At 68.1% G+C, this 110,098-nt stretch carries 106 protein-coding genes and 1 pseudogene (1 of these 107 cut by a window edge); 50 read left to right on the forward strand and 57 right to left on the reverse strand.

The window, feature by feature from the left end; translation table 11 throughout:
* Positions 1 to 719 (reverse strand): flagellar biosynthetic protein FliO (locus TSB10P1A_RS02310; protein WP_244292928.1); only part of this gene is annotated, 719 nt, incomplete at its 3' end.
* Between the two features lie 405 nt (positions 720 to 1,124).
* Between TSB10P1A_RS02310 and flgB the strand changes: the two genes are divergently transcribed.
* The 7 genes from flgB (at position 1,125) to cckA (ending at position 7,155) form a co-directional block, all read left to right on the forward strand.
* Positions 1,125 to 1,532 carry a flagellar basal body rod protein FlgB gene (flgB, locus tag TSB10P1A_RS02315; RefSeq protein ID WP_186386297.1) on the forward strand — a complete coding sequence of 136 codons (408 nt, stop codon included), beginning with the start codon at positions 1,125 to 1,127 and terminating at the stop codon, positions 1,530 to 1,532.
* A gap of 50 nt (positions 1,533 to 1,582) precedes the next feature.
* Positions 1,583 to 1,993, forward strand: coding sequence for a flagellar basal body rod protein FlgC (gene flgC / locus TSB10P1A_RS02320; protein ID WP_186386298.1), 411 nt, complete (start codon positions 1,583 to 1,585; stop codon positions 1,991 to 1,993).
* A 38-nt stretch (positions 1,994 to 2,031) separates the two neighbouring features.
* Positions 2,032 to 2,346, forward strand: coding sequence for a flagellar hook-basal body complex protein FliE (gene fliE, locus TSB10P1A_RS02325; protein WP_186386299.1), 315 nt, complete (start codon positions 2,032 to 2,034; stop codon positions 2,344 to 2,346).
* 58 nt (positions 2,347 to 2,404) lie between these two features.
* Positions 2,405 to 2,680, forward strand: a complete 276-nt coding sequence (gene fliQ, locus TSB10P1A_RS02330) for a flagellar biosynthesis protein FliQ (protein ID WP_186386300.1) — start codon at positions 2,405 to 2,407, stop codon at positions 2,678 to 2,680.
* A 6-nt stretch (positions 2,681 to 2,686) separates the two neighbouring features.
* Positions 2,687 to 3,460 (forward strand): flagellar biosynthetic protein FliR, encoded by a 774-nt coding sequence (gene fliR / locus TSB10P1A_RS02335; RefSeq protein WP_186386301.1) that lies wholly within the window; start codon positions 2,687 to 2,689, stop codon positions 3,458 to 3,460.
* Positions 3,461 to 3,464: 4 nt separating this feature from the next.
* Positions 3,465 to 4,541: a flagellar biosynthesis protein FlhB gene (gene flhB / locus TSB10P1A_RS02340; RefSeq protein ID WP_186386302.1), complete on the forward strand. Its 1,077-nt coding sequence runs from the start codon at positions 3,465 to 3,467 to the stop codon at positions 4,539 to 4,541.
* Between the two features lie 70 nt (positions 4,542 to 4,611).
* Entirely contained in the window at positions 4,612 to 7,155 is a 2,544-nt protein-coding gene (cckA, locus tag TSB10P1A_RS02345; protein ID WP_186386303.1) for a cell cycle histidine kinase CckA, read from the forward strand.
* A gap of 49 nt (positions 7,156 to 7,204) precedes the next feature.
* Here the strand turns inward: cckA and TSB10P1A_RS02350 are convergent, their stop codons facing one another.
* From TSB10P1A_RS02350 to TSB10P1A_RS02360, 3 genes are read right to left on the reverse strand one after another with little or no spacing between them, the layout of a single operon-like run.
* Entirely contained in the window at positions 7,205 to 7,858 is a 654-nt protein-coding gene (locus tag TSB10P1A_RS02350) for a lysophospholipid acyltransferase family protein (protein WP_186386304.1), read from the reverse strand.
* A 7-nt stretch (positions 7,859 to 7,865) separates the two neighbouring features.
* Positions 7,866 to 8,810: a phosphatidate cytidylyltransferase gene (locus tag TSB10P1A_RS02355; RefSeq protein ID WP_208986998.1), complete on the reverse strand. Its 945-nt coding sequence runs from the start codon at positions 8,808 to 8,810 to the stop codon at positions 7,866 to 7,868.
* Positions 8,807 to 9,424: a CDP-alcohol phosphatidyltransferase family protein gene (locus TSB10P1A_RS02360; RefSeq protein ID WP_186386305.1), complete on the reverse strand. Its 618-nt coding sequence runs from the start codon at positions 9,422 to 9,424 to the stop codon at positions 8,807 to 8,809. The genes TSB10P1A_RS02355 and TSB10P1A_RS02360 overlap by 4 nt, the downstream gene beginning before the upstream one ends.
* 162 nt (positions 9,425 to 9,586) lie before the next feature.
* On the opposite strand from TSB10P1A_RS02360, the gene TSB10P1A_RS02365 reads away from it, so the two are divergent.
* The 9 genes and pseudogenes from TSB10P1A_RS02365 (at position 9,587) to recA (ending at position 20,220) form a co-directional block, all read left to right on the forward strand.
* Positions 9,587 to 10,534 carry a PfkB family carbohydrate kinase gene (locus TSB10P1A_RS02365; RefSeq protein WP_186386306.1) on the forward strand — a complete coding sequence of 316 codons (948 nt, stop codon included), beginning with the start codon at positions 9,587 to 9,589 and terminating at the stop codon, positions 10,532 to 10,534.
* 142 nt (positions 10,535 to 10,676) lie between these two features.
* A complete protein-coding gene (locus TSB10P1A_RS02370) occupies positions 10,677 to 11,651 on the forward strand; it encodes a pseudouridine-5'-phosphate glycosidase (protein ID WP_186386307.1) in 975 nt (324 codons plus the stop codon).
* A gap of 149 nt (positions 11,652 to 11,800) precedes the next feature.
* Positions 11,801 to 12,979 carry a cell surface protein gene (locus TSB10P1A_RS02375; protein WP_186386308.1) on the forward strand — a complete coding sequence of 393 codons (1,179 nt, stop codon included), beginning with the start codon at positions 11,801 to 11,803 and terminating at the stop codon, positions 12,977 to 12,979.
* A gap of 87 nt (positions 12,980 to 13,066) precedes the next feature.
* Positions 13,067 to 14,005, forward strand: coding sequence for a DUF6384 family protein (locus tag TSB10P1A_RS02380; RefSeq protein WP_186386309.1), 939 nt, complete (start codon positions 13,067 to 13,069; stop codon positions 14,003 to 14,005).
* Positions 14,006 to 14,081: 76 nt separating this feature from the next.
* The gene (locus TSB10P1A_RS02385; protein ID WP_186386310.1) at positions 14,082 to 15,530 is read left to right on the forward strand and encodes a hypothetical protein; all 1,449 of its coding nucleotides are present in this window, start codon (positions 14,082 to 14,084) and stop codon (positions 15,528 to 15,530) included.
* Positions 15,531 to 15,901: 371 nt separating this feature from the next.
* On the forward strand, positions 15,902 to 16,396 hold the full coding sequence (locus TSB10P1A_RS02390) for a hypothetical protein (protein ID WP_208984791.1): 495 nt from the start codon (positions 15,902 to 15,904) through the stop codon (positions 16,394 to 16,396).
* Positions 16,397 to 16,672: 276 nt separating this feature from the next.
* Positions 16,673 to 17,455 carry an inositol monophosphatase family protein gene (locus TSB10P1A_RS02395; protein ID WP_186386311.1) on the forward strand — a complete coding sequence of 261 codons (783 nt, stop codon included), beginning with the start codon at positions 16,673 to 16,675 and terminating at the stop codon, positions 17,453 to 17,455.
* Positions 17,456 to 17,609: 154 nt separating this feature from the next.
* Positions 17,610 to 17,714 (forward strand): annotated as a pseudogene (locus tag TSB10P1A_RS23960) (zincin-like metallopeptidase domain-containing protein); the annotation flags it as partial.
* 1,426 nt (positions 17,715 to 19,140) lie between these two features.
* On the forward strand, positions 19,141 to 20,220 hold the full coding sequence (gene recA / locus TSB10P1A_RS02405) for a recombinase RecA (protein ID WP_186386312.1): 1,080 nt from the start codon (positions 19,141 to 19,143) through the stop codon (positions 20,218 to 20,220).
* 683 nt (positions 20,221 to 20,903) lie between these two features.
* Here the strand turns inward: recA and TSB10P1A_RS02410 are convergent.
* The gene (locus tag TSB10P1A_RS02410; RefSeq protein ID WP_186386313.1) at positions 20,904 to 21,185 is read right to left on the reverse strand and encodes a hypothetical protein; all 282 of its coding nucleotides are present in this window, start codon (positions 21,183 to 21,185) and stop codon (positions 20,904 to 20,906) included.
* 248 nt (positions 21,186 to 21,433) lie between these two features.
* Here TSB10P1A_RS02410 and alaS point away from each other — a divergent pair, with 248 nt between their 5' ends.
* Positions 21,434 to 24,112, forward strand: coding sequence for an alanine--tRNA ligase (alaS, locus tag TSB10P1A_RS02415; RefSeq protein ID WP_186386314.1), 2,679 nt, complete (start codon positions 21,434 to 21,436; stop codon positions 24,110 to 24,112).
* Between the two features lie 55 nt (positions 24,113 to 24,167).
* Positions 24,168 to 25,502: a cyclic nucleotide-gated ion channel gene (locus TSB10P1A_RS02420; RefSeq protein WP_186386315.1), complete on the forward strand. Its 1,335-nt coding sequence runs from the start codon at positions 24,168 to 24,170 to the stop codon at positions 25,500 to 25,502.
* 27 nt (positions 25,503 to 25,529) lie between these two features.
* On the opposite strand, the gene TSB10P1A_RS02425 is transcribed toward TSB10P1A_RS02420, so the two are convergent.
* The 4 genes from TSB10P1A_RS02425 to TSB10P1A_RS02440 form a co-directional block, all read right to left on the reverse strand.
* Positions 25,530 to 26,738 (reverse strand): GNAT family N-acetyltransferase, encoded by a 1,209-nt coding sequence (locus TSB10P1A_RS02425; RefSeq protein ID WP_186386316.1) that lies wholly within the window; start codon positions 26,736 to 26,738, stop codon positions 25,530 to 25,532.
* A 3-nt stretch (positions 26,739 to 26,741) separates the two neighbouring features.
* Positions 26,742 to 27,611, reverse strand: coding sequence for a cupin-like domain-containing protein (locus TSB10P1A_RS02430; RefSeq protein WP_186386317.1), 870 nt, complete (start codon positions 27,609 to 27,611; stop codon positions 26,742 to 26,744).
* A 120-nt stretch (positions 27,612 to 27,731) separates the two neighbouring features.
* A complete protein-coding gene (locus TSB10P1A_RS02435) occupies positions 27,732 to 28,172 on the reverse strand; it encodes a hypothetical protein (RefSeq protein WP_208984793.1) in 441 nt (146 codons plus the stop codon).
* A gap of 166 nt (positions 28,173 to 28,338) precedes the next feature.
* Positions 28,339 to 29,553 carry an NADP-dependent isocitrate dehydrogenase gene (locus tag TSB10P1A_RS02440; RefSeq protein WP_186386318.1) on the reverse strand — a complete coding sequence of 405 codons (1,215 nt, stop codon included), beginning with the start codon at positions 29,551 to 29,553 and terminating at the stop codon, positions 28,339 to 28,341.
* 308 nt (positions 29,554 to 29,861) lie between these two features.
* On the opposite strand from TSB10P1A_RS02440, the gene TSB10P1A_RS02445 reads away from it, so the two are divergent.
* Both TSB10P1A_RS02445 and TSB10P1A_RS02450 read left to right on the forward strand, forming a co-directional pair.
* Complete coding sequence (locus TSB10P1A_RS02445) at positions 29,862 to 30,398, forward strand: molybdopterin-dependent oxidoreductase (RefSeq protein ID WP_186386319.1); 537 nt, start codon at positions 29,862 to 29,864, stop codon at positions 30,396 to 30,398.
* 101 nt (positions 30,399 to 30,499) lie between these two features.
* Positions 30,500 to 31,942 carry an ATP-binding protein gene (locus TSB10P1A_RS02450; protein WP_186386320.1) on the forward strand — a complete coding sequence of 481 codons (1,443 nt, stop codon included), beginning with the start codon at positions 30,500 to 30,502 and terminating at the stop codon, positions 31,940 to 31,942.
* Positions 31,943 to 32,065: 123 nt separating this feature from the next.
* Here the strand turns inward: TSB10P1A_RS02450 and TSB10P1A_RS02455 are convergent, their stop codons facing one another.
* Positions 32,066 to 32,635 (reverse strand): HdeD family acid-resistance protein, encoded by a 570-nt coding sequence (locus TSB10P1A_RS02455; protein WP_186386321.1) that lies wholly within the window; start codon positions 32,633 to 32,635, stop codon positions 32,066 to 32,068.
* A 246-nt stretch (positions 32,636 to 32,881) separates the two neighbouring features.
* Here TSB10P1A_RS02455 and TSB10P1A_RS02460 point away from each other — a divergent pair, with 246 nt between their 5' ends.
* The 5 genes from TSB10P1A_RS02460 (at position 32,882) to TSB10P1A_RS02480 (ending at position 37,795) form a co-directional block, all read left to right on the forward strand.
* Complete coding sequence (locus tag TSB10P1A_RS02460; RefSeq protein ID WP_186386322.1) at positions 32,882 to 33,667, forward strand: RNA methyltransferase; 786 nt, start codon at positions 32,882 to 32,884, stop codon at positions 33,665 to 33,667.
* Between the two features lie 12 nt (positions 33,668 to 33,679).
* Positions 33,680 to 34,501, forward strand: a complete 822-nt coding sequence (gene murI / locus TSB10P1A_RS02465) for a glutamate racemase (RefSeq protein ID WP_186386323.1) — start codon at positions 33,680 to 33,682, stop codon at positions 34,499 to 34,501.
* Positions 34,502 to 34,695: 194 nt separating this feature from the next.
* A complete protein-coding gene (gene rpsD / locus TSB10P1A_RS02470; protein WP_186386324.1) occupies positions 34,696 to 35,313 on the forward strand; it encodes a 30S ribosomal protein S4 in 618 nt (205 codons plus the stop codon).
* A 173-nt stretch (positions 35,314 to 35,486) separates the two neighbouring features.
* Positions 35,487 to 36,419, forward strand: a complete 933-nt coding sequence (ttcA, locus tag TSB10P1A_RS02475; RefSeq protein ID WP_186386325.1) for a tRNA 2-thiocytidine(32) synthetase TtcA — start codon at positions 35,487 to 35,489, stop codon at positions 36,417 to 36,419.
* A gap of 107 nt (positions 36,420 to 36,526) precedes the next feature.
* Positions 36,527 to 37,795, forward strand: coding sequence for an Hsp70 family protein (locus TSB10P1A_RS02480; RefSeq protein WP_186386326.1), 1,269 nt, complete (start codon positions 36,527 to 36,529; stop codon positions 37,793 to 37,795).
* A gap of 15 nt (positions 37,796 to 37,810) precedes the next feature.
* Here the strand turns inward: TSB10P1A_RS02480 and TSB10P1A_RS02485 are convergent, their stop codons facing one another.
* The 4 genes from TSB10P1A_RS02485 to purL form a co-directional block, all read right to left on the reverse strand.
* Positions 37,811 to 38,092 carry an antitermination protein gene (locus tag TSB10P1A_RS02485; protein WP_186386327.1) on the reverse strand — a complete coding sequence of 94 codons (282 nt, stop codon included), beginning with the start codon at positions 38,090 to 38,092 and terminating at the stop codon, positions 37,811 to 37,813.
* 199 nt (positions 38,093 to 38,291) lie between these two features.
* Positions 38,292 to 38,624 (reverse strand): Grx4 family monothiol glutaredoxin, encoded by a 333-nt coding sequence (gene grxD / locus TSB10P1A_RS02490; RefSeq protein ID WP_186386328.1) that lies wholly within the window; start codon positions 38,622 to 38,624, stop codon positions 38,292 to 38,294.
* Between the two features lie 64 nt (positions 38,625 to 38,688).
* A complete protein-coding gene (locus TSB10P1A_RS02495; RefSeq protein ID WP_186386329.1) occupies positions 38,689 to 38,922 on the reverse strand; it encodes a BolA family protein in 234 nt (77 codons plus the stop codon).
* 15 nt (positions 38,923 to 38,937) lie between these two features.
* Positions 38,938 to 41,163 carry a phosphoribosylformylglycinamidine synthase subunit PurL gene (purL, locus tag TSB10P1A_RS02500; protein WP_186386330.1) on the reverse strand — a complete coding sequence of 742 codons (2,226 nt, stop codon included), beginning with the start codon at positions 41,161 to 41,163 and terminating at the stop codon, positions 38,938 to 38,940.
* Between the two features lie 149 nt (positions 41,164 to 41,312).
* Between purL and yegS the strand changes: the two genes are divergently transcribed.
* Positions 41,313 to 42,212, forward strand: a complete 900-nt coding sequence (gene yegS, locus TSB10P1A_RS02505) for a lipid kinase YegS (RefSeq protein WP_186386331.1) — start codon at positions 41,313 to 41,315, stop codon at positions 42,210 to 42,212.
* A 34-nt stretch (positions 42,213 to 42,246) separates the two neighbouring features.
* Here yegS and TSB10P1A_RS02510 read toward each other — a convergent pair whose 3' ends face one another.
* The 4 genes from TSB10P1A_RS02510 to purS are packed head-to-tail and all read right to left on the reverse strand — an operon-like array spanning position 42,247 to position 43,621.
* Complete coding sequence (locus TSB10P1A_RS02510) at positions 42,247 to 42,507, reverse strand: DUF2164 domain-containing protein (RefSeq protein ID WP_186386332.1); 261 nt, start codon at positions 42,505 to 42,507, stop codon at positions 42,247 to 42,249.
* 28 nt (positions 42,508 to 42,535) lie between these two features.
* A complete protein-coding gene (purQ, locus tag TSB10P1A_RS02515) occupies positions 42,536 to 43,210 on the reverse strand; it encodes a phosphoribosylformylglycinamidine synthase subunit PurQ (protein WP_186386333.1) in 675 nt (224 codons plus the stop codon).
* Positions 43,211 to 43,248: 38 nt separating this feature from the next.
* Positions 43,249 to 43,356: a phosphoribosylformylglycinamidine synthase-associated small membrane protein gene (locus TSB10P1A_RS23625; RefSeq protein WP_244292930.1), complete on the reverse strand. Its 108-nt coding sequence runs from the start codon at positions 43,354 to 43,356 to the stop codon at positions 43,249 to 43,251.
* A 25-nt stretch (positions 43,357 to 43,381) separates the two neighbouring features.
* Entirely contained in the window at positions 43,382 to 43,621 is a 240-nt protein-coding gene (purS, locus tag TSB10P1A_RS02520; RefSeq protein WP_186386334.1) for a phosphoribosylformylglycinamidine synthase subunit PurS, read from the reverse strand.
* Between the two features lie 219 nt (positions 43,622 to 43,840).
* On the opposite strand from purS, the gene TSB10P1A_RS02525 reads away from it, so the two are divergent.
* Positions 43,841 to 44,605 (forward strand): SDR family oxidoreductase, encoded by a 765-nt coding sequence (locus TSB10P1A_RS02525; protein ID WP_186386335.1) that lies wholly within the window; start codon positions 43,841 to 43,843, stop codon positions 44,603 to 44,605.
* A gap of 105 nt (positions 44,606 to 44,710) precedes the next feature.
* Here TSB10P1A_RS02525 and purC read toward each other — a convergent pair whose 3' ends face one another.
* Entirely contained in the window at positions 44,711 to 45,508 is a 798-nt protein-coding gene (gene purC / locus TSB10P1A_RS02530; RefSeq protein ID WP_186386336.1) for a phosphoribosylaminoimidazolesuccinocarboxamide synthase, read from the reverse strand.
* 392 nt (positions 45,509 to 45,900) lie between these two features.
* Here purC and TSB10P1A_RS02535 point away from each other — a divergent pair, with 392 nt between their 5' ends.
* From TSB10P1A_RS02535 to TSB10P1A_RS02545, 3 genes are all read left to right on the forward strand, one after another.
* Complete coding sequence (locus TSB10P1A_RS02535; RefSeq protein ID WP_186386337.1) at positions 45,901 to 46,224, forward strand: DUF1476 domain-containing protein; 324 nt, start codon at positions 45,901 to 45,903, stop codon at positions 46,222 to 46,224.
* Positions 46,225 to 46,347: 123 nt separating this feature from the next.
* Positions 46,348 to 47,118 carry an HpcH/HpaI aldolase/citrate lyase family protein gene (locus TSB10P1A_RS02540; protein WP_186386338.1) on the forward strand — a complete coding sequence of 257 codons (771 nt, stop codon included), beginning with the start codon at positions 46,348 to 46,350 and terminating at the stop codon, positions 47,116 to 47,118.
* Positions 47,119 to 47,339: 221 nt separating this feature from the next.
* On the forward strand, positions 47,340 to 47,558 hold the full coding sequence (locus TSB10P1A_RS02545; protein ID WP_186386339.1) for a hypothetical protein: 219 nt from the start codon (positions 47,340 to 47,342) through the stop codon (positions 47,556 to 47,558).
* Between the two features lie 47 nt (positions 47,559 to 47,605).
* On the opposite strand, the gene TSB10P1A_RS02550 is transcribed toward TSB10P1A_RS02545, so the two are convergent.
* The 7 genes from TSB10P1A_RS02550 to TSB10P1A_RS02580 all read right to left on the reverse strand — a co-directional run bounded on the left by TSB10P1A_RS02550 (position 47,606) and on the right by TSB10P1A_RS02580 (position 53,494).
* Positions 47,606 to 48,166 (reverse strand): alpha/beta hydrolase, encoded by a 561-nt coding sequence (locus tag TSB10P1A_RS02550; protein ID WP_186386340.1) that lies wholly within the window; start codon positions 48,164 to 48,166, stop codon positions 47,606 to 47,608.
* Between the two features lie 37 nt (positions 48,167 to 48,203).
* Positions 48,204 to 48,956, reverse strand: coding sequence for a metallophosphoesterase (locus tag TSB10P1A_RS02555; protein WP_186386341.1), 753 nt, complete (start codon positions 48,954 to 48,956; stop codon positions 48,204 to 48,206).
* Between the two features lie 5 nt (positions 48,957 to 48,961).
* A complete protein-coding gene (purB, locus tag TSB10P1A_RS02560) occupies positions 48,962 to 50,290 on the reverse strand; it encodes an adenylosuccinate lyase (RefSeq protein WP_186386342.1) in 1,329 nt (442 codons plus the stop codon).
* 43 nt (positions 50,291 to 50,333) lie between these two features.
* Entirely contained in the window at positions 50,334 to 50,807 is a 474-nt protein-coding gene (locus tag TSB10P1A_RS02565; protein ID WP_186386343.1) for a hypothetical protein, read from the reverse strand.
* A gap of 79 nt (positions 50,808 to 50,886) precedes the next feature.
* The gene (rpe, locus tag TSB10P1A_RS02570) at positions 50,887 to 51,564 is read right to left on the reverse strand and encodes a ribulose-phosphate 3-epimerase (protein ID WP_186386344.1); all 678 of its coding nucleotides are present in this window, start codon (positions 51,562 to 51,564) and stop codon (positions 50,887 to 50,889) included.
* Between the two features lie 114 nt (positions 51,565 to 51,678).
* Positions 51,679 to 52,458 (reverse strand): DUF2259 domain-containing protein, encoded by a 780-nt coding sequence (locus TSB10P1A_RS02575; protein WP_186386345.1) that lies wholly within the window; start codon positions 52,456 to 52,458, stop codon positions 51,679 to 51,681.
* 37 nt (positions 52,459 to 52,495) lie between these two features.
* Entirely contained in the window at positions 52,496 to 53,494 is a 999-nt protein-coding gene (locus tag TSB10P1A_RS02580) for a sodium:proton symporter (protein WP_186386346.1), read from the reverse strand.
* Between the two features lie 130 nt (positions 53,495 to 53,624).
* Here TSB10P1A_RS02580 and TSB10P1A_RS02585 point away from each other — a divergent pair, with 130 nt between their 5' ends.
* Positions 53,625 to 54,890, forward strand: coding sequence for an FAD-binding oxidoreductase (locus TSB10P1A_RS02585; protein WP_186386347.1), 1,266 nt, complete (start codon positions 53,625 to 53,627; stop codon positions 54,888 to 54,890).
* A 750-nt stretch (positions 54,891 to 55,640) separates the two neighbouring features.
* On the opposite strand, the gene TSB10P1A_RS02590 is transcribed toward TSB10P1A_RS02585, so the two are convergent.
* Entirely contained in the window at positions 55,641 to 56,120 is a 480-nt protein-coding gene (locus TSB10P1A_RS02590; protein WP_186386348.1) for an Lrp/AsnC family transcriptional regulator, read from the reverse strand.
* 165 nt (positions 56,121 to 56,285) lie between these two features.
* Here TSB10P1A_RS02590 and TSB10P1A_RS02595 point away from each other — a divergent pair, with 165 nt between their 5' ends.
* A complete protein-coding gene (locus TSB10P1A_RS02595) occupies positions 56,286 to 59,780 on the forward strand; it encodes an indolepyruvate ferredoxin oxidoreductase family protein (RefSeq protein WP_186386349.1) in 3,495 nt (1,164 codons plus the stop codon).
* Between the two features lie 12 nt (positions 59,781 to 59,792).
* On the opposite strand, the gene TSB10P1A_RS02600 is transcribed toward TSB10P1A_RS02595, so the two are convergent.
* From TSB10P1A_RS02600 to TSB10P1A_RS02610, 3 genes are all read right to left on the reverse strand, one after another.
* A complete protein-coding gene (locus TSB10P1A_RS02600) occupies positions 59,793 to 60,794 on the reverse strand; it encodes a P1 family peptidase (RefSeq protein ID WP_186386350.1) in 1,002 nt (333 codons plus the stop codon).
* A 25-nt stretch (positions 60,795 to 60,819) separates the two neighbouring features.
* Positions 60,820 to 61,353: a flavin reductase gene (locus TSB10P1A_RS02605; protein ID WP_208986999.1), complete on the reverse strand. Its 534-nt coding sequence runs from the start codon at positions 61,351 to 61,353 to the stop codon at positions 60,820 to 60,822.
* 118 nt (positions 61,354 to 61,471) lie between these two features.
* The gene (locus tag TSB10P1A_RS02610; protein ID WP_186386351.1) at positions 61,472 to 62,407 is read right to left on the reverse strand and encodes a LysR substrate-binding domain-containing protein; all 936 of its coding nucleotides are present in this window, start codon (positions 62,405 to 62,407) and stop codon (positions 61,472 to 61,474) included.
* A 404-nt stretch (positions 62,408 to 62,811) separates the two neighbouring features.
* On the opposite strand from TSB10P1A_RS02610, the gene TSB10P1A_RS02615 reads away from it, so the two are divergent.
* The 7 genes from TSB10P1A_RS02615 to TSB10P1A_RS02645 all read left to right on the forward strand — a co-directional run bounded on the left by TSB10P1A_RS02615 (position 62,812) and on the right by TSB10P1A_RS02645 (position 69,135).
* Positions 62,812 to 63,747, forward strand: a complete 936-nt coding sequence (locus TSB10P1A_RS02615; RefSeq protein ID WP_186386352.1) for a branched-chain amino acid ABC transporter permease LivH — start codon at positions 62,812 to 62,814, stop codon at positions 63,745 to 63,747.
* Positions 63,748 to 63,751: 4 nt separating this feature from the next.
* A complete protein-coding gene (gene livM, locus TSB10P1A_RS02620; RefSeq protein ID WP_186386353.1) occupies positions 63,752 to 65,077 on the forward strand; it encodes a high-affinity branched-chain amino acid ABC transporter permease LivM in 1,326 nt (441 codons plus the stop codon).
* Positions 65,074 to 65,919, forward strand: a complete 846-nt coding sequence (locus TSB10P1A_RS02625; RefSeq protein WP_186386354.1) for an ABC transporter ATP-binding protein — start codon at positions 65,074 to 65,076, stop codon at positions 65,917 to 65,919. The genes livM and TSB10P1A_RS02625 overlap by 4 nt, the downstream gene beginning before the upstream one ends.
* Positions 65,916 to 66,647: an ABC transporter ATP-binding protein gene (locus TSB10P1A_RS02630; protein WP_186386355.1), complete on the forward strand. Its 732-nt coding sequence runs from the start codon at positions 65,916 to 65,918 to the stop codon at positions 66,645 to 66,647. The genes TSB10P1A_RS02625 and TSB10P1A_RS02630 overlap by 4 nt, the downstream gene beginning before the upstream one ends.
* A gap of 105 nt (positions 66,648 to 66,752) precedes the next feature.
* Complete coding sequence (locus TSB10P1A_RS02635; protein WP_186386356.1) at positions 66,753 to 67,115, forward strand: DUF6867 family protein; 363 nt, start codon at positions 66,753 to 66,755, stop codon at positions 67,113 to 67,115.
* Between the two features lie 199 nt (positions 67,116 to 67,314).
* Positions 67,315 to 68,418 carry a branched-chain amino acid ABC transporter substrate-binding protein gene (locus TSB10P1A_RS02640; RefSeq protein WP_186386357.1) on the forward strand — a complete coding sequence of 368 codons (1,104 nt, stop codon included), beginning with the start codon at positions 67,315 to 67,317 and terminating at the stop codon, positions 68,416 to 68,418.
* A 234-nt stretch (positions 68,419 to 68,652) separates the two neighbouring features.
* Positions 68,653 to 69,135, forward strand: coding sequence for a L,D-transpeptidase (locus TSB10P1A_RS02645; protein ID WP_244292946.1), 483 nt, complete (start codon positions 68,653 to 68,655; stop codon positions 69,133 to 69,135).
* A gap of 22 nt (positions 69,136 to 69,157) precedes the next feature.
* Here TSB10P1A_RS02645 and TSB10P1A_RS02650 read toward each other — a convergent pair whose 3' ends face one another.
* On the reverse strand, positions 69,158 to 69,346 hold the full coding sequence (locus TSB10P1A_RS02650) for a hypothetical protein (RefSeq protein WP_186386359.1): 189 nt from the start codon (positions 69,344 to 69,346) through the stop codon (positions 69,158 to 69,160).
* Positions 69,347 to 69,607: 261 nt separating this feature from the next.
* Between TSB10P1A_RS02650 and TSB10P1A_RS02655 the strand changes: the two genes are divergently transcribed.
* Positions 69,608 to 69,982: a CidA/LrgA family protein gene (locus TSB10P1A_RS02655; protein WP_186386360.1), complete on the forward strand. Its 375-nt coding sequence runs from the start codon at positions 69,608 to 69,610 to the stop codon at positions 69,980 to 69,982.
* Positions 69,979 to 70,701 (forward strand): LrgB family protein, encoded by a 723-nt coding sequence (locus tag TSB10P1A_RS02660; protein WP_186386361.1) that lies wholly within the window; start codon positions 69,979 to 69,981, stop codon positions 70,699 to 70,701. The genes TSB10P1A_RS02655 and TSB10P1A_RS02660 overlap by 4 nt, the downstream gene beginning before the upstream one ends.
* 34 nt (positions 70,702 to 70,735) lie before the next feature.
* Here the strand turns inward: TSB10P1A_RS02660 and TSB10P1A_RS02665 are convergent, their stop codons facing one another.
* Positions 70,736 to 72,013, reverse strand: coding sequence for a VWA domain-containing protein (locus TSB10P1A_RS02665; RefSeq protein ID WP_186386362.1), 1,278 nt, complete (start codon positions 72,011 to 72,013; stop codon positions 70,736 to 70,738).
* A gap of 4 nt (positions 72,014 to 72,017) precedes the next feature.
* Positions 72,018 to 72,953 (reverse strand): MoxR family ATPase, encoded by a 936-nt coding sequence (locus tag TSB10P1A_RS02670; protein WP_186386363.1) that lies wholly within the window; start codon positions 72,951 to 72,953, stop codon positions 72,018 to 72,020.
* A gap of 207 nt (positions 72,954 to 73,160) precedes the next feature.
* Between TSB10P1A_RS02670 and TSB10P1A_RS02675 the strand changes: the two genes are divergently transcribed.
* Positions 73,161 to 73,430, forward strand: a complete 270-nt coding sequence (locus TSB10P1A_RS02675; protein WP_186386364.1) for an usg protein — start codon at positions 73,161 to 73,163, stop codon at positions 73,428 to 73,430.
* 30 nt (positions 73,431 to 73,460) lie between these two features.
* On the opposite strand, the gene TSB10P1A_RS02680 is transcribed toward TSB10P1A_RS02675, so the two are convergent.
* Together TSB10P1A_RS02680 and TSB10P1A_RS02685 are read right to left on the reverse strand one after the other, a co-directional pair.
* Positions 73,461 to 74,363, reverse strand: coding sequence for a methyltransferase (locus TSB10P1A_RS02680; protein WP_208987000.1), 903 nt, complete (start codon positions 74,361 to 74,363; stop codon positions 73,461 to 73,463).
* On the reverse strand, positions 74,360 to 74,626 hold the full coding sequence (locus TSB10P1A_RS02685; protein WP_186386365.1) for a DUF2007 domain-containing protein: 267 nt from the start codon (positions 74,624 to 74,626) through the stop codon (positions 74,360 to 74,362). The genes TSB10P1A_RS02680 and TSB10P1A_RS02685 overlap by 4 nt, the downstream gene beginning before the upstream one ends.
* Positions 74,627 to 74,822: 196 nt before the next feature.
* Here TSB10P1A_RS02685 and TSB10P1A_RS02690 point away from each other — a divergent pair, with 196 nt between their 5' ends.
* Complete coding sequence (locus TSB10P1A_RS02690) at positions 74,823 to 75,839, forward strand: polyprenyl synthetase family protein (protein ID WP_186386366.1); 1,017 nt, start codon at positions 74,823 to 74,825, stop codon at positions 75,837 to 75,839.
* Positions 75,840 to 75,985: 146 nt separating this feature from the next.
* Here the strand turns inward: TSB10P1A_RS02690 and purU are convergent, their stop codons facing one another.
* The 3 genes from purU to TSB10P1A_RS02705 all read right to left on the reverse strand — a co-directional run bounded on the left by purU (position 75,986) and on the right by TSB10P1A_RS02705 (position 79,802).
* The gene (purU, locus tag TSB10P1A_RS02695) at positions 75,986 to 76,870 is read right to left on the reverse strand and encodes a formyltetrahydrofolate deformylase (RefSeq protein WP_186386367.1); all 885 of its coding nucleotides are present in this window, start codon (positions 76,868 to 76,870) and stop codon (positions 75,986 to 75,988) included.
* Positions 76,871 to 77,023: 153 nt separating this feature from the next.
* Positions 77,024 to 78,010: a 4-(cytidine 5'-diphospho)-2-C-methyl-D-erythritol kinase gene (locus TSB10P1A_RS02700; RefSeq protein ID WP_186386368.1), complete on the reverse strand. Its 987-nt coding sequence runs from the start codon at positions 78,008 to 78,010 to the stop codon at positions 77,024 to 77,026.
* Between the two features lie 7 nt (positions 78,011 to 78,017).
* Complete coding sequence (locus tag TSB10P1A_RS02705) at positions 78,018 to 79,802, reverse strand: tetratricopeptide repeat protein (RefSeq protein WP_186386369.1); 1,785 nt, start codon at positions 79,800 to 79,802, stop codon at positions 78,018 to 78,020.
* 439 nt (positions 79,803 to 80,241) lie between these two features.
* Between TSB10P1A_RS02705 and ppdK the strand changes: the two genes are divergently transcribed.
* Positions 80,242 to 82,914, forward strand: coding sequence for a pyruvate, phosphate dikinase (gene ppdK, locus TSB10P1A_RS02710; RefSeq protein ID WP_186386370.1), 2,673 nt, complete (start codon positions 80,242 to 80,244; stop codon positions 82,912 to 82,914).
* Between the two features lie 4 nt (positions 82,915 to 82,918).
* On the forward strand, positions 82,919 to 83,863 hold the full coding sequence (locus TSB10P1A_RS02715; RefSeq protein WP_186386371.1) for an ArgK/MeaB family GTPase: 945 nt from the start codon (positions 82,919 to 82,921) through the stop codon (positions 83,861 to 83,863).
* Here TSB10P1A_RS02715 and TSB10P1A_RS02720 read toward each other — a convergent pair.
* Positions 83,853 to 86,102: a bifunctional diguanylate cyclase/phosphodiesterase gene (locus tag TSB10P1A_RS02720; protein ID WP_186386372.1), complete on the reverse strand. Its 2,250-nt coding sequence runs from the start codon at positions 86,100 to 86,102 to the stop codon at positions 83,853 to 83,855. The two genes, TSB10P1A_RS02715 and TSB10P1A_RS02720, sit on opposite strands and share 11 nt — an antisense overlap.
* Before the next feature lie 308 nt (positions 86,103 to 86,410).
* On the opposite strand from TSB10P1A_RS02720, the gene TSB10P1A_RS02725 reads away from it, so the two are divergent.
* Together TSB10P1A_RS02725 and TSB10P1A_RS02730 are read left to right on the forward strand one after the other, a co-directional pair.
* The gene (locus tag TSB10P1A_RS02725) at positions 86,411 to 87,823 is read left to right on the forward strand and encodes a bifunctional enoyl-CoA hydratase/phosphate acetyltransferase (RefSeq protein WP_244292932.1); all 1,413 of its coding nucleotides are present in this window, start codon (positions 86,411 to 86,413) and stop codon (positions 87,821 to 87,823) included.
* The gene (locus TSB10P1A_RS02730) at positions 87,820 to 89,010 is read left to right on the forward strand and encodes an acetate/propionate family kinase (RefSeq protein WP_186386373.1); all 1,191 of its coding nucleotides are present in this window, start codon (positions 87,820 to 87,822) and stop codon (positions 89,008 to 89,010) included. Before TSB10P1A_RS02725 ends, TSB10P1A_RS02730 begins: the two co-directional genes overlap by 4 nt.
* A gap of 18 nt (positions 89,011 to 89,028) precedes the next feature.
* Here TSB10P1A_RS02730 and TSB10P1A_RS02735 read toward each other — a convergent pair whose 3' ends face one another.
* The 13 genes from TSB10P1A_RS02735 to TSB10P1A_RS02795 all read right to left on the reverse strand — a co-directional run bounded on the left by TSB10P1A_RS02735 (position 89,029) and on the right by TSB10P1A_RS02795 (position 103,050).
* Entirely contained in the window at positions 89,029 to 89,427 is a 399-nt protein-coding gene (locus tag TSB10P1A_RS02735) for a hypothetical protein (RefSeq protein ID WP_186386374.1), read from the reverse strand.
* A gap of 246 nt (positions 89,428 to 89,673) precedes the next feature.
* Positions 89,674 to 90,561: a DMT family transporter gene (locus TSB10P1A_RS02740; protein ID WP_186386375.1), complete on the reverse strand. Its 888-nt coding sequence runs from the start codon at positions 90,559 to 90,561 to the stop codon at positions 89,674 to 89,676.
* 310 nt (positions 90,562 to 90,871) lie between these two features.
* Positions 90,872 to 91,588 (reverse strand): GntR family transcriptional regulator, encoded by a 717-nt coding sequence (locus tag TSB10P1A_RS02745; RefSeq protein ID WP_186386376.1) that lies wholly within the window; start codon positions 91,586 to 91,588, stop codon positions 90,872 to 90,874.
* A 110-nt stretch (positions 91,589 to 91,698) separates the two neighbouring features.
* Positions 91,699 to 93,009, reverse strand: coding sequence for an amidase (locus TSB10P1A_RS02750; RefSeq protein WP_186386377.1), 1,311 nt, complete (start codon positions 93,007 to 93,009; stop codon positions 91,699 to 91,701).
* 42 nt (positions 93,010 to 93,051) lie between these two features.
* Positions 93,052 to 93,249, reverse strand: coding sequence for a hypothetical protein (locus TSB10P1A_RS02755; RefSeq protein WP_186386378.1), 198 nt, complete (start codon positions 93,247 to 93,249; stop codon positions 93,052 to 93,054).
* Between the two features lie 25 nt (positions 93,250 to 93,274).
* The gene (locus tag TSB10P1A_RS02760; RefSeq protein WP_186386379.1) at positions 93,275 to 94,705 is read right to left on the reverse strand and encodes an amidase; all 1,431 of its coding nucleotides are present in this window, start codon (positions 94,703 to 94,705) and stop codon (positions 93,275 to 93,277) included.
* Positions 94,702 to 96,111, reverse strand: coding sequence for an amidase (locus tag TSB10P1A_RS02765; RefSeq protein WP_186386380.1), 1,410 nt, complete (start codon positions 96,109 to 96,111; stop codon positions 94,702 to 94,704). The genes TSB10P1A_RS02760 and TSB10P1A_RS02765 overlap by 4 nt, the downstream gene beginning before the upstream one ends.
* Positions 96,108 to 97,298 (reverse strand): AbrB family transcriptional regulator, encoded by a 1,191-nt coding sequence (locus TSB10P1A_RS02770; RefSeq protein ID WP_186386381.1) that lies wholly within the window; start codon positions 97,296 to 97,298, stop codon positions 96,108 to 96,110. The genes TSB10P1A_RS02765 and TSB10P1A_RS02770 overlap by 4 nt, the downstream gene beginning before the upstream one ends.
* Positions 97,273 to 98,403 (reverse strand): ABC transporter ATP-binding protein, encoded by a 1,131-nt coding sequence (locus TSB10P1A_RS02775; RefSeq protein ID WP_186386382.1) that lies wholly within the window; start codon positions 98,401 to 98,403, stop codon positions 97,273 to 97,275. Before TSB10P1A_RS02775 ends, TSB10P1A_RS02770 begins: the two co-directional genes overlap by 26 nt.
* A gap of 17 nt (positions 98,404 to 98,420) precedes the next feature.
* Positions 98,421 to 99,491 carry an ABC transporter ATP-binding protein gene (locus TSB10P1A_RS02780; RefSeq protein WP_186386383.1) on the reverse strand — a complete coding sequence of 357 codons (1,071 nt, stop codon included), beginning with the start codon at positions 99,489 to 99,491 and terminating at the stop codon, positions 98,421 to 98,423.
* Positions 99,492 to 99,500: 9 nt separating this feature from the next.
* Complete coding sequence (locus TSB10P1A_RS02785; RefSeq protein ID WP_186386384.1) at positions 99,501 to 100,409, reverse strand: ABC transporter permease; 909 nt, start codon at positions 100,407 to 100,409, stop codon at positions 99,501 to 99,503.
* Positions 100,410 to 100,434: 25 nt separating this feature from the next.
* Entirely contained in the window at positions 100,435 to 101,388 is a 954-nt protein-coding gene (locus TSB10P1A_RS02790; RefSeq protein ID WP_186386385.1) for an ABC transporter permease, read from the reverse strand.
* A 153-nt stretch (positions 101,389 to 101,541) separates the two neighbouring features.
* On the reverse strand, positions 101,542 to 103,050 hold the full coding sequence (locus TSB10P1A_RS02795) for an ABC transporter substrate-binding protein (RefSeq protein WP_244292934.1): 1,509 nt from the start codon (positions 103,048 to 103,050) through the stop codon (positions 101,542 to 101,544).
* A gap of 606 nt (positions 103,051 to 103,656) precedes the next feature.
* On the opposite strand from TSB10P1A_RS02795, the gene TSB10P1A_RS02800 reads away from it, so the two are divergent.
* From TSB10P1A_RS02800 to TSB10P1A_RS02810, 3 genes are all read left to right on the forward strand, one after another.
* Complete coding sequence (locus TSB10P1A_RS02800) at positions 103,657 to 103,857, forward strand: hypothetical protein (protein WP_186386386.1); 201 nt, start codon at positions 103,657 to 103,659, stop codon at positions 103,855 to 103,857.
* Between the two features lie 44 nt (positions 103,858 to 103,901).
* Complete coding sequence (locus TSB10P1A_RS02805) at positions 103,902 to 105,323, forward strand: amidase (RefSeq protein WP_186386387.1); 1,422 nt, start codon at positions 103,902 to 103,904, stop codon at positions 105,321 to 105,323.
* A 77-nt stretch (positions 105,324 to 105,400) separates the two neighbouring features.
* On the forward strand, positions 105,401 to 106,297 hold the full coding sequence (locus TSB10P1A_RS02810; RefSeq protein ID WP_186386388.1) for a DMT family transporter: 897 nt from the start codon (positions 105,401 to 105,403) through the stop codon (positions 106,295 to 106,297).
* Between the two features lie 32 nt (positions 106,298 to 106,329).
* Here the strand turns inward: TSB10P1A_RS02810 and TSB10P1A_RS02815 are convergent, their stop codons facing one another.
* From TSB10P1A_RS02815 to TSB10P1A_RS02835, 5 genes are all read right to left on the reverse strand, one after another.
* Positions 106,330 to 107,616: a TRAP transporter large permease gene (locus TSB10P1A_RS02815; RefSeq protein WP_186386389.1), complete on the reverse strand. Its 1,287-nt coding sequence runs from the start codon at positions 107,614 to 107,616 to the stop codon at positions 106,330 to 106,332.
* Positions 107,613 to 108,131 (reverse strand): TRAP transporter small permease, encoded by a 519-nt coding sequence (locus TSB10P1A_RS02820; RefSeq protein ID WP_186386390.1) that lies wholly within the window; start codon positions 108,129 to 108,131, stop codon positions 107,613 to 107,615. Before TSB10P1A_RS02820 ends, TSB10P1A_RS02815 begins: the two co-directional genes overlap by 4 nt.
* Complete coding sequence (locus TSB10P1A_RS02825) at positions 108,131 to 109,141, reverse strand: TRAP transporter substrate-binding protein (RefSeq protein WP_186386391.1); 1,011 nt, start codon at positions 109,139 to 109,141, stop codon at positions 108,131 to 108,133. The genes TSB10P1A_RS02820 and TSB10P1A_RS02825 overlap by 1 nt, the downstream gene beginning before the upstream one ends.
* A gap of 61 nt (positions 109,142 to 109,202) precedes the next feature.
* The gene (locus tag TSB10P1A_RS02830; protein ID WP_186386392.1) at positions 109,203 to 109,868 is read right to left on the reverse strand and encodes an RraA family protein; all 666 of its coding nucleotides are present in this window, start codon (positions 109,866 to 109,868) and stop codon (positions 109,203 to 109,205) included.
* A 13-nt stretch (positions 109,869 to 109,881) separates the two neighbouring features.
* Positions 109,882 to 110,098 carry the final stretch of a carbon-nitrogen hydrolase family protein gene (locus TSB10P1A_RS02835; protein WP_186386393.1) on the reverse strand. 584 nt of this gene lie beyond the right edge of the window, so 217 of the gene's 801 nt are visible here — the last part of the coding sequence; the start codon falls outside the window, past its right edge; its stop codon occupies positions 109,882 to 109,884.

Below are 110,098 nucleotides of genomic sequence, written 5' to 3' on the forward strand. Positions count from 1 at the left end.
TGACCCGATCCCTGACCTTGCGGCTGGTGAGCCGGGCTTTGGGCGGCGGGCGCCTCGCCGCGCGCGGATGTGGCGGAGCGGGCAAGACCGGCGACAGCGGCACCGGCGGCCGCAACGGAGGCTCCGGCGCGTTTCAGCGGCGAGGCGTCGCCGCCTTCCGCGGGGCGGCGCGGTGCGGGCGCAGCCGGTGGCAGCGGGCGACGGGGCGCGGGCTGGGGAGCCGCGGCCGCCTGGGGCATGGACGTTTGGGGCATGGACGCTTGGGGCGTGGACGTCTGGGCAGGCATGGCCGGGGCAAATGTTGCGGCCGGCTGCGGCGCCGGTGCGGCCGGCTGCGGCTCGATCTCGGCCGGGACATAGGGGGCGGGCATCTCGGCGCCCATCGCCGGCTGGCGCGGATAGGCCTGGGAGATCGGCACGCCGCGTACGATGTTCTGCTCGACGACCACGTCGCTGGGGCCGCCGACCAGCAGCAGGTGCTCGACATTGTCGCGGCGGATCAGCACGAGGCGCCGGCGCGCATCGAGCGACGCGGCGTCCATCACCGCGATGCGCGGCTGGCGCGAGCGGCTGCCGAGGCTGCGGCTGCCGGCGATGCGGCGCAGCACCCAGACAAATACCGATATCAGCGCCAGGACGATCGCCACCGCGAGAAAGAAACCGATGCCGCGGGCCCAGCCCGGTTCCATCTGGAACGTGTCAACCAGCCAACTTGTCATGCCCTTCGGCCTCTTCCTGTTCGAGGGTGCGCCCGCCGGCCATGCGTGTCACAGCCTGGCGGCCCGGTCTACCCGTCCGTCCAGCGACGGCAATCCCCGCGCCTTAACCCCGATCCGTGGCATCGCGCAACCGGTCATGCCGGACGAACGCGCGCGAATCCTGCCTCACTGCACCCTGTTTAGCCGTTTTGCGCGATTCTCTCAAAGAGGCAAGGTTAACGCATCTCGGCAAAAAATGCCGATATCCGCCGCCAATTTGCAAGCCGCGACCGTGCCTTGCGCGGCGGGCTGGGCAAAATCGGCGGGTTCACCTTGCAGAAACGTTAATCGTTAACTCCTCGTTAACCATCCACCCGGCAGGATCTGCCTAGTCGTTAACCTTCGTCGCAACGGGAAGCGCACCCCATGTCGATCTCGGACCTGCCGCTGTTTCAGGCGCTCAAGTCGAAGATGCAGTGGCACCAGAGCCGGCAGGGCGTGCTGGCGGAAAACGTCGCCAATGCGGACACGCCCGGCTTTCGCGGCAAGGATCTTGCAGCCTTCAGTTTCGAGAAGGTGCTGGCCTCGCGCACCGTCGGCCTGGCGACGACGCGCACCAGCACCGCTCATATCGTCGGCTCGATGATGCGCGAGAGCGGCGGGGTCGCGCGGGACGATCCGAGCGGCTTCGAGATCACCCCCGACGGCAACACGGTGGTGCTCGAGGAGCAGATGATGAAGGTGACGGCGAACCAGATGGACTACCAGACGGTTGCCTCGCTCTACCAGAAGGGGCTCGGCCTCATCCGCACCGCCCTGTCGCGCAGCGGCTGACGCGCCCTGAAACCCCACCGATCAGGCCCTGAGGGCCGGGGAGTTTGCCCGTGGATTTCGTCAAGTCGATCTTCATCGCCGCCTCCGGGCTCAAGGCCCAGAACGGCCGCATGCGGATCATCGCCGAGAATATCGCCAATGCGGATTCGACCGGCCGCACGCCGCAGGAGGATCCCTATCGGCGCAAGATTCCGACCTTCAGCACGGAACTCGACCGCAAGCTCAGGGCCGATGTCGTGGCGCTTGGGCCGGTCGAGTTGGACAACACCGACTTCAAGACCCGCTACGAGCCCGGGCATCCTGCGGCCGACGAGAGCGGATATGTGCGCACGCCCAATGTCGACACCTTGATCGAGATGGTCGACATGCGCGAGGCGCAGCGCTCCTACGAGGCCAACCTCAACCTGATCACTGCGACGCGGCGCATGCTGCAGAAGACCATCGAGATCCTGCGCGCCTGATCGGGCCGCGCCCGCATCCCTTTTCGGAGAAGAGTGCCATGTCCACGCCGTCGATCGCCGCAACCGCCTATCGCATGACGTCCGCGCTCGCTGGAGCGAATCAGGATACAAAGCTGAAGACTTCGTCTATGCCCACGCCTGACTTCGCCAATATGGTCAAGTCGGCGGTGGAGCAGGTAGTCGATCAGGGCCGCGCGGCGGACAAGCAGGCACTGGCGCTGACCGAGGGCAAGGCGAATGTCATCGATGTCGTCACCGCGGTCGCCGAGACCGAGGTGGCGCTGGAAACGCTCGTTTCGGTGCGCGACCGGGTGATCTCCGCCTATCAGGAGATCATGCGCATGCCGATCTGAGCATGAGCCCCTCCGCCGGTCGGTGCCGGCGGGGTGCGGGCGAAGCGGAAGGACGATCATGACCGGGCCGGAGGTCCTCGACATCGCCCGCCAGGGCATCTGGACCTTGATCCTCATCTCCGCGCCGCCGATGGTCATCGGCCTGCTGGTGGGCGTTGTCATCGCGCTGTTCCAGGCGCTGACCCAGATCCAGGAAATGACGCTGGTCTTCGTGCCGAAGATCCTGGCGATCTTCATGACCCTTTTGATCGCGCTGCCCTTCATGGGGCAGGTGCTGGAGGCCTATACCGCCCGCCTTGCCGACCTCATCATCTCCGGTTCCGGCAGCGGGTAGCCGGTCATGACCGTCGACGTCTCGCTGCTTCCCCAGGTGGCCTTGCTGTTCATGCTGCTCTTCGCCCGGCTCGGCACCATGCTGATGCTGATGCCGGCGCTGGGGGAGGGATCGATCCCGCCCAATGTCCGCCTGGCGGTGGCCCTGCTGCTGACCCTGGTCTTCTATCCGATCGCCGCCCCGCTCTACGCGGTCGATGTGACCGCGCCGCTGGGGCGGGTTGGGGTGCTGTTGGCGGCCGAGTTCGCCGTCGGGTTTTTCATCGGCCTCGGGGCGCGGTTCATCACCTATACGCTGTCCATCGCCGGCATGATCATCGCCAACCAGTCGGGCCTCGCCTTCGCCATGGCGACCGATCCGACCATGGACGGCCAGCAGGGGGCGGTGATCGGCTCGTTCCTCAGCCTGCTCGGGATCACGCTGATCTTCGCCTTCGACCTGCATTATCTCGTGATCGCTGCCATGCATGACAGTTTCCGGCTGTTTCCGCCGGGCAGCGGCATGCCCGTCGGCGACATGGCGGAGCTTGCCACCGTTCTGGTGGCGGAGGTGTTTTCCATCGCGCTGCGCCTTGCCGCGCCGTTCATGGTGGTCGGCCTGGTGTTCTATTTCGGCCTCGGCCTGCTCAACAAGCTGATGCCGCAGATGCAGATCTTCTTCATCGCGATGCCGCTCAACATCACCATTGGCGGGCTGATGCTCTTCGCCCTGCTGACGACGATGATGATGTGGTATCTGTCGCATTTCGAGACGGCCGTCGGCCGGTTCATCGCGGGGTAGGGCGATGGCCGAACAGAACGACGACGCCGAGAAAACAGAAGACCCCACGCAAAAGAAGCTGGAGGACGCGCTCAAGAAGGGCGACGTCGCCAAGAGCCAGGAGGTCTCCACCTGGTTCGCCATGCTCGGCACCGGCCTGGTGGTGGCGCTGCTGGCGCCGGGGGCGGCCGACAGTCTGCAGGCGGCGCTGCGCGGCTACCTTGCCCATTCGCACCAGATCCCGGTCGACGGCGGTGGCCTCTCGCTGCTGTGGCGCGACACCGGCCTGAGGATCGGCGCGATCCTGGCGCTGCCGCTGCTGCTGCTGCTCGCGCTGGCGGTGGCCGGCAATGTCATCCAGCACCAGTTGGTCTGGTCGGCGGAGCGGATGAAGCCGAAACTGTCGAAGATCTCGCCGGCAGCCGGCTTCAAGCGGCTGTTTTCCTCGGAAAGCCTCGTCAACTTCGCCAAGGGGCTGGTGAAGATCGTCGTGGTCAGCGGCCTGATGGTCGCCGTGCTCTGGCCGCAGCGCAACAAGATCGACACGCTGATCTTTCGCGAGACGACGATGCTGCTGGAGGAGGTGCATCTCCTCATCTTGCAGCTCATCGCGGCGATCCTGGCAGTGATGACCGTGGTCGCCGGCCTCGACTACCTCTGGCAGCGCAAGAAGTGGTTCGACAAGCAGAAGATGACCCAGCGCGAGGTCAAGGAGGAATACAAGCAGACCGAGGGCGATCCGCTGGTCAAGGGCAAGATCCGCCAGTTGCGCATGGAGCGCTCGCGCCGGCGCATGATGGCGGCGGTGCCGGAAGCGACGGTGGTGGTCACCAACCCGACCCACTACGCGGTGGCGCTGAAATACGAGCAGGGCATGCAAGCGCCGATCTGCGTTGCCAAGGGCATCGACGCGGTGGCGCTGCGGATCCGTGAGGTTGCCCGCGACAACGAGGTGCCGGTGGTGGAGAACCCGCCGCTCGCCCGCGCGCTCTACGCGCTGATCGAGATCGATCAGGAAGTGCCGGAAGAGCAGTATCGCGCGGTGGCAGAAGTGATCGGTTTCGTTTATCGAATGCGGGAACGCCGCGCCTGGCGCAGCTAGGGACTGATTCCGGACCGCGACCGGCGGATGCCGACGAGAGGCTGGCGCGCTGTCGCCACGGGGTATGTGAATGAGCAGAAGTGAGAGGGGTCCGACGTCTCCCGCGTTCGAGCGGCAGGAGCGGTCAGGCAGCGTCCTGCTGCTGATCCTGTTTGCCGTCGGCCTTGTCGGCGCCGCGACCGGCCTGTCGCTGATGGATCGCCAGGAGGCCGAGCCCTGGGTCCTCGGCCTTCTCGGCATGCTCGCCGTCGTCGGCGTCTTCTCGCTCTTTGCCGGCGCCATCGGCCTGCTGAGCTTCTCCTCGCGCGCGCCGGCAAGCCCGGTCCCGGCCGCCTTTCTCGACACGATGGAGGACGGCGTGCTCGTGACCGAGCGCGACGGCCGCATCGTCTATGCCAACGACGCCTATGCCCGGCTGATCGGTGCGCAGGGTCTTGCCGAGATGCGCGGCGTCGAGCGGGTGTTTTCCAGCGACCCGGCCGCCACCGACGCGATCTTCCACCTGACGCGGGCCGCGGAGGCCGAACGCGCGGCCGAGGAGGAGATCCGCCTGCCGCATCCGCTCGGGTCGAACGACGGCGAGCCCTGCTGGTACCGCGTGCGCGTGCGGCCGCTGTCGCTCGCTTCCGGGCGCGGCGCGGCGCGGGCCTGCACGGTGTGGCAGCTCTCCGACATCAGCGGCGACCGCACCGAGCAGGAAACCTCGTTTCAGGAATTGCAGCGGGCGATCAACTTTCTCGACCATGCGCCGGCCGGCTTCTTCTCGTGCGATGCCGCCGGCCGGGTGGTCTATCTCAACGCGACGCTGGCCGACTGGCTCGGCTACGATCTCGTCAGCTTCGAGGCCGGCTCGCTCGGGGTCAGCGAGTTCATGCGCGGCGATGGCGCGGAACTGCTGCTCTCCGTCCAGGGCAGGGCGGGCGAGGTCAAGACCGAGACCTTCGATCTCGACCTGACCACGCGCGGCGGCCGTTCGGTGCCGGTGCGCATCCTGCACCGGGTGCCGTTCGGCGCCGGCGGGTTGCCCGGCGAGAGCCGGTCGCTGGTGCTCAACCGCTCGCGCGGCGAGGATGCGGCCGAGGCGCTGCGCTCCTCCGAGGTGCGCTTCGCCCGCTTCTTCAACAACACGCCGATCGCCATTGCCTCGATCGATCACGACGGCGGCATCAGCAAGACCAACGCGCCTTTCGTGCGGCTGTTCGGCACGCCGGACAGCAGCCAGGGCGCGCCGAAGCTCGTCGACCATGTCACCGCGCCCTCGCGTCCGGCGCTGATGGAGGCGCTGGCCGCTGCCGCGGAAGGGCGCAGCGAGATCCCGCCGGTCGATGTGCGTCTCGACGAGCGCGAGGACGGCCGCTCCGCCACCGTCTATGTCTCGGCGGTGCGCGACGGCGAGGGCGATGCGGATGCCGCCATCGTCTATGTGCTGGAGACGACCGCGCAGCGCGTGCTGGAGGCGCAATTCGCGCAAGGCCAGAAGATGCAGGCGATCGGCCAGTTGGCCGGCGGCGTGGCGCATGACTTCAACAATGTGCTGACCGCGATCATCGGCTTTTCCGACCTGCTGCTGGCCAGCCACCGGCCGAGCGATCCGTCCTTCCAGGACATCATGAACATCAAGCAGAACGCCAACCGGGCGGCAGGCCTGGTGCGGCAGTTGCTTGCCTTCTCGCGGCGCCAGACGCTGCGGCCGAAGGAGTTGGCGCTCAACGACGTCTTGGCGGACCTGTCGATCCTGCTCGACCGCCTGCTTGGCGAGAAGGTGGAGCTCAGCGTCGTGCATGGGCGCGACCTGTGGCCGGTGATGGCCGATCTCAACCAGTTGGAGCAGGTGATCGTCAACCTGGCGGTCAATGCCCGCGACGCCATGCCGGAGGGCGGCCGCCTGACCATCCGCACGCTCAACGTGCCGGAGGACCAGTCGCGGTCCTATGATGGCACGCGCGGCATGCCGGTCGCCGAATATGTGCTGATCGAGGTCACCGACACGGGCACCGGCATGACGCCCGAGGTGATGGAGAAGATCTTCGAGCCGTTCTTCTCCACCAAGGAGGTGGGCAAGGGCACCGGTCTCGGCCTCTCCACCGTCTACGGCATCGTCAAGCAGACCGGCGGTTTCATCTTCTGCACCAGCGAGATCGGCAGCGGCACGACGTTCCGCATCTTCCTGCCGCGCCATGTGCGCAACGAGGCCGAGCAGGTGGAGGTGAAGCCGGTCGAGGCGCCGCAGCTCACCGACCTGACCGGCTCGGCCACCATCCTGCTGGTCGAGGACGAGGAGGCGGTGCGCGCCTTCGCCGCCCGGGCGTTGACCTCGCGCGGCTATACGGTGCACGAGGCCTCGAGCGGCGCCGAGGCGCTGGAGATCATGGAAGAGACCGACGGCGAGGTGGATCTCGTCGTCTCGGACGTGGTCATGCCGGAGATGGACGGGCCGACGCTGCTGCGCGAGCTGCGCAAGACGCGGCCGGACCTCAAGATCATCTTCGTCTCCGGCTATGCGGAAGACGCCTTCGAGAAGAACCTGCCGGAGAACGAGAAGTTCTCGTTCCTGCCCAAGCCCTTCACGCTGAAGCAACTGGCAACGGTGGTGAAGGACGTGCTGGCGAGCTGAGGGCGCTCGCCGGGCGCACGCCAGCCGGGCGCGCCCCAGTCGGGCGCGCCTATTCCCAGGGGGCGAAGGCCTTCTCCGCCGCAAGGGCGGCGAAGCGGTTGGCGAGCATCTCCATGAAGGCGGCGCGCTCGCCCGGCCAGCGGATCGGCTCGCCGACGAAAATGTCGCAGAAGAACGGCACCAGCAGGAACGATCCCTTCGGCAGCGCCTTGCCGAGCCCGTGGGTGAAGACCGGCACGACGGGGGCGTCCGGGTTCTTTTCGGCGAGATGGGCGATGCCCTTCTTCAGCGCGGTCATTTTTTCCGGTTCGCCGCGGCTGCCCTCGGGAAACAGGATCAGGATCTCGCCCTTGGCCAGTGCGGCGTGGCATTCGGCCAGCGGGTCGGCGCCCGGCGCCCCGTCCTTCCGCTCGCCGGGTTTGCGGACGATCGGGATGATGCGCAGGATGTTGAGCGAGAACCACGCCATCGCCCTGTTGGCGAGGAAGTAGTCGGCGGCGGCGACCGGGCGCAGCAGATGCAGCTTCGACAGCGGCATCAGGCACATCAGCACCAGCGTATCGAGATGGCTGTTGTGATTGGCGACGATCACTGCAGGCCCGCGCTCCGGCAGCCACTCGCGGCGCCGCACGTTCAGCCCCAGCACGAACAGCACGACGGTGCGCACGGCCAGGAAGAACAGGGTCTGCAGCACGCGCGTCATTGTGCCCTCACGTGTGGAAGTAGCGCACGAAGTGGAAGAACAGCGGCGCGGTGAAGGTCAGGCTGTCGATCCGGTCCATGATGCCGCCATGGCCGGGAATCAGCGAGCCGGTGTCCTTGACGCCAAGGTCGCGCTTCACCGCCGAGACGGTGATGTCGCCGATGAAGCCGGCGGCGGCGATCATCAGTCCCGCGGCTGCGGCCTGCTGCCAGCCGAAGGGCGTCACCAGCGGCGCGACCAGCACCGCAACCACCGTCGTCGTCAGCAGCCCGCCGAGGAAGCCTTCCCAGGTCTTCTTGGGGCTGACCACGGGCACGATGGGGCGGCGGCCGAACAGCCGGCCCCAGGTGTATTGGGCGACGTCGTTGAACTGGGTCAGGAACACCAGATAGAGCAGCAGGCCGGCGCCGGCCTGCGGGTCGGTGTTGCCGGTCACCGGCAGCACCAGCAGGAAGGCGGCATGGCTCAGCGAGAAGACGCAGAGCATCAGGCCCCAATTGAGCGTGCCGACCGCCTTCAGGAAGCCCTCCGTCTGTTGCGACAGCAGCATGGCGAAGGGCAGGAACAGGAACATGTAGACCGGGATGAAGACGGCGAACATGCCGTACCAGCCGTCCGCCACCCAGTAATACTGGACGGGGATCGACAGATAGGCCCAGAACAGCACCCGCCTGTCGGCCCGGCGCGTCGGGATCATCGACAGGTATTCCTTGAAGGCGAGGAAGCTGACCAGCGCGAACAGCACGATGGAGAGCGTGTGGCTCAGCAGGAAGGCGGCGGTGAACAGGGCGATCATGCCCCACCAGCTCGCCGTGCGGCTGACCAGCTCGGAATGGTCGCGCTCCGGCTGCAGGCGCTTCAACGCGAAGACGAGGATGCTGGCCACGATCAGGATGCCCCAGATGCCGGCGATGGCAAGCTGCAGCGGCGTCAAGCCGGAAAGCTGGGTCACGGGCGGCCCTCCCGGACCTCGGCAAGCGCCTTGCGGGCGCGGTTGAAGATGGTGAGGGCGGCCGGCAGCAGCGCGATCGCCAGCACCCAGGTGGCAAAGGCCGGGCCGACGATGCCAAGGCCCAGCAACAGGCCGAGCGTCCCGAACAGCACCGCCCGGTCGCTCTTGCCGAGCGGCCCGTCATAGCGCCGCGAGGCGCCGATCTGCACGCCGACGACGCCCATCATCTCGCTGATCACGGCCAGCAGGCACAGGCCGACCACCGCCACCGGCGAGACGCCGGGCACCAGCGCGAAGGGCAGGTAGAGCGCCAGGTCGGAGGCGACATCGCCGAGCTCGTTGAGCACGGCGCCGAGCGCCGATTGCTGGTGATGCTCGCGGGCCAGCATGCCGTCCATGGCGTTCAGCGCCATGCGGACGAACAGCACCAGCGGCAACAGCGCCAGCGGCAGTCCGGCCGCGGGCCATAGCGCGATGGCGAGGCCGGCGATCGCCGACAGGGCAAGCGCCGCCAGCGTCACCTGGTTGGCGGTGATGCCGGCGCTCGCCAGCCGGTGCACGAGCGGCCGCAACAGGTCCTGGAATCGGGACTTCAGGTCATAGACGGTGGCCATGGTCTCGCCGCTTGCGCTGAGGATCAGAGTTCGGTTCAGCCTGAACGTGAGACAAGCGCTTTTTCTCCCGTCGCGCAACGGGATAACCGGCGAAGCCACTCCCCTCGGCTTTCGCGAGCCGGTATAAGCGGCTGCAAGGATCCAGGTCGGAGACCCGCCCGCATGCCGATTGCCGCCTTTGGCGCCATCCATCTCGATACGATCGCCCATGCGGACCGCCGGATCCTGCGCGAAACCTCCACGCCGGCAGCACTTGCCATACGGCCCGGCGGCGTCGCCACCAATGTGGCGCGCGCGCTGGCTCGGCTCGGCTGCCGCGTGTCGCTGGCCGGCCGGCTGGGGCGCGAGGCGGAGGCCGACGGGCTGCTGGCGCACCTGGCGGGGGAAGGCGTGGACACCGGCGCCATCCGCCGCGCCGACCTGCCGAGCGGGCGCTATCTCGCCCTGCACGATCCCGACGGCACGCTGGCGGCGGCGGTCGTCGATGCCCGCATCACCGAGACGCTGGAGCCCGGCGCATTGCTGCCGCCGACCAAGGCGCAGGAGGTGGCCGGCTGCTGGTTTCTCGACGCCAACCTGCCGCAGCCGCTGCTGGTGGAGCTGGCCGAGGCGGCGGCAGGGCGGAGGCTGGCGGCCGACGCGGTGTCGCGGGCCAAGGCCGCGCGGCTTGCCCCGATCCTGCCGCGGGTCGATCTGCTGTTCTGCAACCGGGCGGAGGCCGCGGCCCTGCTCGGGCGCGACAGCGAACACGACGAGGGGCAGCAGGAGCCGGGCGATAGCGGGGCGGAGGTGGCAACCGCGCTGGTTACGGCCGGCGCAGGCGCCGTGGTGATGACCCGGGGCGCCGCGCCCGTGCTGCTGGCAACGCGCGGCGGCATCGACGAGATCTCGCTGACGACCCGCGAGGGCGCAGCCGCCCCGGCGCCGAGGATCGTCGACGTGACCGGCGCGGGCGATGCGCTGATCGCCGGCACTTTGGCCGGTCTCGAACATGGCCTCGCGCTCGCAGACGCGGTCGCGGCCGGCATGCGGGCCGCTGCCCTGACACTGGAAAGTCCCGGCGCGGTGGCCGGGACGCTGAACTGGCCGGCCATCGCGCCGAACGGCTAGGCGGCCGGCGGCGGGCGCCACCCTGTCATGCGCCACCCTGTCATGCATGGGGCGAGGGGCCGACGCCTCGACAGCGCCGCCGCGCCGGTCCTATAAGACGGTCCGCATCCGGCTGGACGCGGCAGAACGGAGTGACGTCGACATGCTGGGCAAGGACATCAACGGGCTGGGCCCGGTTCTGCGGTTGGAGGAGGAGGTCGCCGACGCGCTCGCCGAGGGGCGGGCGGTGGTGGCGCTGGAATCGACCATCATCACCCATGGCATGCCGTGGCCGAGGAATGTCGAGACCGCCCGCCAGGTCGAGGCCGATATCCGCGCCGGCGGCGCTGTGCCGGCGACGATCGCCGCTCTCGACGGCGTGCTGCATATCGGCCTGTCCGACGGGGCGCTGGAGCGGCTGGCCAGGGCCGAGGGCGTGATGAAGTGCTCGCGCGCCGACCTTGCCATCGCGCTTGTCACCGGCCGGCCCGGCTCGGCCACGGTCGCGGCGACAATGATGGCGGCCCATGCGGCCGGCATCGCGGTCTTCGCCACCGGCGGCATCGGCGGCGTGCATCGCGGCGCCGAGACCAGCTTCGACATCTCCGCCGATCTCGACGAACTCGCCCGCACCCCGGTCTGCGTGGTGGCGGCCGGCGCCAAGGCGCTGCTCGATCTGCCCAAGACGCTGGAAGTGCTGGAAACGCGCGGTGTGCCGGTGATCGCCCATGGGCAGGACGCCTTCCCGGCCTTCTGGTCGCGCGACAGCGGCCTTGCCGCGCCCTACCGCATGGATACGGCGGAGGAGATCGCGGATCTGCTGGCGCTGCGTGCCCGCATGGCGGGCCATGGCGGCGTGCTGGTCGCCAATCCGGTGCCGGAGGCCGACGAGATCCCGCCGGCCGAGATCGCATCCGTGATCGACCAGGCGGTGGCCGAGGCCACCGCACGCGGGGTCGGCGGCAAGGCGGTGACGCCCTTCGTGCTGGCGATGATCTATGAGCTGACCAGGGGCCGCAGCCTCGTCACCAACATCGCGCTGGTCCGCAACAATGCAAGGCTCGCGGCGCGGATCGCCGTTGCGCTCGCCGCGCGGGAGCAAGCAAGCCGCACCGGGCGTCTCGCCTCTGACGTGTAACTGCCGCATTTTATGTGCTTAACTCGCTGCGACCGGCAGACGGGGGGCGCCGAACGACCCATCCGCCGCCGATCGCCGCAGTCCAACGCGAGGCTGCCTCATCGCCCGGCGGGCGGCGACGGGGGCAAGACAGGAAGACAGAGGCCAAGATGGCGGAAACAGCTCAGACCGGACTTTCCCCGATGCAGTATCTCGACAAGGCCGTGGCGGCCCTGCGCGACATGGGCCTGATGCCCGACGGCACCGTCGAGGCGCCGATCAACGCGCTGCTGGAAAAGATCTCGGACCTGTCGCCGGACAGGATCGCGGTGATCACCCGCACGCTCGGCCAGGCGCAGACCTTCAACGAGGTGGTGCGCAACGAGATCCAGGCGATGTCGATCGGCGAGCGCTACGAGGCGATCACCGAGGCCTTCAACTCGATCCGCGACGACGCCAAGAGCATGGTCGACCAGCTTGCCGACGGCAAGATCTCCTTCATGGAGAACCTGTCCAACAAGTGGCGCGACATGACCCGCGGCACGATTTCCGACCGTTTCGGCAAGATCCGCCAGACCTATCTCGACGTCGCCCGCGACACCAAGGATCAGATCGAGCGCGAGCGGCGCATTCTGGAGGCCTATCGCGACTTCCGCGGCGCGCTGAAGCAGGCCGAGATCCTGGCGCTCGAAGTCCTGAACACCGCCACCGCCCGGCTCGAGGACACCAAGGCGGCGCTGGAGGCCGCCAACCGCGAGGTCGAGGCGCATGACGGCGCCGACGCCGCGGCCAAGGCGCGGCTGGAGTTCGCCCGCGACGAGAAGATGCGGGCGATGCAGGACGAAGAGAAGCGCTACCAGATCGCCAAGGATCTCTCCGACAACCTGACCATCGGCTACAACACGTCGGAAGTGATCATGGCGCGGCTGATGCAGACGACCAATGCCAAGGAGCGGGTCTATTCGCAGGCGATCAGCTTCTTCTCGACCAACGATTCCGTGCTCACCGCGCTCAATGCCTCCTTCACCGGCCTGCACGGCCTGCACGAATCGACCGAGGCGCTCAACGCCATGAAGGAAGGCGTGTCGAAGTCGCTGGAAACCCTGGCGGAAATCGGCGACGCGGTGCAGGAGGCGGCGCTCAAGGCCGGCTACGGCCCCACCGTGCAGGCCGCTGCCGTCAAGAAGCTGGTCGACTCGGTCATCAACTTCCAGGTCCATTCGCGCGAGATCATCAACGAGATGCGCGTCATGTCGACGAAGAACTCCGAAGAGATCCGCGACGCGGTGGAGGACGGCAAGCGCCGGCTTGCAAAGCTCGCCGCGCAGGGCAACATGCTCGGCGCCTGAGCCACCCGCAAGGGTACGGTATGATCACGACCGGTCGCGGGCTTCCGGGGCCGGTCCCGCCGCAACGGGCCGCAGGGGAACGCGTGCATGGCCTCCGACACCGCCTCGACCAGGGCGCCGCTCGACGAGTTGATGATGGCGATGGACGTGGTCGACACGCTGCGCCACGACGAACGCATCGCGCTGAAGGAACTGGGCTCGGACGAACGCGATGCCGCGATGATCCAGCGGCTGCGGGAGATCTATACGAGCCAGGGCATCGAGGTCTCCGACCGGATCCTGCGGGAGGGGGTCGAGAACCTCAAGCAGAACCGCTTCGTCTACAGCCCGCCGGCCGTCGGCTTCCAGCGGTTGCTGGCGCTGGTCTATGTGACGCGGCTGCGCTGGGCCAAGGCTATCCTGATCCTGCTGCTGCTGGCGGTAGCGGCGGTTCTTGCCTGGCGCTTCCTCGTCGTCGCCCCGCGCGAACAGGCTGCCGAGGCGCTGCGCATCGAACTGACGCAGACCCTGCCGACGCGGATCGCCGAGACGGTGCGCCGCATCGGCGAGGTCGCCGAGGAAACGGCCGCGCGCGAGCAGGCGGCGACGCTTGCCACCGCCGGCCAGGCGGCGCTTGCGGCCAACGACGCGGGCGCGGCGCGCAAGGCGCTCGCAGACCTTGCCGCGCTGGAGGCGCGCCTGTTGCAGGTCTACGACATCCGCATCGTGTCGCGTCCGGGCACGCCGACCGGCGTCACCCGCATCCCCGAGGCCAACACCTCGGCGCGCAACTACTACCTTGTTGTCGAGGCGGTGGCTCCGGACGGCACCGTGCTGCCGCAGAACGTCACCTCGGAGGAGGACGGGGCTCGCAAGACCGTCACCATCTGGGGCCAGCGGGTGCCGCAATCCACCTTCGACGCGGTGCGCCGCGACAAGGAGGAGGACGGGATCGTCAGCAACCCGGTGCTTGGCGTCAAGGCGCGCGGCCGCCTGCAGCCGGAGTGGCGGGCGCAGGTCGAGACGGGAGCGATCACGCAATGGTAGCCGAGGCTGAGGGTGCCGAGGCGACGGCCGGCGGGACACCGGCCGGCATGCGGGATACGGCAGGGGACAGGTTTTCATGGTGAGCGGACGTCAGACCCTCGGCTCCATCGAGCGGGCGCTCGGCGAAGTCCGGCAGGAGGAGGACCTTCTGCGGCGGCGCATCGACGACGCCATGCGCGAGATCAACGATCTGCGCACGGTCGAGTTGGAGGCCTTCCGCGAACTTGCCCGCTTCCGCCTGCGCGAAGGCGGCGACAAGGCGTTCGGCCTGCGCATCGACAAGGACGAGGCGGAAGCCCGGCGGCAGTTGGAGCAGCGCGAATTGGCCTTGTCGGCGCTGCGTGCCCAGCACGACACGCTGGTCCGCGACATTGCCGCCCTCACCGAGCAGCGCCGCCGCCTGACGCGTGAGCGCGATGCGGCAAGCGACCGGCTCGACGGCATCCTTGCCGCGGTGGACGAGAAACTCGCCGCCGATCCGGACTACACCGCGCAGCGCGCCGCGGCGGAGGCTGCCACCCGCACCGCCGAGGCGGCGCGGGCCAAGGCGCGCCAGGCGCAGGAGGACCGCGCCACAAAGAGCAAGGCCTATGAGGCCGACGCGTTGTTCCTCTATCTGTGGAAGCGCGGGTTCGGCACCTCGTCCTACCGTTCGGGCGGCATCATCCGCATGCTCGACCGCTGGGTGGCACGGCTGATCCGCTACGACGACGCGCGTCCCAACTACGCCATGCTGGTGGAGATCCCCGAGCGGCTCGCCGCCTATGCGAGCGACCGCGAGGCGGAGGCGCAGGCGGAGCAGGCGAAGCTCGGCAGCCTGTCGCGCCGGGCGGCGGCCGAGGTCGCCGGCGAGGATCTGGCCGCCACCATCGAGCGGGCGGAGGCCGAGATCGAGGACACCACCGCGGCGCTGGAGAAGCTGGAAGCGGAGCTGGAAGAGCTGGCAAAGCGCGAGCAGCCCTATCTTTCCGGCGAGGATTCCGAATTCCGCACCGCCGAGGAGGCCTTGCTGCGCTCGCTTCGGTCCGAGGAACTGTCGACCCTGTGGCAGGAGGCGCTGGCCACGCCCTCGCCCGAGGACGAGCGGATCGTCCGCCGCCTGCAGGATCTCGATGCCCGCATCGCCCTGCTCAACAGCACGACGGAGGACGACCAGCGCAACCTGCGCGATCTCGGCCGCCGGCGCGACGAACTCGCCAAGGTGACGCGGCAGTTCCGCCAGAAGCGCTACGACACTTGGGATTCCACCTTCGACGACGACAGCCTGACCGGCGTGCTGCTCGGCGAACTGGCCAAGGGCGCGCTGTCGGGGGCGGATTACTGGGCGCGGGCCGAGAAGTCGCGCAAGCGGCGCAAGCGCCATGGCGGCGGCGTCGGCTTTCCCGGCGGCATCGGCCTGCCGGGCTCCATGGGCGGCTCGGGAGGGAAATCGGGAGGCGGCTCAAGCGGGGGCTTCGGTGGCGGCGGCTTCGGCAGCGGCGGCTCTTTCGGCGGCGGTGGCTTCAAGACCGGAGACACGTTCTGACCGGCGACACGTTCTGACTGGCGACACGTTCTGACTGGCGGAAGGTTCGCCGGACCTGACGGGCGCCTGTCCCGGTCGTCGCGCTCCTCCCGGCGGATTGTTGTCTGACGAGACGCCGTTTCCGGCACACTTGTAGCCTGCGACCTGGGGCCGGAGCCGGAAGTTGCATTTTTGCCTGCATCGGCGCCGCAGTTGCGGTCAGGCCCATTCGCCGGGGTGCCGGCCCCCGCAGTCTTTGTTAACCTTGCTGGCGCAAGCTTGCGCTTGCGCGAAAGTTCCGCCGGTCCCCCTCCCGGGGCCGCCCGGATGTCCCGCCCGCCGTCCAGCCTGTCTGGGGGCGGGCCGTTCCAGCCTGCTTGGGGAATGCCGTAATGCTGTTCCGCCTGACCCTTGTCCTTCTTGCCGCCACGGCCCTTGCCTCCTGCCAGAGCCAGCGCCGTGTCCCGGTGACCCCGGTGGAGCCGCAACAGGCGGTGCTGACGGTGCCGGCGGGGGCCCAGTCGATCAGCGTCCGGGCCAATCCGGAGACGATCCGCCAGACCATCGTCGCCAATGCGACGGAGCGCGGCACGCCGATCGCCCAGAACCAGCCCAACATGGTGGTGCTGGAGCGTACGGTGACGGAGCCGAATCCGGCGCTCGACAGCGAATTCGGCCCGTCGGACAACGGCCCGCGCAGGTTCCGCATCCGCGTGCGCTTCCAGGGCACGGACTGCGACACGCTGGTGGTGCAGGACGTCGCGGTGATCAACAATGCCGGCACTGCGCTGGAGCAGGTCTTTACTCTCACCCAGCCGCAATACAACCCGCGCGACAGTCTTGTCGGCCTGAAGTCCAAGGCGGAAGCCGGCGGCCGCTGTATCTGACGCTGTATCTGACGCCGTTTCATCTGACCGGGGCGCCGGGGACCCGCCCGGCGACCTGTCGCCAGCGGCGGCTACGCAGGCCTGTCTGCGGCACTGCCTGCGGAGCAGGGCGCCCACCGGCGGCCCGCACCAGGCTCTCGGGCCGACGCGCAGGAGCAACGCCGAAGAGCCGCATGCGGGAGAACTCCCTGTTGTTGGAGCCCCAATGTTCACGCCTACCCGTCATTCAGCCGTTACCGGGCGAAGGCTAAAGGAGCCATTTTCCGAGAGGTAGCGATGCACGAACTCGATCACATCCTTGCGGCCGCCCTAAGCCTCGCCGAGTCTGCGGCGGGTCTCTCCGCTCAGGCGTGGCACAGCGACCTGGCGGTGACCTACAAATCCGATGGCTCATCGCTGACAGAAGCCGACCTGTCCATCGAGACGATGTGGCGGGAGCGGATACGGCAGCAGTTTCCGTCTCACGGCATTCTTGGCGAAGAATACGGTTTTGAAACCGGGAGAAGCGCTTTCACATGGGTTCTCGATCCGATTGATGGCACACGCCAGTTTGGAACCGGACTCTTGAACTTCGCGTCGCTGATCAGCGTATGCCGTGACGAAGCTCCGGTTCTGGGGATCATAGACATGCCTGTGCCAGGCGCGCGCTATGTCGCCGCAGAGGGGAAAGGCACGGTCTTCAGCGGTCGGCTCGTTCGAAGCAGCGGGAGGCGCGAACTTGATGAGGCTGTCATCAGTCTGGCGAATCCCGACAGTTTCAGAGGCGACAGCGCCTCGGGGTACCGACAGTTGTTGTCGACCGGAAGGGTGAGGGTGTTCGATGGCGGGGCACCCGCCTACGGCGCACTTTCACGTGGCCTGATAGATATCTGCCTTAATGGAGATGATCTGGATGCGTACGACATCTGCGCTTTGTGCCCGGTTGTGCAGGAAGCAGGCGGCGTGATCTCTGACTGGAAGGGGCGGCCCCTGTCGCTGACATCAAGTGGCGCCATTGTCGCATGCGCATCGCCAGAGCTTCACTCAGTGGTTTTGGACCAGCTACTGCTACCGGTGTGAACGGCAAATTCCACAGGCTTCGTCGCTTTCCATGAACTGGATTTTGCCGAACCGCCACATGGCCGAACCCCGGCAAGCCAGCCACCGAACTCGGCCGTGCGGCATAATCCAGCTTACGGCATAATGCGTCTTATGCCGATATCGGCATAACGGTCACTTGACCCGGCATCCATCGCGCCTCGACCGGGATCTTGGTCGCAAGAAGTGGGGCGATGAAGGCTACGCAATGGAGGAGTTGATCGCCGAACTCGGCGCCGCCGATGCGCAGCGCGCGGCGGATTCTCTCGGGGGCATGCAAAAAGCGCCAGCGGCGACACGCCGCCTCTCTCCCGCGTCTTCCCGGACGGCGCGCCAGCGCCGAGCCGGGATCGGGGAGCCCTGGTGCCAACGGTCTCACACCTGAGTGTTGCCACACACGCCCTCGGCTCCCCGGTCCCGGATCTCGCGTTGCTCGTCCGGGAAGGCGCCAAGGAGAGGCCGGCCATAAGCAAGGGCGGAAACGATGCGCGGGCCGATGCCTCACACACAGGCTGTCGTTCCGGCTCCGGCGAAGCCGGAGACCGGGAACCCGTAACCACAGGTCGTGCGGACCGAGCCGTTGGGCTGGCCGCAGAAGACCGGAGGCCTCCGCTGCTGCAAGACCGTCCGCCCCGGGACCGACGAGCCGAGGGCGTTCGCGGCAGCGGTGCGCCGGCCGCAGGCCAAGCTCCTCTCTTCCCCTCAAGGGGGAGGTGTCGGCGCCGCCGGCAGAGGGGGGAAAGCGCCAGCGGCGACATGCCGCCTCTCTCCCGCGTCCTCCCGGACGGCGCGCCAGCGCTGAGCCGGGATCGGGGAGCCCTGGTGCCAACGGTCTCACACCTGAGTGTTGCCACACACGCCCTCGGCTCCCCGGTCCCGGATCTCGCGTTGCTCGTCCGGGAAGGCGCCAAGGAGAGGCCGGCCGTAAGCAAGGGCGGAAACGATGCGCGGGCCGATGCCTCACACACAGGCTGTCGTGGTTGTGTGCGTCAAGTTCTGCGAATTGGGGCGGCCGTGAAGCTGATCATGCGGCCTACGGAGTTCGAGCTTCTTGTTCTCTCTGAGGTCGTCCATGTTGAGGTATCGGTTGGCCTCCATCCAGTTTTCGTTGGTTTCGGCGGCGCGCGCACAAGGCGCAGATATGACGGCCGAGAAAGCGGCCGACGTGCCCGGCCGCTGCTGCGCCACTTCGGGCAAGGCAAAGTGCGTCTGGGGGCAAGCCGCCGCCTATCCGGGCTCGGTTCAGCCTCTTCCGCTGTTCTCACCAACCGTTCCTGTCCGTGCTGCGTGGTCTCTGTGCTGCGTTGTCTCCGTCTCGCGCCGCGTCCTGGGTGCTCACTCGATACCTGCTCCCGTCTCCGATCTGCTGCCCGCCCGCAGTCCGCCCGTATCCCTGCGCGCCCTTGCGCGAAGATCCGGTCGGACACGGGCCGCTGCCGTCAGCGCCGGCTGCGACAAGCGACCCGGCGCTGACGGCAGACCAAACCGATTCTCCCGCCGCGGTGGCGCGCGGGGGCACCCGACATCCTATCGGAACACAAAAGGAACACTGTCCTATAAATCAAGTTCTATCAATAACTTGATCTCTCTTGTGCAGTGAGAACAAAACTGGTACAAAAGCGCAGTTTGAATCGCCGGGCGCGGCGTGAAATAAGGATGGTAGCCTCATGGCACAGAATTCACTCCGCTTGGTCGAAGGCATTCAGATGGACAAGAACAAGGCGCTCGACGCCGCCCTTTCGCAGATCGAACGCGCCTTCGGCAAGGGCTCCATCATGAAGATGGGGCAGGGCCAGGTGGTCGAGGTGCAGACCGTGTCGACCGGCTCGCTCGGCCTCGACATCGCGCTCGGCATCGGCGGCCTGCCGCGCGGCCGCATCGTCGAGATCTACGGGCCGGAATCGTCGGGCAAGACGACGCTGGCCCTGCACACCGTTGCCGAGGCCCAGAAGAAGGGCGGCATCTGCGCCTTCATCGATGCGGAGCATGCGCTGGATCCGATCTATGCGCGCAAGCTCGGCGTCAACATCGACGACCTGCTGATTTCCCAGCCGGACGCCGGCGAGCAGGCGCTGGAGATCGCCGACACGCTGGTGCGCTCGGGCGCCATCGACGTGCTGGTGGTCGACTCGGTCGCGGCCTTGACACCGAAGGCCGAACTCGACGGCGAGATGGGCGACAGCCTGCCGGGCATGCAGGCGCGGCTGATGAGCCAGGCGCTGCGCAAGCTGACCGCCTCGATCTCGCGCTCCAAGTGCATGGTCATCTTCATCAACCAGATCCGCATGAAGATCGGCGTGATGTTCGGCTCGCCCGAGACGACGACCGGCGGCAATGCGCTGAAATTCTACGCCTCCGTGCGCCTCGACATTCGCCGGATCGGATCGATCAAGGACCGCGACGAGGTGGTCGGCAACCAGACCCGCGTCAAGGTGGTGAAGAACAAGCTCGCCCCGCCGTTCCGCCAGGTCGAGTTCGACATCATCTATGGCGAGGGCGTCTCGAAGATGGGCGAACTCATCGATCTCGGCGTCAAGGGCGGCATCGTCGAGAAGTCCGGCGCCTGGTTCTCCTATAACAGCCAGCGGCTCGGCCAGGGCCGCGAAAACGCCAAGCAGTTCCTGCGCGACAACCCGGCGCTGGCCGACGAGATCGAATTGGCGATCCGGCAGAATGCCGGGCTGATCGCCGAGCGGATCACGGATCCTTTCTCCGAAACCGACGAGGACGGCGCCGCCGACGATTGATGTGATGCCGCCCGGCTCTTGTGCCGGGCGGCTCGCCTGACATGTGCCGGACAGGCATCCTGGAGCCCTTTCGGCCAATTCGAAGTCAATTCTGCTTCTCGATTGGAGCGGCGATCCGGCGTCGAAACGGTCGCCGCGCGATGCCTTCGCATCGGGCAAGATCCGATCGGCGTCGGGCGCCCACCAATGTCGGGCGCCCACCAATCGGAAGTCCTGCGGGACGGGCGATTTTGCGCCAATTCCGGCGCAAAGCCCCTTGTCCGTCTCCAGATACGGCCTGCGTGCCTTTGCTTGACCTTGTCACAAAATCGCTCCGTCAGAATGGCTCCGAATTGGCCGAAAGGGCTCTAGCCGCGTCAAGTGGGCACGGGAACCGGAGCGCAACATCGGCGCGGAGAAAAACGCCCTCCAGCCGTGTCTCGTCGCGGTCGCTGTCCTTGGCCGGCGAAGGGCGGCATGACGAGGGGGTGGATGACGGGGGGTGCATGACGGGGGGATTGAACTCCGGCCATCTTGAGCGTCAGCGCCGTGGCATCACCGCCGTGAAGGCGCCTCGCCCGGGCCGCCAGTCTCAGGTGATTGCCCTTGAGTGGCAGCCGCCGGCCTCCGTCCCCTTTGACTTCGCCCTTGGTCCTTCCGGGCGCCTTGTCCTCGCGTCGTGGGCATGCGGGGCGTGTCCTTCGTCAGCCGGACGCCTGCGCCTCCTCGATGTCCTTGACGACCTGCTCGATCAGGGGGCGCGACTGATCCGTCACGGCTGGCCAGGTGCGCACGCAGGTGACGAGTTCGCGCTTCTCCGCGGCCGTGATCTCGTGCGCGGTCAGGGTTGCGATGTAGACATGCGGCGGAGGATTCTTGCGGAAGCTCGAGATATAGGTCCGTGTCCCGGACCAAAAGCGGTTCTTGCATTCCCATCCCATGGCACATCTCCCGTTTCCGGTGCGGGTCTTCTGCGTGACAGCCATGCCGCGACTGTTCCACGTCGGGTGCACGGTTTCCATGCAGGAGAGTACGCAGGTCGGCGCCTGTACCGTACCGGGTGGGGCGGAGGCCTGATCAGGGAAGGCAAGCCGGGGCGGTGCGGGCGATACTGGACTTGTCGCCGGGGCAAAGCTAAAAGCGGCTCGAGATCTTGGACATGGCAGGACTTGGCGGGAACGCTGCGCGAGACGTCGCGGCAGGGTCGTCAGTCCAGGGAGCATTGGACGGCTTTATGAGCGGCGTAAACGAAATCCGGACTGCCTTTCTCGACTATTTCGGGCGCAACGGTCACGAGATCGTCGCATCGGGTCCGCTCGTGCCGCGCAACGATCCGACGCTGATGTTCACCAATGCCGGCATGGTGCCGTTCAAGAACGTCTTCACCGGCCTTGAGAAGCGCGACTATCAGCGCGCGACGACCGCGCAGAAATGCGTGCGCGCCGGCGGCAAGCACAACGACCTCGACAATGTCGGCTACACCGCGCGCCATCATACGTTCTTCGAAATGCTCGGGAACTTCTCCTTCGGCGACTATTTCAAGGACCGGGCGATCGAACTCGCCTGGACCCTGATCACCAAGGAATTCGCCCTGCCGAAGGAGCGGCTGCTGGTCACCGTCTATGCCGAGGACGACGAGGCCTTCTCGCTGTGGAAGAAGATTGCCGGCCTGTCCGAGGACAAGATCATCCGCATCCCGACCTCGGACAATTTCTGGGCGATGGGCGATACCGGTCCCTGCGGTCCGTGCTCGGAGATCTTCTATGATCACGGCGATCACATCTGGGGCGGCCCTCCGGGGTCGCCGGACGAGGACGGCGACCGCTTCATCGAGATCTGGAATCTCGTCTTCATGCAGTACGAGCAACTGCCGGGCGAGCGCATCACCCTGCCGCGGCCGTCGATCGACACCGGCATGGGGCTGGAGCGCATCGCCGCCGTGCTGCAGGGCGTGCATGACAATTACGACATCGACCTGTTCCGGGCGCTGATCTCCGCCTCGGAAAACGCGGTCGGCGCCGAGGCGGAAGGGGCGCAGCGCGCCAGCCACCGGGTGATCGCCGATCACCTGCGCGCCGCGAGCTTCCTGATCGCCGACGGCGTGCTGCCGTCCAACGAAGGGCGGGGCTATGTGCTGCGCCGGATCATGCGCCGCGCCATGCGCCACGCCCATCTGCTGGGCGCCGAGGAGCCGCTGATGTGGCGCCTGGTGCCGACCCTGGTGCGCGAGATGGGCCGGGCCTATCCGGAGCTCGCCCGCGCCGAGGCGCTGATCACCGAGACCTTGAAGCTGGAGGAGCGCCGCTTCCGCAAGACGCTGGCGCGCGGCCTCACGCTGCTGGACGAGGCGAGCGCCGGTCTCGGCGAGGGCGCCGAGTTCGACGGCGAGACCGCGTTCAAGCTCTACGATACCTATGGCTTCCCGCTCGACCTGACGCAGGATGCCCTGCGTGCGCGCGGCGTCAGCGTCGATCTTGCCGCCTTCAACACCGCGATGGAGCGCCAGCGCGCCGAAGCGCGCGCCGCCTGGGCCGGCTCCGGCGAGGCGGCCACCGACACCGTGTGGTTCACGCTGAAGGAGCGCTGCGGCGCCACCGACTTCCTCGGCTACGATGCCGAGACCGCCGAGGGCGTCGTCGCCGCGATGGTGCGCGAGGGCGGCGAGGCGATGGAGCTGAAGCAGGGCGAGACCGGCTTCGTCGTGCTCAACCAGACGCCGTTCTACGGCGAGTCCGGCGGCCAGGTCGGCGACACGGGCCGCATGCGCGGCGAGGGCGGCGTCGAGCTCGAGGTCACCGACACCCAGAAGAAGGCCGACGGCCTCTTCGTCCACGAGGTGCGGGTTCTGTCGGGCAAGGTGACCGTCGGCCTGCCGCTGGAACTGCTGGTCGACGGGACGCGGCGCGGCTCGATCCGCGCCAATCACTCGGCCACCCACCTGGTGCACGAGGCGCTGCGCGAGGTGCTCGGCACCCATGTCGCGCAGAAGGGCTCGCTGGTCAGCCCGGAGCGGCTGCGCTTCGACTTCTCCCATCCCAAGCCGATGTCGGCGGAGGAACTGGCCGAGGTCGAGGAGATCGCCAACCAGATCGTGCTGCAGAACGCCGCGGTCGAGACCCGGCTGATGGGCGTCGACGAGGCGATCGAGGAGGGCGCGATGGCGCTCTTCGGCGAGAAATACGGCGACGAGGTGCGCGTCGTCTCGATGGGCCGGGCGCTGCGCGGCGACAAGGCGGGCAAGACCTATTCGCTGGAACTGTGCGGCGGCACCCATGTGTCGCGCACCGGCGATATCGGCCTCGTCACACTGGTGAACGAGGGCGCGGTTGCCGCCGGCGTGCGCCGCATCGAGGCGCTGACCGGGGCGGCCGCCCGCCGGCATCTCGCCGGGCAGGACGCGCGGGTGCGCGAGATCGCCTCGGTGCTGAAGTCAGGCCAGGCGGAGGTGACCGAGCGCGTCGCGGCGCTGGTGGAGGACAAGCGCCGGCTGGAGCGCGAGCTTGCCGACACGCGCAAGAAGCTCGCCATGGGCGGCGGCGCCGGCGAGGGCGACAAGGGCCTGCGCGAGATCGGCGGCGTCAAGCTGATGGCGCGCATCGTCGAGGGGCTGAACCCGAAGGATCTCAAGGGCCTTGCCGATGACGCCAAGGGCCAGATCGGCTCAGGCATCGTCGTGCTGGTCAATGCCTCGGACGACAACAAGGCGGCGATCGTCGTCGGCGTCACGGATGATCTGACCAGCCGGTTCAATGCGGTCGAGCTGGTGAAGCTCGGCTCGGAGGTGCTGGGCGGGCGCGGCGGCGGCGGCCGACCGGACATGGCCCAGGCCGGCGGTACCGACGCCTCGCAGGCGGAGGCGGCGGTTGCCGCGATCGCGGCGGCGCTGGAAACGGCCGCGCCGGCCGAGGCCTGATCCCATGGCGACCGGTCGCGACCCTCTTTGCGAAGGGGCTGGCGACCCGGTGGGCATGGCAGAAGTCGGGCCACGCGCAACCGACGACAAGTCCGCGTCGGCGGGCCTGCTCGCGCGGGGCCGCCGGCGTGTCTATCGCTGGCTGGAGCTCGGCTCGGCCGGCGACCGTCAGGGGCGCTGGTTCGACCGGCTGCTGATCCTGCTGGTGGTTGCGGCGGTGGCCCTCGTGGCGCTGGAGACGGTGCCCTCGCTCGCCGCAGAGTGGGGCGACCGGTTCTCGCTTGCCGAGCGGATCATCGGCGCTGTTTTTCTCGCCGAGTATCTCGCGCGGCTGTGGGTGGCCGATCTGCACCCGCCTTTTCGGCACTATTCGCCGGCGGGCGCGCGGCTGCGCTATGCCCTGCAGCCTGCGGCCATCATCGATCTGCTGGCGGTGCTGCCTTTCGTTCTCGGGCTGCTGTTCGTGCCGGCGGACTTCAAGGTGATGGTGCTGCTGCGGTTTGCCCGCTTTTTCAAGCTGGCGCGCTATTCGCCGGCCTTGCGCTCGCTGACCAATGCGCTGCTGTCGGAGCGGCATGCGATCGGCGCCAGTCTGCTGATCATTTTCGGCGTGGTGATGCTGGCGGCGACCGCCATGTACATGGTCGAGCGGGAGGTGCAACCGCAAGCCTTCGGCACGATCCCCGATGCGGTCTGGTGGGCGATGACCACGGTGACGACGGTGGGCTATGGCGATGTGGTGCCGGTGACGCCGACGGGAAAGGTGCTTGGCGGGCTGGTGATGCTGCTCGGCTACGGGCTGCTGGCGCTGCCGGTCGGCATCGTCGCCACCGCCTTCGCGCGCGAGATCCACTCGCGCGACTTCGCGGTCACCTGGGGCATGGTGGCACGGGTGCCGCTGTTCCAGGACCTGCGGGCGGCCGACATTGCCGAGATCGCGCGGCTGCTGCGCGGCCAGTCGGTTTCGGCCGGCCAGGTGATCAGCCGGCGCGGCGAACCGGCAAGCAGCATGTATTTCATCGCCTCCGGCCTCGTCGAGGTGACGCTGGGCCAGACCCGCGCGCATCTTGGCGAGGGCGGTTTCTTCGGCGAGATGGCGGTGCTGGGGGATCGCCAGCGCGTGGCGACCGTCACGGCGGAAAGCGACGCGCGGCTGCTGGTGCTCGAGGCCCAGGACCTGCACGCGCTTATGGCGCGCAAGTCCGATCTTGCGCGGCGGATCCTGGACGAGGTGCGGCAGCGGCGCGGCGCTCCCAGCGGGGACATTCTGGCGGAGGAGGTCGCCGAGGCCGAGGACATGGAGCGCGCGGATGCGGCCGGCGCGGACGAGACGCTGCCGGACCTGTTTTCCGACCTGCCGGAGGCGGCGGGGCCAGACACCCGAACCTGAGCTCCCTCACATTTCGCGGCAGGCGCCTCAGTTCAGCGCAACGGGCCGGGTGCGCCCGGCGATCCGGGTTTGCGGCAGCCGCTTGCGGCCGATCGCGGCAAGCAGCAGCAATTTTGTCGTGCGGGCCAGCCGGTGCAGGGCCGGGCGGTCCCTGAGCCACAGGCGCAGGGCGATCCGGGCCTTGACGGCGGCGAGATAGGCTGCCCCTTTCAGGCTGGCGGAGGCGGCGAGCGCCTTGACCGCCCGGTGGCGGCCGCCGAACCGCTCCTTGTAGTCATAGCTGCCGGCGCCGAAGTCATAGAGGCCGAAGCCGTGCCGCGCCGCCCATTCGATCTCCAGGATCGTGGCGATGAGCCCCGGCGAGTGCTTGCGATAGGGGCCGTCGTCCAGCGAGCAGAGGATGCCGGTGACGACGCCCTGGTGGCAGAAGCAATAGCTGGTGGCGAGCCAGGTGTCGTCCACCTTGAGCCCGAGAACCAGGACCTTGTCGCTCGCGCAGCCGGCCAGCGCCAGGCGGCGATAGTGAGCGTAGACCGCCGGATCCTGAAACAGGTCGGCGATGCCGAAGGCCGACAGACGCTGCCGGCGCTGGCGCGCCATCACTCCGAGCACCTGGTCGATCTGGCCGGGGCTGCGGGCCTCGACGATCTCGAAGCCGGGCAGCTTTTCAAGCTTCGCCCGCTGCTTGGCCATTTTCGCATAGAGCGAGTGGTTGCGCCGCGCCCGCTCCAGGCTTTCCGGGTCGAGGTCGATGCGCGAGGCGCCTTCGCCGATCTCGATCAGCTTGCTCTCGCTCCACAGGGGATTGGGCACGCCGCGAAACTCGCGGATGACCTTGCCCAGCAGCAGCGCGTCATGCGGCGGCAGGGCGGCGAGGAAGACCTCGCGCATGGCGGCGAAGAGCCGCGGATCGGCGCAGGCCTTCCGGTCGACCAGCGGGAAGTGGTAGTCGACGACGCCGCAATCGAGGAAGCCGAGGCGGCGGACGCCGAAGCGGGTGTCGGCGACAAGCGGCACGATCATCAGCGGCGCGCCGGTCCGCGCCTCGACGATCGCGATATAGACGGGGCTGCCGTGCCTCTCCGGCAGGACGCCGTCCTCCAGCGAGCGGACGAAGTCCAGCGAGAGGAAGGCGGTCGAGCAGCCCTCCGCCTCCAGCGTTGTCCACAGCGCGGCGAGGTCGGCATCGTGGACCGTGTCGAACCGGCGGGCGAGTGGCCGGGCGGCTTGCGCCATGCCTCAGCCTCCCTTCCCGGACCGCAGCAGGCGCGAGCCGAGGCCGGTCTTGCGGCAGGCATAGGCGAAGGCCGCCTTGCTCCAGAAGCCGGCGCCGCTGGTGGCGCGTGAGCGCGGCCGGAGGCCGAGGCCGTGGCGCAGCACGCCATTGGCATAGTTGAGCGCGAAATGACGGCGGGTCTTGCGGGTGTGATATTCCACCGTCGCCGAAACGTTGAGGCTGTCGCCGTTGACCACGCGGTGCGGCCAGTTGAGCGGCCAGAACAGCGCGGTGCCGGGCGTCAGGTCGATCACGGTCGCGGCCTCGTCGAAGCTCGGGTCGTAGCTGATCTCCTCGGCGGTGACGGCGGTCACCACGCGCTCCAGTTCCTCGGGCTTGAGATAGGGTTCGCGGCCGGGATAGAGCCAGATGCGCTTTTCGCCGCGAATGTGGATCAGGCCCTGGCCGGGCACGTCGGCATGGTAGTAGACGCGGGCGCGCGGCGAGGAGATCAGGACGCCGATCTGGCGGTTGTAGCTGTCGAGGCCGGGCACGGCCGCGTCGATCTGGTCCATGATGCCGTCGATCAGCCGCTGGTAGCGGGCATCGCGCCCGCCGACATGGCCGATATTGACCCACAGCGCACCGCTGCGCACGGCCTCGAACAGGCCGTGCGGGTCGTTGGCGGACAGGTCGCTGCGGCGCCAGCGGCTCTTGTCCTCGACGCTGGTGTCCATCGTGGCGATCTCGCGCACGGCATCCGGGTTGTTGGCGACGAGTTCGGCCAGCGCCTCGTCCGAGAACAGCGGGTTGCCGGGAAGGTCATGGGTGACGCGAACGATCTCCCGGTCCCAGAGTTCCGCGATGTCTTGGGGAAGTCCCAGTGTCGTCATTGCTCCCTCTCCACCAATTCCGACTTTGGCGGAGGATGCAGTGTACAGGTGAAGATCGGGTCAACCGGGGCGCGTTGCGCTCGGCAAATCTGTCAATTTCTCCGCATGGTAAACGCTGGATTATGGCAGCAGGCCGCGCGGGATCTGGCGATAGAGCGGATTGCCGTCCCAGAAGGCGTCGGTCGGGCCGACGGCGTAATCGACGATGTTCCAGCGGCCATTGGCGCGCACCAGCAGCGCATAGGTGCGCAGGCCGTCCATGTACTCGGCGTCCTCGCCATAGATGGTGGCGGCCGGATCGATCGGGGCGCCGCCGGGGCGCTGCGGATCGACGATCGCGAAGGCCCAGTCGCCGGAGACCCTGAGCCGGACGACCATGAATTCGACCGGCGCGCCGGTGCGCACCTCGACCAGCGGGCGGATCGCGTCCATCAGCGCGGCGCGCTCGGGCGTGCCGCGGGCCGGCTCGCGCGCACCCTGCGCGGCGGCGGGAAGGGCGAGGGCGAGAAGGGTGATGGCGGCGGCGAGAAGACGGGGCAGTCCGGCGGCAAACGCGGTCATCGGGAAGACTCCGAAGCAGTGAGAGAGTGGCGCCATGGTAATCGGTCCCGCGCGCCAAGTCGCGGTGTCCTTGCGCTCGCGGGCATCAACAGGGCAAGGGGGGCCGAAATGCAGAAAGGCGCCCGCGAGGGGCGCCTTTCGCGTGTCGTCGCAAGGGCTTGACGGCTCAGGCGGCCATCGCCGACTTCAGGTTCTCGTCGATCTTGTCGAGGAAGCCGTTGGTCGTCAGCCACTTCTGGTCCGGGCCGACCAGCAGCGCCAGGTCCTTGGTCATGAAGCCGGCCTCGACGGTGTCGATGCAGACCTTCTCCAGGGTCGCGGCGAAGTTGGCGAGGTCCTGGTTGTCGTCGAGCTTGGCCCGGTGAGCGAGGCCGCGGGTCCAGGCGAAGATCGAGGCGATCGGGTTGGTCGAGGTCTCCTCGCCGCGCTGGTGCTGGCGGTAGTGGCGGGTGACGGTGCCGTGGGCGGCTTCCGCCTCCACCGTCTGCCCGTCCGGCGTCATCAGCACCGAGGTCATCAGGCCGAGCGAGCCGAACCCTTGCGCGACGATGTCGGACTGCACGTCGCCGTCATAGTTCTTGCAGGCCCAGACATAGCCGCCCGACCACTTCAGCGCGGCGGCGACCATGTCGTCGATCAGGCGGTGCTCGTACCAGATCTTCTTGGCTTCGAAGGCCGACTTGAACTCGGCGTCGAACACCTCCTGGAAGATGTCCTTGAAGCGCCCGTCATAGGCCTTGAGGATGGTGTTCTTGGTCGACAGGTAGCACGGCACGCCGCGCTGCAGGGCGTAGTTCATCGAGGCGCGGGCGAAGTCGCGGATCGAATCGTCGAGGTTGTACATCGCCATGGCGACGCCGGCGGAGGGAGCGTCGAACACTTCGTGCTCGATGGTGGTGCCGTCCTCGCCGACGAACTTGACCGTCAGCTTGCCCTTGCCGGGGAAGCGGAAGTCGGTGGCGCGGTACTGGTCGCCGAAGGCATGGCGGCCGACGATGATCGGCTGGGTCCAGCCCGGCACCAGACGCGGAACGTTCTGCATGATGATCGGCTCGCGGAAGATCACGCCGCCGAGGATGTTGCGGATCGTGCCGTTCGGCGAGCGCCACATCTTCTTGAGGCCGAACTCCTCGACGCGGGCCTCGTCCGGGGTGATCGTCGCGCATTTCACGCCGACGCCGTACTGCTTGATGGCATTGGCCGCATCGACGGTGATCTGGTCGTCCGTCTCGTCGCGCTTCTCGATCGAGAGGTCGTAATACTTCAGGTCGATGTCGAGATAGGGGTGGATCAGCTTGTCCTTGATGAACTGCCAGATGATCCTGGTCATCTCGTCGCCGTCGAGTTCGACAACCGGATTGACAACCTTAATCTTCGCCATGTGCAGATGACCTCGCGTCTTGGGTGGCTTTCGCGCCTCATGCGCCCGAACCTGCCGGCCCTGCCGGGCGCCTGCCGTCGCAGGTTGGCGCCGCCGGTCAAGGATGCCGCGCGGCCCCTATAGCAAAGGGCCGGCCAAACGGAAAGCCAACCATTCGTCAAACTGCCCTTCGGCTGCAATCCAGGCGGCCGGAAACCATATCGGGCGATGCAACCGCCAGGCCCTTGCGAGAAGTGCCTATTCGGCGCATATCCTCCTGTCAAAGATTCGGAGGGAGCCCTTTGCAAGTGGAACGGATGCAAGGTCCGATGACGCGCTGGCGGCATGCCGGCCGCAAGGGGTTGGGCGGTGTCGTTGCGGCTCTCGCGCTCATTGCGGGCCTTGCGATGCCGCCGCTAGGTGCGCCCGCGCTGGCCGACAGCGGGCCGGTGCTGGTGGTCAGCGGCGCGCTGGAAGGCGGGGCGCCGGTCGGCTTCACCCGCGCGGAACTGGAAGCGCTCGGCATGACGGCGGTGTCCACCGAGACGCCCTGGCTCTCCGAGGCGGCCGTGTTCGAGGGGCCGCTGCTGCGCGATCTGCTGGCCCGCGTCGGCGCCCGCGGCGCGTGGATCGAGGCGGTTGCGCTCAACAAGTACCGGGTGACCATCCCGGTCTCCGACGCGCTCGACCACGACGTGATTCTCGCCATGCGGGTCAACGGCAAGGAGATGAGCATCCGCGATCGCGGGCCGCTGTGGCTGATCTATCCCTGGTCCGACCGGGAGGAACTGCGCCGGGAGCTCTACTATTCGCGTTCGATCTGGCAGATCCGCGAAATCATAGTAGTGGATTCACGATCCGAATAGTTCTGGTTGAAATCGGCCTTCCCTCGGTTCCGCGACGCTTGTAAGCTTGCGGTTCGGCTTCGGCTTGCGCCGGGCGCGGGAAACGGGAGCGGATCGCGGCGATGGATCTCAGCGCAAGATGGGTGCGGACGCTTTACGTCGCGCTGATGATCGGCCTCACAATCATCAGCGCCTCGCTCTTCTTCGTGGTGTCCACCCTCAATCGCCAGAACAGCGAGGACCGCTCCGAATACCGGCAGAGCCTGATCTGGTACACGGCGCAGCTCGTCGTCGAGTATCAGGACCTGATGCACGCGCTCAACACGATGATCGTGCATGGCGGGGCGCCCGAACATGCGCAGGAAGTGACCGCGCGCTTCGACATCCTGTGGAGCCGGGCGATGCGCCTTGGCGAGGGCGAGGCGGGGCAGGAGCTGGTGCGGGTCGACGGCTCGGTGCCGCTGATGGGCGACCTGGAGGCGGTGCTGCGCGACTCCGACCCGGCGATGCCGGCGATTGCCGCCGGCGATGTCGCGGCCGCGCGCAAGCTGCGCGACGACTTCTCCGGCCTGCAGGCAACGCTCGATTCCTTCCGCTCGGCGGTCTACCGGCTGCAGCTCGACGCGGCCTCGCGCCAGCGCGCGGCGCTGCAGCGCACGGTCAATCTGGTGGTGGTGCTGATCCTCGGCCTGCTGGTCGCCGGCAGTTCCATGGGTCTGCTCCTGCTGCGCGACCGCAGCCGGCTGATGCGGCTGCAGGCGCAACTGGAGCGGCGGGTGGCCGAGCGCACCAGCGAGCTTGCCCAGGCCAATGCGGATCTGCGGCTGGCGAACGAGCGGCTGACCCAGTTCAACAATCTCGCCTCGCACGATCTCAAGGAACCGGTGCGCAAGATCACCGTGTTCAGCGACCTGCTGCTGGAGGGGGTCGCCAACAAGGACCGCGAGACCATCGACTACGCGGCCAATGTGATGAAGACCTCGGCCGGCCGGGCGAAGACGCTGATCTCCAACCTTTTGAATTATTCGGCCGCCTCCGACCGGGAGCTGTCGCGTGAGGCGGTGCCGCTGGCGCAACTTGTGGACCAGGTGCGCGACAACCTGTCGGAGCTGATCCGCGAGAACGGCGCCAAGGTCGTGCTGCATGACACCGATGCGCTGCTGAGCGGCGATCCGGTGTTCCTGGAGCAGTTGTTCCAGAACCTCATTGGCAATGCCATCAAGTTCCGCCATCCCGACCGCGCGCCGGTGGTCGAGGTGCTCGCCGAGCGGCTGGCCAGCGGGGCGACGGCGAGCGTCACCATCCGCGACAACGGCATCGGCTTCGACATGCAGCACAAGGCGCAGGTGTTCGAGCCGTTCCGCCGGCTGCATTCGCGCGACCGCTATTCCGGCACCGGCATGGGCCTTGCCATCTGCCAGGCCATCGCCCGCCGTCATGGCTGGGATATCGACGCGGTCAGCGTGCCGGGCGAGGGCTCCGCGTTCCGCATCGACTTCATGGCCGGCGCCGGCAAAGGGGCTGGAGACGGCCGCCGGCCCGGCATGGTCGAGGCCGCCGAGTAGTCCGGCCGCGGGCTTTTCCCTTCCCTTGGCCGTCTCCTCTGGCGGTCTCTTTCCCGCCCTTCCTGAGGGGCTTCGGCTGTCCCTTCCGCTCAGGCGGACAGACGCTTCAGGCGGGCCGGGGCTTCAGGCGGACAGACGCTGGCCGAGGGCGCGCGCGGCGAGCGCGATGGCGATGAAGCTCCAGCCGTTGATCAGCACCGAGACGCCGGCGAGCAGGCCGAGCACCCAGACGGCGGAGGAGGGGAACTCGAACCAGATGCACAGGCCGGCAATCGCCGAGACGATACCGGCGGTGAGCACCCAGCCCCAGCCGTCATGCGGGCGGATCTTCATCGCCAGCAGGATCTGGGCGATACCCTGCGCCAGCAGGATCGCCGCGACGACGAGGGTCAGCGCCGCCGCGCCGATCACCGGGTTGAAATAGACGGCGATGCCGCCGGCCAGCGCGATGGCGCCGGTCGTAATGTTCCAGATGAAGCCGCCCCAGCCGGGAACGGAGAAGGCATGCCAGATCTGAACGGCGCCGCCGACGGCGAAGACGATGGCGATGACCAGCGTCACGGCGATGGAACTGGCGAGCGGCAGCGCGATCATCAGCGCCCCGCCGATCACCAGGACGATGCCGAGGGCGAGAAACCAGCCCCATTTCTGGCGGACGGCTTCGGTGACGGGGAGGGAGGGTGCGTCGGTCATGGCGGGATCCTGTCGTCTGCGTCTTGGAGAGGGCGAGCGGTCGGCCTTGGGACGGGCGGAAGGTTCGCCTTGCGAGCGGGGCCGTCCGGGCAGGCGCCCGGCCTGACGGCCCGAACGCGATTTCAACCCCCGATATGTGAAGCTATCGTAACCGGGCGGGCGGTTCGACGGGATTTTGCGCCCCTTGGCCGGGTCGCCGTCGCCGGGCGCTGGAAAAGCCGCGCGGATTGGGCTATCTCGCCCGCCATGACACGCAATTCGACCATCGACCCGGCGGCCAGGGTCACCGACCTGCCGCCGCCCTGCATCATCCTGTGCGAGCCGCAGCTTGGCGAGAACATCGGCACGGCAGCCCGCGCCATGGCCAATTTCGGCCTGCGCGAGTTGCGCCTGGTCAATCCGCGCGACGGCTGGCCGAGCGAGAAGGCGCGGGCGGCGGCAAGCCGCGCCGACCATGTGATCGAGGCGGTACAGGTGTTCGACAGCCTCGAGGCGGCGGTCGCCGATCTCGGCTTCGTCTTCGCCACCACGGCGCGCTCGCGCGAGATCGCCAAGCCGGTGCGCGGCCCCGACGAGGCGGCGGTGACGGCGACGCGGCTCGGCGCCGGCGGCACCCGCACCGGCTATCTGTTCGGGCGCGAGCGCTGGGGCCTCAACAACGACGAGGTGGCGCTCGCCGACGAGATCGTCACCCTGCCGGTCGACCCGGACTTCGCCTCGCTCAACATCGCCCAGGCGGTGCTGGTCTGCGCCTATGAATGGCGACTGAAGGCGAATGACGGGGCGCTGCCCTTCCGTCTCGACGAGGAGCAGAACCCGCCGGCCAGCAAGGACGACCTCGTGCGCCTGTTCCAGCATCTGGAAGGGGCGCTCGACACGGTCAACTTCTTCCGGCCGCTGGAGAAGCGACCCTCGATGGTCCGCAACCTGCGCAACATCCTTCAAAAAGCCTCACTCACCGATCAGGAGGTGAAGACCCTGCGCGGGGTGGTGGCAGCGCTCGAAGGCCGCTCGACCCGCCCGCGCGGCTGACGGGGGCAGACCATGGCGGAACCGGCTCCGGTTCTGGTTTTCGACAGCGGCATCGGCGGCCTCACGGTCGCCCGCGAGATCCGGCGGCTGCTGCCGGGCTTGCCGCTGGTCTATGCGGCGGACGATGCCGGCTTTCCCTATGGCGCCTGGCAGGCGGAGGCGCTGACGCGCCACTGCACCGGCGTGGTGACGCGGCTGGCCGGCGCGTTGCGCCCGGCCGCCGTGGTCATTGCCTGCAACACCGCCTCGACGCTTGTTCTTCCCCCCTTGCGGGCGGCGCTCGACATTCCGATCGTCGGCACCGTGCCGGCGATCAAGCCGGCGGCCGAGCGCACCCGCTCGGGCCTTGTCAGCGTGCTGGCGACGCCGGGTACGGTGACGCGCGACTACACGTTCGACCTGATCCACCGTTTCGCGCCGGATGTCGCGGTGACGCTGGTCGGCGCGCGGCGCCTTGCCGGGCTTGCCGAGGAGGCGCTGCTGCGCGGGCGGCTCGATGCGGACCTGCTGGCGGCCGAACTCGCTCCCTGTTTCGTGGAAAAGGGCGGCCGGCGCACGGATGTGGTGGTGCTGGCCTGCACGCATTTTCCGCTGCTGGCGGAGCGGATGGCCGAGATCGCGCCCTGGCCGGTGGACTGGCTCGACCCGGCGCCGGCCATCGCCCGCCGGCTGCGCGACGTGCTCCTCGCCAGCGGGGCGGCGACCGGCGAGGGGCTGCTTGCTGCGCCGGTGCGGATGCTGGCGACGTCGGGAGCGGATCTTTCCGCCGCGCTCGGCCTGCTGTCGGGGCAAACGCTGGCGATTTCCGGCGTGGAGGCGGCATCGAGCGTTTGACTCGAAGGCGGCTTTGGAGTAGGCATCCTCTCGCTTTGCGGGCCCTGTCGGCCCGCTTTGCATTTCACGCAACCGTGGAGCCCCGCGCCGGCGCCGTTGGCCGGGGGTCCTGTCGCCTGTTTCGCCGCTTTGCGGAAAAGCAGGAGAGGAGGTCGCGTTTCCTTGCAAGAAGGCAAACAACGAGGGAACCGCGCATGTCGAAGCGCCATGGTGTAAAGTACAAGATTGACCGCCGGATGGGCGAGAACATCTGGGGTCGTCCGAAGTCTCCGGCCAACCGCCGCGAGTACGGCCCGGGCCAGCACGGCCAGCGCCGCAAGGGCAAGCTCTCCGACTTCGGCGTGCAGCTCCGCGCCAAGCAGAAGCTCAAGGGCTACTACGGCAACATCTCCGAGAAGCAGTTCCACAAGATCTACGTGGAAGCCTCGCGGATGAAGGGCGACACGTCGGAGAACCTGATCGGCCTGCTCGAGCGCCGTCTCGACGCCATCATCTACCGCGCGAAGTTCGTTCCGACCGTCTTCGCCGCCCGCCAGTTCGTCAACCACGGTCACGTCAAGGTCAACGGCCGCCGCGTCAACATCGCGAGCTACCGCTGCAACCCGGGCGATCTGATCGAGGTCCGCGAGAAGTCGCGCCAGCTCGTCACCGTGCTCGAGGCCGTGCAGTTGGCCGAGCGCGACGTGCCGGACTATATCGCCGCCGACCACAGCAAGATGACCGCGACCTTCGCGCGCGTCCCGACGCTGACCGACGTGCCGTATCCGGTCCAGATGGAACCGAACCTGATCGTCGAGTTCTACTCGCGCTGATTTTTGAAAAAGTCCGCCAGGCCTTTGAGGGGCGCGCCCTTTTGTTTTTGTGAGGAGCGCGCCCCTTTGCTTTTATGGGGACGCGGCTTTCCGCTTGGCGCTGGCGGCGCGAGGCGCTATTCCAGCGGGATCATCGACCCTCCCGTTTCAGCCAGCCGGGGCGCGCGCCAGCCATGACCGACCTTGCCGACCCTGTGGAGAGCGACGTTCCCGCGCTCTATCGCAACGCGCCGTCCTCGGTCGGCTTCAAGAAGCTGCGCAAGCGGCTGCTGCGCGAGACGCGCGAGACCATCGCCCGCCACGCCATGGTCGAGGCGAGCGGCGCGCGGCCGCGCTGGCTGGTCTGCCTGTCGGGCGGCAAGGACAGCTACACGCTGCTCGCCGTTCTGCTGGAGCTGCAATGGCGCGGGCTGCTGCCGGTCGATCTGCTGGCCTGCAATCTCGACCAGGGCCAGCCGGGCTTTCCCTCGCATGTGCTGCCGCAGTTCCTGAGCGACAACGGCATCCCGCACCGGATCGTGCGGCAGGACACCTATTCCATCGTCACCTCGAAGATCCCGCAAGGGCGCACCTATTGCTCGCTGTGCTCGCGGCTGCGCCGGGGCCTGCTCTACCGCACGGCGCGCGAGGAAGGCTGCCAGGCGGTGGTGCTCGGCCATCACCGCGAGGATGCGCTGGAAACCCTGTTCATGAACCTCTTCCATGGCGGGCGGCTGTCGGCGATGCCGGCGAAGCTGGTCAATGACGACGGCGACCTGATGGTGCTGCGGCCGCTGATCGCCTGCGCCGAGGACGATATCGCCCGCTTTGCCCGCGCCATGGCGTTCCCGATCATCCCCTGCGACCTGTGCGGCAGCCAGGACGGGCTGCAGCGGGCCGAGGTGAAGCGCATGCTGCAGGCCTGGGAGCAGGAGAGCCCCGGCCGGCTCGCCACCATGGCGAAGGCGCTGACGCAGGTCCGCCCGTCGCATCTGCACGATCTCTCGCTGTTCGATTTCGCCGGGCTCCGCCCCGGCTTGGCCGAGGCCCCGGTGTCCGCCGGCGAGGCGGAGGAGCCCTGCGCTGCCGGCCTTGCCATGACACGGACGCTGTTCGCCGCCGAATAACCGCCCCATTCAGAGCGCTGCCCGCGCCGGGGGGACCGTCTCCCGGCCGCCGGCAGCGCTTTCCCTGCGCCGGCCGCGGCGCGACCCGACCCGATCCGGACCCGACCATGACCAGCCTTCGCCCCTGCGGCATCGACTTCGGCACGTCCAACTCCACCGCCTCGCAGCTCCTGGGCGACGGCACGGCGCGGCTGCTGCCGCTGGAGGGCGACAGCGTGGTGCTGCCGAGCACGATCTTCTTCTCCTTCGAGGACACGCATGTGCGCTTCGGCCGCGATGCGGTCGCCGCCTATGTGGAAGGCATCGAGGGGCGGTTGATGCGGGCGCTGAAGAGCGTGCTCGGCTCCAGCACGATGAGCGAGAAGACGACGATCCGGGCGCAGCGCTGGACCTTCGGCGAGATCATCGGCCTTTATCTGTCGCAGGTGAAGCACCGGGCCGAGCAGGCGGCGGGCCATGCCTTCGACGCGGTGGTGCTGGGCCGCCCGGTGCGCTTCGTCGACGACAATGACGCGGCCGACCGCCGCGCGGAAGGCGAGCTGGAGGCCATCGCCCGCAAGGCCGGTTTTGCCTCCGTCGCCTTCCAGTTCGAGCCGATCGCCGCCGCGCTCGATTATGAGCGCGCGGTGACGCGCGAGGAACTGGCGGTGATCGTCGACCTTGGCGGCGGCACCTCGGATTTCGCGGTGGTGCGCGTCTCGCCGGAGCGGCGGGGCAAGGTCGACCGGCGCGAGGACATTCTCGCCAGCACCGGCATTCATATCGGCGGCACGGATTTCGACCGGCTCTTGAGCCTTGCCCGGGTGATGCCGGAGCTCGGCTATGGCACGCGCTCGCGCGATCCGCGCCGCGACCTGCCGAACTGGGCCTATTTCGAGCTCGCCACCTGGCACCGGATCAACTTTCTCTACGCCCCGCAGATCGACACGCGGCTGCGCGAGCTGCGGCAGGACGCGGCGCGGCCGGAGCTTGTCGAGCGGCTGATCCAGGTGATTGCGCAGCGGCAGGGCCATGCGCTGGCCGGCGCGGTGGAGGCGGCGAAGATCGCCCTGTCGCATGAGGAGGTTCACCGCCTCGGCTTCCCCTTGCGCGGCGGCGCGCTCGACATCGCGATCACCCGTCAGGACCTGATCGCGGCGATCGAACAGGCGGTGGCGGGCATCGAGGGGGCGCTGGCGGCCTGTCTGGCGCAGGCGGGCGTTGCGGCCGGCGACATCTCGTCGGTGTTCCTGACCGGCGGTTCGGCGTCGGTGCCCTTCGTGCGGCAGCGGCTGACCGGCTTGCTGCCCGGCGCCAGCGTGGTGCAGGGCGACGTCTTCGGCAGCGTCGGCACGGGCCTTGCCCTCGACGCTGCCCGCAAATACGGATCGCGGTGAGCTGCGGGGAAGCGGCTACGATCCGTTGCCGGCGGCAAGGCCGCGGTCGAAACCGGCCGGCTGGTTGCGCACCAGGATGACGAGGGCGGCGGAGGCCTCGGCCGCGCCCTTCTCGGCAAGGCCGCCATGGGCCCGGCAGGTGTCGGCGTCGCTGAGGCCGTTGCTGGCGGGGGCGAAGACGGTGAGGTTGACGCAGGCGATCCGGCGCAGCCCGGCGTCGGACTCCTGCGCCACGGTCGCGAGGCCGAGGCCCAGGCTGAGGGCAATACCGGCAACGGCAAACTTCGCTATCCGCATCTGTCGTTCCTTTCGGTGACGGGAACCCCTGTTCACCCGAGAACTACCGCTTCGTCCGTGAGCGCAGTCTGAAATGCGCATTCATCTGACGTTCATCGTGAGTGATTCGGCAAATTTTGCCTAGTCAGCAAATTTTGCAAAAATAAAGGGCGGATCGACTTGGACCCGCCCCTTATTAACTCTTTATTAACCTGTTTGATCAGCTCGGCTGCCGGACAGGGATGCCCTTTTCCGTGAAATGCGCCTGAAGTTCCTGGTTCTGGAACATCTCGCGCACGATGTCACAGCCGCCGACGAACTCACCCTTGACATAGAGCTGGGGAATGGTCGGCCAGCTCGAGAACTCCTTGATGCCCTGGCGCAACTCGTCGTCCTCGAGCACGTTGATGCCCTTGTAGGGCACGCCGACATAGTCGAGGATCTGCACCACCTGGCCGGAGAACCCACACTGCGGGAAGGCCGGGGTGCCCTTCATGAACACGACGACGTCGTTGCTGTCGACCTCGTTCTTGATCCACTGCTGAATGCTCATCTCATTGTCCTTTCGTTCTGCCGGGTCAAGATCCGGCGACCGTGGGATGTCCGCTGTGCGGCGTTCATTCCGGAGCGCTGGTCTGCAGGGCGAGTGCGTGCAGCTCGCCCCCCATGCTCCCCTTCAAGGCCTGATAGACCATCTGGTGCTGCTGCACCCGGCTCTTGCCGCGAAAGCTCTCGGCCACCACCTCGGCGGCGTAGTGGTCGCCGTCGCCGGCGAGATCGCGGATCGTCACTCTCGCGTCCGGAATCCCTTCCTTGATCAGCCGTTCGATGTCGCGGGCGTCCATGGGCATGGGATCAGTCCTCGATTACTTGCCGTCGATGAAGCGGGGGAACCAGGAGTCGTGCACCGCCTTCAGTTCCTCAACGGATATCGCACGCGCACCGCCAAGCTTCAAGGAGGTGCCGCCTGTCGTCCCGATCCAGGGGGCGAAGATGCCGAGCGACTCCTGCTCGGCGCGCAGGGCCGCCCACTCCGCGCTGTGCGGGTCGAAGGCCAACGTCACCAGATAGCGCGCCTGGTCCTCGCCGAAGAAGACGGGGATCGGATCGATGTCCGGGAGACCGACGATGGTCGCGCCGATGCCGGAGGCCATCGCCATTTCGGCCAGGGCGATGGCGAGGCCGCCATCCGAGAGATCGTGGCAGGCGGTGACGATGCCGCGGCCGATGAGGTCGCGCACATGGTCGCCGACGCGCTTCTCGGCGGCGAGGTCGACTGGCGGCGGGGTGCCGTCGGCGCGGCCGTGGACGTCGCGCAGATAGGCCGACTGGCCGAGATGGCTGCCCCAGCCCTGCGGCGCGCCGACCAGGACGATCATCTCGCCCTCGGCGGCGAAGCCGATCCGCGCCATCTTCCCGGCGTCCGCGAGCAGGCCGACGCCGGCGATGGTCGGGGTCGGCGGAATGCCCTTGCCGCTGGTCTCGTTGTAGAGCGAGACATTGCCGGAGACGATCGGGAAGTCGAGCGCCCGGCAGGCCTCGCCGATGCCCTGGATCGCCCGGACCAACTGGCCCATGATCTCGGGGCGCTCGGGATTGCCGAAGTTGAGGTTGTCGGTGGCCGCCAGCGGCAGCGCGCCGGTGGCGGTGATGTTGCGCCAGCATTCGGCGACCGCCTGCTTGCCGCCCTCGAACGGATCGGCCTCGCAGTAGCGCGGCGTGACGTCGGAGGAGAAGGCGAGCGCCTTGGCGGCATGGCCCTCGATGCGCACAACGCCGGCATCGCCGCCCGGCCGCTGCAGCGAGTTGCCCTGGATCAGCGTGTCATATTGTTCCCAGACCCAGCGGCGCGACGACAGGTCGGGCGAGCCGAGCAGGGTCAGCACCGCGTCGGCGATGTCGGCCTGCGGCACGTCGTCGGCGGCGAGCGCCGCCGGCCGGGCCGGCTCCACCCAGGGGCGGTCGTATTCCGGCGCCTCGTCGCCGAGTTCCTTGATCGGCAGGTTGGCGACTTCCTCGCCCTGGTGGAGGATGCGGAAGCGCAGGTCGTCCGTCGTCCGGCCGACCACGGCGAAGTCGAGGCCCCATTTGCGGAAGATCGCCTTGGCCTCCTCCTCCTTCTCGGGCTTCAGCACCATGAGCATGCGCTCCTGGCTCTCCGACAGCATCATCTCATAGGCGGTCATGCGCTCCTCGCGCACCGGCACCTTGTCGAGGTCGAGCTCGATGCCGAGGTCGCCCTTGGCGCCCATCTCGACGGCCGAGCAGGTGAGGCCGGCCGCGCCCATGTCCTGGATGGCGATGACCGCACCCGAGGCCATCAGTTCGAGACAGGCCTCGAGCAGACACTTTTCGGTGAACGGATCGCCGACCTGAACGGTCGGGCGCTTTTCCTCGATCTGGTCGTCGAATTCGGCGGAGGCCATGGTGGCGCCGCCGACGCCGTCGCGGCCGGTCTTGGCGCCGAGATAGACCACCGGCAGGCCGACGCCTTCCGCCTTCGAATAGAAGATGGCATCCGTGCGGGCGAGGCCGGCGGCGAAGGCGTTGACCAGGATGTTGCCGTTGTAGCGCGCGTCGAAATTGACCTCGCCGCCGACCGTCGGCACGCCGAAGGAATTGCCGTAGCCGCCGACGCCGGCAACGACGCCGGACACGAGGTGGCGGGTGCGCGGGTGGTCCGGCGCGCCGAAGCGCAGCGCGTTCATCGCCGCGATCGGCCGGGCGCCCATGGTGAAGACGTCGCGCAGGATGCCGCCGACGCCGGTCGCCGCGCCCTGATAGGGCTCGATATAGGACGGGTGATTGTGGCTCTCCATCTTGAAGACCACCGCCTCGCCGTCGCCGATATCGACGACGCCGGCATTCTCGCCCGGTCCCTGGATGACGCGCGGCCCGCTGGTCGGCAGGGTCTTCAGCCACTTCTTCGACGACTTGTAGGAACAGTGCTCGTTCCACATGGCCGAGAAGATGCCGAGTTCGGTGAAGGTCGGCTCCCGCCCGATCAGCGCCAGGATGCGGTCATACTCGTCCGGCTTGAGGCCGTGTGCCTCGACCAGCTCCGGAGTGATGGCGATGTCGTTGGGGATCATGGGGGCCTGCAACCTTGAAAGCGGAAGATGCCGCCCCTTTAGCAAACCGCAAGGGCAAAGGGAATTGTAGACATGCCGCTTTCGGCTCGCCATCTATCGATAGGTGCCCGACGCGCCGTTCCTTGCGAAACGAAAGACCGGATTCCCGCATGCGCCGTCTCCTGCTGATCCTCAATGGCAAGTCCGCGCAGCGCGAGGATGTGCGCGGCGCCGTCGAGCGGGTGCGCGGGGAGGGCTGCGAGGTCCGCGTGCGGGTGACCTATGACGGGGACGACGCGGCGCAGTTCGCGCGCGAGGCGGTGCGCCTTGCCGGCGACGCGCGGCCGCAGGTGATCGTCGCCGGCGGCGGCGACGGCACGGTGAACCAGGTGGTTGCCGCCGCGCTGGAGGCGGAGCCGGCGACCGACTGCGCCTTCGGCGTGCTGCCGCTCGGCACCGCCAACGACTTTGCCACCGGGCTCGGCCTGCCGGTCGACGATGCGGCCGCGGCGCTGGCGCTCTGCGCGGCGGCGGCGCCGCGGCGGATCGATGTCGGGCGGATCAACGGCCGGGTCTTCGTCAATGTGGCGAGCGGCGGCTCCGTCACCCGCATCACCCGCGAGACCGACCCGCGCGCCAAGCGGCTGCTCGGCGGGGCGGCCTATCTCATCGCCGGCGCCAGCCGGATCGGCGAGCTGGCGCCGACGCGCGCCGCCTTCGCGGCCGACGGGTTCTCCTGGGAGGGCGACTTCATCGCCATGGCCATCGGCAATGGCCGGCTGGCCGGCGGCGGCGTGCCGCTTTGCGCCGATGCGCGGATCGACGACGGACGGCTCGACCTGACGCTGTTTCCCCAGCCCGACGCGGACAACCTGATGACGCTGCTCTCCGGCCTGCTGCGCGAGCCGGGAAGCCAGTTCGATGGCTATGCCCGCAAGGCGCGCTTCACCCGGCTGACCATCGAGGCCGAGGAAGACCTCGCGCTCAATCTCGACGGCGAGCCGATGTCGGCACGCCGGCTCGACGTGCAGGTCGATCCGGCAGCGCTGAGCTTCATCACCGGAAAATAAGACTGCGCGCCCCGCAGGAGCGGTTCATCTGCGGTCAGGGGCGGATGGGCTTTTCCAGCGCATAGACCGCGTCGGTCGCCTCTTCCAGCCGGGCGGCGATGGCGGCCTGGGCGTCGAACAGGCCGCGATTGTAGAAGGCGTTGCCGATCTCGGCGGCGAGGAAGTCGAGAAACGCCTCGGTCTCCAGCATGCCGGCTTCGGCGCCCAGTTCATCGCGCAGATAGGCGCGCAGGCGGCGGGTGAGCTCGGCCTTTTCTTCGCCTGAGAAGGGAGATCCGGAGGCGGAGCGGCTCATCGGTTGTCTCCCGTGTCTCGCGGCCGGCTCAGGCGGCGGCGAAGGCCACGCAGATGCTGTCGAAGAAGGCGCGCCCGTCGGTGCTGGTCTGCTGGTCGTCGACGTAGTTTTCCGGGTGCGGCATCATGCCGAGCACATTGCCGGCCTCGTTGGTGATGCCGGCGATGTCGTTGAGCGAGCCGTTGGGATTGGTGCCCTTGGCATAGCGGAAGGCGACGCGGTCCTCGCCCTCCAGCCGCGCCAGCGTCTCGCCATCGGCGAAATAGTTGCCGTCGTGATGGGCGACGGGGCAGCGCCAGACCTCGCCCTTGCGCATGCCGGCGGTGAAGCGGTTGGCGGTGGAGGCGGTCTCCAGCAGCACCTCGCGGCAGACGAAGGTGAGGCCGGCATTGCGCATCAATGCGCCCGGCAGCAGCCCGGCCTCGGTCAGCATCTGGAAGCCGTTGCACACGCCGAGCACCAGGCCGCCGCGGGCGGCGAAGGCGCGGATCGCCTCCATCACCGGGGCGCGGGCGGCGATGGCGCCGGAGCGCAGGTAGTCGCCATAGGAAAAGCCGCCCGGCAGCACGACGAGGTCCACGTCCGGCAGGCTGGTTTCGGCATGCCACACGGCCTGCGGCTTGCGGCCGCAGGTCAGCTCCAGCGCATGCATGATGTCGCGCTCGCGATTCGAGCCGGGGAAGGTGACGACGGCGGACTTCATGGCGGGAAGGCTCCCTTTCGGTTCACGCGAGGATCGGTTCAGACCAGGAACAGCGCGGCGGCGAGCGCCAGCGCGGCCGGCAGGGCGATGAAGATCGCCGCCTTGATCAGCAGGAAACGCAGGGCCCTGGCGCTGTCCTCGTCCATTTCGGTCCCGGCTCCGCGAGGATCCTTACAGGATCTCGATGTCGTAGTTCTCGATCACCGTGTTGGCGAGCAGCTTCTCGCACATGGCGGCAAGGTCGGCGCGCGCGGCCTGCGCATCGCGGCCGCTGAGCTCCAGGTCGAAGACCTTGCCCTGGCGCACGCTGTCGACGCCGGCGAAGCCGAGCGCGGCAAGGCCGCCCTCGATGGCCTTGCCCTGCGGGTCGAGGACGCCGGTTTTCAGGGTAACGGTCACGCGTGCTTTCATCGGGGGACGTCTCCGCGGGTCGGCGCCGGCGCGTTGGCGTCCGCCGGCAGGGCATTTGCGCCGCTTCTAGCGCGGCGGCCGCGCGGAAGGAAGGGGCTTCTGTGCGTTTTGCGTCGGCCGGATGCGTTTCGCATCGGTGCCGGGGCGATCTCTAATCGGGTGTCGCCGCTCTCCCGCCTTGCCTATCAACCGTTCCGTTGACAACGCAAGGAGGGCTTCATGCCGATACTGGAAGACAAGGTCGCAATCATCACCGGGGCGAGCTCCGGGCTGGGAGCGGCGACGGCGCGGCTCTTCGCCGCGCAAGGCTGCGCGGTCGTGCTGGGCGCGCGGCGCTCCAGCGAGTTGGAAGCGGTCGCCGGGGAGATCGAGCGGGCGGGCGGCCGGGCGGCGGTGCTTGCCGGCGACGTGCAGGAGGAGGCCTATGCGAAGGCGCTGGTCGATCTCGCCAAGGACCGCTTCGGCGGGCTCGACATCGGCTTCAACAATGCCGGCATGATCGGGCCGATGGCGCCGGCATCGTCCCTGTCGCTCAGTGACTGGAACACGGTGCTCGCCACCAACCTGACCAGCGGGTTCCTCGGGGCGAAATACCAGATCCCGGCGATGGAGGAGCGCGGCGGCGGCTCGCTGATCTTCACCTCGACCATCGTCGGGCACTCGGTCGGCCTGCCGGGCATGGCGGCCTATGGCGCCAGCAAGGCCGGGCTCGTCGGGCTGACGCAGGTGCTGGCGGCCGAGCATGGCGCGAAGGGGATCCGGGTCAACGCCATCCTGCCGGGCGGCATCGACACGCCGATGGGGCGCGAGGCGGCTTCGACGCCGGAGGCGCTCGCCTTTGTCGAGGGGCTGCATGCGCTCAAGCGCATCTCCGCGCCGGAGGAGGTGGCCCGCTCGGTGCTCTACCTCGCCTCGCCGGCCTCCAGCTTCACCACCGGAACGGCGATGCTGGTCGACGGCGGCGTCTCGATCAACCGCACCTGATCTTCGGCGCGAGGCGTCCCCGAAAAACCGAAAGCCCCGGCCGTTTCCGGTCGGGGCTTTCCGTGTTCCGCCGAGCGCGACGCCCGGCGATCTTGCTTGACCGGCTTACTTCACGAGCACCGGACCGGTGCCGTTCGGCCGGTCGTTGTCGTTGAGGATGCCGAGGCGCCGGGCCACTTCCTGATAGGCTTCCAGCATGCCGCCGAGGTCGCGGCGGAAGCGGTCCTTGTCCATCTTCTCGTTGGACTGGATGTCCCACAGGCGGCAGCTATCCGGCGAGATCTCGTCGGCGACGACGATGCGCATCATGTCGCCTTCCCACAGCCGGCCGCATTCGATCTTGAAATCGACGAGACGGATGCCGACGCCGAGGAACAGGCCGGTCAGGAAGTCGTTGACGCGGATCGCCAGCGCCATGATGTCGTCCATCTCCTGGGGCGAGCACCAGCCGAAGGCGGTGATATGCTCCTCGGAGACCATCGGGTCCTCGAGCGCATCGTTCTTGTAGTAGAACTCGATGATCGAGCGCGGCAGTTGCGTGCCTTCCTCGATGCCGAGGCGCTTGGACAGCGAGCCGGCGGCGACGTTGCGCACCACCACTTCGAGCGGGATGATCTCGACCTCGCGGATGAGCTGCTCGCGCATGTTCATCCGGCGAATGAAATGGGTCGGGATGCCGATCGCGTTGAGATGGTTGAAGATAAACTCGGAGATCCGGTTGTTCAGGACCCCCTTGCCATCGACAATCTCATGCTTCTTGGCGTTGAAGGCAGTTGCATCATCCTTGAAGTGCTGGATGAGCGTACCAGGTTCCGGGCCCTCATAGAGGATCTTGCCCTTGCCCTCGTAAATGCGCCGGCGGCGGTTCATAGGCACGTACCGTGTTTGAGAAAGAAAATCCATATTGGCGGAGATGCTCCGGTTGACTGCGGTCCCTTGCCCTGTCGGACAGTGTCTCGTTCGGCGGAGGCCGGACCCGGGACGGTCATCGGAAGGGCGCGAGAACGGCAGTTGCGCTTTCGGCCCCCCGCTCGATGGCGCGGAACCTACACGATCGCCCTGGAAAGTACAATGAAGCCGCTCAAGAGATTTTCACCTGGCCGCCTGTGCGTTCGCGCGGGGGCCGGGATGCGTGTGTCGGGAGTGCGGGACAGGGAGGCCGGGGCGACCGATACGCGTTGATTTGGTGTGTCGCGAAGGATATGCAAGGGCGCAGCGGATCCCCATATGATGGCGGTACCGCAACCGAATTCAGCGCCCGCGGGCGCCACCGCTAGAAGGCAGGAGACTGACGCATGAGCACTTTCGACCGTCGCCAGGAGGCCTTTGAGTCCAAGTTTGCCCACGACGAGGAACTGCGCTTCAAGGCGGTGGCCCGTCGCAACAAGCTGCTCGGCCTGTGGGCGGCCGAGAAGATCGGGCTCGATGCCGACAAGGCCCAGGACTATGCCAAGGAAGTGGTCCGGGCCGATTTCGAGGAGCCGGGCGACGAGGACGTGTTCCGCAAGATCCGCCGCGATTTCGACGAGGCGGGTGTCGAGCAGTCCGACCACCAGATCCGCCGCACCATGGACGAGCTGCTGCACCAGGCGGCCGAGCAGATCAAGAACGAAGGGTGACAGGGGAGGGGGCAGCGCCGGGCGCTGCCCCTTTTCGCTTCCGCCCCTTTTCGCTTCATCGCGTCGATCCGCAGGCCCGCGCCCTGCCGGCCTTCCCACCCCGCCAGTTCGGAACTTCCCGCCATGTCCGCTTCCAAGCCCTCGCTTGCCGCCCGCCTTCGCGCCGACGAGACCGTCATCACCGCCTGGTCGACGCTGGCCGTGCCGGTGCTGGCGGAATTGCTGGGCCGCGCGGGTTACGGCGCGGTGACGCTCGACATGCAGCACGGCGCCCATGATCTTGCCTCGGTGCGCGAGGGCATCGCCGCCGCCCGCCTTGGCGGCGCCCATGCGGTGGTGCGCCCGCCGGTCGACGATTTCGCCACGGTCAGCCGCGCCTTCGACCTTGGCGCCGAAGCGGTGATCATGCCGATGGTCAACACGATCGAGGATGCGCTGGCGCTGGTCGGGGCGAGCAAGTTCCCCCCCGCCGGCGTGCGCAGTTGGGGGCCGCATCGCGCGGCGATGCTGCAGGGCCTGACGCCGGCCGAGTATCTTGCCTCCGCCAATACGGAGACGGTCGCCTTCGCGATGATCGAGACGCCGGCGGCGCTCGAGGCCTTGGACGAGATGCTGGCGGTGGACGGGCTCGACGGCGTGTTCATCGGCCCGGCGGACCTGTCGCTGACCCTGTCGGAGGGGCGCGAGCTTGCCCCCAGCAGCGCCAAGGTGCAGACGATCGCCGCCGAGGTGGCCAGGCGCGCCCGGGCGGCCGGCAAGGTCGCCGGCATCTTCTGCAACAACGCGGCGGATGCAAGGTCGGCGCGCGAGATGGGCTTCCGCTTCATCTCCCACGGCATCGAGATGTCGATGCTGATCGAGGCGGCCGGCGCCCGGCTCGCCGAACTGGACTGACCTTCCCCGTCCGTTTGCCGTCTTTCGCAGGCAACGCATATTGGCCGTCCGGTCCCCGACCGGGCGGTTTCTGCGTAGTAGTCCCGAGAGGGAAACCCCCATGAGGTCGGGTGCCGCATACCTTTTGCGGCTGTTGGGACTACCATGGCTGACGTTGGGGCGTTGGTCGGTTTCCCCCCGCAAGACCGCCCGCACTGCCCCACAATGAGGGAGTGCCTTTCATGTGGAAGCTTGCCGCCATTCTGTTTATCGTCATCGGGCCGACCCTGGCCGGGACCTTCGCCCTGGTGCCGATGACCTTCTACGGCATCAATGCCTTCGCGCCCTGGCTGCTTGCGGTCTTCGCCGGTGTCGGCGCGCTGGTCGCCGTGCCGATCTCGCTGCTGGTCGCCCGGCGCATCGACACGGTGATGGGGCCGGGACCGCGCAAGACCGCCTGAGGCGGGGGGCGCGCCGGGAGCCGCAAGGGGATCTGGGGGCCTGCCCCTTACAGGTCCTTCATCAGATAGGCGAAGGACATCAGGCCTTCGGGCCAGGGACCGTGGCCGCTCTCCAGGTTGATGTGGCCGGCATCGCCCGCGTCCTGGAAATGCGCGCCCCAGTCCCTCGCCATCTGCTCGGCCACCTCATAGGCGCAATAGGGGTCGGTGCGGCTTGCCACCACCCTGGTGCGGAAGGGCAGGGGACCCTTCGGCACAGCACGGAATTGCGCGGCGTCGAAGGCGGGCTTCGGTTCGGCGCGGTTCAGGTCCGTCGGCGCCACCAGGAAGGCGGCCCTGATCTTGTCCGTGTCGAGCCCGTGGCCATGGGCGGCGTGCACCACGGTGATCGAGCCGAGCGAATGGCCGACCAGCACCACCGGGCGCTCTGCCGCGGCAACCGCCTCCGTCAAGGCGTCGATCCACTCCTTCAGCACGGGCTGGAACCAGTTGCGCTGGGCAATGATGCGCGCCGTCGGCATCTTCTCGCACCAGCGGTGCATCCAGTGGCCGGCCGGCGTGTCGCCATAGCCGGGCAGCAGCAGGATATCGGTCTCGGCGATTTTCATCGAGCGGTGTTCCCTGTCGGTCTCTTGCGATCGAGTGTCAGGACAGCGGGCCGAAGAAGCCCGTGCGAAGCGGCCGGGCCCAGTCCGGGCGGCCGTTGCGCTCGGCCTCGCGGGCGGCGCGCTCCCAGTCATAGGTGATGCTCTTCATCTCGAACCGCCAGTCCCGCCCGATCCTTTCGAGGATCGCATAGCGCGCGTGCGGGCTGCCGGTCTCGACCTTGTGCGGCGCCGGTGTGTCGTCGCTATAGCCCGGCAGCCCGACGCTGCCCGGATTGAGAATGGTCCGGCCGCAATCCGGCAGTCGGATCAGGCGCGGAATATGGGTGTGGCCGCAGCAGATCAGCTCCGCCGCCGTATCGCCGAGACGGTCGGCGATGTCCTGTTCCGCGGCAAGGCGGGTGCTGTCGCCCGCGATTTCTTCCGTCAGGTAGACGTCGTCGCGCAAGGGCGTGCCGTGGCACAGCAGGATCCCGCCGCCTTCCAGCTCCAGCGTTGCCGGCAGCGTCCGCAGCCAGGCAAGGCTTTCGGCGGAGAGGTCGTTGGCGGTGAAGTGATCCGTACGGTTCGCCGCCGGCACGTTGCCGGCCGCGACGACACGGTCGTGGTTGCCGCGCACGGTCCGCCAGCCGAGGCCGCGCAGGAGTGTCGCGGTGCGCTCGGGCCAGAGCGGACCGGACAGGCAATCGCCGAGATTGACGACCTCGTCCGGAGCCTCACGCTCGAGGTCGGGGATCACCGCCTCGAGCGCTTCGGCATTTCCGTGGATGTCGGCCAGCACGGCGATGCGCATTGCCGTCAGGCCTTGCCGAACACCCGGTCGAAGATCGTGCCGACGGCCTTGGTGTGATAGCCGAGGTCGAAGCGCGAGCGGATCTCCTCCTCCGACAGGGCGGCGCGCACGTCGGCGTCGTTCAGCAGCTCTTCCAGGAAGTCGACATCGGCGCTGCCGTCCTTCTGGTAGCTGTCCCAGACCTTCATGGCGTTGCGCTGGACCAGGCGATAGGCGTCCTCGCGCGAGGTGCCGGCCTGAGTCAGCGCCAGCAGGATGCGCTGCGAATGCACCAGGCCGCCGAGGCGGTTCATGTTGGCCAGCATGCGCTCCGGATAGACCAGCAGCTTGTCGATGACATTGGTCAGCCGCGCCAGCGCGAAGTCGAGCGTCACGGTGGCGTCCGGGCCGATCATCCGCTCGACGGAGGAGTGCGAGATATCGCGCTCGTGCCACAGGGCGACGTTCTCCATCGCCGGCATCGCATAGGCGCGGACCATGCGGGCAAGGCCGGTCAGGTTCTCGGTCAGCACCGGGTTGCGCTTGTGCGGCATGGCGCTGGAGCCCTTCTGGCCCGGCGAGAAATATTCCTCCGCCTCCAGCACCTCGGTGCGCTGCAGGTGGCGGATCTCGGTCGCCACGCGCTCGACCGACGAGGCGATGACGCCGAGCGTCGCGAAGAACATCGCGTGCCGGTCGCGCGGGATCACCTGGGTGGAGACCGGCTCGACGGCCAGGCCCATGGCCTTGGCGACATGCTCCTCGATGCGCGGATCGATATTGGCGAAGGTGCCGACGGCGCCGGAAATGGCGCAGGTCGCGACTTCCGCCCGCGCCGCGATCAGGCGGGTGCGGCAGCGGTCGAACTCGGCATAGGCCTCGGCCATCTTCAGGCCGAAGGTCACCGGCTCGGCATGGATGCCGTGCGAGCGGCCGATGCAGACCGTGTCCCTGTGCTCGAAGGCGCGGCGCTTGAGGGCGGCCAGCAGCGCGTCGATATCGGCCAGCAGCAGGTCGGCGGCGCGGGTGAGCTGCACGTTGAAGCAGGTGTCGAGCACGTCGGAGGAGGTCATGCCCTGGTGCACGAAGCGGGCGTCGGGCCCGACGATCTCGGCCAGATGCGTCAGGAAGGCGATGACGTCGTGCTTGGTCTCGCGCTCGATCTCGTCGATGCGGGCGACGTCGAAGGTGGCGGCGCCGCCCTTCTCCCAGATGGTGCGGGCGGCGTCCTGCGGAATCACGCCGATCTCGGCGAGCGCGTCGCAGGCATGCGCCTCGATCTCGAACCAGATGCGGAACTTCGTCTCGGGAGACCAGATGGCGACCATTTCTGGCCGCGAATAGCGCGGGATCATGCGGGCGTCCTCTCGGGCAGCGGGCGGGTGTGCCGGCTGCTTATCAGACCCGGCGCGACGGCTCAATGCGCGCGAAGTACCACGAGAAGGCGAGCAGCGGCAGGAAAGCGAAAGGCAGCAGCGGGCGGGCGCTCAGCACGGCGAAGACATAGCTGGACGAGGCGGCGGTGAAGGCGAATTCCCAGAACATCTGCATGGAGAGGGTGGTGGTGTGCCACTCGGAATAATAGGCGCGCAGTTGCAGGAAGAAGCCCAGGGCGGCGAAGCCGGTGGTGCCGAGCGTCAGCGACAGGATCATCGCGGCGAAGCGCGCCGGCAGCCGCCCCTTGCGGCGGCGGAAGGTCAGGAGGCTCGCGGCGCCCCAGGCGCAGAAGGCGCCGAGAAAGCCGCTCGAGGTCATGACCAGCACCACCGCGGCGGAACGGCCGGTCAGCGCTTCGCCGCGCCACATTAGCAGCGCGGTCTGCAGGAGGCCGATCAGCGCGGCCCAGGCGATGGCGAAGACGAGAGATCGCACCTGGCAGGGTCATCCGTTCTCACGCCGGGCGGCAGTGCCCGGCACATCGCGCCGACTGTCGGCCGCGCGGCGGCGGGGGTCAAGCCGTGGCGGCTGCGGCGGCCTTGCGGATCGCCTCGATATTGGCGCGGTAACCGGCAACGCCCTCGCCCTTGAACACCGCCGAGCCGGCGACCAGCACGTTGGCGCCGGCTTTGGCGACCAGCGGCGCGGTCTCGGCGGTGACGCCGCCATCGACCTCGATGTCGATCGGCCGGTCGCCGATCATCGCCTTGATGCGGGCGACCTTGTCGACCATCGCCGGGATGAAGGACTGGCCGCCGAAGCCCGGATTGACGCTCATCACCAGCACCAGGTCGAGGCGGTCGAGCACGTATTCGAGGACGCTTTCCGGCGTTGCCGGGTTGAGCGAGACGCCGGCCTTCTTGCCGAGCGCGCGGATCGCCTGCAGCGAGCGGTCGAGATGCGGGCCGGCCTCGGCATGCACGGTGATGATGTCCGAGCCGGCCTTGGCGAAGGCCTCCAGATAGGCGTCGCAGGGGGCGATCATCAGATGCGTGTCGAACACCTTGTCGGTGTGCCGGCGCATCGCCTTGATGACGTCCGGGCCGAAGCTGATATTGGGCACGAAATGCCCGTCCATCACGTCGAGATGGATCCAGTCGGCCCCCGCCTCCACCACGTCGCGCACTTCCCTTCCGAAGGCGGAGAAGTCCGAGGCCAGCATGGACGGGGCGATGACGAGGGGGCGGGACATGGGCGGCGGCTCCGATGGCTGGGCTTGGGAGGCTGATCGCTTGGGGCTGATCAGGCGCAAGCCGCTATCACAGGCTCCCCGGTGCCACAAGCGCGCAAGCGGCCCGGCCTCGTCTCACAGCCGGCCGGTGATCGCCAGATAGCGGCCGTCGCGCCCCTCGAAGCCGATCTGCTCGACCAGCACCAGCACGGCGAAGGAACTGGCGCGGCCGTCGTCGGGGTGGTGCAGCACCAGCCGGTCGATCCGGTAGCCGAGCGCGCAGCCGCGGCTTTGCGGCAGGCGGGCATCGTCGTTGAGGATCCGCGTCTTGCCCTTGAAGCTCAGCGTCAGGCGGAAGCCCTTGATCTCGCCGAGATCGTCCGGGCAGGAGGCGGGCCGCGCCACCTTGTGCTCGCTCAGCCGCAGCTCGATCGGCGGTCCGAAGTCCGGCGTCTCGACAAGGGTGGTGGCGCTCATCCGGTGCGGATCGATGCCGCGCTGGGTCGGCGGGTTGTGCGCCACCGTGTCGCCGTGGCCGGTGATGGCGGCCGAGACGATCAGGTTCCAGGCCGCATCGCGATTGGCCTCGCGGGTGCGTTGCAGCGCCGCTTCCGCCTGCGGCGAGGTCGTGTAGTCCGGCTCGTCGCGCCGGCGGAACGGGCTGCCGCCGAGCCAGGCGTCGCGGTCGACATCGAACAGGTAGATGTTGGAATAGGGAAAGCCCGAGCCGTCCTGGATGCCGTATTCCTCGAAGGCGAAGCGGCTGCCATTGGCGGAAAAGCCCATCACGTCGACCCGTGCATAATCGACGGCAAAGGCCGGCGTCGTGCCGAGCCCGACGAGCAGCGCGAAGGCGGCACCCACCAGCGGGGCGGCGGCAAGGGTGAGGGCTCTCGGCGTCGGGCAGTCGCGCATGTCCTGTCTCCCGGTGCGCGTTGCGATGCCCGCCACACTAGCCGCCGGGCGCGGCGCCGCCGTGATCCCGGTCACGTTCCGCCTGATCGGCGGCGATGCGGTTGGCGAGCGGCTTCAGGAGCCAGGGTAGCAGGTAGATCGGCAACTGGCCGAGCCCGAAATACAGCCAGGCGAGATCCGGCAGCGTCCCTCCCAGCGCGGCGACCAACAGGCCCATGTTGCGGTTGCCGGCCGCATGGGCGACGACGAAGCCCTGGTCGCGGCGCACCCGCGCGAAGACCAGCAGCGTCAGCCCCATCTGCGTCAGCGCCACGGCGAAGGTCAGCGCCGCCATCGCCAGGGTGAACAGGGGCGCCGCCATGAAGCGCTCGGCGACGCCGTCCATCACCGCGACGGCGAAGACGAACAGGATCAGCACGTTGAGCCCGTCGATATGCTCTCTTGCCCCGACGACGCGCGCCGTGCCGGCGAGGCGGCGAATCAGCATCGCCAGGCCAGCGGAGGCGGCGAGCAGCCCGGTCAGCCGCAGGCCGAGGGAGAGCGTGTCGATCGGCAGGCTCTCGCCGAGCAGCAGGCCGGCGATCGCCGGCGCGGTCAGCGGCGTCAGGAGCATGCCGCCGCCGACCAGCGCCAGCGACAGCGCCCCGTCGAGGCCGATCAGCGCGATGAAGGCCGGTGCCGACATGATCGGCGGGGCGGCGGTGACGATGAAGGCGGCGAGCGCGATGTCCGGATGCAGGGCGGCAAGGCCGCTCGCCTGCAGCAGCGCGCCCACGGCCAGCGGCACGGCAACGAGCATCCACAACAGCGCCAGGGCCGCCAGTTTCGGCCGGCGGACATGGGCGACGACGGCGACCGGATCGACGCGCAGGAAGGCGAGCACCAGCAGCACGAAGATCGCTTCCTCGACCAGCGGCCGGAACAGCGCGGAGAGCGGCGGCAGCATCAATCCGAGCAGGGCGCTGATCGCGACGGCGCGGGTGCCCTGGCGTCCGAGCCAGGCGAGAAGGGAGAGCGGCAGGGCGAGCGCCGGCATGTCGGAAGGCACTTTCCGGAGAGCCTGCGGGCACCTGGAACGGTGCCGGGCGGGAGAGATTTCAGGGCCTTGAGTATCGCGGAGAGCGTCTTCCACTTGCAAGGCGATTGTGAACAGTGTCGAAAAGCGTATGCGCAGCTTCGACGCGATCGTCCTTGGCGCCGGCATCACCGGCACGAGTGCCGCCCTGCACCTGCAGGGGCGGGGCCTGCGCGTGGCGCTGGTCGACCGCGACGCGCCGGGCGAGGACGCGACGCGCGGCAATGACGGGCTGATCGGCCGCGACGGCTATTCGGCGCTTTCCGTGCCGCTCGGCCTGCCGGGGATCCTGGCCGGCGCGCTGACCCGGCGCCACGGCCTCGGCATCGATTCGCGCTCGCTGCCCGATCTTGCCCGCTTCTTCGCCGAGGCGCGCCTTGCCGCCCGGCCGTCGAGCGCGGCGCGCGCCGCCCGGGCGCTGGCGCCGTTGCAGGCGGCGGCGGCGGCCGAGCATCTGGCGCTGGCGCGGGCCGCCAGCGCCCTGCGCTTCTTCCGCCGCACCGGCTGGATCAAGCTGCTGCGCTCGCGCCGCGCGCGCGAGCTTGCCGAGGTGGACCGGCATTTCGCCCGCATCCTCGGCGTGCCTTATGTCGATCTCGACGCGGTGGAGATCGTCCGGCTGGAGCCGCATCTGCGCTCGCTGGAGGAAGCGGCGATCTACTGGCCGGAAAGCCAGTCGGTATCCTCGCCCGGCGGCGTCACCAGGGCCTATGGCCGGCTGTTCCGCGAGCGCGGCGGCGATGTGGAGATCGGCGAGGCCGGCTCGCTGATCGACACGCGGCAGGGCTTTGCCCTGCGCACCGTGCGCGGCGAGGTCGGCGCGCCGATCGTCGTGCTGGCCTTGGGCGCGGGCGTGTCGCCGGTGCTGGCGCGCTTCGGCCTCGGCCTGCCGCTCGCCGCCTGCCGCACCTATCACCGGCATTTCCGCGCCGTCTCCGGCGTCTCGCTGGCCCGTCCGGTCACCGACCAGGAGGGCGGTTTCACGCTGACGCCGATGGAGCGCGGGCTGCGGCTGGTCGGCGGCACGGAGCTGATGTCGCCGGCGCGGGCGCTGGGCGCGGCACCGCTGCGCGCCAACGCCCTGCAGCGGGCGGGCGCGGCGGCGAAGGCGCTGCTGCCGCTCGGGTCGCTGGTGGAGGAGCGGCCGGCGGCGGGCGTGCGCGTCTTCGTGCCGGACCAACTGCCGATCGTCGGCGAGATGCCGGGCATGCCGGGCCTGTGGCTGTCGGTCGGCCACATGCGCGACGGCTTTTCCCTCGCCCCGGCGATGGCGCGGCTTCTCGCGGATCTCGTCACCGACATGATGCCGCTCGCCGACCCGCAGCCCTATTCGCCCTCGCGGTTTCTCGTCGGCTAGGCGCCCTCCCGTCGTCGCCGCGCACGCACCACCCTCTCCTTTCGTCATCCCGGGCAAGGCGAAGCCGCGACCCGGGATCGGCGAGCCGAGGGCGCTTGTGGTGCGCTCTGGATCGAACCCGCAACCGCCGTGGCTCGCCGGTTCCGGGTCTCGCGATGCTCGCCCGGAATGACGCCGGAGGGGGCGGGGCGAGGGGGCTTGGGAAGCGGCGGCCTCCCGCCTCATGCCTGCTGGGGATGCCATTGGCTCCCGGCTCTCCGGCTTCGCCTGCGGCCGGGATGACCTCCGAGAGGGAGGCGGTGCCTTGCATCCCCACGGCCGTCACCCCGAGAAAGTGGCTGGCACGACCTCGCATCCCCTCGGCCGTCACCCCGGCCGCAGGCGAAGCCGGAGAGCCGGGGGCCATTCGTTCCCAGAGCGGCGGCGAGGACACGCCCGCACGAGCCCCACGTTCAGCCTGTCGTCCCGGTCTCAGTGGTGCCTATTGGCTGCCAGAGCGGCGGCGAGGACACCGGAACGTCTCCACGTCCTCCCGGACGGCGTTCGCTCTCACGCACCACCCTCTCCTTTCGTCATCCCGGGCAAGGCGAAGCCGCGACCCGGGATCGGCGAGCCGAGGGCCTGTCGAAGGCACTCGCGAACGAACCCGCAACCGCCGTGGCTCGCCGGTTCCGGGTCTCGCGATGCTCGCCCGGAATGACGAAGCGAGAGGCAGGCGCGAAGAGGACGGCACGACGGCAGCCCCGTCCCTCACGTCTCGCGAATCGGCAGCGCCACCGTGTGCTTCACCGTGCTGACGACGATGCGCGACTGCACGTCGGAAACCAGCGTGTTGTCGAGCAGCTTCAGCCGCAGGAAGTCGTCATAGGCCTTGATGTCGCTGGCGACGACCTTGATCAGGTAGTCGACCGCGCCGGTGATGCGCTCGCAGATCACCACCTCCGGCCAGCGCTGCAGCAGCTTGTCGAAGGTCTCCATGTTCTCGCGGCTGGGCACCGCCAGCTTGACGAAGGCATAGGCGACGAAGCCGAGGCCGACCGCTTCCCGGTCGACCACCGCGACGATCTGGCGGATGACGCCGCTTTCCTTGAGCTTCTTGATGCGCCGCCAGCAGGGGGTCTGGCTCATGCCCGCCTCGCGGGCGACTTCGGCGATGGAGAGGGAGGCATCGCGTTGCAGGATCTGCAGCACGCGGATGTCGGAAGGGTCCAGAAGGTTTTTTTCGCTCATGTGGTGTCGAGGGGAAATTCCGTGCCGTTATATGGGTTGTTTGCGGCAGGATAGCACAGAATTTCACCGGAAGAAGGAGCATATTGGAGGGTAGAAGACTGCGCCGGGCGCGGGCCTTTCGGCCCCCTTGCGCGGACCCACCCCGACGGAAGAGGAGGCCGTCCCATGAACGCCATCACGCGCTCTGTCTCCCTCGACGACAAATATGTGGCCGATCGCGGCCGTGTCTACCTGACCGGCATCCAGGCGCTCGTGCGCCTCGCGCTCGACCAGTCCCGGCGCGACCGGGCGCGCGGGCTGAAGACCGGCGGTTTCGTCTCCGGCTATCGCGGCTCGCCGCTCGCCGGCTTCGACACCGAGCTGACCCGCGCAAGGCGTCACCTTGCCCCTTGCGATATCATCTTCAAGCCCGGCGTCAACGAGGAGCTTGGCGCCACCGCCGTGTGGGGCAGCCAGAAGGTCGCCCATCACGGCAAGGGCAGCGACTATGACGGCGTCTTCGGCATCTGGTACGGCAAGGCGCCGGGCGTCGACCGGGCCGGCGACGTGCTGCGCCAGGCCAATGCCAGCGGCACGGCGGCCCATGGCGGCGTGCTGGCGCTGGCGGGCGATGATCATCTCGCCAAATCCTCGATCCTGCCGGCGCAGTCGGAATTCTTCTTCCAGCATGTCGAGATGCCGGTGCTCAATCCCTCCGACATTCAGGACGTGCTCGACTACGGGCTGCACGGCCTGGCGCTGTCGCGCTTCAGCGGGCTGTGGAGCGGGCTGATCTGCCTTGCCGACACGATGGATGCCTCGGCGACGATCTCGGTCGATCCGACGCGGCTCGATTTCGTCGTTCCCGAGGACCGCGACCCGCGCCGGCACGACGATCTCAACCGGGTGATGCTGCTCGGCAATCGCCTCGAGACCGAGCGGCTGCTGCGCGACGTGCGCATTCCGGCGGCGCGCGCCTATGTGCGGGCCAACGGGCTCGACCGCGTCGCCTTCGGCGCCAGCCGGGCGCGCATCGGCATCGTTGCCACCGGCAAGGCCTATCGCGACCTGCGCCAGGCGTTCGAGCTGATCGGCCTCACCGAGGAGCGGGCCTGCGACATCGGCCTTGCCCTCTACAAGGTGGCGATGCCCTGGCCGCTGGAGCCGATCGGCCTGTCGAATTTCGCCCGCGGGCTGGAGCGGCTGCTCGTCGTCGAGCACAAGCGCGCCTTCCTCGAGCCGCAGATCAAGGAGATCGCCTATGGCTGGCCGGACCATGCCCGTCCGGCGATCTGGGGCAAGATGACGCCGCATGGCAGCCCCTTCCTCTCCGACCTCCTGGAACTCGCCGTCGCCGAAATCATCCCGGCGCTGCTCGCCTTCCTGCCGCATGACTTCGTCACCGCCGAGATGCGCGCCGTCGCCGAGCGGATGAACCGGCAGGTGATGTGGTCGCAGGGCCATGCCGAGCGCGCCGCGCGGGTGCCGTATTTCTGCTCCGGCTGCCCGCATTCCTCCTCCACCGTGGTGCCGGAGGGCGCGCGCGCCATGCCGGGCATCGGCTGCCATGCGATGACCGAGATCCCCGGCCGCACCACCGACGGCCAGATCGCCATGGGCGGCGAGGGCGTGCTGTGGGTCGGCCAGGCCGATTTCGCCCGCGACAGGCATGTCTTCGCCAATGTCGGCGACGGCACCTATTTCCACTCCGGCATCCTGGCGATCCGCCAGGCCGTCGCCTCCAAGGTGCCGATCACCTACAAGATCCTCTACAACGACGCGGTGGCGATGACCGGCGGCCAGCCGGTCGACGGCACCCTGACCGTGCCGCAGCTCACCCGGCAGTTGGAGGCCGAGGGCGTCGAGCGCGTCGTCGTCGTCAGCGAAGAGCCGGACGCCTATCTCGGCCGCCATGACCTTGCGCCGGGCAGCGAGGTGTTCCACCGCGACGAGCTGATGCGGGTGCAGGAGGAGCTGCAGCAGGTCGCCGGCGTCACCGTGCTGATCTACGACCAGACCTGCGCGGCCGAAAAGCGCCGCCGCCGCAAGCGCGGCAGCCTCTCCGATCCGGACATGCGCCTCTTCATCAACGAGCGGGTCTGCGAGGGCTGCGGCGACTGTTCGGTGCAGTCGAACTGCATCTCCGTCGAGCCGCTGGCGACGCCCTTCGGCGAGAAGCGGCGGATCAACCAGTCGTCCTGCAACAAGGACTTTTCCTGCGCCAAGGGCTTCTGCCCGTCCTTCGTCGAGGTGGAGGGCGCTTCGCTGCGCCGGGCCGCGGCGGCGGGGCTCGATCTTGCAGCGCTCGTCGCCGACCTGCCCGAGGCGGAGGTGGCGGGGCTGGAGACGACGCTCAATCTGTTGATCGCCGGCATTGGCGGGGCCGGCGTCACCACCACGGCGGCGGTGCTCGCCATGGCCGCGCATGTCGACGGCAAGCAGGCCTCGACGCTGGACATGACCGGCCTTGCCCAGAAGGGCGGCCCGGTGACCTCGCATCTGCGCTTTTCCACCGCGGACCGGGCCATCGAGGGGCCGCGCATCCCGACCGCCAGCCTCGACGTGCTGCTCGCCTCCGACATGGTGGTGGCGACCAATGCCGAGCAGCTTGCGCTGATCGACCGGCAGCGCACGGCGGGCTTCGCCAATTCCCGCGTCGCGCCGACGGCCGAGTTCGTGATGAAGCAGACGCTGTCCTTCGACGAGGCGCGGATGCTGAAGACGCTGGAGGAGGCCTGCCCGCTGTTCGCCGGCCATGACATCGCCCGCATCGCCGAGGCGCTGTTCGGCGATGCGATCTATGCCAACATGATGCTGGTCGGCATGGCGCATCAGGCCGGCCGCCTGCCGCTTTCGACCTCCGCGCTCGACACCGCCATCCGTCTCAACGGCGCGGCGGTGGAGAAGAATCTCTCCGCCTTCCATGCCGGCCGGGTGCTGTTCGCGGCACCGGAGAAGATCCTGTCGGCGCTGCCGGCGGCCAATGCCGTCGACCCGGCCGCGGACATGGATCTCGACACGCGGATCGCCTTCCTCGCCCGCGAGCTTGCCGCCTATCAGGACGAGGCGTATGCGCAGCGCTTCCGCGAGGCGGTGGCGAAGGTGCGCGCCGCCGACGAGCGCGCCGGCAACGGCACTTTGCGGCTGACGCGCACGCTCGCCGAGGGGCTTTACCGGGCGATGGCCTACAAGGACGAGTACGAGGTCGCGCGGCTCTATTCGCAGCCCGACTTCCGCGCCCGGCTGGAGGCGCAGTTCGACACCCCGCGCAAGCTCAAGGTGCTGCTGGCGCCGCCGCTGATCTCGCGCACGCTCGACGCGCGCACCGGGCGTCCGCGCAAGATCGCCTTCGGCCCGTGGATCTTCACCGCCTTCCGCCTGCTGGCGAGGGCGAAGCGCCTGCGCGGCACCGCCTTCGATCCGTTCGGCCGCACCGAAGAGCGGCGGATGGAGCGGGAGTTCGCCAGCCTCTGCCTTGCCGATGCCGGGCGCATCGCCGGTCTCGTCGGCACGGCGAATTACGGCCTGTTGGTGGAGCTTGCCCGCATTGCCGACACGGTGCGCGGCTTCGGGCCGGTGAAGGAGGCGAACCACGCCAAGGCGATGGCCCGGCGCGCGGCGCTGCTGGCCCAACTCGCGCCGGAGGGCGAGGGCGCTCCGATCCTGGAGGCGGCGGAGTAATCCGCCGCTCCTTCAGCTCTTTCCGCCGAAGCGCTCAGTCCAGGTCGGGAGCAGGTCGCCGGGGGCGGGGCTGGCCGCATGGACCGCGCGGGCGATCGCCCGGCTCATCACCGCGGCGGCAACCGCGCCGATCTCCACCGTCTCGGCGAGGGGATCGCGCATCTCGCGCGCCGCCGTCGAGGCTGCGAAGATCAGGTCGCCGTCGAGCGGCGTATGCGCCGGCCACAGGGCGCGGGCGAAGCCGTCATGGGTCGCGACCGCCAGCCGCTGCAGCTCGGCCTTGGAGAGCGCCAGATCCGTCGCGATGATGGCGATGGTGGTGTTGGCGCCCTCGCTGAGGCCGTCGAGCTTGGTGCGCGGCCGGCCGGGCAGGGCGGGCAGTGCCGCCGGCCAGCCGAGGCCGCCGAACTCGTCCCCCTTCTCGAAGGGCGCGGCCCAGAAATGCGGGCCCTCGCCCAGCACCGCGCTGCCGAGCGCATTGACCGCGACCAGCGCGCCGATCGTCGCCCCTGAGGACAGCCGGGCCGAGGCCGAGCCGAGGCCGCCTTTCAGCGTTGCCGTCGTCGCGCCGGCGCCGGCGCCATGGCTGCCGATCTCGAAGTCGGGCGCGGCTGCGGCCAGCGCCTTGCGGCCGAGCGCGCCATAGGGGTTGGTGTCGCCCCAGTCCTTGTCGCCGCCGTTGAGCAAGTCGAAGAGGATCGCCCCCGGCACGATCGGCACGCGCGCCGTGCCCACCGCAAAGCCGCGCCCTTGCGCTGCCAGCGCCATCTGCACGCCGGAGGCCGCATCGAGCCCGAAGGCCGAGCCGCCCGACAGCACCAAGGCATCGACGCTCTCCACCGTGAAGCGCGGATCGAGCAGCGCCGCCTCGCGGGTGCCCGGCGCCCCGCCATGGATCGCCACGGAAGCGCGCAGCGGCGCGTCGGCAGTGAGTACCGTGACGCCGGATTTCAGGCGCTCGCAGGAGGCGTTGCCGACCGCAAGGCCCGGCACGTCGGTGATCAGGTTGCGCAAGGAAGCCTCGTCCGGTTGGGGCGCGTCAGATGCGGTGATAGGCGCGGTCGAGATAGATCAGCGCCGGCCCGCGCGCGCCGAGCTCGATGCCGACGATCTCGCCGAAGATCACCGAATGGGTGCCGATCTCGCTGACCTCGGTCACCCGGCAGTCGAGCGCGACGCGGGCGCCGCGCAGGATCGGCGAGCCGGTCACCAGCCTGTGCCAGTCGGCCAGCGCGAATCGGTCGTCGAAGGCAAGGTCGCCCTTGCCGGCGAAGGCGTCGGACAGCTCCTGCGCCTCGGCCGGCAGCGTGTTGATGGCGAAGAGGCCATTCGTCTTGATCGCCGCGTTGATGCGGGCCTGGCGGTTGACGCAGACCAGCACCGTCGGCGGGGCGTCGGAGACCGAGGTGACGGCCGAGACGGTGGTGCCGCCGCGTCCGGCCGGCCCGTCGGTGGTGGCGATGTGGACGGCGGCGCCGAGCCGGCTCATCGCCTCGCGAAAGGCGAAGCGGTCGACGGCCTGGGGGCCGTCGCCGCCGATGCCTCCCGTCCTGAAGGCCGAGCTGTTCGTCATGTCGTCCCCTCCGGTCCTAGCGGCCATGCTGATGGCCCGACCGTGCCCGTCCCTGTTGCTGCGCCAAGGCCTGCGCCTTTCAAGCGTGATGCTAACCTAGGGCGGTTTCGAAGTGGTTTCACGGGGCGGTGCGCGGATTTTCGGCGCGTCCGGGGTCCGGCGTGCCGGCGACGCCGCCGGGCATGCGCTCGGCGATCCATGCGATGAAGCTCTGGGCGGCCGGTCCCGGCGGCTGGGTGGCGGTCAGCCAGTAGCCGCGGTCGCGGCTGCCCAGCGTGTCGGTGAGCGGGATCAGGTCGCCGCGCTGCAGCTCCGCCTCGATCATCGTTTCGACGCAGAGCGCCACCCCGTGGCCGGCGACGACGGCGCTGACCAAAAGGTTGAAGTCGCTGAACACCGGGCCCTGGCCGGCGAGGTCCTGCGGCAGGCCGTTTTCCGCCAGCCAGTCGCGCCAGTCCTTGCGGGTCTCGTCGTGCAGCAGGCGGGCGCCGGCCAGCTTTTCCGGCGTGTCGAAGGGGCCGTGCGCGGCGAGATGCGCCGGGCTGCAGACCGGCCGCGTGTGGCCGGACAGGAGCCGCAGCCGCACCGCGTAGCGGTCGGCCACCGGCGGCGTGTCGAACCAGTCGATCGAAATGTCGGCGTCCTGCGCCAGCCCGTGCTGGGCGTAGAGCAGGCTGAGCCGCAGGTTCGGCGCCACTTCCGCGAAGTCGACGAGACGGGGGATCAGGTAGCGCGTGCCGAAGGAGGGCACGCAGGCGATGGACAGTTCCGGCCGGCGCACCGTTTCCAGCACGTCGTGGCAGACCTCGCCGATGCGCTGCAGCGCGCCCTGGGTCGCGTCGGCGATGCGCTCGGCCTCCGCCGTCAGCTCGACGCGGCGTCCGACGCGCCGGACCAAGGCGACGCCGAACCAGTCCTCCAGATTGCGCAGATGATGGCTGACGGCGGCATGGGTGACGCCGAGTTCGTCGGCGGCCAGGCCGACCCGGCCGGTCTGGGCGAGGGCGGCCAAGGCCCTGAGCGCATTGAGGGGAGGGAGGGGAGCATTGCTCATCGTTAGATTTTCTAACGATCATGTCGGTAAGTTTCAATTGAAACTGTCGTTTCCTTGTGACTTTTTTCCCCAACGTTAACGGTGCGCAGGGAGGAGCCACGCAGCCGCTTCGATGTCCCGCCATGGATCTGTCCGCTTCCTGCCGGGCGCGCCTCGCGCGCCGCGGCGCGTCGCCGGACGGTATTTTCCGCGCGGGGACGCCTTGCGGCGCAGTGGAGGAACAATCGCATTCCGTTTGCCGGGCAAGAGGAAAGATGTTCTTTTCTAAGTGCCGGATTTCGAGGGGAATTGTGCCGCCCACAGGGGCTTGGTAAGGAAATGACATCATGCACAGCCGCGCTGTCGGCGGTGCTGCGGACTGAGAACGGCGAAGCCGCCAGTCCTTCAGGGGGACCACAGGGCCTATGGACTACTTTATCCAGCAATTGATCAATGGCGTAACGCTCGGGTCGATCTACGGCCTGATCGCCATTGGCTACACGATGGTCTACGGGATCATCGGCATGATCAACTTCGCCCATGGAGATATCTTCATGGTCGGATCCTTCATCGCGCTCATCGTCATCATCGCGCTCGGCATCACCGCGGCGACGCCCTTGCTGCTGCTGATCCTGGCGCTCGGCCTGGTGCTGGTCATCGCCATGGCGCTGACCGCCGTCTGGGGCTGGACGGTGGAGCGGATCGCCTACCGGCCGCTGCGCGGCTCCTTCCGCCTGGCGCCGCTGATCACCGCCATCGGCGCCTCGATCGCGCTGCAGAACTTCGTGCAGATCTCGCAGGGCGCGCGCACCAAGCCGCTGCAGCCGCTGCTGGGCGGCAACATCAAGCTGTGGGAGACGGTCGGTCCCGGCGGCAATTTCGTCGTCCAGATCAGCTATATGCAGATCCTGATCATCGTCGCGACGGTGCTGCTGATGGCCGGCTTCACCTTCCTGATCACCAGGACGCCGCTCGGCCGCGCCCAGCGGGCCTGCGAACAGGACCGCAAGATGGCGGCGCTGCTCGGCGTCAATGTCGACCGGACGATCTCGCTGACCTTCGTCATGGGTGCGTCGCTGGCCGCCGTCGCCGGCCTGATGTTCCTGCTCTATTATGGCGTCATCGACTTCTATATCGGCTTCCTGGCCGGCGTTAAGGCCTTCACCGCGGCCGTGCTCGGCGGCATCGGCTCGCTGCCCGGCGCCATGCTCGGCGGTCTGCTGATCGGCCTCATCGAGACCTTCTGGTCCGGCTACTTCTCCCTTGAATACAAGGATGTCGCCGCGTTCTCGATCCTTGCCATCGTGCTGATCTTCATGCCCGAGGGGCTCCTGGGCAAACCCGAAGTCGAGAAGGTCTGAGACCATGGCCGCACAGAAACAGGATTTGCTCGCCGGCTCCGTGAAGGACGCCGCCCTGGGCGCGCTGGTCGCCTTCGGCCTGTTCGCCATGCTCATCGGCATGAAGACCGAGGTCGGGATCGGCGGACTGTCGATCCAGTACCGCTGGAGCGCCGTCGCCATCGCCGTCGGCATCGTCTTCTTCGGCCGGTTGGCGCTCAATCTCTTCGTCTGGAAGAGCGAGAGGCCGGTCACCGGCTTCCTGAGCGGGCTGGTGCCCAGCCAGGCGTCCGCCTCCCGCTTCTCCCACCTGATCACGCCGCTGCTGTTCCTGCTCGCCGTGACCCTGCCGTTCCTGCTGATGTATTTCCTCGGCACGCGCGGCTCGCGGCAGTATCTGGACCTGGCGATCCTCGTCACCACCTATGTGATGCTCGGCTGGGGGCTCAACATCGTGGTCGGCCTCGCCGGCCTGCTCGACCTCGGCTATGTCGCCTTCTACGCGGTCGGCGCCTATTCCTACGCGCTGCTGGCCCAGTATTTCGGCTTTTCGTTCTGGATCTGCCTGCCGCTCGCGGGCATCCTCGCCGCCTTCTGGGGCATCATCCTCGGCTTCCCGGTGCTGCGTCTGCGGGGCGACTATCTCGCCATCGTGACGCTGGCCTTCGGCGAGATCATCCGCGTGGTGCTGCTCAACTGGTACGAGTTCACCGGCGGGCCGAACGGGCTCTCCGGCATTCCCCGTCCCAGCTTCTTCGGCCTGGAGTTCGAGCGCGGCGAGGGCGGCTTTGCCCACTTCTTCGGGCTGGAGTTCAACTCCATCCACCGCATCGTCTTCCTCTACTACCTGATCCTGGTGATGGCGCTGGTGACCAATTTCGTCACCATGCGGCTGCGCAAGCTGCCGGTCGGGCGGGCCTGGGAGGCCTTGCGCGAGGACGAGATCGCCTGCCGCTCGCTCGGCATCAACACCACCAACACCAAGCTGACCGCCTTCGCGATCGGCGCCATGTTCGGCGGCTTCGCGGGCTCCTTCTTCGCCACCCGCCAGGGCTTCGTGTCGCCGGAGAGCTTCACCTTCATCGAATCGGCGGTGATCCTGGCGATCGTCGTGCTCGGCGGCCTCGGCTCGCAGATCGGCGTCGTCATCGCCGCGGTGGTGATGATCGGCGGCTTCGAGTTCTTCCGTCAGTTCGAGGAGTACCGGATGCTGGTGTTCGGCCTGTTGATGGTCGTCATCATGGTGTGGAAGCCGCGCGGCCTGATCTCGACCCGCGCTCCCTCCATCGCGCTTGACCGCAAGAAGGCCAAGGGCATTTCCGCCGATCTGGTTCAGGAGGGCCACGGATGACCCGCTGGAACAACGATCCCGTTCTTCGCATCGAACACGTGACCATGCGCTTCGGCGGCCTGATCGCGGTGCACGACCTCTCGTTCAATGTCGGGCGCGGCGACATCACCGCCCTGATCGGACCCAACGGCGCCGGCAAGACCACGGTCTTCAACTGCGCCACCGGCTTCTACAAGCCGACCGAGGGGCGCATCACCATGAAGCGCCACACCGGCGAGCACTACCTGCTGGAGCGGATGCCCGACTTCAAGATCTCGGCCGAGGCCGGGGTCGCGCGCACCTTCCAGAACATCCGTCTGTTCGGCGGCATGACCTTGCTGGAAAACCTGATGGTGGCGCAGCACAACCCGCTGATGGTGGCCTCCGGCTACACCGTCGGCGGCCTGCTCGGCATCGGCGGTTTCCGCAAGGCGGAGGCCGGCGCGGTGGAGCGGGCCAAGTACTGGCTCGAGCGCACCAACCTGATCGACCGGGCCGACGCGCCGGCGGCGGACCTGCCCTATGGCGACCAGCGGCGGCTCGAGATCGCCCGCGCCATGTGCACCATGCCGGAGCTGCTGTGCCTCGACGAGCCGGCGGCGGGCCTCAATCCGCGCGAGAGCGCGGAGCTGAACACGCTGCTGCATTACATCCGCGACGAGCACAAGACCTCGGTGCTGCTGATCGAGCACGACATGTCGGTGGTCATGGAGATTTCCGACCATGTGGTGGTGCTTGATTATGGCGAGAAGATCTCCGACGGCACGCCGGACGAAGTGAAGAACGACCCGAAGGTCATCGCCGCCTATCTCGGCGTTGCCGATGACGAGGTCGAACAGGTGGAAGAAGAGGTGGGCCTGTGAGCGAGAACCAACCCCTCCTCCAGATTCGCGGTGTCGAGACTTATTACGGCAAGATCGTCGCGCTGCGCGGCGTCGACATGGATGTCAACGAGGGCGAGATCGTCACCCTGATCGGCGCCAACGGCGCCGGCAAGTCGACCCTGATGATGACGATCTGCGGCACGCCGCAGGCGCGCAACGGCTCGATCCACTACAACGGCATCGACATCACCCGCATGCCGACGCACGAGATCATGCGGATGGACATCGCCCAGTCGCCGGAAGGTCGCCGCATCTTCCCGCGCATGTCGGTGATGGAGAACCTGCAGATGGGCGCGGCGGTGGTCGACCCGAAGCACTTTTCCGGCGATCTGGAAAAGGTCTTCGCCCTGTTCCCCCGTCTCAAGGAGCGGCGGGAGCAGCGCGGCGGCACGCTGTCGGGCGGCGAGCAGCAGATGCTGGCGATCGCCCGCGCCCTGATGGGCCGGCCGCGGCTGCTGCTGCTGGACGAGCCGTCCCTCGGCCTGGCGCCGCTGATCGTCAAGCAGATCTTCGACGCCATCGCCGAGCTCAACCGCAGCGAGGGCCTCACCGTCTTCCTGGTCGAGCAGAACGCTTATCACGCCCTCAAGCTGGCGCATCGCGGCTATGTGATGGTCAACGGCGTCATCACCATGTCGGGCACCGGCAAGGAGCTGCTGTCGAGGGAAGAGGTCAAGGCGGCCTATCTCGAGGGCGGCAGGCATTGATCCGGCGGCCGCCGGCGCCTCGGCCCGGCGGCCGGAACCCGTGTTCTCATTCTCGCCGGCACCTGCGCCCCATGGGGGCGGGCCGGCGGCCAACGGGAGGTCCTGATGGGATTCCTCTATGACACGACCCTTGCGGGCTTCATCATCCTGACCCTGGCGCTCGGCGGCGCCGCCGCCTGGTCCACGGGCCGGGCCTGCGCGCTGACCTGGCGTCCGCTGTTCGTCCTGGTCTGGTTCATTTTCCTGCTGTCGCTGGCGGTGCGCTTCCTCAGCTTCGCGCTCTATGGCGGCACGCTGCTGTCGGTGCAGCACTGGCTGATCGCCTTCGCCTATCTGGTGGCGCTGGCGCTCGCCGGCTGGCGGGTGACGCGCACCAACCAGATGACCAGCCAGTATCGCTGGCTCTACGAGAAGACCAGCCCGTTCGGCTGGCGGCTGCGTCCGGGAGCGGACGACCGCATCGCCTGACAGGGCACGTTTTGCGGGAGGGTGCGCCTTTCCGCCGCGGAATCCGAAACGCTCGACTTTGCCGAAAAAGGCGATAGTGTTTCGGTACATGGCCGCTCCGGAAGGGGCGGCAGCGGGCGCAAAGCCCGCACGACCAGAGTGGTTCAGCACCGGTCCGGGGTGGACCGGGAATGCATCTGGAGCAAGGGGAGAGTACCTTATGAAGAAGCTTCTTTTGGCGAGCGTTGCCACCGTCGCGGGCCTCGGCCTGTCGAGCGCGGCGATGGCCGACATCGTCATCGCGACCGCCGGTCCGATGACCGGCCAGTACGCCTCGTTCGGCGCGCAGATGAAGGCGGGCGCCGAGCAGGCGATCGAGGACATCAACGCGGCGGGCGGCATCAACGGCGAGAAGCTGGTGCTGCAGGTCGGCGACGATGCCTGCGATCCGAAGCAGGCCGTGGCGGTCGCCAACCAGTTCGTCGGCTCGGGCGTCGTCTTCGTCGCCGGCCACTTCTGCTCGGGTTCGTCGATCCCGGCCAGCCAGGTCTATGCCGAGGAGGGCATCGTCCAGATCTCTCCGGCCTCGACCAACCCGAAGTTCACCGATGAGCGTCCGGGTCCGGGCGTGTTCCGCACCTGCGGCCGTGACGACCAGCAGGGCCAGGTGGCCGGTGCCTTCCTCGCCGAGAAGTTCGGCGACAAGAACATCGCCATCATCCACGACAAGACCGCCTACGGCAAAGGCCTTGCCGACGAGACCAAGAAGTACATGAACGAGGCCGGCAAGCAGGAAGCCCTCTATGAGGCCTATACGGCCGGCGAGAAGGACTACACCGCGCTCGTCTCCAAGCTGAAGTCCGAGAACATCGACGTGCTTTATGTCGGCGGCTACCACACGGAAGCCGGCCTCATCAAGCGCCAGATGGCCGAGCAGGGCATGAGCACCATCCTCGTCTCCGGCGACGCGCTGGTCACCGACGAGTACTGGTCGATCACCGGCGACGTCGGTGCCGGCACGCTGATGACCTTCTCGCCGGATCCGCGCAAGAACGAGGTCGCCGCGCCGGTCGTCGCCGCGCTCGAGGCCGCCGGCCGCACCGCCGAGGGCTACTCGCTCTACACCTATGCCGCGATCCAGGCTTGGGCCGAGGCCGCCAAGGCCGCCGGTTCCACCGACTTCGACGCGGTGGTCGGCAAGCTGAACGAGATGGAGTTCGCCACCGTTCTCGGCAACCTCTCCTTCAACGACGTCGGCGACGTGACCCTGCCGGGCTACGTCTTCTACGAGTGGAAGGACGGCAACTACGACTACCTGCAGTAAGCCTTTCGGCTCACTGCGGATTTTCGCCCCGCCCGGTTCGTCCGGGCGGGGTTTTTCGTGTTTCGGACCTCAAGATCGGCCGGCGCGTAAACCTTAACCGGTAACCATGCGAATCGATTCGCGGCGGCGATTCCCGTAAACCCTTTAACCGCGTGCGCCAATGCGTAAATAATCGGTAAACCAATACCGGAGTGGGCGATGGGCAGAGTGGTCTGGGGGATGGTCGCCATCTACATGGCGATCGGGGTGGCGCTGTGGAGCCATTCGGCATGGGCCGCGCCGGAGCTCGTCGCCTTTGCCGACGCCCGTGTCGCGCCGGGCACCATCGTCATCCGCAACAGCGAGAAGCGGCTCTATCTGGTGCAGCCGGGCGGCACCGCCCTGCGCTATTCGGTGGCCGTGGGCAAGCGCGGCAAGGCCTGGGCGGGGCGCACCTATATCACCGGCATGCATGTGCGTCCGGCCTGGGCACCGCCCGCCGACGTCAAGCGCGACCTGCCGCATCTGCCGGCGGTGATCGCGGGCGGGGCGCCGAACAATCCGATGGGCGTTGCCGCGATGACGCTCGCCGGGGGCGAATACGCCATCCACGGCACCAACCGGCCGGACTCCATCGGCCGTCCGGTCTCCTATGGCTGCATCCGCATGCACAATCGCGACATCGCCGACCTGTTCCGCCGGGTCGGCGTCAACACGCCGGTGATTGCCGTCAACTGATCGCGGTCAACTGACGCTTCCGTCAGCCGAGCCGCGCCGGGGGCGCCGTCTCCATCGGCCGGGCCAGCGTCGCGTCCTTGCGCGTCATGTCGACGAGGCCGGCGCCGAGCACCATCAAGGTCGCGGCGCCGAGCACGAAGACGATCAGCGCCGGCAGCATCAGCCGCGCGCGCCGGGGTCGGGCAGGGTCATGGGGCTCGGTCAGTCGCATCTCGTCCGTCCAGCGATCTGTCTGCGCTTTCTCCGCTTTCGCTGACAAAGACATGGCGACGGTCTTGGTGCGATCAAGTCCTTCTCCCGGCTCTGCCTTCTCTCGACTGTTCACATTTACGTAATTTTCCCGAGAACCTTCCGCTTCCCCTGCGACAGCGGCGCGCCGCGCGCGCGGGCCTTGCCGGCGGTTCGGCGGGCCTGCACTGTGGGGCACTGTGGGGGAGCACTGTGTGCGGATCGAAGATTGGGGATCGGGCGAATGATCGGGGCCCTGACGCTGATATTGTGCTGCCAGCTTGCCGGCGAACTTGCGGTCACGGCGAGCGGGCTGCCGGTGCCGGGGCCGGTGCTCGGCATGATCCTTCTGTTCCTGCTGCTCGCCGTCCGCGGCGGGGTGGGGGAGGATCTCGGCCGGGTCGGCGATGCGCTCTTGAAGAACCTTGCGCTGCTCTTCGTGCCGGCCGGCGTCGGCGTCGTCGTGCATCTCGGCCTGATCGGGCGCGAGGGGCTGGCGATCACCGCCGCGCTCGTCGTCTCCACCTTGCTGACGGTGCTGGTCACCGGCCTTGTCATGAGCCGGCTGGCGCGGCGGGAGGCGGACGGCCCCTCCGGTCCCGAGGCAGGCGCGCCATGAGCGAGCCGCTGTCGCAGATCTGGGTCTATCTCTCGGCGAGCCCGCTTGCCGCGCTGACGCTCACCCTTGCCGCCTATCAGGTCGGCTTTTTCCTCTACCGCCGGGCCGGCTTTCACCCCCTGGTCAATCCGGTGCTGGTCGCGGTGCTGCTGATCGGCGCCGTGCTGCTTGTCAGCGGCACCGCCTATCCGGTCTATTTCGACGGCGCCAAGTTCGTGCACTTTTTGCTGGGGCCGGCGACGGTGGCGCTCGCCATTCCGCTCTACCGCCAGTTCGCGCGGGTGCGCCGCTCGGCGCTGGCCATCGGCGTCAGCCTGCTGGCCGGCTCGCTCACCGCCGCGCTCTCGGCGCTGGCGGTCGCCTCGCTGCTCGGCGCCTCGCGCCAGACGCTGGCCTCGCTGGCGCCGAAATCCGCCACCGCGCCGGTTGCCATGGGCATTGCCGAGCCGCTCGGCGGGCTACCCTCGCTCACCGCCGTCCTCGTCATCCTCACCGGCATCCTCGGCGCGGCGCTCGGGCCGCTGGTGCTGGATCTGGCGCGCATTCGCGACTGGCGGGCGCGCGGCTTTGCCATCGGCACGGCCGCCCATGGCATCGGCACCTCGCGCGCGCTGCTGGTCAACGAGACCGCCGGCGCCTTTTCCAGCCTTGCCATGGGGCTCAATGCCATCGCCACGGCGCTGCTGGTGCCGCTGGTCTGGCGCCTGATCTTCGGGTAACGGGTCTTCGGGTAGCGGGACTTCGGGTAACGGGTCAGGGCGCCGCCAGCCGCGCCGTGTCCTGCGCCGCATGCGCGTCTGCCCGGCGCAGCCAGGCGCGCGGATCGGTCATCTGGCCGCCGCGCCCGCGCCCGCCACTGAGCGCGGTGCACAGGTCCGCCACCGCCTCCAGCGAATGCACGGCGCGGAACTCGTCGACATGCGGCAGCATCGCCCGCACGCCTCTCGCCCGCGCCTCGAACCCCTCGAAGCGCAGGAGCGGGTTCAGCCAGATCAGCCGGCGGCAGGAGCGGTGCAGCCGGTCGATCTCGCGTTCCAGGTCCTCGTCGCTGTCGCGCTCCAGCCCGTCGGTGACGAGCAGCACGATCGGCCCGCCGGACAGCACCCGGCGCGACCAGTGCCGGTTGAAGGCGGCGAGCGCGGTGGCGATGCGGGTGCCGCCCGACCAGTCCTCCACCCCTTGGGTGCAGGCGGCGAGCGCCTCGTCCGGGTCCTTCATCCGCAATTGCCGCGTGACATTGGTCAGCCTGGTGCCGAACAGGAAGGTGTGGACGTTGCGCCGCTCCTCGGTCAGCGCATGCATGAAATGCAGCAGGATGCGGGTGTACTGGCTCATCGAGCCGGAAATGTCGCAAAGCGCGACGATCGGCGGGCGCTTCAGGTCGTGGCGCCGGTGGCGCAGCTCGATCATGTCGCCGCCGGTGCGCAGCGAGGCGCGCAAGGTCCGGCGCGGGTCGATGCGCCCGCGCGGGGCGCTGACCAGCCGGCGCAGCCGCACCTTCTCCATCGGCAGCACCATCCTCCGCAGCGCGTCCTTGGCGGCGCGGATCTCGGCCGCGTTCATCTGGGCGAAGTCCTTGCGCTGCAGCAGTTCGCGGCCCGACACGGTGAAGCGGGCGTCGACCACCACTTCCTCGCGCTCGTGCTGCGGCTGGCGTTCGCGCGTTGCCTGAAACGCCTGGGCGACGCGGGTCTGGCCGGCCTTGGGCTTGTCCGGCGCGGCGCGTGCCGGCGCCACCGGCGAGAGGATCGACAGCAGCTTCTCGATCAGCCCGCGCGAGCGCCAGTAGATGCGGAAGGCCTCGTCGAAGACGGCGCGCTGCTCGCGCTTGCGCACGAAGACCGCGTGCAGCGTCCAATAGAGGTCCTCGCGGCTGCGCAGGCCGGCGACCTCCACCGCGCGCACCGCATCGACGACGCTGGCCGGGCCGACCGGCAGGCCGGCGCGGCGCAGGGTCCGGGCGAACTGCACGATATTGTCGGCGATGCGCCCGCCGGCCTGCTCTTGCAGCGTCGCGAGGTCGTCGGTCATCGGCTCAGTCCTGCCCGCTTGCCCTGCGGTCGTGGTCGCGCTGGATGTCCTCGATGATCTTGCGGGCGCGCGAGCCGCGCACGCGCTCGATGTCGTCCTGGTATTTCAGCAGCACGCCCAGCGTGTCGGACACCATGTCCGGGTCGAGCGCGATCTGGTCCAGCTCGGTCAGCGCGGTCGCCCAGTCCAGCGTCTCGGCGACGCCCGGCTGCTTGAACAGGTCCTCGTCGGTGCGCAGCGCCTGCACGAAGGCGACGAGTTCGCTCGCCAGCCGCTCGCCGGCGCCCGGCACCTTGCGGCGGACGATCTCCAGCTCGCGCTCCGCGTCCGGATAGTCGACCCAGTGGTAGAGGCAGCGCCGCTTCAGCGCGTCGTGGATCTCGCGGGTGCGGTTGGTGGTGATGATGACGATGGGCGGCTCCTGCGCGCGGATGGTGCCCAGTTCCGGGATCGTCACCTGGTTGTCCGACAGCACTTCCAGCAGGAAGGCCTCGAAGGCCTCGTCGGCCCGGTCGAGCTCGTCGATCAGGAACACCGGCGGACCGGCGAGCGACGGCTCCAGCGCCTTCAGCACCGGGCGCTTGATCAGGAAGCGTTCGGCGAAGACCGATCTGGACAATTCATCGTGATCGGTGTCGCCGGCGGCTTCCGACACGCGGATCTCGACCATCTGCGCGGCGTAGTTCCATTCGTAGACGGCGGTGGAGACGTCCAGCCCCTCGTAGCATTGCAGGCGGATCAGCTCGCGCCCCAGCGCCTGCGACAGCACCTTGGCGATCTCGGTCTTGCCGACGCCGGCCTCGCCTTCCAGGAACAGCGGCCGTTTCAGCTTCAGCGCCAGCAGCAGCACGGTCGCCAGCGAGCGGTCGGCGACATAGCCCTGGCCGTCGAGCAGGGCGCGCGTCGCGTCGATTGTGTCCGGGAGGGGCTGCGCGGTCATCTGGGCTCCTGGTCCTTGCGTGCCCGCGCGTCTTTCGCGCCGGGCTGTTTCCCGCACCATAGTGCGGGCAGGCCGGGCTTGTCAGGTGTCCTTAGGGCCAAGGCCGATGGCTGGCGGCGGAACGCTTGGGTTACCTCCCCGTTAACCCCCCATTAACCGTGACATGCGGACACTTGACGCAGGGAGAGGCTACGAAAGGTTCCGGTCATGATCTCATCGGATTTTTCCCGCCAGCTCGAGGGCTACGGCCTGCTCACGGCCCAGATCCTCTATCACATGCCCGACCATCCGCGGCTGCTGCAGACCTTCCTCTGGCAGACGCTGGACAAGGCGCCGACCTTCCCCGAGCTCAGCCGCTTCCTGCGGTTCTGGGAGCGCGACATCGAGGGCCGGCTGCATTCGGTGCGCATTTCCCATCGCGACCTGATCGGGCCGAGCGACTGGCGCATCCTCGACGCGGAGTTCCCGATCCACTGACGGATCGGCCCCCCGTCGGCGTCGGTCCCCTCAGCGCGGCGGGGGCGGCGGCAGGCCGGCGCCGTCGCGCATGATCGCGCGCGCCTCGGGAGTGAAATCGGAGCCGGCGCCCTCGTGCAGCACGAAGCCCGGCAAGAGGCGCAGCGGTGCCCGGCTCGCCCGCACGGCGCGCACCAGCACGCGCGTTGCCGCGGCCTCAGGGCGCGGGCGCAGCGGAATGACGTCGATGGCGCCGAAGCGGCCGGGCAGCAGGTGCAGGATCTCGCCCAGCCCGTCGGCGCGGAAGATCATGGTCAGCGTGCCGCCCTCGCGCACGATGTCGGTGGCGACCCGCACCCACGGCTCCAGCCCGCGCGTGTCCAGCACATGCGCCCCGGCGCGCGGGGCGGCGGGCGAGGCGCGAAAGCGCCCATCCGTATAATAGGGCGGGTTGACGATGGCATGGTCGGCAAGGCCGGGCGTCAGACCGGCGGCGTGGCGCTCGCGCCCGCGGGCAGTGATGTCCGCCTCCAGGATGGTCACCCTCGGCGCGAAACCGGCATTGTCGGGAAGGGCCAGCGCCTGCTGCGCCAGATCGAGAGCTGCCCGGTCGCGGTCGACCAGCACCACCTCCACCTCCGGCAGGCGCGCGGCAAGGCAGAAGCCGGCGGTGCCGACGCCCGAGCCGAGATCGACGACGCGCCCGCGCGTGGCCGGGGGCACGGCGGCAGCCAGATAGACCGCGTCGAGCCCGGCGCGGTGGGCGCCGCGCGCCGGCTGCAGCACCTGCACCAGTCCGCCGAGAAAGGCGTCGCGGGTGATCTCCGCGCTCTCCTGCAAGGCCTGCTCGACAGGTCCCGGCGTAATGGGCTCCGGCGCGATGGACTCCGGCGCGATGGACTCCGGTTCGGGCGGGGCTTCGACCTCGGCCGAGGCCTGACTGTCGCCGTTCACGGGGCCTCGCTCCCGCCGGCCCTTGCGTGGCGGGCCAGCGTGTCGGCGTCCAGTTCGTGGGCGAGGTCGGCCTCGCGCATGAGGCGAACGGCCGCATCGAGGTCGTCCTCGGTGACCATCACCCGGCGGGCGATGATGCCGATCGAGCCTTCCAGGATGCTCATGTTGCCGTCGAGCACGAGATGGCCGATGCCGGCCTCGTCCAGAAGCGCCTCGACATAGGAAATCAGGACCATATCGTTGGTCTTGAGCAGAGGAACCATGTCGTCCTTGGTCGTTGGGCGGTCGGGGGCCGCAGCTTACAGGACCGGACCGCGCGAAGCGACCTTTGCCGGCTCCCCGCCTGTGCGGCATCCGGCCGGTTTGGTCAACAGTGCTTCTTGCGAAAGACGGCTTGCCGTGGGCATGGGGCGGACCTATTGTCCCGCCCGTCTCTTACCTTATACGAGGTTGTTCAACGTGGGCGTGGTGGTTCCCTTGCGCGAAACCCGGTCAGAACCGGCCAGCATCCAGACCCTGGTCGACCTCACCGCCGGCGGCATGGAGGCCGTCAACCAGCTCATCCTGTCCAAGGCGGGGTCGAATGTCGAGCTGATCCCGGAGATCGCCCGCCACCTGATCTCGTCGGGCGGCAAGCGGCTGCGGCCGATGCTGACCCTCGCCATGGCCGACATGTTCGGCTATGCGGGCGAGGGTCATGTCGGCCTCGCCGCCAGCGTCGAGTTCATGCACACCGCGACGCTGCTGCATGACGATGTCGTCGACGAGAGCGACATGCGGCGCGGCAAGCTGGCGGCGCGCAAACTGTGGGGCAATCAGGCAAGCGTGCTGGTCGGCGACTACCTGCTCGGCCAGGCCTTCAAGATGATGGTCGATGTCGGCTCGCTGGAGGCGCTGCGGATCCTGGCCAGCGCCTCGGCCGTCATCGCCGAGGGCGAGGTGATGCAGCTCGGCGCGGCGCAGGACCTGGAGACCACCGAAGAGCGCTACATGCAGGTCATCGAGGCGAAGACGGCGGCGCTCTTTGCCGCTGCCGCCGAGGTCGGCCCGGTGATCGCCGGGGCCTCCGACGCCGACCGCGCCCATGCCCGCGCCTATGGCATGGCGCTCGGCCTTGCCTTCCAGCTCGTCGACGATGCGCTCGACTATGGCGGCTCGGCCGCGGATCTTGGCAAGGACACCGGCGACGACCTGCGCGAAGGCAAGATCACCCTGCCGGTTATCCTCGCCATCCGCCGGGGCAAGCCGGAGGACCGCGAATTCTGGTCGCGCTGCCTCGAGGAGCGCGACGTGCGCGAGGGCGATCTCGACCGGGCCATCGCGATCATGCGCGAGACCGGGGCGCTCTCCGAGACGGTCGAGCGGGCCCGTGCCTTCGGGGCCGAGGCGCTGGAGGCGCTGCGGGGATTACCGGCGAGCGGGCAGCGCGAGGCGCTGGCCGAGGCGGTCGATTTCTGCATCGCCCGCGTCAACTGAGGTTTTTGAGACGCGATTCTCGAAATTGAGCGATTTCGAGACGGTTTTTTGCAAAATCCGTCTCGAAATTTGCAACCGCCCCGCTGACCTTCGCGGGGCAGGTTGTCCCCGTGGCGGCACCAGCCCCGTCGGGGCTGGTTATCCTCTCAGCCCATCCGCTCCGAGGCGTAGCTGCCGGGGCTGGCCGGGAAGACCACCGTCTTGTTTCCATTGAGGAAAACGCGCCGGTGGATATGCGCGTGGATGGCGCGGGCGAGCACCTGGCTCTCCACGTCGCGGCCGAGCGAGACGTAATCCTCGGGCGACTGGGCATGGGTGACGCGCACCGTATCCTGCTCGATGATCGGCCCCTCGTCGAGATCGCTGGTGACATAGTGGGAGGTCGCGCCGATCAGCTTGACGCCGCGCGCGAAGGCCTGCTTGTACGGGTTCGCCCCCTTGAAGCTGGGGAGGAAAGAATGGTGGATGTTGATCACCCGCCCGGCCATTTCCTCGCACATGCGCGTCGACAGCACCTGCATGTAGCGGGCCAGAACCACCAGTTCCGCGCCGGTTTCCTCGACGATCGCCATCTGGCGGGCCTCGGCCTCCGCCTTGTTGTCCTTCGTCACCTTGATGTAGTGGAAGGGGATATCGTGGTTCACCACCAGCTTCTGGTAGTCCAGATGGTTGGAGATCACGCCGACGATATCGATCGGCAGCGCCCCGATCCGCCACCGGTACAAAATGTCGTTCAGGCAGTGCCCGAACCGAGAAACCATAATTAAAACCTTCATTTGCGCCGTTTCGTCATGGAACGAAAAGTCCATTCCGAAGGCCTCGGCACGGCTCGCGAAGCCGCTTGAAAGCGTCTCCAGCGTCGCGCCGGTCTCGCTGTTGAAGCTGACGCGCATGAAGAAATTCCCGGTCTCGCGGTCGTCGAACTGGGCGCTGTCGGTGATGTTGCAGCCGTTCTCCGCCAGATAGGTGGAGATGGCGGCGACGATGCCACGGGTCGAGCGGCAGGTGACGGTCAGGGCAAAGGCGCTCATCGGCGGTGATTCCCGGCTGCGAGGAAAACAGGTCCACGCGATAGCGGAGTGTCGCGGGTTGTCCAAGTGTTGTCGCGATCGCGCGCCGGGGACATTCCGAAAAACGGCGCGCGGGAGAAGATTTGCGACGGGGAGGATATCGCGGCCCGGCGCTCAGCCGACCGCAGCGACCGGTGCGGCCTGCACCCACCATGCGGGATGACGGGCAGTGAGGCGGCGGGCCTCCCGCTCGGCCTCCTCTATCCCCGCGAACAGGGCAAAGCATGTCGCGCCCGATCCGGACATGCGGGCAAGGCGGGCGCCCCGCGCCGAGCGCAGCGCGGCCAGCACCTCGGCGATCTGCGGCGCCACGGTCAGTGCCGGCGCTTCGAGGTCGTTGCGGGTGCCCTCGAGCCAGGCAATCAGCGCGTCGAAGGAGGCGAGATCGCTCTCGCCAAGCGGGGAGAGCGGCGGGTTCTCGCGGCAGGCCAGACGGGCGAAAACATCAGGCGTTGCAACGGGTAAGCCCGGATTTGCCAGCAGCACCGCATGGCCCGGAAAGCGGGGAAGAGATGCGACTTCGGTGCCGGTGCCGCTGACCAGCGCCGGCTTCGAGGCCAGGCACATCGGCACGTCGGCTCCGAGCCGTTCCGCAATTTTTTCCAGCCGCGCCATGTCGCCCGCCTCCGCCGGACGGCCGGTCATCGCCGCAAAGGCGATATGCAGCGCGGCGGCGGCGTCGGCCGAGCCGCCGCCGATTCCGGAGGCGACGGGCAGGCGCTTGACGAGGGTAAAGGCGAGGGCGGGAGGGCCTCCGCCGAGGTTTTCGGCGAGCGCGTGCACGGCCCGCAGCACCAGGTTATCCCCGGCGGATCCGTCCGGTGTCTGCGGGGACAGGGCGCTCGCGAAGGGGCCTTCGAGCGCCAGCGAGAGGCCGGGCCCCCCGGTGGCGGCCGACAGCGTGTCGCCGAATTCGGCAAAGGCGACAAGGCTTTGCAGCATATGGTAGCCATCGGCGCGGCGGCCGGTGACGTGCAGGGCGTAGTTCAGCTTGGCGCGGGCAAGCCGTGCGGCGGCCGGCTCTGTGGGCGCCGGTTTGTCCGCCTGCGACCCGGCGCCGGACTGGCTGGGGGAACCGCCCGTCGATGCGGGGGGACACATGGCGGCGTCAGCCGCCGTTCTGCTTCGGCTCGGCCTTGGCGGCGGGCGGCTCGCCGGGCTCCGGCAGGCCGTTTTCGATCTTCTCCAGGATCTTCGGCAGCTCTTCGGGCTCCGGATCGAGGTCGCGGGCGTGGTTCCACTGGAACCGCGCCTCGAGGCGGCGCCCGACCTTCCAATAGGCATCGCCGAGATGGTCGTTGATCACCGAATCCTGCGGCCGCAGCTCCACGGCCTTCTCCAGCTCGACGACGGCGTCCTCATAGCGGTGCAGCTTGTAGTAGGCCCAGCCGAGACTGTCGACGATGTAGCCGTCGCGCGGGCGCAGCTCCACCGCCTTGCGGATCATGTCGAGCGCCTCGGGCAGCTTGAGACCCTGATCGACAAGCGAATATCCGAGGTAGTTCAGCACCAGCGGCTGATCGGGCGACAGCTCCAGCGAGAGACGGAAATCGGCCTCGGCCTGATCCCATTTCTTCAGTCTTTCCCGGCAGATACCGCGATAATAGTAGATCGTCCAATGCTGCGGTTGCGGCTCGGAAATGGTGGCGATGCCCTTGCTGTAGGCCTCCTCGGCCTCCTCGAAGAGCTTGTGCGAGCGCAGCACGTTGCCGAGTGCGGTGACCGCGTCGAGGTCGCTCGGATCGCTCTCCACCAGCGCCGCCAGATGGGCGCGGGACTCTTCGAGGTTCTCCAGCGCATTGTAATTTATGCCGACCTGAATCTCGGCATCGCGCTTCAGCGGGGAGGTGTCCGGCACGCCCGAAAGCACCTCGATGGAGCGTTCGAAACGCCCCATCCGATCGAACAGGCCGGCCAGCGCGATGGCGGCGACATCGGCCTCCTCGTCGAGATGCAGCGAAAGCTGCAGGAAGGTGGCGGCGAGTTCCTCGCCGCCGTCACGGCCGATCGCCGCGCCCAGCCCGTACAGCACCTCGGCGACGCCGACTTCGGGGCTCCGGACAATGGTGCCAAGTGTCTCGCCGGCCTCGATTTTCTTGCGGGTTGCGAGCAGGGACGGATGGTTGGGCAGCATGGCGTTGAAGTCGTCCAGCACCTTCAGTGCCGCGTCCTTGTCGCCATTGCGATAGAGCGAGAGCGCGTAGGCGTTGACCACTCGCAGGGCGCCGCGGTCAGCCTCATAGGCCTCGCGGAAGTTGTCTTCCGCTTCCGCAGCGCGGCCGGCGTGATCCTGGATCAGGCCGGAATGGTAGGTGACGAAGACGGTGTACCAGCTCGGCCCGGAAAGCCGCGAGATCCGCGCCAGCGCCTCGTCGGTCTCGCCGCGGGCGGCAAGCAGCCAGGCGGAGATCAGCCCGGAGGCCAGTTCCGCCAGCGGGCCGCGCCCGCCGTCGGACAGGTATTCGCCGGCCTTGGCGTAGTTGCCGGCGCGCATCTCCTCCACCGCCAGCATCAGCCCGGCAAGGAAGTGGTCCGCCTGTTCGCCCTTCAGCCGTTCCGCCAGTTCCAGCGCCTCGGCGAGATCGCCATTGGCGAGCTTCAGCACGAAGGTGCGGTCGAGCAGGAAAGGGTTGCCCGGATCGACCAGCAGCGCCTCGCCGAAGAAGGCGGCGGCATTGCCGATGTCGTTGCTCTGGCCCGCCAGCCGGCCGGCGAGATAGCTGCCGCTCAGGGTGATCGGCAGTCCTTCCGGCGTTCCCGTGACAGTGCCGATTGCCTGGGCCTGGGTCTCGGCGACGGCCTGGGGAGCGGCGAGGGCGACGAGGGCCAGCAGCGCGACGCTGCAGGCGAGCTTGCCGCGGCGGGCGGAACGGGTGAGGCGGCGTGTGGTCATCCGGAGTGTCTCAATGCCCCTGCTTTTGCACCGATCCGGGTGCCTGACCCGGCGCCTGAGCTCGGCGTCTGGATCTGGGTGTCTGCCTTGGCGCGAATGTGGCGAGTCATCCGCATGATCTTGCGTGCGAGGATGGCCGCAATATGTCCCGCCTGCAAGCGCGACCGCCCGGCGCGCCCGCGAAGCCGGCTCAGGCTTTGCGGCGCTCCCGCGATATGGGGTGCGCGGGCCGCTCCGGCAATGGGATCCGCGGGCCGGTGGAAGCGAGGCTCCATAGGCTGCGGCAATAACGAAAGGGGGCGGGCGCGCAAAAAACCTTTGTTTCGTGCACTGCATCATTTAAGGGGAGGGGCATCCGGGAAGGGAGGCGCGCGCGACCTCAAGCGCGGGGCCCGGCGCCTCCGGGGTGCAAGCCCCGAAGCGAGAGGATGCAGGCGGCATGACCAAATGGGTGTTCGGTTTCGGTGACGGCAAGGCCGAGGGCTCTGCCGGAATGAGGAACCTGCTCGGCGGCAAGGGAGCCAACCTGGCCGAGATGAGCAATCTGGGGCTGCCGGTGCCGCCAGGCTTTACCATCACCACCGAGGTCTGCACCTGGTTCGACACCCACGACAAGACCTATCCCGACGGGCTGCGTGAACAGGTCGACGCGGCGCTGGAGGAGGTCGGCCGGATCACCGGGCGCCGCTTCGGCGACACGTCCAACCCGCTGCTGGTCTCGGTCCGTTCGGGCGCCCGCGTCTCCATGCCGGGCATGATGGACACGGTGCTCAATCTCGGCCTCAACGACGAGACCGTGCCGGCGCTGGCCGCCGCCGCCGGCGACCCGCGCTTCGCCTATGACAGCTACCGCCGCTTCATCCAGATGTATTCCGACGTGGTGATGGGCCTCGACCACCACGCCTTCGAGGAGATCCTCGAGGAGTTCAAGAACGAGCACGGCCGCGACCTCGACACCGACCTGACGGCCGAAGACTGGCAGCAGGTCATCGCCAGCTACAAGACCCTGGTCGAGGACGAACTCGGCACGCCCTTCCCGCAGGATCCGCACGAGCAGCTCTGGGGCGCCATCGGCGCGGTGTTCCTGTCCTGGGAAAGCGCGCGGGCGATCACCTATCGCCGGCTGCACGACATTCCCAACGACTGGGGCACCGCGGTCAACGTGCAGGCGATGGTCTTCGGCAACATGGGTGAGGAGTCGGCCACCGGCGTCGCCTTCACCCGCAATCCGTCGACCGGCGAGAAGGCGCTTTATGGCGAGTTCCTGATCAACGCCCAGGGCGAGGACGTGGTCGCCGGCATCCGCACGCCGCAGGATCTCACCGAGGCGGCGCGCATCGCCGCCGGCTCCGAGGCGCTGTCGCTGGAAAAGGCGATGCCGGAGGCGTTCGCCCAGTTCACCGAGATCTGCGACCGGCTGGAAGGTCATTATCGCGAGATGCAGGACCTGGAGTTCACCATCGAGCGCGGCCGGCTGTGGATGCTGCAGACGCGCTCGGGCAAGCGTACGGCGCGCGCCGCGCTGAAGATCGCCGTCGACATGGCCGACGAGGGGCTGATCTCCTCCGAGGAAGCCGTGATGCGGGTGGATCCGGCAGCGCTCGACCAGTTGCTGCACCCGATGATCGATCCGAAGGCGGAGCGCGACGTGATCGCGACCGGCCTGCCGGCCTCGCCGGGCGCGGCATCGGGCGCCATCGTCTTCTCCTCCGACGAGGCGGAAGAGGCGAAGGCCGCGGGACGCAAGGTGATCCTGGTGCGGGTCGAGACCAGCCCGGAAGACATCCACGGCATGCATGCGGCCGAGGGCATCCTGACGACGCGCGGCGGCATGACCAGCCACGCGGCGGTGGTGGCGCGCGGCATGGGCAAGCCCTGCGTCTCGGGCGCCGGTGCGCTCAGGATCGACTATCGCACGGCAACGCTGACGGTCGCCGGTCGCAAGCTCGCGAAGGGCGACATCATCACCATCGACGGCACCACCGGCCAGGTGCTGGTCGGCGAGGTGGCGATGCTGCAGCCGGAAATGTCGGGCGAATTCGCCCGGCTGATGGAATGGGCCGACACCCATCGCCGGATGGCGGTGCGCACCAATGCCGAGACGCCGGCGGACGCGCGCGCGGCGCGCGGCTTCGGCGCGGAAGGCATCGGCCTGTGCCGCACCGAACACATGTTCTTCGAAGGCGAACGTATCGTCGCGGTGCGCGAGATGATCCTTTCGGAGACCGAGCAGGGCCGGCGCGCGGCGCTGGACAAGCTGCTGCCGATGCAGCGCGGCGATTTCACCGAGCTGTTCGAGATCATGCAGGGGCTGCCCGTGACGATCCGCCTGCTCGACCCGCCGCTGCACGAGTTCCTGCCGCATAGCGAGGAGGAGATCGCCGAGGTGGCGGCGGTGATGGGCGTCGACAGCGAGGTGCTGCGGCAGCGGGCGCAGGATCTCAATGAATTCAATCCGATGCTCGGCCATCGCGGCTGCCGGCTGCTCGTCACCTATCCGGAAATCGCCGAGATGCAGGCGCGCGCCATCTTCGAGGGCGCGGTGGCGGCCGGCAAGACGACCGGGGCGCCGGTGACGCCGGAGATCATGGTGCCGCTGGTCGGCGTCAAGGCCGAATTGGACCTGGTGCGCGCGCGCATCGACGCGATGGCCAAGGCGGTGGCGCAGGAGACGGGCGTCACCGTCGACTATCAGGTCGGCACGATGATCGAGCTGCCGCGCGCCTGTCTGCGGGCCGGCGAGATCGCCGAGACGGCGGAGTTCTTCTCCTTCGGCACCAACGATCTGACGCAGACCGCCTTCGGCATCTCGCGCGACGACGCGGCGTCTTTCCTCGGCATCTATCAGCGGATGGGCATCGTCGAACGCGATCCCTTCGTGTCGCTCGACCAGGACGGCGTCGGCGAGTTGATCCGCATCGGTGCCGACCGCGGCCGGGCGGCGCGGCCGGGCCTCAAGCTCGGCATCTGCGGCGAGCATGGCGGCGACCCCGCCTCGATCACCTTCTGCGAGAGTGTCGGGCTCGACTATGTGTCCTGCTCGCCGTTCCGCGTGCCGATCGCCCGGCTGGCGGCGGCGCAGGCGGCGGTGAAGGCGAAGAAAGCAGCCTGAGGCCATGGCGGTCCGGCGGCCGGCGACGATCGGAGAGCTTGCCGCCGGGGGCAAGGCGGCACTCGCCCGCACGCTCTCGGCCATCGAGACCGATGGCGACGAGCCCGCGTTCCTGCATCTGCTCGACACGGCCGTGCAGGCCGGGCGCGGCCGCGTCCTCGGCCTCACCGGCCCGCCGGGGGTCGGCAAGTCGACGCTGACCAACGCCTTGATCCGTGCCTATCGGGGGCGGGGCGAGAGCGTCGGCGTGATCGCCGTCGATCCGTCCTCGCAGATCACCGGCGGGGCGCTGCTCGGCGACCGCACGCGGCTGTCCACCGATCCGGAGGACATGGGCGTCTTTGTGCGCTCGATGGCGGCGCGGGACCGGCTCGGCGGGCTCTCCGACCACGCCATCGCCGCCGTCGTCCTGATGCGGGCTGTGATGGACCGGGTGATCGTCGAATCGGTCGGCATCGGCCAGTCCGAGGCCGATGTCGCCCATGTCGCCGACACGCTCGCCCTGTGCATCCAGCCGGGCTCGGGCGACAGTCTGCAATTCATGAAAGCCGGGGTGATGGAACTGCCCGACCTGGTGCTGGTCACCAAGGCGGACATGGGCGCGCTGGCGCGGCGCGCGGCCGCCGACGTGCAGGGGGCGCTGTCGCTGGCCCGCCCGGCGGGAGCGGCGCTGCCCGAGGTGCTGACGGTCTCGGCGACGGCGGAACAGGGCATCGCCGAGGCTGTCGCGGCCTGCGATGCCCACGCGGCGCGGCTCGAGACGTCGGGAGAGCTCGACCACCGTCGGCGGCGTCAACAGCGGCACTGGGTGGAGGATGCGGTGATGCGGCGCTTCGGCACGGTCGGACGAGCGACCTGCGATATCGATGCGGCGCTAGCCGGGGCGGGCGGTCCGTTCACCGCGATCGCCCGGCTGGACGCGGAATTGCGCGGACGGCTTACGCCCTGAGCGACATCGCCACCTGGCTCTCGCCGGACAGGCGCGCCTCCGCCTCGGCGATCCGCGCCGACGGCACGGGCCGCGACAGGTAGAAGCCCTGCAGGCGGTCGCAATTGGTCCGCTGCAGGATCATCGCCTGCTGGCGGGTCTCGATGCCTTCCGCGACCACCTTCATGCCGAGCGCCTCGCCGAGATCGATGATCGTCGACAGGATCGCATGGGCATGCGGGGCGACTTCCAGGTCGGCGATGAAGGAGCGGTCGATCTTCAGCGTGTCGAAGGGGAAGCGGCGCAGATAGCTGAGGCTCGAATAGCCGACGCCGAAATCGTCGAGGGCAACCCGAACACCCATGTCCTGCACCTGGGTGAGGATCTTGAGAATGTCGATGTCGTTGTCGGCGAAAACCGACTCCGTCACCTCGATCTCCAGCCGCGACGGCTCGAAACCGCAGGCCTCAAGCGTGTCGCGCAGATCCTCGATGAAGCGCGGATGGCGGAACTGGGTCGGCGAGACATTGACCGCAAGGCCCAGATGCGGCCAGGCGGCGGCGTCCTCGCAGGCGCGGCGCAGCACATAGAGGCCGAGATCATTGATGAGGCCGGTTTCCTCGGCGATCGGCACGAAGGTGGACGGGCTGATGACGCCCATCTCCGCGTCGGTCCAGCGCAGCAGGGCCTCGACGGACAGGACCTTGGTGCCGTCGATGGTGGTCTGCGGCTGATAGACGACGCCGAGCCTGTTGTTGGTGATGGCCTCGCGCAGCGCATGGGCGAGGTTCTCGCGGGTGCGCACGTGTTCTTCCATGCATGCATCGAAAAACGCCCAGCGGCCGCGACCGCCCGCCTTTGCCGAATACAGGGCGATGTCGGCCTTGCGGAGCAACTCGCCCATCGACAGGCTGTCGTGCGGGGCGATGGCCGCGCCGACGCTGAGGCTGATATGCAGATGGTTGCCGCCGATATACATCGGCACGGCAAACCGGTCCTGAATGCGCTTCAGCATCTGCTCGATGCGCTCGCGGGACTCGCAGCCGGGCAGCAGCAGGGCGAACTCGTCGCCGCTGATGCGCGCGAGCGTCGCGCCCTCCGGCACCAATACCCGCAGCCGGCGCGCCGCCTCGCGGATCACCTCGTCGCCGGCAGCGTGTCCGAGCGTGTCGTTGATGTCCTTGAAGTGGTCGAGGTCGATGTAGATGACGCCGAGCAACCCCTTGCCGACCTGCCAGCTTGCCAGTTCCTCGCGGAAACTGGTGGCGAAATAGTCGCGATTGGCAAGGCCGGTCAGGCTGTCGTGCAGGGCGGCATGCTGGGCGCGCGCCTCGCTCTCGGCAAGGCGTCGGGTGTTCTGGCGGGTGTAGTAGAGCACCAGGCCAGTGAGACCGGCGATGGTGGCGGCCAGGAAGAACAGAACCGGCCCGACGCCGTAGAGGATCGAGGAGCCGGGGTTCTGCGCCTGCCAGACGAGATAGCCGATGGGCGCGTTGCGGGGGTCGCGCAGTTCCATGCTGGCGAACGCGCCATCGGGGTCGGTAACCGACCGCAGGCCGCGCACGCCGGAGCGCTCGGCCAGCCCCTGGAGCCGCGCGGGATCGAGCTTCTTCAGGCTGATCAGCACCGCGGGTGCGCGGCGGGCGGACAGGAACTGCTTGAGCTCGGGGCCGATCGCCGTCACCGAAACCAGCGCCGGCACGCCTTCGAAGACCGTCATGCCGGTTTCGTGCAGGGACCGCGTGAAGCCGCTCGGCGGCCGCTCGATGTAGTAGAGGCCGGACGGCAGGCGGTTGAAGCTGGCGATGAAGCGGGCGCGGACGCCGGCAATGAGCGGCTCGATGTCTTCCAGCAGACCCGAGGTCTCCTCGACCGGGTGCCGTTTCCCGCGCACGGAGTTGTAGATCGGGCGTCCGTGGATATCGAGAATGACGGCCTGGTCGTGTCCGTAGTTGGAGAAAAGCCAGAGGCCGACATTGCTGTCGAGCCAGTCGGTGCTCAGCGTCTCGGGACGCGAGTAGAAGAAGGACTGGTCCCAGACCGCTGCGCCCTCCTGTTCCTTGGCCAGAAGCTCGAGCTGCAGATTGGTACTGCCCTTCAGGAGCGACCGTTCACTGTTGAGGGCGGCGATGTCGGCGGAGCGCGAGGTGTAGACGATCAGCGCCACCGAGAAGGCGATGGCGAGCAGAACCAGCCCCACAACGGGGAACAGGATGGCGTTGGCGAGTCGTGTGCCAGTGTCCGTTCGTGTCGCTACCATGCAGGCCTCTTAAGATCGACCGAAGGTTGCACGGCTCCTGTTAACAAATGACCACCAACAATTGGTTAATCCGTGTAAAGGGCTTTATCGAAAGATCTTTATTTGACAATGGGTTAGATGGATTGCGCCGAGGCCTGGCAGCGTCCGAGGTCGCCGCCGTCGCCGGGGTCCGGAGATTGACGGATTGCGCGTCCGGGGAGGGGGCATACATGCTTGGGCACTACGATCTTCCGGGTGCATGGCCCGGCCAGCCCATGACAGGTCGCCAGACCGACCTCCAACACCAGCGAGCCGGAACCGATCTTCCGATGGACATACGAACAGGCGCCACCAACCGGGACATGGTGGAGAACCGGACTTTCGACGAGATCGCGGCCGGCGACAGCACGATGATGCGCCGCACCCTGGTCCAGCAGGATATCGACCTGCTGGCGGTGATTTCCGGCGGGGCGATGCCGGGCGGCTCCCTTGTCGGAGGAGGTGCTGCGCCGGGACCGCTGGTCACTGGCCTGCTGTCGCTGCTGCTGGCGACGGAACTGCCCGGCCCAGGGACGGTGATGACGGCACAGGAACTCTCCTTCCACAGCGGGGTCGCGGCCGGCGACACGCTGCTGCTGTCGCTCGAGGTGCTGGAGCGGGAGCCGTCAACGCGCGAACTCGTGCTCGCCTGCACCTGCCGGACGGATACGGGGCGGGTGATCGCGTCGGGCCGGGTGCGGGTGCAGGCGCCCAAAGAAAAGATCCGCCGTCCGCGCGCGGAACTGCCCGATATCCGGATGAGCCGGCATGAGCGCTTCCGTGCGCTGATGGCGGAGGCGGCTTCGACCGTGCCGCCAGTCGCCGCTGTCGCGCATCCCTGCAGCGCCTCGGCGATTGCCGCGGTGGCCGAGGCGGCGGACGCGGGAATTATCGAACCGGTGCTTGTGGGTGCGCGCAAGAAGATCGAGCAGGCGGCCGCGGAGGCGGGCGTTGCCCTCGACCGGTTCCGCCTGGTGGAGGCGCCGCACAGCCATGCGGCGGCCGAGGAGGCGGTGGCGCTGGTCAGATGCGGCGAGGCCTCGCTGCTGATGAAGGGCTCGCTGCATACCGACGAGTTGCTGCGCGCGGTCCTCGACCGGGCGAAGGGGCTGCGAACCGAGCGGCGGCTGTCGCATGTCTATCTGATGGACGTACCGGGGCACCCCCGGCCGCTGCTGGTGACCGATGCGGCGGTGAACATCGCGCCGGATCTCGCCATCAAGCGCGACATCATCCAGAACGCCATCGATCTCGCCCACGCGATGGGGATTGCACTGCCGAAGGTGGCGATCCTCTCGGCGGTGGAGACGATCAACCCGAAGCTCGCCTCGACGCTGGATGCCGCTGCCCTGTGCAAGATGGCCGAACGCGGCCAGATCACCGGCGGGCTGGTCGACGGGCCGCTGGCGTTCGACAATGCGGTGAACCTGCAGGCGGCACGGGAAAAGGGCATCGTCTCGCCGGTGGCGGGAGAGGCCGACATCCTGGTCGTGCCGGACCTTGAGGCCGGAAACATCCTGGCCAAGCAATTGACCTTCCTTGCCGGCGCCGACGCGGCCGGCGTGGTGCTCGGTGCCCGGGTGCCGATCATCCTGACCAGCCGGGCCGATGCCGAACGCACGCGGCTCGCCTCCTGCGCCGTGGCGGCAAAGCTCGCCCGGGTGCGGATCGCGGTAGCGGCCGGCGGCGAGGGCTCAGCGTGAGCGGTGGCCCGACGGTTGGCGCGATCCTGACCCTGAATGCGGGGTCATCGAGCCTCAAGCTGGCGATCTTCGACCTTGTGGCAAGCGGAGCGTTGCTGCCTTGGCGACGCGGCGAGCTACGTCAGGATGGGGCGGCGCAGCGGTTCCGGCTGAGGGACGCCGATGGCGTGACGATCGTGAACGAAGTCTGGAGCGAGGCGCGGTTCGATGCCTCGCTCGGGCATCTGCTGGCGCGGATCGACGGGGAACTGGCAGGGCGCAGGCTCATCGGCATCGGCCACCGGGTGGTGCATGGCGGAGCCGGACACCGGATGCCGGAGGAGGTGACGCCGGAGTTGCTCGCCCTTCTCGGCGAACTGGCGGAACTGGCGCCGCTGCATGTGCCGCACAACCTGGCGCCGATCCGCGAAATCGCCCTTGCACGGCCGGATATGCGTCAGGTCGTGTGTTTCGACACCGCCTTCCACCGGACGATCCCCACGGTGGCGACGCGCTTCGCGCTGCCGCGCGAGTTCGAGAGCCGGGGCATTCGCCGCTATGGCTTCCACGGGCTTTCCTACGAATATGTCGCCCGGCGACTGGCGGTGCTGTCGCCGCGTCTCTATGCCGGGCGGGTGATCGCCGCGCATCTGGGCAATGGCGCCAGCCTGTGCGCGTTGAAGGGCGGAGAGAGCATCGACACGACGATGGGCTTCACGGCTCTCGACGGGCTCGTCATGGGGACGCGCTGCGGCGCGCTGGATCCCGGCGCGCTGCTCCATCTGATGCGCTGGGAGGGGCTGTCCGTCGACGAGGCCGAGCGCCTGCTCTACACGCGCTCCGGCCTGCTGGGCCTGTCAGGCATTTCCAACGACATGCGGGTGTTATTGGAGAGCGGTGAGCCGGCGGCGGCGGAAGCGGTCGACGTCTTCATTCACCGCATCGTGCGGGAGGCTGGTGCCCTGGCAAGCATTCTCGGTGGGCTCGACGGGCTGGTCTTCACCGCCGGCATCGGCGAGAACGCGCCGGAAATCCGCGCGCGCGTCTGCGAGCGGCTCGGCTGGCTGGGCTTGCGTCTCGACGAGACGGCGAACGCGGACGGTGCGGAGATCATCTCGGCGCCGGACAGCGCGGTTGAGGTTCGGGTGATCGCCACGGACGAAGAGGCGATGATCGCGGAACATGTCCGCGATCTGCCGGCAGCGTGAGATAGGGACCGTGTCCCGTCAGGCGACGACGAGAGCGGCCGCCTTGAGTTCGTCGGAGATCTCTTCCGCTTCGCGGGCAACCTGCTCCACGGCTTCGGAGGTAACCTCGGGAACGAGATTGGCGTTGCGGAAGGCTTCCCGCGCGTAGTCCTCGACGGCCTCGCTGCAGAATTCGGTGCAGGCCGAGACAACCTCGCCCGGCTCACGCGCCTGCAACAGCCGTTCGGCGAGACGCATGTCCTTCTCGATCCGCAGGCGAAGGAAGTCGACCATCTCGACCTGGCGCTCCAGCGTCGCGCGCAATGCCTCGGACTGCATCCGCCCGACGAGCAGCATCGGGTTGCAGTAGACGGTCTCGAAAGGCGTGAGGGACACGTTGACGGCGTCCTCGGAAACGGTCTTGCGGGTCTTGGCCACTCTTCTGTTCCCTCCCTGTTGGCCGGTGCCGTTCGGCGTCCGGCAAAGTGCGGTCGTCCACGACCGCTCGTCCAGCATAGACCTCGCATGTGGCAGAACGTTGATGCAGGTCAACGACGATGTGCGACAGGGTGTCGCTACGTAAGACTCGCAGGGTCCGCCGGCGGTCGGGTGGTCCGCCGATGGCATCTCGGCCGCGGCGCGTGCCGCATCACGGTGGCAGAAGCCGGCGGTCCTTGTCCTCGATCAAGGGTCGAGGGCGGCAGGCCGCGCGCCGCTGCGGTATCCCACGACGAGACAGGAGGCGATGATCAATCCGGCCCCGGCCATGGCGACAGCGTCCGGGATTTCGCCAAAGGCGAAATAGGCGATTGCGGCGCTGAAGGGCAGGCGTGCGAAGTCGAACTGCATCACCGTGCTGGCCGGTGCGGCCCGGAAGGCGAGAAGCATGGTCACGCGCCCGGTGTACATCAGGCCGGCGATCAGGGCGATCCAGACCAGCGTGGCGACCGAGGGCAGCCCCCATACCCAGACGGCCGGCAGGAAGCCGACCAGCATCGGGCTCAGCGTCATCATGGCGGCGGCGCGGCGGGTGCTGTCCACGCCCATGATCTGTTTCGACAGGATGTAGAGACCGGACATGCCGACGGTCGCCAGGAGCACCGCGATCGTGCCGCCATCGACGACGGCAAAGCCCGGCTTGACGATCAGCAGCACGCCGAGAAACCCGGCGAAGATCGCGGCCCAACCGAGCGGATGCACCTGTTCGCCGAAGAGCAGACCCGCACAGGCGGTGACGATGATCGGCGCCGCGAAGCTGATGGCGGTCGCCTCGGCAAGCGGCACATGGGCGAGGGCGTAGAACCACGACAGGTTGGAAAACCCGCCGAAGGCGGCCGCGATCACGTAAAGCCTTATGCGCCGCGTGCGGTGCTGCGGCGGGGCCGGAAGCCGCAGCGCGGGCCAGACCAGCAGGAAGATGGCGGCGTTGGTCAGGAAGCCGATCTGGAAAGGATGCAGGTCGGAGGCCACCTTCGGGATCACTGCGTTGCCGCAGGAGATGCAGGCCGTGCTCAGGATCATCCAGCAGATGCCATGACGCACCGTGGCGTGCGCCGGAAGGAGGCTGTTCATGGGCGTAAACGGACCAGTTGGAGCGGACTGCCGACAGGGCAGGCGGGAACATCGACGGCACGCCGGCCACTCGGGCCGACAGGCGGACGTCCCGTTCAGATTGAATACAATATTTGAAAAGGCAAGATAAATGTGTGCAACTTCGGCGGTTGCGAGACGCCTCTCGCCGGCGGCCGGACAAGGGCTTCGGTGCGGCGGATGGTCGATCGCGCGGGTATTGCCGCGCGGCCGGGCAGGCGCCTGGGACGCGTCGGGAGGATGGAGGTGCGGAAGGGCCCTCGTTCCTGGGGCCGGGCCCTGGGGCAGGGCCCTAGACCGCGACCATCCGGCCCTTGCTGCGCGGGCGCCGCCGCTCGGCTTCGGACATTTCCTGCTCGCGGAAATACTCCAGCATGCGCTGGGAGCCGCGGCGGACATGCTCCTGCGACAGGGCTTCGGCACGGGCGCCCTGGCCCTGCAGGATCGCCTTGAGGATGTACTCGTGATCCTCGTGGGCGCGGGCGATGAAGGCGAAGTCGAAGACGTCGCGTTTGATCGTCTCGATGCGCGGCAGATTGCGGGTGCGGTCGAGCATCTCCGCCAGGTGCTCGTTGCGCGCGGCGCAAATGATCGCCTGGTGGAAGGCGTTGTTGAGGTCGCTCAGCTTGCGGATCGCGTCGGGTCCGTCGGGTCCGCGGGCGATCACCTCGTCCGTTTCCGCGACGAGGCGATGCAGGGTGCCGCGGGCCTCGTCGCTGACGCCGGCCTCGGCGGCAAGGCGGGCCGCCAGCCCTTCCAGCGAGCTGCGCACGTCATACACGCCGGCGATGTAGTCCGCGTTGAAGGCGCGGACAACGAAGCCGGCATTGGGCCGATAGACGACGAGACCGTCGCTCGCCAGATGGTTCAGCGCCGCGCGCACGGGGGTGCGCGAGGTGCCGAGTTCCGACGCGAGATCGACCTCGTTGAGCCGCGAGCCGGGTTCGTAGTGCCCGTTGATCAGGCGCTCCCGCAGTTTCGTCTTCACTTCCTGACCGCGCGTTGCCACCTGGTTCTCCCTGACCCATCGTCTTGTTGCGAGTGGGCTGCCTTATACAAGCTGGAGCCAGGGCTGGCAACGTACGCAATCCGACCAAGTGTTGCCCTGTTGTATTCCGATCAGGCGACCAGTTTGTCGTCGAGGGCCGGGGCGATGGCCTCGGCGATGGCGAGCATGCGGGCATCCGACAGCCGGGGTCCGACGATCTGCACGCCGACGGGCAGCCCGTTCGGTCCGCTGTGGCAGGGAATGGCAACGCAGGGCGCATGCAGCAGGGTCCACATTGCATTCATCACCCAGTTGCCGGTGGTGTCCAGACCGGGAGGCGCCTCGCCGGGCGCGGCGAGCGTCACGATGGCGTCGAGCTGACCGCCGAACAATCCGTCGAAAAGCGCTCGGCAGCGGGCGGCAAGATTGACGAAGCCGAGATAGGTTTCCGGTGTGATGCCCTCGCGGTTCTCCACCTTGTCCCGGAAGTCCTGGTGCAGGAGGGCATGGCCCGAGAGATATTCGGCGAGGAACTGTGCTCGTCCCTCCATCGTCATGATCGCCCACTGGGCGTCGTTGAGGGCGGAGAACTCCTCGGGCAGGTCGAGATCGAAGACTGTCGCGCCGGCCCCGCCCAGACGCCGGCCGGCGAGTTCCAGCGCCTCGACGCCTTCCGCTGCCGCATGGCTCCAGTTGTGGCTGCGGACGACGCCGATCTTCAGCGCGCCGATGCTCTCCGGCTCCGCATCGTCGATGCCGGGAAGGCGGAAGGCCTTCGCCACCAGGGTGAGATCCTTCGGCGAGCGCCCATACCAGCCGAGCGTGTCGAGCGAGGGCGAATATTGCCGCGCGCCGGACCACGAGACGACCCCGAGGGTGGGCTTCAAGGCATAGACGCCGTTGAACGAGGCGGGCCGGATCAGCGAACCGCCGGTCTGGGTGCCAAGGGCGAGCGGCACCTGAAAGTCGCCGACCGCCGCGCCCGATCCCGAGGACGAGCCGCCCGGCGTGGTGCCCGGCTTCATCGGGTGATGGGTCAGGGCCTTGCGACCTCCGGCGGCGAACTCCACCGTGTCGGTCTTGCCGAGGACGAGGCCGCCGGTGGCCCGGATGACCCTGACGCAATCCGCGTCATGGCTCGGCCGGTTGTCGAAATAGGCCGGCGAGTTGTTGGTGGTCGGCATGTCCGCCGTGTCGATCATGTCCTTGATGCCGAAGGGCAGGCCATGAAGGGGCCCGAGCGAGCCGCGCGCGACGCGGATCTTGTCGAGTTCGCGGGCGCGCCGGATCGCAGCGTCCGGATCGACATAGGTCCACGCCTTGACCGCCGGGTCCCGCTCGCTGATGCGGGTGAGACAGGATCGGGTCAGGTCCTCGACGCTCAGTTCGCCCTTTTCGATGAGGCGGGCCGCCTCGCTTGCAGTCAGTCGACAGGCTTCCATGGCAGTCCTCGTGCAACAGAGAGAGGTTTGACGGGCAGGGCGTCAGGTCAGCGGAACACGGAAGACCGGGGCCGGCTCATCGCTCTTGCGCGGCATGCGAGGGATGGCGGCGCTGGCCAGGGCGACCTTGTCGGCGATCTCGCGCATGCGCTCCAGATGCGCAGGTTCAAGCCTGGTGAGGCCATAGCGCGCGGCATAGGCGGCGATTTCGTCGATGGTCCAGGGGGTGGTGTCGGTCATGGGATAGGCTCCTTGCAGGACAGGACTAGAGAACCGGACGTTCGGCGCGCCAGGGCGTCGCCGCTTCATAGGCGCGGGCGACCCGGTAGACGGTCGCCTCGTCGAACCAGCGGCCGACGATCTGCGCGCTGGTGGGCATGCCGTCCGCATCGAAGCCGTTGCAGATCGAGAGAGCCGGGTGCCCGGTGGCGTTGAAGATCGAGGTGGCCGCCCCGAAGGTGAATTTCGTCAGCGTCTCCTGGTCGTCGAAGGTCGGCGCGGTCAGGAACGTGCAAGGGGCGAGCACGGCATCGCAGGCGCTGAGGACGGCGTCGGTCGACTGGGCGAGTTCGCGCCGGCGGCGCTGGGCGGCGATATAGTCGACGGCGCGCATGGTGAAGCCGGCGGTCATCTTGTCGCGCAGGGCCTTGCCCATCAGGTCGGCGCGCTCGAGAAAATCGCGCTCATGGATCGAATAGGATTCGCCCCAGTTGATCGCGCCGACGATCTGGCGATAGCCCGACAGGGGGGCCGGCAGCGAGATCTCGACAAGCCTTGCGCCGAGGTCCTCCAGCACCGCCTCCATGGCCTCCAGGTTCGCCCTGGTGTCCGGCTGCATCGAGGGGGCATCCGGGCCGAGGTCGCGGATCACGCCGATCACCATGCCGGCAATGCCGGCGCCGATCCCTTGCAGGTAGTCGGGGACGAGCCTGTCTGCCGATCCGGGATCGCGCGGGTCATGGCCGGCGATGGTGCGCAGAACGAGGGCGTTGTCCTCGCAGGTCCAGGTGAGCGGGCCGGCGACGTCCAGCGACCAGCAGTTCGGCAGGATGCCGGCCCGGCTGACCACGCCGTAGGTTGCCTTCATGCCCTGAACGCCAGCGGCCGCGGCCGGCAGACGCACCGAGCCGCCGGTGTCCGAGCCAAGCGCGAACATGGCACTGCCGGCCGCGACCGCAACGCCCGCCCCGGTCGAGGAGCCGCCGGTGAAGCGGTCGGTGTTCCAGGGGTTGCGGGCGAGCGGGAAGGGCAGATCGTCATGGATCTCGCCGGTGCCTGTGCCGTATTCCCAGGTGTTGAGCTTGCCGAGCAGGATCGCGCCGGCGGCGGTCAGGCGCTCGATGGCCGTTGCGGTCTCGTCGGCAACATAGTCCAGCATCAGGCGCGAGGCGCCGGTCGTGCGCACGCCGACGACGTGGTAGTTGTCCTTTACGGCGAAGGGAATACCGTGAAGCGGCCCCTTGTAGCGGCCGGCGGCGATGTCGGCCTCCGCCTGGCGCGCGGCCGCCAGCGCCTCGTCGCCAAGCACGGTGATATAGGCGTGGAGACGGTCCTCCGTCGCGGCGATGCGCGCGAGAAACGCCTCCACCAGTTCGACCGGCGACAGGCGACGCGCGGCGATCAGGCGTGACGCCTCCGTGATCGTCAGATGCACGAGTTCGGGCGCGGCGGGCGCAAGCTTGGGCATGGCTTTCATAGCGTCGGTCTCCTCAGTCTCCAGGTGGTCGCCGCTTCGTAGGCGGCCGCGATCTTCAGGATGTTGGCTTCCGCGAAGCGACGGCCGACGATCTGCCAGTGAAGCGGCAGACCCGAGCCCGTGAAGCCGTTGCATTGCACCAGGGACGGATGCCCGGAGAGCGAAAAGGGTGTGAGCATCGTGTCGGCGGTGAAGGCCGTCATCTCGGGCTCGACGCCAAGGCGCGGGGCGACATGAAAGGCGCCGAAGGTCACCACCGCGTCATAGGTCCGGATGGTCCGGTCGAGGGCATCGGCGACCATCCGGCGCACGCGCTGCGCGGCGAGATAGTCGCTTGCCCGGGTCATCGCCCCGCGCATGAGCTTGTCGCGCAGGGCGAAACCCATGTCCTGCGGGCGTTCGCGAAGCTCGGCCTCGTGGATTGCGGCGGACTCGCTGGAGCCGATGACCGAGGCGGCGAGGAAGCATTCGGCCGCAGGCACGGGAAGGGAAATCTCGAAAAGCTCGGCACCGAGCTCCTCGAGCACCGTAAGTCCCTCGGTGAAGGCGGTGACGAGGGCGGCGTCGGGACCGGCCATGCCCGGACCGGGGTCGAGGATGACGCCGATGCGAAGCCCCGAAAGCGAGGCGGGGCGGGTCGGGGCGGGAGCGACCGTGGCCGACGGGCCGGCAAGCGCGCGCAGCACGAGAGCCGCGTCCTCCACCGTCCATGCGAGCGGACCGGGCACGTCCATCGAATAGCAGTTGGCGATCATGCCGGCCTTGTCGAGCAGGCCGTGGGTTGGCCGAAGACCCACCACGCCGCAGGCTGAGGCCGGCAGGCGCACCGAGCCTGTCGTGTCGGAGCCGAGCGCGATGACGGTCGTGCCGGCGGCAACCGCGGCGCCGGCGCCTGTCGACGAGCCGCCGGCGAAACGCTGGGTGTCCCATGGGTTGCGCGTCGTCGGGATCGGCAGGTCGAAATACTCCCCGCCGTTGCCGGTGCCGTATTCCCAGGTCGACAGCTTGCCGAGCAGGATCGCACCGGCGTTCTTCATCGCCGCCACGAGGATCGCGTCACGGTCGGCCACCGTCCCGGCCATGAGCCGGGAGCCGCCGCAGGTCGGCAGACCGGCAGCGTCGTAATTGTCCTTGGCGGCGAAGGGAATGCCGTGCAGCGGCCCGCGCGAGCGCCCGGCCGCGATCTCGGCCTCGGCGTGGCGCGCCGCCGCGAGCGCGCGCTCGGCATCGACATAGACGAAGCTGTGGATTGTCCCGTCGACGGCCTCGATACGCCTGAGGCACGCCTCGACCAGATCCACCGGCGACAGGCGGCCTGCGGCGATCTCCCGGGCGGCGGCGGCAGCCGTCGGCGGATGGTCGGGCACAACGGGCGACGGCGCGGCTGCTGCGGTCGTTTGGCTCATTTCTCGGCGTCCTTCGACAGCGACTGGGGCAGGGGTTGCAGCGCCGACTGGGGGGCGGGCTGCGGCGGGATGGGGGATGCGGGACGGCCGGCATGGCAGGCCGGGATCAGACCGATGGCGCGCATCGCCGTGAAGGCCGGCGAGATCAGCATGACCAGGATCAGGATTCGGATGACATGGAAGGCGGTGACCACGGGGACGTTGAAGCCGAGCGCCTGCGCGGTGATCGACATTTCGGTGACGCTGCCCGGGGCGGTGGCCAGCACCATGGTGGCGATGCTCTCGTCGTCGACGAGATGGAGCAGGAAGCCGAGCGTGGCGCAGGCGAGCGTGACGAGCAGCACGTTCATCAGCGCCGCCGGCAGGAAACGCTTCATGCTGCGCAGGACATCCCGGCGGAACTGCGCACCGAGATAGGCGCCCATCAGCACCTGGCAGGCCATCATCAGTTCCGCCGGAACCGACGACAGATGCGCGTCGCTGGCACCGAGCGCGATGCCGACGGCGAGCGGCCCGACGATGAAGGCGGCCGTCACGTTCATCCACCGCAGCATCAGCGCCAGGGCGAGCGACAGCCCCATGGTCACCAGGAAGCCCGTCAGGTGGAAAGGGTCGGCCGAGAATGTCCAGACATGTTCGCCATGCAGGTCGAGCAGGACCATTGTCGGCGGGATCACCACCACCAGCGTGACGATGCGCATGAGCTGGCAGATGGCGATGGGGGGCATGTTCGCGCCCTGCCGCGCGCCGAGAACGCTCATTTCCGCCGGACCGCCCGGCACGGAGCAGAAGAAGGCCGTCGTGCGGTCGATGTTGCTGAGGCGCGCCAGCAGCAGCGAGGCAATGCAGCCGATCAGCAGCGTCGCGAGGGCGGCGAGCAGGATCATTGGCAGCAGCCGCAGGCTGGTTTCCGCCGCCTGGGGGGTGAAGGTGAGACCGATGCCGGTCAGCAATACGAGAACCCCGGCATCGCGCAGGCTCCGCCGCGTGCCGAGCGGCAGGCCGAGCATCGACAGGGTCGCGACCATGGCCAGCGCCCCGATCAGCCAGGGCAGCGGAACGCCGATCCACCAGGCGATGGCACCGCCGACGCCGCCGGCAACCTGGCCGAGGGCGACGAAGGCAAGGTCGCGGGGGTTCAGCCGGAGGGCGGGTTGCCGCTCAGGCCGTGACGGGAGCAGAGACACGATAGGCTTCCTCATCGCCGTGAATGTGACAGCGCATGTCGCGCTGCGAATGTCCCGCCCCCGCGCCGGGGAGCCGGATCAGGTCCGGCGCGACCGCGAGACAATGGGCGCGGGCATGGCGGCAGCGCGGCGCGAAGCTGCAGCCGGGCGGCAGCATGGCGAGATCTGGGGGCGATCCGGGGATCGCGTCGAGCACCTTGCCGCGCATGCCGGCCTGCACCGTGGACCGCATCAGGGCCTGGGTGTAGGGGTGAAGCGGGTCCTTGATGATGGCGGCAACGTCGGCCCCCTCGACGAGGCGGCCGGCATACATCACCCCGACCCGGTCGGCGATTTCGCAGGCGACACCAAGGTCATGGGTGACGAAAACCGTTGCCATGCCCAACTCGCGCTGCAGCTCGCGCAGCAGGAGCAGCACCTGGATCTGCACCGTCGCGTCGAGGGCCGTCGTCGGTTCGTCGGCAAGCAGGAGCTTGGGGTCGCAGGACAGGGCGAGCGCGATCATCGCCCGCTGCTTGAGGCCGCCCGACAATTCGTGCGGATAGGCATCGAGACGCTGGCGTGCGGAGGGAATCTGGACAAGCTCCAGCAATTGCAGCGCCCGGGCACGGGCGTCGGCCCAGGACAGGCCCTTGTGTTCGACCAGCGTCTCGCCGATCTGGTGGCCGATGGTGAAGACCGGATCGAGCGCGGTGGCCGGTTCCTGGAAGATCATCGCGATCTTCGAGCCGCGGACGCGGCGCAATTCGCTTTCGCTGGCGCCGACGAGGTTCTGCCCGTCGACGTCCATCCTGCCGCTGACGCGGGCGGTCGGCGGCAGAATGCCGAGCAGGGTGCGCAGGGTGACGCTCTTGCCGGAGCCGGATTCGCCCAGAAGGCACAGAACCTCGCCACGGTCGAGGGAGAAGGTGACGCCGTTGAGGATCGACACGTCGCCGTCGCGGGAGACGAAACGGACACCCAGATCCTCCACATGGAGAATGCGTTCGGACGGTACCGGCGCGGGAGCGGGCGTCGGCGCGACAAGCGCCTCCAGCCGGCTGCCGGTGGACCGCCAGCGCTTGGGAAGCCAGGGCTGCCTGGACAGAGCGGGGCTTGCGGGCATGGAGGTCTCCTTTGCGTTCAGGCTGCGGGGGACAGGCTGTGGCCGGTGCCGACGCCGCGCGCGTGGCAGGCAACGCTCTGGCCCGGCCGATCCGGCAGGGCGGCGAGTTCGGGCGCTCTGGCGGCGCAGATCGGCTCCGCGAGGGGGCAGCGGGTGCGGAAGCGGCAGCCGCTCGGCGGGTTGACCGGGTTCGGGGGATCGCCCGTCAGCGGCGGGGCGATCCGCCTGCGGGCGGGATCCATCGAGGGGCGAGAGGACAGCAGCGCCTGGGTATAGGGGTGGCTTGGTGCGCTGTAGAGATCGTCCACGTCGCCGATCTCCACCACCTCGCCGAGATACATCACAAGCACCCGGTCTGAGATGTACTGGACCACGTTGAGGTCGTGGGAGATGAAGATATAGGTGAGGCTGAATTGCTCCTTGAGCCGGGCGAGCAGGTTGAGAACCTGGGCCTCCACCGATTTGTCGAGCGCCGAGACGGCTTCATCGAGAACGACGAGACGCGGCTTCATGGCGAGGGCGCGGGCGATGTTGACGCGCTGGCGCTGACCACCGGAAAGCTGGTGCGGATAGCGGCGCGCGAACTGGCGCGGATTGAGGCCGACCAGGCCGAGAAGCTCCTCGGCATCGGCCCGGGCCTTGCGCGTCGGCGTCCCATGGGCCTTGGGGCCGAAGGCGATGGAATCGACGATCGGCAGGCGCGGGTTGAGGGAGGAGTAGGAGTCCTGGAACACCATCTGCATCTGCTTGCGCAGGTCCGCGACGGTGATGCCGCCATAGGGGCCGACCGGGTCGCCGTCAAAGACGATGGAACCGGCATCGGGCGGGATCAGATGGGTGAGCAGGCGGGCGGTGGTGGACTTGCCGCAGCCGGACTCCCCGACGATGCCCAGCGTTCTGCCCTTGTCGACATGGAAGCTGACCCCGTCGACGGCGCGCACGACCGAGGGAGCCTTGCGCAGGAAGCCGCCACCGATGGGAAAGTGCTTCTTGAGATCCTCGACGATGAGCAGGGGCTGCATGGGGCCGCCGCGGTCGCGGGTGTCGTCGGCGATGGGCAGCGTGGCGGCTTGCGAGGTGTCGTGCATGGCTGGCTCCTAGTCCTTGACGTCCATGGCGGAGCGCAACCCGTCGCTCATCATGTTGAAGCACATGGAGGTGATGAAGATCATCACGCCGGGAACGACCGCGTTGACCGGGGCGATGTAGATCGCCTGGCGCAGCGTGTTCAGCATCAGACCCCAGTCGGCCTGCGGCGGGCTGACGCCGAGACCGAGAAACGCCAGGCCCGAGGCGACGACGATGGAGACGCTGATCAGACTGGAGGCGTAGATGAACACCGGGCCGAGCACGTTGGGCAGGATATGCGTGCCGATGATGCGCGGGGTGGAGGCGCCGGTCGCGCGCGCCGCGTCGACATAGTCTTCCGTGCGGATCTGGGTGGTGACGCTTTCGGCGATGCGGCAGATCGGCGGGATGAAGACCACCGTCAAGGCGATCAGAACGTTGAGCAGGCCGGCGCCGAGGGCGCCGGAGATGGCGACGGCGAGCAGCACGGAGGGAAAGGCATAGAAGACGTCCATGGTGCGCATCACGGCGGTGTTGACCAGGCCGCCGAAATAGCCGGCAAGAAGCCCCAGCCCGCCGCCGATCAGTGTCGCCAGGAAGACCGGCGTCAGACCGGTGAACAGCGAGATGCGACCGCCATAGATCAGCCGGGAGAGCATGTCGCGGCCGAGTTCGTCGGTGCCGAGAAGGTGGCCGTCGGTGCCGATCGGCTTCAGCCGGCGCGTCATGCTGGTCGCGTAAGGGTCGTTGGGTGCGACGAAGGGAGCGAAGATCGCGGCCAGCACGATCAGGAGCACGACCGCCATGCAGACGACGGTGACCGGGTCGCGCCGGAGCTTGCGCCATACGCCGCCCCAATAGCCGGGCGTCTTGGCGGCGGCCGCCGCCGCGGCTCCGTACGAGCCGGCAAGAGCGGTATCTGTCGTGGCATGGGCCATGGCTTGGTCTCCGTGTGGCTGCCCGTCACGCGCGCTTGATGCGCGGGTCGAAGACGACCTGCAGGACGTCGACGATCAGGTTGATCAGGACGAAGAAGAGGGAGAGCACGAGGATCGTGCCCTGGAGGACGGGCAGGTCGCGCGTGAAGATGGCGCTGTTCATCAAGAACCCGGTGCCGGGCCAGGAGAAGACCATCTCCACGAGGATCGAGCCGCCGAGAAGCTGGGCGAATTGAAGGCCTGAGACGGCAAGGACCACGGGCGCGGCGTTCTTGGCGACATGCAGGAAGATGCGGGGCCTCGGCATGCCCTTGGCGCGCAGGGCGGAGACGAATTCGCGCTTGCGGACCTCGGCCACGGTGGCCCGCACGGAGCGGGCAATGATACCGGCCGGGATCACGGCCAGGGTGATCGCCGGCAGGATGAGGTGCTTCAGATGCGCCCAGTCGATGGTGAAGCCGCTTTGACCTCCCGGTCCCATGCCCATTGCCGGCAGCATGCCGAGGTTGACGGCAAAGACGACGACAAGGACGAGGCCGAGCCAGTAGTGCGGAACGCTGACGCCGGTGATGGCGAAGGCGGTCACGGCCTTGTCGAGAAGGCTGCCCTCGACATGGCCGGCGACGGCACCGGCAAGGATGCCGAAGCTGAAGCCGAGCAGCACGGCCGCGAAGGCGAGGATCATCGTGTTGCGGACCGCCGGCAGAACGTCGCCGAGGACCGGGCGACGGGACTGCACCGACACGCCGAAATCGCCCTGGGCGACGTTGCCGAGCCAGACGAGATACTGGATCGGCAGCGGCTTGTCGAAGCCGTAGGCCGCCCGGATCTGGGCCGCGACCTCGGGCGAGGCATTGTCGGGCAACACGGTGCTGAGGGGATCGCCCGGGGCCAGATGGATCAGCGAAAAACAGACGATCGTCACGCCGATCGTGATCGGGACGGCGTAGAGCAGGCGGCGGATGACATAGAAGAGCATCGCGAATGTCCTTCGATCGGGCTGCGGGACGCGGGGTGCGCGGCGGACGTGGCGGCGAACAGGGACACGGACGTCGTTGCCGTGGCCGCCCGGCCGGGCGTTTCCCGGCCGGAGGACTTGGCTCCCCGACCGGAGATCCGGCCGGGGACGGCGCTACTTCTCGACGTAGACCGGCGTCATGTCCTGGAACCAGTTCTGGGCCTGGACGAACCCCTTGACGTTGGGAGCGAGCGCGCGCGGGTTGAGGTCGTGCACCACCCAGATCCACATCGCGTCGTCGACGATGATCTGGTGCAGCTCGGCCAGGAGCGCGTCCTGTTCCTTCGGGTCGAAGGCGACCTTGGCCTTAGCGATGACCGCGTCGGCGGCAGGGTTGGAATAGCCGCCCCAGTTGAAGCCGCCCGGAGGCGTCTCATCGCTGCCGGAGGTCTTGATCAGGGCGATGTTGGGGTCCCAGAAGGCCCAGGAATTGTTGAGCCCATGGGCGCCGGCGTTTTCCGGCGCCATGGCCCCGGCCCGCCGACGTGCCCTGAGGGCTTCCCATTCGAAGACCTCGAACTCGACCTTGAAGCCGACGGCGTTGAGGTTCTCCTCGATGAACTCGTTCATCGGCAGCGGTTGCATCTGGCCGGAGCCGGCCGTGGAGATCAGGAACTTGACCGGGAGCGGGTTGTCGGGGCCGTGGCCGATCTCCTGAAGCAGGGTCTTGGCGGTCTGCGGATCGTAGCCGATCTCGAAGGTCGGCTTGCCGAACCAGGGATGCCCCTCGTTGACCTGACCCTTTGCCGGGACCGCCAGCCCGCCGAGGAACTGGGCGAGGCCCTCGCGATCGATGGCAAGGTTGGCGGCCTTGCGGACCCGCAGATCGCGGAAGGGAGAGCCTTCCTCATAGCTGAGCTGATAGGGCCAGATATGCGGGTAGACATTGGTGACGATCTGCATGCCGGAGGACTGCAGCCGCGGCACGGCATCGGGCGGGGGCGCCTCGATGAAGTCGACCTGACCGGACAGCAGAGCGGCGACACGGGTGGACGTGTCGGGCATGCACAGGAGGATCATGCGGTCGGACGCGGTTATCCGCTCGGGATCCCAGTAGTCCGCATTGCGGACCAGTTCGGCGCGTTCGCGCGGGACGAGCTTTTCCAGCTTCCAGGGGCCGGTGCCGGAGGGTTGTTCGGCAAACTTGCCCCAGTCGCCGCCGAGCGCCTCCCACTGCGCGGGGCTGGAGTAGACGATGCCGGAAATCTGGTAGGGGAAGGTCGCGTCCGGCTCCTTGGTGCGAATGGCGACCGTCAGATCGTCGAGGACCTCATAGGAGGCAATGGCACCGAACCACTGCGAGGCCTGTGCCGCCTGCGCGGTGTCGTATTGCGGCGAGTCCTTGTTGATCAGCTTGTCGAGGTTCCAGACCACCGCCTCGGCGGTAAACGGCGAGCCGTCGTGGAACGTGACGCCCTCGCGCAGCTTGAAGGTCCAGATCGTCTTCGTCTCCTCGTCGACCGACCAGTCGGTGGCGAGACCCGGCCGCAGGACCGAGGGCATGTCGGCCTTGGACAGGTCCCAGGCGATGAGCGGGTCATAGAGGGCGAGGCCGATGAAACGGGTTCCCTCGCCGCCCTGATTGGCCTGGCCTGTGGTCAGCGGGACGTCTGCGACGGTCATCGCAACCCGCAACACGCTCTCTTCGGCGCCTGCCGGCAGGATCTGGATGGCTCCGGTGGCCAGAAAGACGGCAAGAGCGCTGGTCCTGGCGAGGCGACGGAGGAGCGTGGCAGCGCTTGCGAGCGGCCCAGCCTGTTCTGCTCTGTTCGGATTGATTGGCACAGTGGACTCCCCTGCTCTGATGGGTGGGGGCAACGGCCTGCCTGACGGCGTGACCCCATGCCTCAAGCCTAGAAACGGCGATAATTGAATACAATAATTATGTTTGAGGAAATATTGTGCACATTAAATCGACGAAAGATCGCAGAATCTCAAGGGCTTAGAAATTGAGCGTTGCGAGTGGCGGGAATTTGCGCCGCAGCAATTGTGCGCCTGCGAGAAAATCAGGCATGCCCTAAGCGCAGAGCTAATCTATGTTTTTTCGGCGAGTTGACGTTTTTGTGTCGCAACTCTTCCCACCTTCTATCTTGCATTGCAGCATGGGGTGGCATTCTCCCCTCGGCTGTGGCTGCTCCGGCAAGATGCGACAGGTTGTCTGTATTGTGTACAAAACGCGCGATCATCTCCGCCGGGGATGGCGCCGAGGCACCAAAGGAGATTCAGACGATGACAGATGCCGACACCGCAATCGTAAGCCGTGAGGATCTTCGGGTTCTCGTGCGCAATGCCGGCCTCGATCCGAGCGACCAGCAGTTCGAGGAGATGTTTGACGCCTATCAGCACGTCAAGGCGATGCTCGACCGGCTCAACCGCGACTTCGGGTTCGCCGACGAGCCTGCCCATGTCTACTCACCGCTCAAGTTCTGACACAACGGACCTTGCTCCGAGCGCATGACGAGGGGGATTCATCCATGTCCGACCTGCATTTCATGACCGCATCCGAGGCGGCCGCGCTGTTTCGCAGCGGCAAGCTCTCCCCGGTGGAACTGACCCGCGCCTATCTTGATCGCATCGAGGCGCTCGATCACCTCATCGACAGCTACATCACCGTGACGATAGAGCGCGCCATGGCCGATGCCGGGCGCGCCGAACGCGAATTCGCTGCGGGGCTCGACCGGGGACCGATGCACGGCATTCCCTATTGCCTCAAGGACATCGTCGAGACCGAGGGCATCCTGACCACCGGCCAGTCGCGCAGTCTGGCCCAGCACATACCGACGAAGGACGCGACCCTGGAGGCGCGTCTGCGCGCTGGTGGCGCGGTGCTTCTCGGCAAGACGACAACCTGGGAGTTTGCCCATGGCGGGCCGTCCTGGGACGTGGTGGCGCCGCCGGCGCGCAACCCCTGGAACCGGGAGAACCATCCGGCCGGGTCGAGTTCCGGCACGGGCGCGGCGATTGCCGCCGGCATGGCGGCGACGGGCATCGGGACGGATACGGGCGGTTCGATCCGCCTGCCCGCTGCCGTCTGCGGCATTGCCGGGCTGAAGCCGACCTACGGGCGGGTGAGCCGGACCGGTGTCCTGCCGAACAGTTTCACCCATGACCATGCCGGACCAATGGCCTGGACCTCGCTGGACGTGGCAATGATGCTCGCGGTGATCGCGGGCCACGACCCGCTCGATCCGGGAAGCGGCGAGGTGCCGGTGGCGGGCGATCTTGCCCAACTCGACGAGCGGGTGCTGAGCGGATTGACCATCGGCGTGCCCTATCGCTGGTTCGAGGAGGAGGCGCCGTCGTCGGCCGAGGTGCGAGAGGCGTTCGATGCTGCCCTTTCGGCCATGGTCGATGCCGGAGCGCGGGTGGTTCCGGTCGAGCTGCCGAGCCTCGAGAGCTATGCGGATGCGAAGAAGACGATCGCCATGGCCGAACTCTATTCCATCCATCACAAGACGCTGAAGGAAACGCCGCATCTGCTCGGCGAGAGCCTCCGCTACCGCATCCAGTGCGGCGCGCTGATCCGGGCGGAGGACTATGTGCAGGCGATGCGCTGGCGCACCCAGTTGTCGCGCGTGACGCAGGCGGTCTTCGACACGGTCGACATTCTCGCCATGCCGACAGCGGAACCGGCCGGGCGGCTGGAGGCCACGCCGCATTCCTGGCTGTTCAAGCACAAGTCCCTGACGACCCCGTTCAACACCACCGGCAACCCGGCCTTGAGCGTATGCAACGGCTTTTCCAAGGCCGGCATGCCCTTGTCGCTGCAACTTGTCGGCAAACCGTTCGACGACCGTCTTGTCTTGTCCGTCGGCAGCGCCTACGAGCAGATCACGCCATGGCGGGCTAAACGTCCGGTTCTTGCGGGCGCGGAACCTGCCAGCAGCGCTGCCTGAGCGCATTCAAAGGTCTCAATCGGGGGGCGGAGCTGTTTCGCCCCTCGCTCACTCTCCTCCGGCAAGAAGATCACGGCGTGTTCTCCGATTGGCTCTGGATTGTCTTCACCCTCATCGCCTCGGCCGCGCAAACGGTCCGCAACTCCATGCAGAAGGAACTGACGGGCACCCTCGGCACCGTCGGCGCGACCCAGGTCCGGTTTTTTTACGGACTGCCGTTCGCGGCGGGCTTTCTTGCCATGGCCGTCTTCGCCACCGGTGAAGCGCCGCCGTTCTCGGAGTTGGCGCAGGTGCCCTGGACGGCGGCCGGGGCGCTGGCGCAGGTCTTTGCCACCGGGATGATGCTGGCGGCGATGAGAACCCGTTCCTTCGTCGTGGCGATCACCTATACCAAGATCGAGCCGGTGCTGGTGCTTGGCTTCGCGGTACTGCTGCTGGGTGAAGTGCCGACACCGGTGGCCATGGCCGGTGTGTTCGTGGCGACGGCCGGCGTTGTGCTGCTGTCCTGGCCCGGACGCGGTCACTGGACCAATGGCTGGCTGCAGACGACGGCCTTTGGCCTCGGTTCCGGCGCGCTGTTCGCGGTTTCGGCGGTCTGCTACCGGGGCGGCATCCTGGCGCTGGGCGACGGCCACTTCCTGATCAATGCGTCGACGACGCTGGTGACCGCGCTCGCCCTGCAGACAGGCGTCGTGAGCCTCTATCTGTACGTCTTCGACCGGGCGGTCCTGCACCAGCTCGTTGCCGCCTGGCGCTCATCGCTCGCAGCGGGTTTCTTCGGCGCGCTGGCTTCCCAGTTCTGGTTTCTGGCGTTTTCCCTGCAAAGCGCCTCGCTTGTGCGGGCGTTGGCGCTGATCGAGATCGTGTTTGCCCAGATCGTCTCCTTGCGCCTGTTCCGGCAGAAGGACACGCCGCGCGAGATCGCCGGCATGGTGGTGATCACGGCCGGCGTGCTGATGATCCTGCTGGCGTGACTGCGTCCGGACGGGGGGGGGCGGCTGGTCGCTCAGTTGGCCCCCATCACCAGGTTCGGCAGCCACAGGGAGATCTGCGGAAACAGCAGCAGCATCGCCAACGCGCTGACCAGCGGAATGAAATAGGGCAGCGTGGCGCGCACGATGTCTTCGAGCGGCGCCCCCGAGATGCGCGCCACCACGAACAGGCCGATCCCGAGCGGCGGGGTGGCGATGCCGAGGATCAGCGACATCTGCAGGATGATGCCGAAATGCACCCGGTCGATCCCATAGGCATCGACCAGGGGAAGCAGGATCGGCACCAGCAGAAGCTTGATCGTCACTCCGTCGATGAAGCAGCCGAGCATCAGGACAAGGGCCATGATCGACAGCAGGAACACCAGCCGGGAATCGATCAGGTTGGGCAGGGACCGGGCGAGATCCTGAGGGATCTGCTCGATCGCCAGAAGCCAGCCCATGCTGCCGGCAAAGCCGATGATGATCATGATCATCGAGGTGATCAGGATGGTTTCGGTGAGCGCCCGCCACAGGGCGGCGAAGGTCAGCGTGCGGAAAAATACCCCGAGAAGAATGACATAGGCGGAGGCGAGAACCCCGGCCTCCGACGCGGTGGTGGTGCCGGTGAGAATGCCGCCCATGATGATCGCCGGTGCGACCAGGGCAAAGGTGCCGCCGATGGTGTGTTTCCAGATCTCCCTGGCGCTGGCGCGCGGCTGCCGGGGGAAGTCCACCCGTGTCGCCAGAACCCGATTGAACGCCATCAGGCTGGCCGCGATCAGCAGCCCAGGGACCACGCCGGCCAGAAACATGCGGGCGACGGAGGTGTTGGACAGGAAGGCATAGACCACGAGCGGCACGGAGGGCGGAATGAACGGGGCGACGATCGCCGAGACGACGGTGATCGCCGAAGAGAAGGAGGCGGTATAGCCGCGCTCCCGCATCGCCTTGATCTCCACCGCCCCAAGGCCGGCGATGTCGGCAACGGCTGCTCCCGTGCCGCCGGCCAGCATGACGGAAGCCAGCACGTTGACCTGTGCCAGTCCGGCGCGGAAATGCCCCACCAGCGCGTTGGCGAGATTGAAGATCTTCTCGGTGATCCCGATGGCATTCATCAGGTTGCCCGCGAGGACGAAGAAGGGGATGGCGAGAAGCGAGGTGTTCGACGCGCTCTCCAGCACCTTCATCGGCACGATCCACAGGATGTCCGAAAAGCCGCTCATCACCAGCGCCGCGACGACAGCCAGGCCGATCGCCATGGTGATCGGCGTGCGCAGGGCGACGAGCCCCAGGAACAAGGCGAAAAGGACGACGGCCGTCATTCGCGTGCCTCCGCGAGCGCATGGGGATCGCGGCCCTCGATGAAGCCGATCACCGCAAGGCGCAGGTTCAGGACGTATTGCAGGACGATCAGGGCGCAGGACGCCCAAAGCGGGGCGGCCAGCCAGTAGCGCTGGAACCCGACCAGGTCGATCCGCCCGACCTGGCGCGGGATCAGTATCGGTGCCTGCCGCAGGACGAGCAGCATCAGCCCGATGACGAGGAGCGCGACAAGGATCGCGACAAGCGCCGCGGGGCGGGCCGGCAGCCGTCTGGTCACCACATCGATGGTGATGTCCTGTCCGCGGCGGAAGATCACGAAGAACGCCAGGAAGATCGCCCAGACGAAGAGGACGCCCGTCCACGGGAAGACCCAGATGATCCCCTTGTCCCAGATCAGCCGGGACAGGATGTTGGCGAGGTTGATCGCCAACATCGTCAGCAGGAGGCCGTTGGCGCCGGCCAGAAAGAGCCGCTCGGCCCAGCCAAGGCCGGCGTCAAGGGCGCGCCAGACCATCAGTTCGAGGGCCGGGTGGCGTTGATCGCGTCCAGAAGGCCTTCCGGCAAGGTGCCGGCGACATTCATGCCGGTGTAGAACTCGGCCATCTTGGCGACGACCGGCCCCGTATCCATGACGGTGAAGGTCACGCCTTTTTCCGCCATGCGTGCGAGGGACTCGTTCGCGGTGGCATCGGTCTTGGCGGCGAACTCTGCCGCGACCTCGTCATAGGCCTCCAGAATCTGCGCGCGCGTGGTCTCGTCGAGCCCGTTCCAGGCACGCGCATTGGTCATGAAGGCCAGCCCTTGCGGATACTCGTCATGGCGCACGATGTGCGGGGCGACTTCGTAGAAGCGCATCGACTCGACAAGAGCGATGGGACTGTTGACCGCCTCGACGATGCCGCGTCCGATCGACTCGTAGGTCTCCGTCCAGGCGAGGGTGCGGACCTCGGCGCCGAGATGCCGCCAGGCGGCCGCCGCCAACTCGTCGGGATGCATGCGCAGCTTCAGGCCGGCGATGTCGTCGAGCGTGGTGACGGGCTTGCTGGTGACCATGACGCGATAGGGGCCGCGGACCATCTTGGTGGGGTCGCCGATGACGGTGACGCCCGCCTCGGCCTCGACCTTGGTCATCCAGCCCTTGACGAGATCGGAGCCCTGGAAGGCGGACCAGTGCTCGCGGCTTTCGAACAGGAAGGGAGAGCCGGTGAAGGCGATCTCCGGAACCCATTTCTGCAGATAGGTCGAGCCTTCCGGATAGATGTGAACCGTGCCGAGTTGGAGCTGCTCAAGGATGGCCTCGTCCTTGCCGAGCTGCTCGGCCGGATAGACCTGGACCGTGAGCTTGCCGTCGGTCTTGGCGGCGATGCGATCGGCAACCGCCTGGAAGATCTGGCCCTCGATCGACTCGGCCGGCATCTTGTGCGCCATGCGCCAGACTTCGGCACTGACCGCCGCGGTGCTGCTTCCGGCGAAAGCGAATGCCGCCAGCGCGGCAGTGGCGAGAGAAATCCTGAAGCTCAACATGATCAAACCCCTCCGTTTTGTCTTTGGTTTGCGCTAGTCCAGTACCGGTGCGGCCTCCGTCTCAGGCTCTGAGCTTGTTCATCACCAGCTTGCTCGCCCCGGAAATCTCGGGCAGTTGCTCTCCCTTCTCCAACCGCGCGAGCAGTTCGATCTCCCGCTCCTGCATGCCAAGCGCCCGGTCGGCGACCTCCTCGATCTGCCAGGGCTTCAGGAACAGAACGCCGCTTTCGTCGGCGAGAACCGCATCGCCTGGCTCGACCGAGACGCCGCCGACCGAGACGGGCCCGTTGAGCAGACCTTCAAGACCGAGAAGCTTGGTCGTGATCGGAGACGGTCCCCGGCACCAGAGCGGCATGCCGACCCGGCGCACCTCGTTGAAGTCTGTCGCCGGACCGTCGATCACGGCTCCGACCACACCGCCGAGCTTTGCGGCGTTGGTGATGACGCCGCCCCAGCAGGCGTGATGGGAATCGCCGCAGCGGTCGATCACCAGGAAGTCGCCCGGCCGGACCAGCGACATCAGATGATGCAGCAGAGTGGAATCCGCGCCGGGAATACGAAGGGTCACCGCCGTTCCGGCCACCCGCTTCTCGGGCAGGACGGCGCGCAGGCCGATATCGGCGAACTGGCTGTGCAGCACATGGCCGACAGTGGCGGTTTCCACCTTTTCGAGTTTTGCGATCAGCGCGGGATCAATCTGGTCGGGCATCGGGCGCAGGTCGAACATGGCCGCGGCTCCTTCAAAGGACGTGATGATTGTGGACGGGGATCGACGCGCGCACTTTCGCGGCGTAGGCATCGTCGATCCTGCCGGTGACATGTCCGGTATGGTCGCCCACCTGTGCCACCACATGGCCCCAGGGATCGATCAGCATCGAATGGCCGTAGCAGGCCTTCTTGCCGCCGGCATGCGTGCCGAACTGGCCGACGGCGAGGAAATGGGTTCCGGTCTCGATG

The organism is Stappia sp. TSB10P1A, from assembly GCF_900185725.1.
GTDB lineage: Bacteria > Pseudomonadota > Alphaproteobacteria > Rhizobiales > Stappiaceae > Stappia.

Excerpts from the sequence above, each read along its gene's own strand:
- flgB (WP_186386297.1), top strand. The coding sequence starts at position 1,125 with ATGTCGATCTCGGACCTGCCGCTGTTTCAGGCGCTCAAGTCGAAGATG.
- fliE (WP_186386299.1), top strand. The coding sequence starts at position 2,032 with ATGTCCACGCCGTCGATCGCCGCAACCGCCTATCGCATGACGTCCGCG.
- fliQ (WP_186386300.1), top strand. The coding sequence starts at position 2,405 with ATGACCGGGCCGGAGGTCCTCGACATCGCCCGCCAGGGCATCTGGACC.
- fliR (WP_186386301.1), top strand. The coding sequence starts at position 2,687 with ATGACCGTCGACGTCTCGCTGCTTCCCCAGGTGGCCTTGCTGTTCATG.
- flhB (WP_186386302.1), top strand. The coding sequence starts at position 3,465 with ATGGCCGAACAGAACGACGACGCCGAGAAAACAGAAGACCCCACGCAA.
- cckA (WP_186386303.1), top strand. The coding sequence starts at position 4,612 with ATGAGCAGAAGTGAGAGGGGTCCGACGTCTCCCGCGTTCGAGCGGCAG.
- TSB10P1A_RS02350 (WP_186386304.1), bottom strand. The coding sequence starts at position 7,858 with ATGACGCGCGTGCTGCAGACCCTGTTCTTCCTGGCCGTGCGCACCGTC.
- TSB10P1A_RS02360 (WP_186386305.1), bottom strand. The coding sequence starts at position 9,424 with ATGGCCACCGTCTATGACCTGAAGTCCCGATTCCAGGACCTGTTGCGG.
- TSB10P1A_RS02365 (WP_186386306.1), top strand. The coding sequence starts at position 9,587 with ATGCCGATTGCCGCCTTTGGCGCCATCCATCTCGATACGATCGCCCAT.
- TSB10P1A_RS02370 (WP_186386307.1), top strand. The coding sequence starts at position 10,677 with ATGCTGGGCAAGGACATCAACGGGCTGGGCCCGGTTCTGCGGTTGGAG.
- TSB10P1A_RS02375 (WP_186386308.1), top strand. The coding sequence starts at position 11,801 with ATGGCGGAAACAGCTCAGACCGGACTTTCCCCGATGCAGTATCTCGAC.
- TSB10P1A_RS02380 (WP_186386309.1), top strand. The coding sequence starts at position 13,067 with ATGGCCTCCGACACCGCCTCGACCAGGGCGCCGCTCGACGAGTTGATG.
- TSB10P1A_RS02385 (WP_186386310.1), top strand. The coding sequence starts at position 14,082 with ATGGTGAGCGGACGTCAGACCCTCGGCTCCATCGAGCGGGCGCTCGGC.
- TSB10P1A_RS02390 (WP_208984791.1), top strand. The coding sequence starts at position 15,902 with ATGCTGTTCCGCCTGACCCTTGTCCTTCTTGCCGCCACGGCCCTTGCC.
- TSB10P1A_RS02395 (WP_186386311.1), top strand. The coding sequence starts at position 16,673 with ATGCACGAACTCGATCACATCCTTGCGGCCGCCCTAAGCCTCGCCGAG.
- recA (WP_186386312.1), top strand. The coding sequence starts at position 19,141 with ATGGCACAGAATTCACTCCGCTTGGTCGAAGGCATTCAGATGGACAAG.
- TSB10P1A_RS02410 (WP_186386313.1), bottom strand. The coding sequence starts at position 21,185 with ATGGCTGTCACGCAGAAGACCCGCACCGGAAACGGGAGATGTGCCATG.
- alaS (WP_186386314.1), top strand. The coding sequence starts at position 21,434 with ATGAGCGGCGTAAACGAAATCCGGACTGCCTTTCTCGACTATTTCGGG.
- TSB10P1A_RS02420 (WP_186386315.1), top strand. The coding sequence starts at position 24,168 with ATGGCAGAAGTCGGGCCACGCGCAACCGACGACAAGTCCGCGTCGGCG.
- TSB10P1A_RS02425 (WP_186386316.1), bottom strand. The coding sequence starts at position 26,738 with ATGGCGCAAGCCGCCCGGCCACTCGCCCGCCGGTTCGACACGGTCCAC.
- TSB10P1A_RS02430 (WP_186386317.1), bottom strand. The coding sequence starts at position 27,611 with ATGACGACACTGGGACTTCCCCAAGACATCGCGGAACTCTGGGACCGG.
- TSB10P1A_RS02435 (WP_208984793.1), bottom strand. The coding sequence starts at position 28,172 with ATGACCGCGTTTGCCGCCGGACTGCCCCGTCTTCTCGCCGCCGCCATC.
- TSB10P1A_RS02440 (WP_186386318.1), bottom strand. The coding sequence starts at position 29,553 with ATGGCGAAGATTAAGGTTGTCAATCCGGTTGTCGAACTCGACGGCGAC.
- TSB10P1A_RS02445 (WP_186386319.1), top strand. The coding sequence starts at position 29,862 with ATGACGCGCTGGCGGCATGCCGGCCGCAAGGGGTTGGGCGGTGTCGTT.
- TSB10P1A_RS02450 (WP_186386320.1), top strand. The coding sequence starts at position 30,500 with ATGGATCTCAGCGCAAGATGGGTGCGGACGCTTTACGTCGCGCTGATG.
- TSB10P1A_RS02455 (WP_186386321.1), bottom strand. The coding sequence starts at position 32,635 with ATGACCGACGCACCCTCCCTCCCCGTCACCGAAGCCGTCCGCCAGAAA.
- TSB10P1A_RS02460 (WP_186386322.1), top strand. The coding sequence starts at position 32,882 with ATGACACGCAATTCGACCATCGACCCGGCGGCCAGGGTCACCGACCTG.
- murI (WP_186386323.1), top strand. The coding sequence starts at position 33,680 with ATGGCGGAACCGGCTCCGGTTCTGGTTTTCGACAGCGGCATCGGCGGC.
- rpsD (WP_186386324.1), top strand. The coding sequence starts at position 34,696 with ATGTCGAAGCGCCATGGTGTAAAGTACAAGATTGACCGCCGGATGGGC.
- ttcA (WP_186386325.1), top strand. The coding sequence starts at position 35,487 with ATGACCGACCTTGCCGACCCTGTGGAGAGCGACGTTCCCGCGCTCTAT.
- TSB10P1A_RS02480 (WP_186386326.1), top strand. The coding sequence starts at position 36,527 with ATGACCAGCCTTCGCCCCTGCGGCATCGACTTCGGCACGTCCAACTCC.
- TSB10P1A_RS02485 (WP_186386327.1), bottom strand. The coding sequence starts at position 38,092 with ATGCGGATAGCGAAGTTTGCCGTTGCCGGTATTGCCCTCAGCCTGGGC.
- grxD (WP_186386328.1), bottom strand. The coding sequence starts at position 38,624 with ATGAGCATTCAGCAGTGGATCAAGAACGAGGTCGACAGCAACGACGTC.
- TSB10P1A_RS02495 (WP_186386329.1), bottom strand. The coding sequence starts at position 38,922 with ATGCCCATGGACGCCCGCGACATCGAACGGCTGATCAAGGAAGGGATT.
- purL (WP_186386330.1), bottom strand. The coding sequence starts at position 41,163 with ATGATCCCCAACGACATCGCCATCACTCCGGAGCTGGTCGAGGCACAC.
- yegS (WP_186386331.1), top strand. The coding sequence starts at position 41,313 with ATGCGCCGTCTCCTGCTGATCCTCAATGGCAAGTCCGCGCAGCGCGAG.
- TSB10P1A_RS02510 (WP_186386332.1), bottom strand. The coding sequence starts at position 42,507 with ATGAGCCGCTCCGCCTCCGGATCTCCCTTCTCAGGCGAAGAAAAGGCC.
- purQ (WP_186386333.1), bottom strand. The coding sequence starts at position 43,210 with ATGAAGTCCGCCGTCGTCACCTTCCCCGGCTCGAATCGCGAGCGCGAC.
- TSB10P1A_RS23625 (WP_244292930.1), bottom strand. The coding sequence starts at position 43,356 with ATGGACGAGGACAGCGCCAGGGCCCTGCGTTTCCTGCTGATCAAGGCG.
- purS (WP_186386334.1), bottom strand. The coding sequence starts at position 43,621 with ATGAAAGCACGCGTGACCGTTACCCTGAAAACCGGCGTCCTCGACCCG.
- TSB10P1A_RS02525 (WP_186386335.1), top strand. The coding sequence starts at position 43,841 with ATGCCGATACTGGAAGACAAGGTCGCAATCATCACCGGGGCGAGCTCC.
- purC (WP_186386336.1), bottom strand. The coding sequence starts at position 45,508 with ATGGATTTTCTTTCTCAAACACGGTACGTGCCTATGAACCGCCGCCGG.
- TSB10P1A_RS02535 (WP_186386337.1), top strand. The coding sequence starts at position 45,901 with ATGAGCACTTTCGACCGTCGCCAGGAGGCCTTTGAGTCCAAGTTTGCC.
- TSB10P1A_RS02540 (WP_186386338.1), top strand. The coding sequence starts at position 46,348 with ATGTCCGCTTCCAAGCCCTCGCTTGCCGCCCGCCTTCGCGCCGACGAG.
- TSB10P1A_RS02545 (WP_186386339.1), top strand. The coding sequence starts at position 47,340 with ATGTGGAAGCTTGCCGCCATTCTGTTTATCGTCATCGGGCCGACCCTG.
- TSB10P1A_RS02550 (WP_186386340.1), bottom strand. The coding sequence starts at position 48,166 with ATGAAAATCGCCGAGACCGATATCCTGCTGCTGCCCGGCTATGGCGAC.
- TSB10P1A_RS02555 (WP_186386341.1), bottom strand. The coding sequence starts at position 48,956 with ATGCGCATCGCCGTGCTGGCCGACATCCACGGAAATGCCGAAGCGCTC.
- purB (WP_186386342.1), bottom strand. The coding sequence starts at position 50,290 with ATGATCCCGCGCTATTCGCGGCCAGAAATGGTCGCCATCTGGTCTCCC.
- rpe (WP_186386344.1), bottom strand. The coding sequence starts at position 51,564 with ATGTCCCGCCCCCTCGTCATCGCCCCGTCCATGCTGGCCTCGGACTTC.
- TSB10P1A_RS02575 (WP_186386345.1), bottom strand. The coding sequence starts at position 52,458 with ATGCGCGACTGCCCGACGCCGAGAGCCCTCACCCTTGCCGCCGCCCCG.
- TSB10P1A_RS02580 (WP_186386346.1), bottom strand. The coding sequence starts at position 53,494 with ATGCCGGCGCTCGCCCTGCCGCTCTCCCTTCTCGCCTGGCTCGGACGC.
- TSB10P1A_RS02585 (WP_186386347.1), top strand. The coding sequence starts at position 53,625 with ATGCGCAGCTTCGACGCGATCGTCCTTGGCGCCGGCATCACCGGCACG.
- TSB10P1A_RS02590 (WP_186386348.1), bottom strand. The coding sequence starts at position 56,120 with ATGAGCGAAAAAAACCTTCTGGACCCTTCCGACATCCGCGTGCTGCAG.
- TSB10P1A_RS02595 (WP_186386349.1), top strand. The coding sequence starts at position 56,286 with ATGAACGCCATCACGCGCTCTGTCTCCCTCGACGACAAATATGTGGCC.
- TSB10P1A_RS02605 (WP_208986999.1), bottom strand. The coding sequence starts at position 61,353 with ATGACGAACAGCTCGGCCTTCAGGACGGGAGGCATCGGCGGCGACGGC.
- TSB10P1A_RS02610 (WP_186386351.1), bottom strand. The coding sequence starts at position 62,407 with ATGAGCAATGCTCCCCTCCCTCCCCTCAATGCGCTCAGGGCCTTGGCC.
- TSB10P1A_RS02615 (WP_186386352.1), top strand. The coding sequence starts at position 62,812 with ATGGACTACTTTATCCAGCAATTGATCAATGGCGTAACGCTCGGGTCG.
- livM (WP_186386353.1), top strand. The coding sequence starts at position 63,752 with ATGGCCGCACAGAAACAGGATTTGCTCGCCGGCTCCGTGAAGGACGCC.
- TSB10P1A_RS02625 (WP_186386354.1), top strand. The coding sequence starts at position 65,074 with ATGACCCGCTGGAACAACGATCCCGTTCTTCGCATCGAACACGTGACC.
- TSB10P1A_RS02635 (WP_186386356.1), top strand. The coding sequence starts at position 66,753 with ATGGGATTCCTCTATGACACGACCCTTGCGGGCTTCATCATCCTGACC.
- TSB10P1A_RS02640 (WP_186386357.1), top strand. The coding sequence starts at position 67,315 with ATGAAGAAGCTTCTTTTGGCGAGCGTTGCCACCGTCGCGGGCCTCGGC.
- TSB10P1A_RS02645 (WP_244292946.1), top strand. The coding sequence starts at position 68,653 with ATGGCGATCGGGGTGGCGCTGTGGAGCCATTCGGCATGGGCCGCGCCG.
- TSB10P1A_RS02650 (WP_186386359.1), bottom strand. The coding sequence starts at position 69,346 with ATGCGACTGACCGAGCCCCATGACCCTGCCCGACCCCGGCGCGCGCGG.
- TSB10P1A_RS02655 (WP_186386360.1), top strand. The coding sequence starts at position 69,608 with ATGATCGGGGCCCTGACGCTGATATTGTGCTGCCAGCTTGCCGGCGAA.
- TSB10P1A_RS02660 (WP_186386361.1), top strand. The coding sequence starts at position 69,979 with ATGAGCGAGCCGCTGTCGCAGATCTGGGTCTATCTCTCGGCGAGCCCG.
- TSB10P1A_RS02665 (WP_186386362.1), bottom strand. The coding sequence starts at position 72,013 with ATGACCGACGACCTCGCGACGCTGCAAGAGCAGGCCGGCGGGCGCATC.
- TSB10P1A_RS02670 (WP_186386363.1), bottom strand. The coding sequence starts at position 72,953 with ATGACCGCGCAGCCCCTCCCGGACACAATCGACGCGACGCGCGCCCTG.
- TSB10P1A_RS02675 (WP_186386364.1), top strand. The coding sequence starts at position 73,161 with ATGATCTCATCGGATTTTTCCCGCCAGCTCGAGGGCTACGGCCTGCTC.
- TSB10P1A_RS02685 (WP_186386365.1), bottom strand. The coding sequence starts at position 74,626 with ATGGTTCCTCTGCTCAAGACCAACGATATGGTCCTGATTTCCTATGTC.
- purU (WP_186386367.1), bottom strand. The coding sequence starts at position 76,870 with ATGAGCGCCTTTGCCCTGACCGTCACCTGCCGCTCGACCCGTGGCATC.
- TSB10P1A_RS02700 (WP_186386368.1), bottom strand. The coding sequence starts at position 78,010 with ATGTGTCCCCCCGCATCGACGGGCGGTTCCCCCAGCCAGTCCGGCGCC.
- TSB10P1A_RS02705 (WP_186386369.1), bottom strand. The coding sequence starts at position 79,802 with ATGACCACACGCCGCCTCACCCGTTCCGCCCGCCGCGGCAAGCTCGCC.
- ppdK (WP_186386370.1), top strand. The coding sequence starts at position 80,242 with ATGACCAAATGGGTGTTCGGTTTCGGTGACGGCAAGGCCGAGGGCTCT.
- TSB10P1A_RS02715 (WP_186386371.1), top strand. The coding sequence starts at position 82,919 with ATGGCGGTCCGGCGGCCGGCGACGATCGGAGAGCTTGCCGCCGGGGGC.
- TSB10P1A_RS02720 (WP_186386372.1), bottom strand. The coding sequence starts at position 86,102 with ATGGTAGCGACACGAACGGACACTGGCACACGACTCGCCAACGCCATC.
- TSB10P1A_RS02725 (WP_244292932.1), top strand. The coding sequence starts at position 86,411 with ATGGACATACGAACAGGCGCCACCAACCGGGACATGGTGGAGAACCGG.
- TSB10P1A_RS02740 (WP_186386375.1), bottom strand. The coding sequence starts at position 90,561 with ATGAACAGCCTCCTTCCGGCGCACGCCACGGTGCGTCATGGCATCTGC.
- TSB10P1A_RS02750 (WP_186386377.1), bottom strand. The coding sequence starts at position 93,009 with ATGGAAGCCTGTCGACTGACTGCAAGCGAGGCGGCCCGCCTCATCGAA.
- TSB10P1A_RS02755 (WP_186386378.1), bottom strand. The coding sequence starts at position 93,249 with ATGACCGACACCACCCCCTGGACCATCGACGAAATCGCCGCCTATGCC.
- TSB10P1A_RS02760 (WP_186386379.1), bottom strand. The coding sequence starts at position 94,705 with ATGAAAGCCATGCCCAAGCTTGCGCCCGCCGCGCCCGAACTCGTGCAT.
- TSB10P1A_RS02765 (WP_186386380.1), bottom strand. The coding sequence starts at position 96,111 with ATGAGCCAAACGACCGCAGCAGCCGCGCCGTCGCCCGTTGTGCCCGAC.
- TSB10P1A_RS02775 (WP_186386382.1), bottom strand. The coding sequence starts at position 98,403 with ATGCCCGCAAGCCCCGCTCTGTCCAGGCAGCCCTGGCTTCCCAAGCGC.
- TSB10P1A_RS02780 (WP_186386383.1), bottom strand. The coding sequence starts at position 99,491 with ATGCACGACACCTCGCAAGCCGCCACGCTGCCCATCGCCGACGACACC.
- TSB10P1A_RS02785 (WP_186386384.1), bottom strand. The coding sequence starts at position 100,409 with ATGGCCCATGCCACGACAGATACCGCTCTTGCCGGCTCGTACGGAGCC.
- TSB10P1A_RS02790 (WP_186386385.1), bottom strand. The coding sequence starts at position 101,388 with ATGCTCTTCTATGTCATCCGCCGCCTGCTCTACGCCGTCCCGATCACG.
- TSB10P1A_RS02795 (WP_244292934.1), bottom strand. The coding sequence starts at position 103,050 with ATGACCGTCGCAGACGTCCCGCTGACCACAGGCCAGGCCAATCAGGGC.
- TSB10P1A_RS02800 (WP_186386386.1), top strand. The coding sequence starts at position 103,657 with ATGACAGATGCCGACACCGCAATCGTAAGCCGTGAGGATCTTCGGGTT.
- TSB10P1A_RS02805 (WP_186386387.1), top strand. The coding sequence starts at position 103,902 with ATGTCCGACCTGCATTTCATGACCGCATCCGAGGCGGCCGCGCTGTTT.
- TSB10P1A_RS02815 (WP_186386389.1), bottom strand. The coding sequence starts at position 107,616 with ATGACGGCCGTCGTCCTTTTCGCCTTGTTCCTGGGGCTCGTCGCCCTG.
- TSB10P1A_RS02820 (WP_186386390.1), bottom strand. The coding sequence starts at position 108,131 with ATGGTCTGGCGCGCCCTTGACGCCGGCCTTGGCTGGGCCGAGCGGCTC.
- TSB10P1A_RS02825 (WP_186386391.1), bottom strand. The coding sequence starts at position 109,141 with ATGTTGAGCTTCAGGATTTCTCTCGCCACTGCCGCGCTGGCGGCATTC.
- TSB10P1A_RS02830 (WP_186386392.1), bottom strand. The coding sequence starts at position 109,868 with ATGTTCGACCTGCGCCCGATGCCCGACCAGATTGATCCCGCGCTGATC.